Annotated in this window: 61 protein-coding genes and 5 pseudogenes (1 of these 66 only partly in view); 7 read left to right on the top strand and 59 right to left on the bottom strand. The window is 47.9% G+C overall.

What is annotated here, in order from left to right; all coding sequences use genetic code 11:
- Window positions 1-490 precede the first annotated feature (490 nt).
- The 31 genes and pseudogenes from AC0YNZ_RS21920 to AC0YNZ_RS21770 form a co-directional block, all read right to left on the bottom strand.
- Window positions 491-994 (bottom strand): hypothetical protein, encoded by a 504-nt coding sequence (locus AC0YNZ_RS21920; protein ID WP_475828622.1) that lies wholly within the window; start codon window positions 992-994, stop codon window positions 491-493.
- A 350-nt stretch (window positions 995-1344) separates the two neighbouring features.
- Window positions 1345-1902: a response regulator transcription factor gene (locus tag AC0YNZ_RS21915; RefSeq protein WP_475828621.1), complete on the bottom strand. Its 558-nt coding sequence runs from the start codon at window positions 1900-1902 to the stop codon at window positions 1345-1347.
- 44 nt (window positions 1903-1946) lie between these two features.
- Window positions 1947-2132 carry a CPBP family glutamic-type intramembrane protease gene (locus tag AC0YNZ_RS21910; RefSeq protein ID WP_475828630.1) on the bottom strand — a complete coding sequence of 62 codons (186 nt, stop codon included), beginning with the start codon at window positions 2130-2132 and terminating at the stop codon, window positions 1947-1949.
- Between the two features lie 573 nt (window positions 2133-2705).
- The gene (locus AC0YNZ_RS21905; RefSeq protein WP_475828620.1) at window positions 2706-3734 is read right to left on the bottom strand and encodes an IS1595 family transposase; all 1029 of its coding nucleotides are present in this window, start codon (window positions 3732-3734) and stop codon (window positions 2706-2708) included.
- 252 nt (window positions 3735-3986) lie between these two features.
- Entirely contained in the window at window positions 3987-4682 is a 696-nt protein-coding gene (locus AC0YNZ_RS21900) for a CTP synthase C-terminal region-related (seleno)protein (RefSeq protein WP_475828619.1), read from the bottom strand.
- 57 nt (window positions 4683-4739) lie between these two features.
- A pseudogene (locus AC0YNZ_RS21895) lies at window positions 4740-5159 on the bottom strand (glycoside hydrolase family 2 TIM barrel-domain containing protein); the annotation flags it as partial.
- A 183-nt stretch (window positions 5160-5342) separates the two neighbouring features.
- Window positions 5343-5594 carry a hypothetical protein gene (locus AC0YNZ_RS21890; protein ID WP_475828618.1) on the bottom strand — a complete coding sequence of 84 codons (252 nt, stop codon included), beginning with the start codon at window positions 5592-5594 and terminating at the stop codon, window positions 5343-5345.
- A 430-nt stretch (window positions 5595-6024) separates the two neighbouring features.
- On the bottom strand, window positions 6025-6300 hold the full coding sequence (locus tag AC0YNZ_RS21885; protein ID WP_475828617.1) for a hypothetical protein: 276 nt from the start codon (window positions 6298-6300) through the stop codon (window positions 6025-6027).
- A 499-nt stretch (window positions 6301-6799) separates the two neighbouring features.
- Complete coding sequence (locus tag AC0YNZ_RS21880; RefSeq protein WP_475828616.1) at window positions 6800-7723, bottom strand: tyrosine-type recombinase/integrase; 924 nt, start codon at window positions 7721-7723, stop codon at window positions 6800-6802.
- Window positions 7724-8573: 850 nt separating this feature from the next.
- The gene (zapE, locus tag AC0YNZ_RS21875; RefSeq protein ID WP_475828615.1) at window positions 8574-9398 is read right to left on the bottom strand and encodes an AFG1/ZapE family ATPase; all 825 of its coding nucleotides are present in this window, start codon (window positions 9396-9398) and stop codon (window positions 8574-8576) included.
- A gap of 710 nt (window positions 9399-10108) precedes the next feature.
- A pseudogene (locus AC0YNZ_RS21870) lies at window positions 10109-10459 on the bottom strand (3'-5' exonuclease); the annotation flags it as partial.
- The gene (locus AC0YNZ_RS21865; protein ID WP_475828614.1) at window positions 10431-10604 is read right to left on the bottom strand and encodes a hypothetical protein; all 174 of its coding nucleotides are present in this window, start codon (window positions 10602-10604) and stop codon (window positions 10431-10433) included. The gene AC0YNZ_RS21865 and the pseudogene AC0YNZ_RS21870, both read right to left, overlap by 29 nt.
- 225 nt (window positions 10605-10829) lie before the next feature.
- Window positions 10830-11726 (bottom strand): GH85 family endohexosaminidase C-terminal domain-containing protein, encoded by an 897-nt coding sequence (locus AC0YNZ_RS21860; protein ID WP_475828613.1) that lies wholly within the window; start codon window positions 11724-11726, stop codon window positions 10830-10832.
- A 62-nt stretch (window positions 11727-11788) separates the two neighbouring features.
- The gene (locus AC0YNZ_RS21855; protein ID WP_475828612.1) at window positions 11789-12250 is read right to left on the bottom strand and encodes a hypothetical protein; all 462 of its coding nucleotides are present in this window, start codon (window positions 12248-12250) and stop codon (window positions 11789-11791) included.
- Window positions 12251-12821: 571 nt separating this feature from the next.
- The gene (locus AC0YNZ_RS21850; RefSeq protein WP_475828611.1) at window positions 12822-13838 is read right to left on the bottom strand and encodes a glycoside hydrolase family protein; all 1017 of its coding nucleotides are present in this window, start codon (window positions 13836-13838) and stop codon (window positions 12822-12824) included.
- 13 nt (window positions 13839-13851) lie between these two features.
- Window positions 13852-14973, bottom strand: coding sequence for a glycoside hydrolase family 88 protein (locus AC0YNZ_RS21845; protein WP_475828610.1), 1122 nt, complete (start codon window positions 14971-14973; stop codon window positions 13852-13854).
- A 71-nt stretch (window positions 14974-15044) separates the two neighbouring features.
- A complete protein-coding gene (locus AC0YNZ_RS21840; protein ID WP_475828609.1) occupies window positions 15045-16874 on the bottom strand; it encodes a beta-galactosidase in 1830 nt (609 codons plus the stop codon).
- Between the two features lie 40 nt (window positions 16875-16914).
- Window positions 16915-18162, bottom strand: coding sequence for an alpha-L-fucosidase (locus AC0YNZ_RS21835; RefSeq protein ID WP_475828608.1), 1248 nt, complete (start codon window positions 18160-18162; stop codon window positions 16915-16917).
- 45 nt (window positions 18163-18207) lie between these two features.
- Entirely contained in the window at window positions 18208-19797 is a 1590-nt protein-coding gene (locus AC0YNZ_RS21830) for a response regulator transcription factor (RefSeq protein ID WP_475828607.1), read from the bottom strand.
- On the bottom strand, window positions 19790-21541 hold the full coding sequence (locus tag AC0YNZ_RS21825) for a cache domain-containing sensor histidine kinase (protein ID WP_475828606.1): 1752 nt from the start codon (window positions 21539-21541) through the stop codon (window positions 19790-19792). The genes AC0YNZ_RS21830 and AC0YNZ_RS21825 overlap by 8 nt, the downstream gene beginning before the upstream one ends.
- A gap of 199 nt (window positions 21542-21740) precedes the next feature.
- Window positions 21741-23099 (bottom strand): ABC transporter substrate-binding protein, encoded by a 1359-nt coding sequence (locus AC0YNZ_RS21820; RefSeq protein ID WP_475828629.1) that lies wholly within the window; start codon window positions 23097-23099, stop codon window positions 21741-21743.
- Between the two features lie 138 nt (window positions 23100-23237).
- A complete protein-coding gene (locus AC0YNZ_RS21815) occupies window positions 23238-23633 on the bottom strand; it encodes a hypothetical protein (RefSeq protein WP_475828605.1) in 396 nt (131 codons plus the stop codon).
- Window positions 23634-24024: 391 nt separating this feature from the next.
- A complete protein-coding gene (locus AC0YNZ_RS21810) occupies window positions 24025-24303 on the bottom strand; it encodes a hypothetical protein (RefSeq protein WP_475828604.1) in 279 nt (92 codons plus the stop codon).
- A 138-nt stretch (window positions 24304-24441) separates the two neighbouring features.
- The gene (locus tag AC0YNZ_RS21805; protein ID WP_475828603.1) at window positions 24442-27414 is read right to left on the bottom strand and encodes a LamG-like jellyroll fold domain-containing protein; all 2973 of its coding nucleotides are present in this window, start codon (window positions 27412-27414) and stop codon (window positions 24442-24444) included.
- A gap of 137 nt (window positions 27415-27551) precedes the next feature.
- Window positions 27552-28348 (bottom strand): annotated as a pseudogene (locus AC0YNZ_RS21800) (carbohydrate ABC transporter permease).
- A gap of 17 nt (window positions 28349-28365) precedes the next feature.
- Window positions 28366-28752: pseudogene (locus tag AC0YNZ_RS21795) on the bottom strand (carbohydrate ABC transporter permease); the annotation flags it as partial.
- A gap of 329 nt (window positions 28753-29081) precedes the next feature.
- The gene (locus tag AC0YNZ_RS21790) at window positions 29082-29768 is read right to left on the bottom strand and encodes a carbohydrate binding domain-containing protein (RefSeq protein ID WP_475828602.1); all 687 of its coding nucleotides are present in this window, start codon (window positions 29766-29768) and stop codon (window positions 29082-29084) included.
- A 225-nt stretch (window positions 29769-29993) separates the two neighbouring features.
- On the bottom strand, window positions 29994-31229 hold the full coding sequence (locus tag AC0YNZ_RS21785; RefSeq protein ID WP_475828628.1) for an alpha-L-fucosidase: 1236 nt from the start codon (window positions 31227-31229) through the stop codon (window positions 29994-29996).
- A gap of 179 nt (window positions 31230-31408) precedes the next feature.
- A complete protein-coding gene (locus tag AC0YNZ_RS21780; protein ID WP_475828601.1) occupies window positions 31409-35101 on the bottom strand; it encodes a polysaccharide lyase family 8 super-sandwich domain-containing protein in 3693 nt (1230 codons plus the stop codon).
- Between the two features lie 464 nt (window positions 35102-35565).
- Entirely contained in the window at window positions 35566-36402 is an 837-nt protein-coding gene (locus AC0YNZ_RS21775; RefSeq protein ID WP_475828600.1) for a carbohydrate ABC transporter permease, read from the bottom strand.
- 17 nt (window positions 36403-36419) lie between these two features.
- A complete protein-coding gene (locus AC0YNZ_RS21770; protein WP_475828599.1) occupies window positions 36420-37358 on the bottom strand; it encodes a carbohydrate ABC transporter permease in 939 nt (312 codons plus the stop codon).
- Between the two features lie 164 nt (window positions 37359-37522).
- Here AC0YNZ_RS21770 and AC0YNZ_RS21765 point away from each other — a divergent pair, with 164 nt between their 5' ends.
- Together AC0YNZ_RS21765 and AC0YNZ_RS21760 are read left to right on the top strand one after the other, a co-directional pair.
- A complete protein-coding gene (locus AC0YNZ_RS21765) occupies window positions 37523-37780 on the top strand; it encodes a hypothetical protein (protein ID WP_475828598.1) in 258 nt (85 codons plus the stop codon).
- 177 nt (window positions 37781-37957) lie between these two features.
- On the top strand, window positions 37958-38500 hold the full coding sequence (locus AC0YNZ_RS21760) for a hypothetical protein (RefSeq protein ID WP_475828597.1): 543 nt from the start codon (window positions 37958-37960) through the stop codon (window positions 38498-38500).
- 254 nt (window positions 38501-38754) lie between these two features.
- On the opposite strand, the gene AC0YNZ_RS21755 is transcribed toward AC0YNZ_RS21760, so the two are convergent.
- Window positions 38755-39117, bottom strand: a complete 363-nt coding sequence (locus tag AC0YNZ_RS21755) for a hypothetical protein (protein ID WP_475828596.1) — start codon at window positions 39115-39117, stop codon at window positions 38755-38757.
- An 84-nt stretch (window positions 39118-39201) separates the two neighbouring features.
- On the opposite strand from AC0YNZ_RS21755, the gene AC0YNZ_RS21750 reads away from it, so the two are divergent.
- On the top strand, window positions 39202-39549 hold the full coding sequence (locus AC0YNZ_RS21750) for a hypothetical protein (RefSeq protein ID WP_475828595.1): 348 nt from the start codon (window positions 39202-39204) through the stop codon (window positions 39547-39549).
- Window positions 39550-39642: 93 nt separating this feature from the next.
- Window positions 39643-40377 (top strand): endo-beta-N-acetylglucosaminidase, encoded by a 735-nt coding sequence (locus AC0YNZ_RS21745; protein WP_475828594.1) that lies wholly within the window; start codon window positions 39643-39645, stop codon window positions 40375-40377.
- On the opposite strand, the gene AC0YNZ_RS21740 is transcribed toward AC0YNZ_RS21745, so the two are convergent.
- The 4 genes from AC0YNZ_RS21740 to AC0YNZ_RS21725 form a co-directional block, all read right to left on the bottom strand.
- Window positions 40371-42773, bottom strand: a complete 2403-nt coding sequence (locus tag AC0YNZ_RS21740; RefSeq protein ID WP_475828593.1) for a hypothetical protein — start codon at window positions 42771-42773, stop codon at window positions 40371-40373. The two genes, AC0YNZ_RS21745 and AC0YNZ_RS21740, sit on opposite strands and share 7 nt — an antisense overlap.
- 143 nt (window positions 42774-42916) lie before the next feature.
- Entirely contained in the window at window positions 42917-44515 is a 1599-nt protein-coding gene (locus AC0YNZ_RS21735; protein WP_475828592.1) for an extracellular solute-binding protein, read from the bottom strand.
- A 51-nt stretch (window positions 44516-44566) separates the two neighbouring features.
- Window positions 44567-45463 carry a carbohydrate ABC transporter permease gene (locus AC0YNZ_RS21730; RefSeq protein WP_475828591.1) on the bottom strand — a complete coding sequence of 299 codons (897 nt, stop codon included), beginning with the start codon at window positions 45461-45463 and terminating at the stop codon, window positions 44567-44569.
- A gap of 24 nt (window positions 45464-45487) precedes the next feature.
- Window positions 45488-46438: an ABC transporter permease gene (locus AC0YNZ_RS21725; protein WP_475828590.1), complete on the bottom strand. Its 951-nt coding sequence runs from the start codon at window positions 46436-46438 to the stop codon at window positions 45488-45490.
- A gap of 225 nt (window positions 46439-46663) precedes the next feature.
- Between AC0YNZ_RS21725 and tnpB the strand changes: the two genes are divergently transcribed.
- A complete protein-coding gene (gene tnpB, locus AC0YNZ_RS21720; protein ID WP_475828627.1) occupies window positions 46664-47839 on the top strand; it encodes an IS200/IS605 family element RNA-guided endonuclease TnpB in 1176 nt (391 codons plus the stop codon).
- 286 nt (window positions 47840-48125) lie between these two features.
- On the opposite strand, the gene AC0YNZ_RS21715 is transcribed toward tnpB, so the two are convergent.
- The 5 genes and pseudogenes from AC0YNZ_RS21715 to AC0YNZ_RS21695 form a co-directional block, all read right to left on the bottom strand.
- A complete protein-coding gene (locus AC0YNZ_RS21715) occupies window positions 48126-49829 on the bottom strand; it encodes a sensor histidine kinase (RefSeq protein WP_475828589.1) in 1704 nt (567 codons plus the stop codon).
- On the bottom strand, window positions 49826-51379 hold the full coding sequence (locus tag AC0YNZ_RS21710) for a response regulator transcription factor (protein WP_475828588.1): 1554 nt from the start codon (window positions 51377-51379) through the stop codon (window positions 49826-49828). Before AC0YNZ_RS21710 ends, AC0YNZ_RS21715 begins: the two co-directional genes overlap by 4 nt.
- 256 nt (window positions 51380-51635) lie before the next feature.
- Window positions 51636-52057, bottom strand: a pseudogene (locus tag AC0YNZ_RS21705) (SUMF1/EgtB/PvdO family nonheme iron enzyme); the annotation flags it as partial.
- Window positions 52058-52584: 527 nt separating this feature from the next.
- Complete coding sequence (gene tnpA / locus AC0YNZ_RS21700; protein ID WP_475828626.1) at window positions 52585-52737, bottom strand: IS66 family insertion sequence element accessory protein TnpA; 153 nt, start codon at window positions 52735-52737, stop codon at window positions 52585-52587.
- 473 nt (window positions 52738-53210) lie between these two features.
- Window positions 53211-53855, bottom strand: a complete 645-nt coding sequence (locus AC0YNZ_RS21695) for a ThuA domain-containing protein (RefSeq protein WP_475828587.1) — start codon at window positions 53853-53855, stop codon at window positions 53211-53213.
- 547 nt (window positions 53856-54402) lie between these two features.
- On the opposite strand from AC0YNZ_RS21695, the gene AC0YNZ_RS21690 reads away from it, so the two are divergent.
- The gene (locus AC0YNZ_RS21690) at window positions 54403-55971 is read left to right on the top strand and encodes a GMC oxidoreductase (RefSeq protein WP_475828586.1); all 1569 of its coding nucleotides are present in this window, start codon (window positions 54403-54405) and stop codon (window positions 55969-55971) included.
- A gap of 283 nt (window positions 55972-56254) precedes the next feature.
- Here the strand turns inward: AC0YNZ_RS21690 and AC0YNZ_RS21685 are convergent, their stop codons facing one another.
- From AC0YNZ_RS21685 to AC0YNZ_RS21620, 14 genes are all read right to left on the bottom strand, one after another.
- Window positions 56255-59365: a beta-galactosidase gene (locus AC0YNZ_RS21685; RefSeq protein WP_475828585.1), complete on the bottom strand. Its 3111-nt coding sequence runs from the start codon at window positions 59363-59365 to the stop codon at window positions 56255-56257.
- Between the two features lie 142 nt (window positions 59366-59507).
- Window positions 59508-60395 (bottom strand): ROK family protein, encoded by an 888-nt coding sequence (locus AC0YNZ_RS21680; RefSeq protein ID WP_475828625.1) that lies wholly within the window; start codon window positions 60393-60395, stop codon window positions 59508-59510.
- A 19-nt stretch (window positions 60396-60414) separates the two neighbouring features.
- Window positions 60415-62196 (bottom strand): class I mannose-6-phosphate isomerase, encoded by a 1782-nt coding sequence (locus tag AC0YNZ_RS21675; RefSeq protein WP_475828584.1) that lies wholly within the window; start codon window positions 62194-62196, stop codon window positions 60415-60417.
- A 75-nt stretch (window positions 62197-62271) separates the two neighbouring features.
- Window positions 62272-63591 carry a glycoside hydrolase family 125 protein gene (locus AC0YNZ_RS21670; RefSeq protein ID WP_475828583.1) on the bottom strand — a complete coding sequence of 440 codons (1320 nt, stop codon included), beginning with the start codon at window positions 63589-63591 and terminating at the stop codon, window positions 62272-62274.
- Window positions 63592-63617: 26 nt separating this feature from the next.
- Entirely contained in the window at window positions 63618-65921 is a 2304-nt protein-coding gene (locus AC0YNZ_RS21665; protein ID WP_475828582.1) for a glycoside hydrolase family 3 N-terminal domain-containing protein, read from the bottom strand.
- Entirely contained in the window at window positions 65918-68368 is a 2451-nt protein-coding gene (locus AC0YNZ_RS21660; RefSeq protein WP_475828581.1) for a glycoside hydrolase family 38 N-terminal domain-containing protein, read from the bottom strand. Before AC0YNZ_RS21660 ends, AC0YNZ_RS21665 begins: the two co-directional genes overlap by 4 nt.
- A gap of 18 nt (window positions 68369-68386) precedes the next feature.
- On the bottom strand, window positions 68387-69271 hold the full coding sequence (locus AC0YNZ_RS21655; protein WP_475828580.1) for a carbohydrate ABC transporter permease: 885 nt from the start codon (window positions 69269-69271) through the stop codon (window positions 68387-68389).
- Window positions 69272-69288: 17 nt separating this feature from the next.
- On the bottom strand, window positions 69289-70146 hold the full coding sequence (locus AC0YNZ_RS21650) for an ABC transporter permease (RefSeq protein WP_475828624.1): 858 nt from the start codon (window positions 70144-70146) through the stop codon (window positions 69289-69291).
- Window positions 70147-70276: 130 nt separating this feature from the next.
- Window positions 70277-71956 carry an extracellular solute-binding protein gene (locus AC0YNZ_RS21645; RefSeq protein ID WP_475828579.1) on the bottom strand — a complete coding sequence of 560 codons (1680 nt, stop codon included), beginning with the start codon at window positions 71954-71956 and terminating at the stop codon, window positions 70277-70279.
- A gap of 99 nt (window positions 71957-72055) precedes the next feature.
- Window positions 72056-73711 (bottom strand): response regulator, encoded by a 1656-nt coding sequence (locus AC0YNZ_RS21640; RefSeq protein WP_475828578.1) that lies wholly within the window; start codon window positions 73709-73711, stop codon window positions 72056-72058.
- Window positions 73711-75447 carry a sensor histidine kinase gene (locus AC0YNZ_RS21635; RefSeq protein WP_475828577.1) on the bottom strand — a complete coding sequence of 579 codons (1737 nt, stop codon included), beginning with the start codon at window positions 75445-75447 and terminating at the stop codon, window positions 73711-73713. The genes AC0YNZ_RS21640 and AC0YNZ_RS21635 overlap by 1 nt, the downstream gene beginning before the upstream one ends.
- A 353-nt stretch (window positions 75448-75800) precedes the next feature.
- Window positions 75801-76013, bottom strand: a complete 213-nt coding sequence (locus tag AC0YNZ_RS21630; RefSeq protein ID WP_475828576.1) for a Spo0E family sporulation regulatory protein-aspartic acid phosphatase — start codon at window positions 76011-76013, stop codon at window positions 75801-75803.
- A gap of 200 nt (window positions 76014-76213) precedes the next feature.
- Window positions 76214-77020, bottom strand: a complete 807-nt coding sequence (locus AC0YNZ_RS21625; protein WP_475828575.1) for a sugar phosphate isomerase/epimerase family protein — start codon at window positions 77018-77020, stop codon at window positions 76214-76216.
- Between the two features lie 33 nt (window positions 77021-77053).
- Window positions 77054-77890 (bottom strand): phytanoyl-CoA dioxygenase family protein, encoded by an 837-nt coding sequence (locus AC0YNZ_RS21620; protein ID WP_475828574.1) that lies wholly within the window; start codon window positions 77888-77890, stop codon window positions 77054-77056.
- Between the two features lie 129 nt (window positions 77891-78019).
- Here AC0YNZ_RS21620 and AC0YNZ_RS21615 point away from each other — a divergent pair, with 129 nt between their 5' ends.
- A complete protein-coding gene (locus tag AC0YNZ_RS21615; RefSeq protein ID WP_475828573.1) occupies window positions 78020-78955 on the top strand; it encodes a helix-turn-helix transcriptional regulator in 936 nt (311 codons plus the stop codon).
- Window positions 78956-79296: 341 nt separating this feature from the next.
- On the opposite strand, the gene AC0YNZ_RS21610 is transcribed toward AC0YNZ_RS21615, so the two are convergent.
- From AC0YNZ_RS21610 to AC0YNZ_RS21595, 4 genes are all read right to left on the bottom strand, one after another.
- Window positions 79297-83241, bottom strand: a complete 3945-nt coding sequence (locus tag AC0YNZ_RS21610; protein WP_475828572.1) for an Ig-like domain-containing protein — start codon at window positions 83239-83241, stop codon at window positions 79297-79299.
- A gap of 139 nt (window positions 83242-83380) precedes the next feature.
- Window positions 83381-84685, bottom strand: a complete 1305-nt coding sequence (locus AC0YNZ_RS21605; RefSeq protein WP_475828571.1) for an ABC transporter substrate-binding protein — start codon at window positions 84683-84685, stop codon at window positions 83381-83383.
- 114 nt (window positions 84686-84799) lie between these two features.
- Window positions 84800-86110, bottom strand: a complete 1311-nt coding sequence (locus tag AC0YNZ_RS21600) for a response regulator (protein ID WP_475828570.1) — start codon at window positions 86108-86110, stop codon at window positions 84800-84802.
- On the bottom strand, window positions 86076-87500 hold the 3' portion of the coding sequence (locus AC0YNZ_RS21595; protein WP_475828569.1) for a cache domain-containing sensor histidine kinase. Its footprint extends 366 nt past the window's final position; 1425 of the gene's 1791 nt are visible here — the last part of the coding sequence; its start codon lies beyond the right edge, outside the window; it ends in the stop codon at window positions 86076-86078. The genes AC0YNZ_RS21600 and AC0YNZ_RS21595 overlap by 35 nt, the downstream gene beginning before the upstream one ends.

Genomic DNA, 87500 nt, shown 5'->3' with positions numbered 1-87500 from the left:
TCCTGGATGATGGAATTTTTAGGGCTATGACCCGTTGCGTACTTCCATCGTACCGAGGCGCTCGTTTTTTTGCAAAGCGGAAATTTAACGCTCTACAGGAATGCTATCGTCCCCCGTTAGTTTAAGGACAATTACCTCTTCTTTTTCTTATAGAATTGAATGGCATATATAATAGCAGATGAAATTATGAGCCAAAGAAGAGCTCCTATAAAACTGAACGTAGAACCGTTCTTATGGAAAGTTACAATGCTCAGAATATCAGTGTTCATAAGATAGTCAAAAAAATAAAGTACCAAAAGTGTTCCCATAAAAACTAAAATCGTTAGCCTCTTATCATTCATCGAACTTTTACCCCCAAAATGAATATAACATCTCCATATGTGCTCTCCTACGTTAACCAGCCAGTTAGCTCAATAATAAAAGAGGAGCGGCCACCACAGTGCGCACTCCTCCAGTATCGTACCCGTTAGCTTAATAAGAAATGGGTATTCTAATGCAGAGGAATTTTCCCTTCTAATTCCTCTGCTTGGTTTATAAAGTATTTCATATTACCACTAACTTGAATACTTAACCCTAACCCAACTTCACGAAGTATTTCTTGCAACTCCTCAAATCTTTCTTTATCCTCTTCGGTTAAATCAGCAAATTTATATATTTCATCATTAGGAAATTGATTTAACTTATAATACAAGTTATTCAGAGTTTCCTTATCATTTTTTGAGAGATTTCCTAATTGTCCTCCAGTTGTGATACCAAGCCAAATTCCGTTTAGTACGTCTCCCAATTCAGTCGTCACCAAGTTGGGTTCTGACCATTTTTTTTCTTTTTGAATTGTAATTGTGCCTTCCAATTCTACTAAATTATGTTGAACCTCAGCAATGAATATTTGTTCCTTTACAAATTTCATCTTCATATATCCCCAAGCTACAAATGCGATTAGTAATATGTTCAAAACTATTGATATATTTAATATTAACTTTTGTTTTTTGCTCAATATTCCTCCCCCTTTCCGTACTGATTTTACCATAAAAACCATAATCAACTTTAAACAATTCTGCCCGTTAGCTTAACGCCCCACCCAGTCTATGACCTTTAGTTAAGCAGACTTGTGTCGCTCAAAAAAAGATATACTGTTTTCGCTCATTTTATTTAAAGCAGTTTTGTATCGCTGCACATCTATTCAGTAGATCATCCTAGAGATCGATCTGCTTTATCTTTTAATTCGTATACAAAACCGCTGCTGCCGGCACGATATGCATTAATTTTTTGTATACAAAAAGAAAAGCAGCTCACGCCGATCACACGTAGCTGCTACAATCAATGTATACAACGGATTGATCTCTCCTATTTCAATCCACCAGACTTTACTTTTTTCAGTGCTTCCTTAGTATTAGAAGCACATAGTTTTTTGAGAATGTTTTTAATCTGATTCTTGATCGTATTTTCTGTTTTTATAAGCTTCTTTTCCATCTCGGTTCGTGTAAATCCTTGTTCGACCAGCTCATAAATCTCCCGTTCAGCAGGAGTCAATTCTTTAAGCTGCTCTTCTTGTTTGAGTCGGCAATAATCCTTACCCAATATTTCGAGGGGGGATTGTTCAAAGTAGGTTTTCCGTATCATAGCAGGTATTTCGGAAACGTTTTTTTTCAGAACGTAGTTTGCGGCCCCGGCCACAAAAGACTTTTGAATCACTTCGTTGTCGTTTATGGAGGTAAGCATAATCGTTTTCCAATTTCCGTTATCTTTAAGCTCTAAAGCGGTATAAATCCCATCCAAGTTGTTATCGGTCAAATTAATGTCAATTAAGAATACATCGATCTGCTCAATGGCGCTGGACAGCCGAATCGCTTCTTCTTTCGTCGAGCAAACCTCAACCGTGTACGTATTTGTCGTCGTATTCACCCGATTGAATTGATGGAATGATATCAAGAATATTTACAATATTTTTAATAAAAATGTAGTAGTGAGTATGCCGCAACGCTATTAGCCATGGCATGGGCTAACCACGAAACATAAATATTTTTCGTCTTATAAAAGATAATGCCAAAAAACACACTATCAATAAATACAGTTGTCAGATCCAAACTTACAATTAGGAGGTTCCCTGATGTTATGTGCATCAGTGCGAAAATAATAGAAGATAAGGATGGCGGGCAATGGCTTCACTATCCAATGTAATCTCCCTTGAATTAATCCTCTAAACACGATCTCTTCGCCTAAAGCTAGAACAAGCAGGCTGATTAATAGCTTTCCATCGAAGGATTGAATGAAGGAAGCCCGTTCTTGTACGTGTACCATGACTTCAGGGAAATAGTTTTTAAAAACGTAAAGGTAGAACAATTGTAGGACGAAACCAACAATAAATACGAAATACCAGACTTCCTTGAAATCCCTCGAAATACTCTTAAATTTGAAATCAATGTCCTCTCTCTTTTTCTCACCCTTCTCTCCACGAGAAAATAAACAATGGGCAACAATGAAAATAACGTTTTCAGTTGGGGAGTCAACAACATGCTCCCTACCATGAGTAATACAAGAACTATCATTTCAAGTAATGGTCTTTTTTGTTCCACGGTCATTTTTGTAATATTCTCCTTCATCCGAGATGTGATTTTTCTGCATTCGCTATTTGCAAGTTAACCCCTTCTATGTTGACACTTAAATGCCCGTCCCTCGTTCAGCAAGAAAAAGTTGATTGTCGAAGTTTACTGTTGGTCTGACTCACGAGAAACAGGCAAGAGGCAACAAGAGGCAACAAGCATATTTTTCTTATTCGACGCCGTATTCTCATAATCCTTGCTGTCAATATAACGGAACCAAGCCAAATAATGTTGCAAATACTTGGTTGCAACGCCGTTAAAGCGGTCAATCCATCTTTTCAGACGGCTGTGGTAACTGTTGACGTTTTGTATATGGTACACGCCTTTCACACGCTGTTTCCCATCGGATTTAAAGCGATAATGATCCAAACCTTTCATTTTCGCATAGGAACTGAATGCCCTCCACGAATCGGTACAAAGCACATTTGACTCATTTAGATGACCGCCAATAGCCTCATCCAATTTAGACGTTCGAATGCGTCCACGTCCAAGTACGCCAGAGAAAGTCATCTTCTGACGGTCACGAGCAACCAATACACATATTTGGTCGTTACTGATGCCACGATATTTAGCTTTACCACCACGTTTACGGGACTTGCGTTCAAAGATATTCCTTTTGCCCTTTTCAGAGAACAAGAAATAGGTCTCATCCATTTCGACGATGCCCTGAAACGTTTCTGTTAGAATTTGTTTCAGAGCGGCAAGAATCTTATGCCGCCAGTAAAACAGGGTTACGTGAGTTACCTCGTCATGCAACAGTTCAGCACATTTCCTCAACGAAAAACCCTCAATCATACATTCGATGAATCGAACCCAAAGATGAGGTCTTCTGGTGCGTTGAAGAGGGGTGTTGGTGAGGTCGTTGAATGTTTGATGGCAGGATTTGCAGCGATAACGTTGCCGCTTGACCTCTCCAGTACGTGTTTTAATAACGTATTTTCCAAATCGCACAACCGAGTGATTATTGCAATGCGGACAAACAAGCCCATCTTTATGCTTTTGTTCTGAGATTTCATCAATCGCACGATTTGGAGCTACCAAGTTTTTCGTTCGAGATTGCAAAAAGTATATAAGTTCTTGCTTACCGCTTTCGTCCAAAGCGTTAGCGAGCTTCTTCAATTCCTTTAAATCCATAGGTAAATCATCTCCGAACTATGATTATACCCATTATTATAGGAACAATTTGTTCGTATTTATCAAATATCAACATTAAGAATTAACATAGCCAAAATAAAAAAGCCGCGATTTATGCGGATTCTTATGCATATATGTTCTTGTCCCCCGACATTTCATTTGGTGTCATACACTATATAGCTGCTTTTTTCGGTGATCAAATAATAAGTTGGCACAAATGAAAAAGCCGCCATGCATTTGGTGGCAACCCTCTCATGAATATTTGTTACTTACATGTTCAATAAATGAATCTACCAGACAATGTGGATTCTCCTTAGTTGAACTCAATTGGGGAACAAATAACGTCCCGATAAAGAATCTATGTCCAAGTAATTCAACAATTCTTGGCATTCCTTCAGCATCAGTTCCTACAATTTTTAACCCTGCTTCATTAATTAGTGCTTCAAATTCTGAGTTTAACCCGTAACTGCATCTGAATTGTTCGATTGTAGTTGGTTTTTGGTAAATGTCAGAAACTAATGAAGGACTCTTTATAAATACTTCACCTTTTTGACCCACTAGTGAACAAGTAAGTTTACTGATAACTAGTTGAGAAGCATCAGGGTTTAGTTCTTCATGATCAGCATCTTCAATCATTAATTTATTTTTGGCATACTCGATAATTATATTTTGAAATCCACCGCAAGTTCCTATTAATGGAATATTGTGTTCACGGGCATATCGAATAATTTGTAATACTCCACTTACAGATTCGGGAATACCCGGGGCTATCCAGAAACCTTTATAAGCCTTTTCGATCGTATCTAGCTGTTCAGGAATTGATGCTGTAGGAATCCAGTCATACTCAATTTGTATTCCAATTTTTTTAATGGAATGGATTAATGCATCATTTGTGGCTTGCTGTGAAAGATAATCCGGATTAAAATCACCTATAATACCAATTTTCAAATGGACAACCCCCTTAAAATAAAATCATCAAGTGATAATAGCACGGACTGGTATTTCGAGAATCGGTTGGCCACTATAGGCAAAGCCCCCTACAGAAAGCTCACGGTTAGACGGTCTTGCCGCTATCGTCGCCGCAAGGGAGCCATACCTTTCAGTTAGAACTTCCTCGCGCCATTCATAATCGTGAATATTGTACAAATCCGCCTCGACCAGCTCCCAGCCATCATTCAACACGACAGGTCTCGTCGGATCAAGCGATTTCGTCAAATAATACATGGATAGCGCATGCTGCTGCTACTGTTTATCGATCAGAATGTTAGGCACACTCCAGCTCTCGTTTAGCGGTACACATACGACGATGCTCGGTTGATTATAGTCGCGCTCGATCGCTTCCTGCCATTCCTTCGTAAACTTGCGAACATACTCATTGGAATACTGATAAGCGTTTGCCGCTTCCCTCCAAACGAGAAGGCCCAGCATATTAAGCGAGCTTGGTTATTTGCTTTACGAAACAGAGACTCGAGAGAAGGACGCGCAAATTGCGGCTTTACCTGTACGGTCATTCCGTTAATCATTCAACCGATAATAGAGAATGCCATTTACGAAATTAACTATTTAGGACACACTTTATTAATGACAGCAAACTTTAAGATCGTTATCCTAGTTTAGGCAATTTACTATTGTTTTTGTATCCTGAATCGTAGCGATCAAATCACTAATAGCTCCCGGACTTTTAACCGGCATTCTTTTCCAGACTTTCTCCACCTGGCTCTTCGGAATATTAATATTAGTTGTATTTGGCACAATCGTCGTGCCATTTACCTTATATTTAAACACCTTCCCCATTTTTTGTCTGAACTCACTACCTTCATGATCTACGATACGTTGCCACACCTCTTCGAATTGAAGCAACTCAATCCCCTCCATACATTTTCAAGAAGCATAGCACAATACCCCTCATGTAAATAAAGATTATGAGTGACAGTGTGTTTAACAATGGGTGGAAGAATAATATCTAAACAATATTTGAGAGAATGTTATTTTAGAGGTGTTCTTGTTGCATCTTCAATTCTCTGTCATGTTCTAAAAAAAAAAGAATAAAATATAATATAGTGATTGATGCGATGTAAGGCGCGGCATCGCAAAATCTGGAAGAGGAATCGACAAGTCTTCAAACATAATGAAATAAGCTTATCAGGATTGATTAATCCGGGTAAGCTTATTTCTTGTCAATGGCCTCTTTACGTCCTCCGCGGCGTCGCTGATACTAGTTGGCGCCATTCAGCCCTCTAAACAATCTCAAATCATTCTATAGCCCTGGAAAGACCATTTAGTAGGAATGTTAATTTTTTTTCTCCCAAACTTCAACTAGTTTCAATGTTTGCAGGGGCATAAACAGTACGTCACGAACAAATACATACCCCTCTCTGCCTAAACAATAACTTATGGAGTTTATCATACCAACCGGAGCATTCGGAACCATTTCATCTAGTAGTTCAGAATCAGTTTTATGCCAGTGGATTTCGGGTACCAAAATAAAATCATAAATAACTTTATTTTGATTTTCTTCGAGATCCAGCCAGGGATAAGGAGAATAAAATAGTGCTAGTGTATTCATCAACTATCCTTTAAACGCTTTATTTTCAGGCAACATATCGCAATTGTTAATCAAGAACTGAAGATCTGTCTTGGATAAATTGACACTCTTCAAGTAAACCCATTCCTTTCAAATAACATTGAAATGGCCCTAAAAGGGAGATCAAGTTCACTTCTATTTAGAAAGGAGGCTGCCGGCTACAATCCTTAACTGGAGTACCGATCCGAGGAGCAGCTATATATTTTTGTAACTAAACTAGTGTTTCTGATCTTGGCATCAACTTGGCTTGTAGCTTATTCACCTCATAACCTGTACATATAGCTGTATGTACAGGTTATCGCTATAATAATGGGCATACTGTTGTTATTCAAACAATCGAAGATGGCAAACACAGCAGCGGCAGTCTACCGTAGTAACAATTTGGTTTGAAACAACTCCACCTTCAGACCTGTACATACAGGTTGCGTTACACTAATATGAATTAGACCCAGTTCATACCCGCCCCCCACTTCAGATGACACTATACGAAAACGTGAATCGGTATGCTTACCGTTGCCATCGCATTTTTCTTTTGTTCATCATTTACGTGCGTATAAATCATTGTCGTTTCGATCGAGGAGTGCCCAAGCAGCTCCTTTACAACGCGAATATCCACTCCATTTTTCAATAGCATTGTTGCAAATGAATGCCGCAGCTTATGACAAGACAGTTTCATATCCGATAATTTCGGGTTTTGTTCCTTGAATGCAGAAAACGTTTCGTTTGCGATCTTCTGAATCTGGCGTATCGAGAGGCGTCTTCCCTTTTGTGAAATAAAGAAAGCATCTTCCCTCTTATTGTAAGGGGTAATCCGCTCTTCCTCTACCCTACTAAGATAGTCAACAAGCATTTTGGGTACGGGTATCTCGTTCCACTTACGCCCCTTGCCGAAGACCTCGATTGTCCCCTTTGATTTCTTGAAATCCTTAAGGTTCAATCGGTGAACTTCCCCTACACGTAACCCGCAATATCCCATGAGCAGGAAAATGGCTATATTCCGGTTTCGATACCGCCCTTCGATAAACTGGAGACTTTCGACCAGTTCCTCCTCCTCAAGGTAAACAGGCTTCTTGTTCTTTTCCGTCTTTGATTTTTTCACATCGAGTGCAGGATTCCGTGTAGCCATTTCGAAATCCATCAAGGCTACATAAAACGATCTAATTGCTGAAAGTGACCTGTTTCTTGTCCGGTCCCCGGTGGATTTCTGTTTGGAGACCAGGAAGTTAATAACCGCCATTTTCCCTGACTTCTCTACCTCCGCTCCACCCAACGATACAAGATAAGTTTGGACTTCTCTCATGTATTCCCGCTGCGTGGAATCCGTATATCCAGCCTGCTTCATCCAGAGGGAGAAAGCACGTACCTGCTCCCCGTATACTTCTTCGATCTCATACTTCAACGCCAATAGTAACACCACCAGTCCGTTGCCGAATTAATTACACACACAGCAGCCCCGAACAATTACCGTATCCTCTGTATATTTTAGGATTCTCTCGAGGCCACGAAACCCTTGTTCATTTCCGAGTTCATCAAACAGAATGATAACCAAGGATGAATCTGCGATCACCGGGTATGTTTTCACCTCTATCAATGAAGGAATATCATTCAAAAAAAAGGTTTCAGTACATCTGACGAGGAAGAAGACTTTAAACTCTGTCCACTCAGCAAAGGTGGAGATTTTGCACTGCCGCGAGTTCATAGAGTTTGGCTTTTTCCATTCAACATTTTGATAATGAATCGAATGGGCAATAACTTGCCGGTAACCAGACTTCCTATTGTAAAACAATCCGATTTGAATATCAGCTTTCTTCTTGGACCTTCCGTTCTCCCTTTACTGTCCCTCGGAGATAACCGTATACTTGATCGCCGTATCTGATATCAGGAATTCTTCCCATGCTGTCAAATCGAATGTAGTAAGCGCTTTTCTTTTCAGTTTGAGGTTCCCATTTTTCATAGAACGGAGAATTTCACAAGTTTCCACTTCTTCCTACTTGTCATGGTGAATAATTATTTTCCGACCTTCAAGGGATAATAATCTCATGCACATCACATTCTCTTAAAGCACCAGATCCGACATTATTAGAAGGCAATATGCCTTTTTGACTCTTACAAATACCCCACTATTATTAACAAAATCGATATAAACAGAAAGTGCGCAAAACATGAGTTTGGCGTACTTATTATAGCACATACGTTCCCCATTAAGGTAGTTTGTTCAAAATAAATAGCCGTTCCTATAAACGGCCAAAAAACCTTTATGAATCACTTTGGATATCTCTTATTGTAACAGTAATATAAATTAGGTCTGTATAATGCTTGATTCGTTCCATGATTCGATTCCCTTTATTTTCGTCGAATCCATCACGGTTTGTGAAGCAAAGGTGCTCCTCAAGCGCCTCAAGATCGAGGTTCGACGTAAATAACGTTGGCTTTCGGTTCATACGATAATTCAGGATCGTTCCAAGTACGTGATCACGAAACCAGGGATTCAAATTCTCAGCCCCTATGTCATCAAGGACAAGCACGTCCGCCTCTCTTAAAGAATCTATTGTTTCACTGAGTTTTTTTGAATCATTGAACGAAGCCTTAAGGTCCTCATAAAAATCGGGTAAATAAACAATAACGCCCGTATGCCCCTCTTTGGCCAGCTCATTAAGCAAATAACTCATTAAGTAAGTCTTTCCCGTACCAAACCCACCTGTCAAGAAGAGACCTCTGGTCTTCAGACCTTCCCACTTTATCTTCGAGACATACTCTAAGATTTCAAACACGGCTCTTGCCCGCTCCGGATCTTTCCTCAACATTTCCGCTACATCATAACCATTCTGGATTATGCTCTCGTTTACCGCAACTGTCCGGATACGTTTTTGAACTCTCTCTTGATTGATCCTCTGCTTCCAATGTTTGCAGGCGACCTTTTTTTCGGTAACACTATTCTTCTCATCAACCTCAACTGCAGTGAAGTGTCCCTGCATCGCATTCCCGCAACTGTCCACCCCTTCACATTTGGCGCAACGATCCTGCTCAGTGACATACTCATATAACCGGTTCATATTCACTTTCAGCGTAAATTCATCCATTCCTTGATGCCTTCTCATAACTCGACTACCAATGGATGGTTAATGACATAATCTCTTTTTTCAGTGGCAGCGTGAAACTGGCCCCGCGCCATCATTTGCTTTAGTGCATCACCGATTGAATCCATGAATGGACGGTCCTCCTAGGTTAATTCCCATCGAAATGTTCCATCGCCTGAATAGACGTTACTACGTTGCTAGTTAGGAGGTCAGCAGCTATCGTCTCCAGGTAGGCAATCGACCAAGCCTTCCACTCCGAAAACATAAAATGTAACAAGGCCCGTACTACTTGGTTAGGTACTCGATAATTAGCCTCAAATTTCTCGAATATCCTAGAATAAACGTCCACCATTGATTTATCGTGAAGTAATTTCTCCATTATTACTGGCAACGGATATTGTTCGATAATTTCTGTATATACTTGAGCTGTCAATTCATTAGTGAACATACTTGGCAATGGTAAGAATGCCTGAGAAACGACTCCCCTTTTACAGCTTGGAAATGTAACTGCCGCGCTGCCGCTAGGTCCTTCTTATTCATTATCGAAATTTGCCTAGCTATTGTATTTAAACGCTCCATATCCAACGCACCGGAACGCCAAACAACTTGCTCATCTAGTGCCTCACATAATTGAGTAGTTGTCATATCGTGTTTTATGAACTGATGATATATCTCCCTAATAGTGCCTTCGTTATTCGCGATGTCCTCTTACCATTCAGGTCTTGCTGGTTGAATTGCTTGGCGATCCCGGTTACAAATACAACCGGGAACTCAAGCCCTTTACTCTTGTGAATGGACATCATCCGAACCACTTCTTCTTGCTCACCCATAGACTTCGCGGTACCGAGGTCATTTCCCGCTTCCTTCATGCGCTCAATAAAGCGCAGGAATCGGAATAAGCCACGGAAGGAAGTCGCCTCATACTGGCGAGCACGATCGTAAAGGGCCTTCAAGTTGGCTTGCCGCTGCACACCACCGGGAAGACCGCCAACAAAATCGTAATACCTGGTATCACGGTAGATTCGCCAGATCAGCTCAGCCAGTGAACCTTCTCTTGCATCTGTGCATGGATTGAAGAATTTGATCCCGCAAACTGCCAGCGACCTGTTTATTCAAAAAAATACCCAGCATGTACACCGGCAAAATTGCGATCAAAAAGCCCATGAGCAGCTTAGGGAAAATCGTAAACCTTTTCTTTTGAAGCCGCATTGCGTTTCCTCCTAGCGTGTGTACCCGTCGATTCCTGTGATGCATTCACCCACCATTCTATCCCTTAAAAGAAGGGATAGTCTAATTATTACCTTACTTGTACTGTTCTATTGAGCGCTTGGTTTATAGATATAAAAACTTATAAATCATTATCATTTAAAAAGCTCCCCTTCCAGCAGCAGGCTTTCGTTTTCACCTGTCTACCGTAAAGGAAGCATATGAGTTTTACCTATTTACTTGGTATCTTTTCGTTACCGTAAAGCGCTTGATCTCGGACATGTTCCCCTTGTAGTCTTCCAGCGTAATACCGATGACTGATCCCTCTGCCGGAATAGCCAATCCATTCAAGTCATGATAGCCCCGAATGAAATAATCAGTTGCTGCACCGTCATACTCCTTCGAAGGTTTAACTGCCATACCATTAACGGTAATGTACATGTGCCACCAGTCCTTCGAGGAAGGGACATCGATCCCCAGCTTATTTCCATCGATATAGTAGCCGCCGTCGAACGGTTCGGAATAAATATCCTTCATTTTACCAGCATAACTGACGGCATCAAGGACTCTGCCTTTCGAATCCAAGGCAGATATTCGCAGCAGGTACCGGTCATCATCCTTCACGGGCACTTTAAGTTTTGCAGCAGCCGTTTCGATATCTACGGTATTGGTATACGTATCTTTTCTTCCGTCGGTAAAGATCAAGTCAAAGCGGATTTTGCTGCCGCGGTTTTCCTTGCCCCAGCCGATATCGAAGCCTTCGGCCGTTTCTTTGACCGATACATCTGAAAGGTAATTTTTGCTGTTAAGCTTAATAATAGCAGGCTTGCTCTCGGTATGATCGGTGCCGACGGCGGTCAGTTTTAGAGCCGTGACCTGTTTGTCCAAGTTCTTCACATAGAAGCTGTCGCCATAGATCCCGCCTAAAAATTGCTCTTCGCCATTACTCAGCTGCGCATAGAGATTGTATTGCTTTACTTTACTATAGTCCGCACGATTCCATACGACATCGACTTCATTGGTATGATACCGGTCTTTGACTGCAAAGCCGGTTGGCTTGTCAGGCGTGTAGTCTTTCCCATCCGTGAGTTTAATCTCCCCGATGTTGACTTGATAGCCGCCCACAGTGCCACCCTTCGGATCAAATGCAAGTCCCAGGGCCGCGATTTCACGATTTGTATATGCCTTTAAATCCAATCGGGCTGTGACATAACCTTTTGTCTTCTTTCCGCTATGCGGTACGGGGATGTATTCGACTTTATCCGGCCATCTTTGAAAATAAGCCCTAACTGGATCTCAGAGCCATCCGTCACAGATGTTTTGTTATACGTAAGTGAAGCCGTTGTGGTCTTTTTAACGTCCAGATCCGTTTTATACAGACGCAGGAAATTTTTTGCATCCAAGTTTCCGTTCACAACAAGCGAGCTTCCGCCTTTGTAGCCGCCGATAGGCTGATAAGTGAATTTATCGCCGTTCTCCACGGCATCCCCATAATCAAAATCGGCTTGCAGCCTGGTTCCCCGGCTCTCCATCCACCACTGCCACGTCGGAAGAATATCCTGCAAATTAATGTTCGACCACTCTTCGTCCTTGGACACTTTACCGTCCATATAATACTTCATGCCATGTCCGGTATTAAAATTCGCCACAAACGTGCTCTATGGAATCATCCTTAAAAGAAAGTTTCGGACCGATCGTTTTTTGTGTAACCGCATACATTTTTTTAGAGAAGCCTCGGTCGCACCTCATTTTCCGTTTTACACGTCCATTTCCCCTACGATCCGCCTCGAAATCGCAGCTTCGCGAAGGCGTAAGCGGCAACATCGGGATATCAAAAAGCACTCTCGATAAGGGTTCTAACATTTATACGTTTGCGAGTGGTGTCAGCTACGCCGGTCTGCCCCTTTAAGTAGCTCCGGGGGAGCTACTTTGTTTATATATTCATTGGGACTGCGATAATTTAGTTGTTTGTTTTGATGTATATCTATATTAAAACCTATATTAAACAATGAAGAGCAGCACACAATATACCAGCGTAGATGTCACCAGGGCAAACTAGATGGAAATAGATTACAAGATAGCTCAAGTACCAGCATAGCTAACACCATTCGCAAATACATAGTAATTGTTTACAGTTATCCCCTGTATGCAGAGTGCATGAAACATAAAAGTGAGTGGGAGAAAAAAAGCCGCACCAGCGGCTTTGTTGTACGACAGCACTTACCCATTACTGAGTGGGATCACCATGTTCCAGGTATTCGATGCATCCCCAAACCCGTGCTTGCCATCCGAGACGGCTCCAAACAAATGAGTCGGTCTGCCGTCCTGGAACAGTAAAAATGGACGTTCGAAGTTGCCGAACGTTCTCATATTGCCATCATTCATTTGCACGGTACGAGAATAGGCAAGCGGTTTTTCGTAAATTTCCCAAGACAATCCATCCTTGGAATGAGCATGCACTCCCCCATATTTTTCACCGCACAGTGTGCCATCCATATCCTTCGCAATTAATTCGAAGTGATCCCCGTTCTTCCATATAAATGGGTCTTCTATGTGGAAGTTCTCAGGAGGAAATATTGGATTCTCGCTAAGCACATGGTAGGGTCCCTCGTAGCGCTTCGCGAATGCTGCTCCAATAGTCATTTTACCATGCCGGTTACCCTCGTACCGCCTGGCTTTATAAATGAGCAGAACAGAGCCGTCGTCTTGAATGCAGGGTGCTGGATTCGATGTAAGGAAGCTGTCAAATTTACCAGGACGTGCAGGCACTATTGGAGCATCTAACCTAAGCCATGGGCCAAAGACGCTTTTTGAGATTGCAAGACCAATCCGTTTGTTAGCTCGTCCAACAATGCACCTTGGATCATCCAACCCGTATCCATCGTTCAACATCGGGTCAGGCAGCGGATGTGTTGAGCCCATATAGTACAATAAATAACCATCTTTATATTTCACAATATGCGGATTATGAGTGCTGCGGCCGTCCCAAAATTCCGCTCCTCTTGCAGGAAGCACAACCTCTTGAAAAGCATATGGACCTTCAGGTGTATCAGATACAGCTCTTACAATTTCCGAAGCCACTATCCAACCAGGGTGCATGGGCAGCGTTTTTGGCCAACGCGAAGCAAACATATGGAAGCGCTCATCCTCACCTTTTACTACAGATCCACACCAAATCCAGTATCCGTCCATACGGAAACCCCCGTTTATAGGTGCAGGCATTTTTTTATAAAACATGATAAACCCCTCCCTACTCGTACCAGTAGCCCTTATGTCCATGTAAAATTCTCATAAGCGCCTCGATATAATAGTAATCGCCCCATATCATGTAATCATCCGGCGATGATCCGCTGCGTACACTGTATGATCCACGCTCCAGGAGCCCCTCCGCATCCGAGTTGCCGATCGTGGCATAATGCTGGATCAGGCCGACAATCGAATGCTTCATACCGTTCTCTAGAAAAACCCGATCCCGATGATCTGCCGGCAGAGCTTGCAACAATTGATGGATGCCGCATACAGCAATCGCGGACGCGGAGCTATCTCTCTTTGTCTCAGAGTGTACCGGAGCGCAGAAATCCCAGTAGACGACTCCGTCCTCGGGCAATCTCTCCAGGAAGTGACGTGCCATACGAAGAGAGGTTTCTTGATACTGCGGATCGCCCGTATAATGGTACGCTAGCGCGAATCCATAAATTCCCCAAGCCTGTCCTCTCGTCCAAGTTGAACCATCGGCATAGCCCTGCTCTGTGCCGCCGCGAATTGGTTCTCCGTTGCTCTGATCAAAGTAGAACGTATGGAAGGAAGAATCGTCGCCGCGTACGAGATAACGTCTGCTCTTCTCTGCCTGCCGTACTGCTGCCACCGCGTATCGCTGGTCTCCTGTTTGATGGGCTGCCCAGAATAGCAATGGCAAATTCATCAGACAGTCAATAATGATGCGTCCTCCGTTCTTCTCATCTCCGTCCACTCCCCACGCCTGGATAATTCCTGCACCTGGCCTCCAGCGTTTCATTAACACCTCTGCGGAGGCAAGCGCGAGCTTCTTGGCCGCCTCATCCTTCTCGATTATCCACTGTGCCTTGGCGGAGAGAGAATAAAGAAAGCCGATGTCATGATGGTCCAACACGATATGTGCCGCTAGCCGCTGTCGAAAGCTCTCGACGGTAGAGGCCGCCGCATCCCGGAACTGCTTATCCTTCGTATGTTCGTAGCACAGCCATAACATGCCGCTCCAGAAGCCGTTCGTCCAATCGGTATTATCATTGAGATGGTAGACGCCATTTTCACTGACATGCGGAAACCTCCCGTTGAACTTTGCGATATTTCGTTTCGTTTTCTCCACAGCATCCTTAAGTGCCTCTTGCAGCACGGCTTTCACTCCCCGGTAAAAATAATTGTTGCAACATACTGATAGTTAACCTCATGCACCCGACACCGCTCTTAGCCTTCCTGAACTTCATCATGAACAAAGCTCAGCAACGACCCGTCCACGCCTTCCGTTGCGCCGAGATCAGGCTGATCCATTAGCGTAACGACAGGCCCTTCCGTCTCAGGCATACCTTCCAGCTCGAACAATATGATTTCATTAAGGCCTTTACGAAGAATGGGTCCCGGCACATAAAGCGCACGCTGAGGGCCTGCTTCCCAATAGCGCCCCAGATTAAAGCCGTTAATCCATGCAACGCCTTTCTTCCAGCCGTCGAACCGGAGGAAGGTGTCGCTGCCCTCCTCTCCCTCGAAATATCCGCGATAGAAAGCCGGTCCGCCGCTCCACTCTAAAGTAGGCTTTTTCATAGTCTCATAGGATACTTTGTTTATCATGCTGTTCATCATCGAAAGGGGATAGACGGTCCAGTTGTACTGGAACTGATTGTCGATTCGCACGCCTTCTGTAATGCCCTTCGTATCGCGCAGCAGCGGGCCATAATTGATTCGTCCCATATTCTCCACGAGAATGTCCAGTCTGGCTCCGCCGGGAGGCACTACTATATCCAGAGGCTGCGGATTCCATCGCTCAATGACCCCCAGAGGCACTCCACCCAGGAATACCTGCGCCCGGTCCCGTACCTCCTGAATATGCAGCTTCTGCCCTGAACGCGGTCCTTTCAGCCATGTTGAATACAGAATAAAGCCATAAGACTGCCCGAACTTCTCCATCGGCTCGATCCATACGCTCTCCTTTGATTTCGAAATGGCATCCAACTGAGGGAAGAGTTCCCCCCGTTCCGACAAATAGACTTTGCCGTAAGCCCGTTTCGGTATCGGCTCCGGCAAGGGACAACCCGCTTCAAACCCGTGCTTCTCCATAACGTCGCGAATAGCCACATATTTGGCGGTTACATCGCCCCATTCCGTAAGCGGTGCATCATAGTCGTAGCTCGTTACTGTAGGTTCGTATGCCTTGATATGATTAGCGCCGTTATAGAACCCGAAATTTGTTCCGCCATGAAACATATAGAAATTGACGGAAGCTCCCCTGGTTAGCATCTCATCCAATTCCGCTGCAACATCCAAGCCATCCCTTACATGATGCGCCTCCATCCAATGATCAAACCAGCCATTCCAAAATTCCATGCACATTAGCGGCTCCGACGCACGGTATTCCCGGAATTTCTCGAACGATTCTACTGCCCTTGAGCCGAAATTCACGGTTGCGTGAACGCCTTCGATCGTACCTCCAATCAGCATCTCATCGGTTGGGCCATCGGAGGTGAAGAGCATAACGTCAACGCCACGGCGCGTCAGGCCGTCCCACAAGTATTCCAAGTATCTCGTATCATGGCCATAGCTACCGTATTCGTTCTCAACCTGCACCGCAATCACTGGACCGCCATTCGTAGATAGTAGCGGAACAAGAAGAGGGATCAGCTTGTCATAATAACGATCTACCTTATCCAGATAGCTCTGGTCAAAGCAGCGCAGACGCATATTGCTGTCCTCAAGCAGCCACGCGGGTAATCCGCCGAACTCCCACTCGGCGCATATGTAGGGGCTGGGTCGAACAATCACATGCAGGCCAAGCTCTCCGGCAAGCCTAATGAATTGTGCCACATCTGCCATGCCATCGAACTGAAATTTTCCTTCCTGCGGCTCATGCACATTCCATGCCACATAGGTTTCTACCGTGTTGAAACCGCAAGCTTTCAGCTTCAACAGCCGATCCTGCCAATATTCCGGCACGACGCGGAAATAATGGATTGCTCCTGACATGATACGCAGCGGTTCGCCGTTCAACAAATAACAGCCATCCTTCCATTCCAACCGACTCATGTTTCCACTCCCTCTATATGCAATATAAACTCATTTCCGGTTATTCGCTGCTTCCATACGCAGCAAACGATCTCATTCTCGGTTTATCGTCCGATTCCAATATTCGCAAGCGCAGACCGTCCATTGAAGCAGGCGCGATACGGTCGATCTTCTTGTGTCCGATCGCGCTTCCTCGAACAATCTCATGCCATTTGCCCCCGCAAAATGCTTCTATCGCATATTCCCGTACACGCTCACCGTATCGAATGTTCTCCATGATCACCACATGCTCGACTACTGTGTTATGCGCAAGCCCAAGCATAATGAGCTCGCCTTCTTCGTCTGCGGCTTCTGCAAACGCCTTGCCGAACCTGCGCCCGATCTCATCGCCGAACGCGATGATCCGCTCAACGTCGGCATCAGGTAGAAGTCCGCGATTATCCGGCGCCACATTCAAAAGCAGCGTCGCGCCATGGCCGACGGAGCGATAATAAATATCCATTAGACTGTCCAGGGACAGCAGAAGCTCTTCCTCATCGGGATGCCAGAACCAGCGATCCTTGCGGATCGGCACATCGCATTCCGCCGGAACCCAGTTCGGAGTGTCCGGCAGCCAGTTCAAGGAGGCATCGCTGAACATGCTAACCCGTGCCGACTCCGCCGTATTCCAGCATGGATACGGCGCCAGTCCGTCCTCGTTGCCTACCCACCGAATCGTGGGCGCTCCCATATTGAAGATCATGGCTCCGGGCTGATGTTGCTTAACCAATCCGATAATCCGGCTCCAGTCATACTCCCGGCCCTCTGAGCCCGCTCCGTCGAACCATACTTCCACCAGAGGTCCATAACCGGTTAAAAGCTCTTCCAGCTGCCGCAAGTAGAATTCATCATAGGCTGCCTTGTCCGAATAACAAGGCTCATGGCGGTCCCATGGCGATAAGTATAGTCCGAAGCCGATTCCTTCTTCGCGGCATGCCTCGGCGCATTCATGCACCACATCGCCCTTGCCTTCCTTCCAGGGACTGGAGACAACCGAATAATCCGTTGTCGCCGTCGGCCACAAGCAGAAACCGTCGTGATGCTTTGCCGTCAGGACGAAATAGCGGAAGCCCGCTCGCTTGGCTGTGCGTACCCACTGATGGGCATCCATCTCTGAAGGGCTAAATAACAAGGGCGAATCACTCCCGTCACCCCATTCCTGATCGCAGAACGTATTCATCCCAAAGTGACAAAAGAACCCAAGCTCGTAATCCTGCCATAGGAGCTGATGCTCCGTTGGAAGGGGCCCATTAAAAGAAGATTGAATCATTCTATTCCATCCTTTCAACATCGAATAGATCTTTATATAGAACCTCTACTCATTTTTCCCCCTAAGCTCAGTAGGCGTTAATCCCGTATATTTCTTAAACACTTTCGAGAAATAGCTTCGTTCATAATAGCCCAGCTTGGCAGCCACAATCTCAACGCTCTCATCCGAATTCTTAAGAAGCTGCTCCGCTATCCCTACCTTATAGCGGTGTACATAATCCGTGAAGTTGACCCCCGTGAGCCGTTTGAAAAAGCGGGAGAAGTAGCTCGGATTCAAGTCTAAGAACTGTGCCATATCAATGGAACTGATATTCTCAGCCAAGTTGTCGACAATATAGCGATCGATCGCCTGCATTTTAGGCTCCAGCAGCGTCGAGTGCAGAGGTCTTTTTTCCTCTGCGATGAGCTCGGAAAGCTTCCCTTTCATCAGACTGAGCAGGTCGTCTCCATTCATGACGGACTCCAGCGCTTGATAAAAAGTCTCATCCCTAGTCCGCATATTCAGCTTCATTTCAAGGGAACGCACCAATTCCATGCAGGCCTGAATCCAATCCAGCGGCTGAATCCGTTTATCCGAAGCTTCGGCCATCATAGCTGCTAGCAGATCAAACATTACGCTTTCATCGCCATCCTGCACGGCTTTATCTAATGACTTCTTAAAGGTTTCAAAGTTATTAGCGGCGGGATAATAGACCAAATGATTCCGGTCGGGACGCCATTCTAACAGACTGGTTTCCTCATAGAAAAGCTGGTATCTATTGCGATTCATCTTTTTATACATGTCTGGGATTTCCGCAAGCGCAAGCTCTGTCGTGCAGTTTATGAAATGGAGGTTTACTTTCAGAAATTGTTCAACCTGCCGCTGCACATCGATTAAGTAGCTCTGTAAGTAGCTTTGCGGCGTTGTCGTAACGCTGCTTCGATAGTTGAGCAGCACCATCAAAAAGCCCCTATTTTTGAAAGCGCTGATTCCTTCATACCGGTTGGAAATCTCAGTGGCGATATTGTACACGGAATACAGAAGCAGATTCATGTCCTTATAACCGTAACGCGTTCGCACACTAGAATATGGAATATAACCAAACGTAAGCTTGAAGGAGGAATAGGACCACTTGATACCTAGCCTGCGGGCGTACCTAATAAGGGTTTCTTCGTTGCTTCCTCCGCTTACAAGTTGCTCAAAGAAGGCGCTCTTCAGCACATCCAGATTACGGATGAAATCCTCCTGATATGATTCCCTGGCCTCCGAGACCGCTTTCTGCTTCATCGCCACAATGGACTTGTTGAGCGTTTCTTCGAGCTGCGCGGCCACCAGCTTGTCCTTGATCAGATAATCGTCTGCGTTCAGATGAAGCGCCCGCTTCACGAATTCGAACTCTTCATAGCAGGTCAGAAACACAATTCTCACATCCGGCTTTATCTGTTTGAATTGATCCGCGAGCTGAAGGCCGTTCATCTGCGGTAGCCCGATATCCGTCACCACTATATCGGGCTTCTCTCGCTTGAACAGCTCCAGCGCTTTAATGCTGGAGTAAGATTCCAGCAGCGTATTGAAGCCTAGAGAATTCCAATCAATAAGCTGACGCAAATATTTCAGCATAAGCGCGTCGTCATCGATTATCAGAACCTTATACATCGTTCTCGACCTCCAGAAGCTTATCTGATTCCAAAATAGGAAAGCTTAGATTGACGGTAATGCCTGTATCCTTGTTCGAGACAAGCCGCATCGCTGCTTTCGGCCCATATATAAGTCTCATTCGTTTCAAAATATTGCGCAGTCCGATATGGTCAAGGCCATCACTTACCTTTATGGTTTCTTCATTCAGTTTTTCGTTCATAATGGCCAGCGTCTCCTCTGACATTCCCGCGCCGTTATCCTTGATGGCAATAACTAGGTTCTGATTAAGAATCTGGGCATCCAGCACAATTTCTGAATTACGTTTCCTATCGACGAAGCCGTGTACGATCGCGTTCTCAACCAATGGCTGAAGCAGAAGCTTCGAAATAAACACGTTGCCTGCGATTTCTGAATAATCCATAGTCAGCCCGATACGCATGTCGCTCCTCATCTCCATGAGGCTGACATAGTGCCGGAGCACCTCGCATTCCTCCCGCAGGGTAGAAGGCTCATCCATCCTCAAGTAATTCCGCAGCAGTGTGATAAGCGAATTGATTTTCTCGCCGTGCAGGGTATCCGACTGCATAATGAGACTGATCTTAATCGCGTTAAGCGTATTGAGAAGAAAATGGGGCCGAATCTGATTCGCCAGCGTGTGAAGCTCCATTCTGCGCTTCTCGTCCTGCTCTCGATTGATATTCGCAATCAGCTCTTCAATCTGATCCAGCATCTGATTGAGGGTTCGTCCCAAATCATTGATCTCGTCCTCGCCGGAGACGACGAATCGCATCGAGCGGTTGCCGCCTCCGAATTGAAAGGCGATCCGCTGCAGCTTATGAATCGGTTTATGCAGTCTTCTCGCCATGACCATGGACAACAGTAAAAATAGGAGCATGGATATCCCGATAATCATACCGCTAATATAGAACGTTCTCGTAAGCTGACCTACAACGTCCTGCTTAGGCGTCTCGAATACAAGGCTCCAATCCACGATTGGAATGATGGCTTTGCTTCGAATAGATGTCGCAGCATCGCTTGATGGCTCAAGCTCCACGTCCCCCGATCCCGCAAATAGCTCTCCATCGCTATTAAAAAGGCCGAACTTTCCAGTGGTAAAAGGATGAAACAGCTCGCTGAAATAATTTTCCGAAATGCCTATGTTGAGAACAGCCAGCCTGCGTCCGGTGCCTGACTCACGGATGGCCCTTGTTCCATAGAAGAACTTTTCTGGATACATATCAGAAGAAACCGCGCCGAGCCACTGAAAGTGACCAGAATTAGTCAGGAACTCCTTGGAACGTATTTGTCTCCAATGCTCCTCCAGCTGCGCAATGTCCTTTCCCCGGTCAAAGAAGCCCGGCGTAGAAATGATCATCCCTTGCTCATTTGCGATAAACAGATGGATATGATTGGGTGAAGCCTCGAACGACACTAGTTTGAGGAGGTTTTCAATTCCGTTGTAAACCTTATAATCCTCATAATTGCTAATTTGGCTTAGGTTCGCGTAATGCTTGTAATAGGGCTTTAATAGATCATTTTCAACAAAAATAAGAGAAGCGTAAGCCAGATCGCTAATCGTCTCCTCAATGTCCTTCTCCGTAAGCTGCAGAATGCTCTTATTCGTCAGCTCAATTTTCTCCATGCTGGCATTTTTAATTAGCAAGTAAGAAAAAATGGATACAGTAACGATTGGAAGCAAAATAAGAATAATAAACGAAAGCTGAATTTTTCGATAATACGTACTGCGGAACAACTTCTTCATTATGATCCTTTCAACGTTCGTATTATTCTTAGATTATATCCACATTATAAGTATCTCACTCCTTGACCGTTAGTACGATTTTTTCGTCTAAAGGGTAAAATTTTGACCCCCCGCGCCGCTAATTTGAGCCGTTCCAATTATAAAAAAAGCGTACCGGATGGGCAAAAAAACCCTCTGGAACGCTTTTCGTTCGTTTAACTTACTTCGTATTCTCTTCAATGATCTTCGTTGCTTCGTCAACCATTTGCTGCTGTATTTCATCGATAGATTCATTGCCAAGCATAAACTTGCTGAATGCATCCGCTTGTACTTTCGCGAGCTGTGAGCCGAAAGTAGTTATGACCTGTGAAGCCTCCAGATATTCAATCTTATCGCTGAATAACGAGTTTTTGAGCGATTCCACATCGTACATTTTCGCTTTGTCTCCGATCATGCGATCAATCAGCGGTTCCGGATCGGATTTCTTCCAGCCGGAGAACTCCGTTTTAAACTCGGATTCTACTGTCGACAAGAAACGCATTAGCTTGAAGGAAGCTGCTTTGTTCTTGGACGTTGCTCCAATCGCCAGATGCGAGCCGCCCACGAAGTATTTGCCACCCTCGTAATCCTTGGGCTCGGCGCCTGCCGGAGGCAGGGGAACCGGTGCGAATGCTGTTACGAAATCATGCGGGTATTGCTCCAGGTTTCCAGGATCCGGAACCATCCAGCTGCCCGACAAAATCATTGCCGCTTCTTCGTTGAAGAACTCAGTACGGTAGTTCAGCTTGGCCGCAAGCACGTCCGCATAAGGCTTCGTTGTCTCATCTATCGCTTCCATATCTTTGCGAAGCTGGAAGAAATACTTATACGTAGGATCCGAGTAATTCGTCGTCCCGTCCTCATAACGGAAAGGATTTCTGAGAACCGTCTGCGCAGGCGGATTCATGTAAAGCTCCCACGTATGGAAGTAGCTGCCGTAACGCTTGTCCACACCTTCTCCTTTATTAAGCTTCTTCGCATACTCACGGAAATCATCCCAAGTCCAGCCGTAAGATGGAACCGGCAGGCCAGCCTCATCCAGAGCATTTTTGTTCATCAGAATGAATTGGTAGCTGGTCGTGTTCTGCATGCCATAGTACTTGTCGTCGATTTTCGGATTCACGTAGTATTCGTCTTCGGGGACAAGTCCTTCCGCTTTATAATATTCATTCAGCGGAGCAAGCGCGCCTCTCGAGGCTCTCTCAATTACAGCATCCAGGCTAGGCACACCGATTACGTCGATTGCTGCGCCGGAGGAAATCAAGAAGTCCAGCTTCTTCAACATCTCTACCGAGTTGCCGGGAACGAGAACGACATGCTCGACTTTGATGTTCGGATTCTCTTTCTCAAATTGATCCAGAAGCGCTCGGGTATTCGACAACGTCGCTTCATTATCCCAGTTGTAATACTTGATAGTGACCTGCTCATCCGATGAGACATTTGGCGATGCGGAACCGACTTTGTTCGAATTGCCGGAATCGGATTTGCCGCAGGCGCTGAGTATGGTTACGATCGCCAGCATGATGCTTAGCAGTAACATGGTGCTTCTCTTCACTTGCTATTCCCCCTTGTAGAAATCTATATTGACGTCCTTGGAATTGATTATAGCTTTAGCGTCGGTGTCGGCGTGTACGATTTTTAGGTGATTGGAGAAAATATTTGACTTTTCCGATTGCTCTCAGAAAAGTCCCTGCAGGGTATAAATAATTTTCGCACCCTCCGCCCGGGTCGCCAAGCCCTGGGAAACAATCCGATTGTCTGAACGACCCTGGATAATCCCTAAGGCCTTCGCTTGTTGGATCGGCAGCTTCGCCCAATCGGCGAAAAGATTCGTTTCACGGAAGCATTCCCCTGTTGCTGGATCGAGCTTCATCTGACCGCTATACTTGTAGGCTCTCATGATCATAACCACCATCGCTTGCGGGTAATCTCTGCATCCGGCCTCAAATCGGCTCGCGGCTGTTCCCTCCTGTGGTTGCCCCACCGCGCGCTGGGAGCTGCGCGCGGTGCAGCACAATGCCTGCTTGCGCTGCCAAGTTGACGTCGTGAGCATACCACATGTCGCTGGGCACATCCTAGAACCGCATATCGGCTTCTCCCTGCAATCTTAGCATCCAGGATAAGAGTACGGCAAACTCCGCGCGGTTAATCGATTGATTCGGGGCGAAGTCATTGCTTCCTACTCCATTACAATTCCTTGCGCCAACAATGCCTTAATTGCCTCTTCTGCCCAATGTCCTGATACTACGTCGTTGTAGGCTTTATCATAACTTAGTATGGCATAGTAGCTAAAATGATATAGCTTTGCTTCCAACTCCTTGTTGTTCTTAGTACCTTTCATATACGTAAGGATAATCAGAAATAGAATAAAGAGCTGATAGCTTGTGCTCATCTTTTTCAACAGGCAACGTAACTGTTATTGGCTCAATGAATTGACTCAGCTTTATCGTTCTGACGTCGATACTTTAGATGAGCAGGGACAAGTCTAATAATGGAGTAAGCGGCTGCAAAGACGCTCCCGTTTTCTGTTCGGCCCGCTCCAGCAGTGATTCGGCGGCTTTAGAGCCGACTTCCTCTAACTGCAATCGGATTTGTCCCTCTGATAGCTGCCCAGCCTTTGCCATTTCGCTTAACTGCTCGAGCACTGCAGTTGGAATGCTACTGCTGATATTATCTGCTTGTACAGAAATGAATGCTGAATCAGCGGCCTTCAACAGCTCAGCCGAATTTACCGGCAGCACCAAAGCTTTAATATCCCTTCCGTCTTGAATACGGACTGACTCTCAGCTAGACCTTCCGCTTCAATAATCCATTCGCCCTTCCTATCTTCTGCAGGCGGCGAAGGTGATTCGGTCGGGGCAGGACTTTGTTCCGGACTTGGGCTACTGCTCCGTATTCACGAATTTGCTCTCCCAATCCGCCAGCGGCACAATGGACGGCAATTTTTTTGCCTTCGGCGGGGACTCCCCGCTCTTTAGCGGAACGATATATAGCGCTATACGAGCATCCTGCCTATCCGTCAGATGCACGGCCAGCTTCTTCACAGGCGTCTCCTCTGTTATATTTCCCGGCTTCGAATATTGGATATCAGGGTTCGGAGAAGTCGACAGCGGCTTGGCGTCCATGACTGTAAGCACATCAGGATCCTCGCCACCCAGAAGCCCAACCCACAGACGTTTATCGTCGATCGTCAATATGGCTGATTTTCCATCCTCCGACAGCTCGTAACCCGCTTTGCCATTGAAATGAAGGAATGAATAGATCTCTCCGGGCTCGGTCAGCCCAATCTCATCCTGCAGCAGCACATGACTGCGATCATCCAGCAAAGCTATGCCGCGGCGTACACTCGTCACGCTACGGTTGCCATAGGATTTGGTCAGATCCATTATTGCATAAGCATTCGTATCATTGGATTCAAGCTGCTCGATTGGAGCAATATAAGGCCGGTAGTCAGCTCCATATACATAAGTTTGGTCCGGGTCTCCCGCGACGCCAGTCGCAGGCTTCGGATTGATCACCAGCGTGTTATGCCCCTCCGCCCGTTTGGTATAGTAAGTCCATCTCGGTCCATAAGTGCTGAAGAAGTTTGGCCACTCCGCTCGGTTTCGGTCCCCGAGATCGGAGAACCATCGTTCGCCAAGCGCATCAAGTACGAATGTGCCTGAGTCAAGATCCATATGCCCGTTCTGGACTGCCCCCGCTTTGAAATTAACCGATACGGCGTTCCGGTCATTCCACGCTGCGCGCAATGAACCGATTTCAATGCCTGGATAACGCTTGTCCAGCGGCATTTTGCCAAACTTGCTTCCACCTGCATGGTGTGGATTGTACCACAGAAGAGAAAGAGGATCGATGGCCGACACCGCCTCCGTATACGGTAGTTGGAATTGGGTAAGCTCAGGCTTGTTATACCGGTTAGCCAAATAGTACATCTGCTCGTTGTCCCCGAAATCGGTGCCGCTGTCGCCGAAATTGAAGGATTTGCCCGTTGACCCGGACAGGTGGATCGGAAAGTAGCCGCTCTCCGCGATGCCCGGAAAGCTGCTAAGCGGATTATTCTCCGGGCCTAAGGCCGTGTCGATAGAGGCCAAGAGACGCGAGACATAGATCCATGTATAATTCCAGTAAGCATAACCCTCGAACCAGCCGCCATGCGGATTGAAATGTTCCAGCGACTGCAAAATGTCGACCATGCCGCTATCCAGAATTTCTCCCGCGAAGCTCGGTGAATCCTCACCGATTGCCAGGGCGCTTATCAGCTGACCCGCATTCCCGACCGTATTCCAGTTGTTGGCTTCCGGATAAGGGGTAACCGCACCATTCCAGTAATTCGTTGCATACGGCGCATTGGCTCCCAGCCGGTACGTGATGATGCCCGGCAGCATCCCTTTTTCGATGATATCGGCTTTAAGACTCTCTCGCCGATTCTCGTCCCAGACATTATAGAACCAGTCATAGGCAAAGGAAGCGGACATCAGACGCGCGGCATGCTCCAAAAACATATCCGGGTTCCATAAAACTTGTCCCATGAGATGCTCCATCTCCAGCCACGCACGTTCAGAATATCTGCTGTCCTGCGTTAGATGGTAAAGCATGCCCAGCAGCAAAATCCGCTGCGGATCATTGCCGTTATAGGTTGAGCTTACAAGCAAGCCTTCCCCTTGCTGCTTTATATTAAGAAACCAATCACCTGCCCGTTCATCCGTTTCGATCTTCCGAAGCAGTCTAGCGAAGTCCTCCTCCGTCGCCAGCAGGCGGGGATGTCCAGGAGATAGCTGCGACTGCCATTCCGGTATTTCGGGTACTTCAGCTACTTTCAAGACAAAGCTGTCGGATAGTCCCTCGTAAGAGGCACGAATGGTTGTTTCGCCAGTCGTAATCGCCTCAATCCCTCCATCCGGATTGATCGTTGCCACTGAAGGATCGCTGCTTTCATAGTGGATGCCTTGAACGTTGTCTGATAGCACTTTATTCTGAAACATGACATATGTCTTCGGATAGACGAAATCGCCAACCTTCAACTGATCCACATGCTCTATCATAAGAAGACTTGAGGTTTGCTGCTTCAGTTGGAACACCTCCGTCGCATTCAGCGCTTTGCGATAAATGCGAAGATCATCCAACTGCACATTCAATTTGTCACTTGTTTGGTTGGCAAGCAGACCTGAAGCGTTAACGCCAATCTTCGGGGTCAACGCCGTATCGACGCTGCCATTCACCCCCGACAAATTGACAGCCTTGCCGACAGCTTCCTGCCCGTCTATATAAAACCGAGCGAATCCGTCGCGGTCAATCGTTACCGCAAAGTGATGCCAATTCGTATCCAGGATCCGGTGGACGGTTACTTCTGGCAAAGGACCATACCCTTCGACCGTTAGCTGCCAACGGATATTTTCATACGTATCGGTAAGGATGCGCCATCCTACCTCGCTGTTCTGATTCTTGTTCGTAATCAGCACCGGCCAGCCACCCGTCTTCCAAGTATTTGGAAACTTGATCCAGAAGGAAATCGTAAAGTCTGTATCCGCTCCGAATTTTAGATCCGGGTGATCGCCAAGATCGATATATGGAGCCGGGTTACTCGCATTCACTTTGGTGTAATCCGTGTCGAAATTGAGAGCTTTGGACGCGTAGCCCGTTGCATATGCAGGCAGGTTCCCTACCGTAACAGGCGTTACGCCGCTGGTTCCGATATTCGCAGCACTTCCGTCGAAGGGCAGCCTGACGGATCTCTCCGAATCCGTGTCAGGCAGCTCTTCACCGCGAACCCGCCCCGTCCCAAAAGGTGTAAGCGAATTTATAAAAATAAGTAGACATATCAAGCTTGCGATCTTTCCAGTGTTGCTCCATTTCATCCTACTACCTCCTCCTTTGTCGAATGTTTATAGTATAGCAGCATAGCGGTGAAGGACCGTGAATATTTTTGACATGGCAAGGGTGATATTTTGACTTGTCAAAATATCACCCTTGATTCAATGCTGTGTTTACTTTCTTAACCTTTCACACCGCCTAATGCGATCCCATCTATTACCTGCTTCTGCAATATAAAAAATACATAATCGCGTAGTTGTTCGTGTAATCGTCCCGGAACAGCGCCATGCCGAGCGGAATGGTGTACAAATCCTTGTCGAGCAAGAAAATTAGCGGATTCTGGTAATCGTTCCAGGTCCAGATGAACTTGATAATCGCCACAGTCGCAAGCACAGGCTTGCAGAGCGGGAGCATAATCGACCAGAAGATACGGAAGTAGCCCGCTCCGTCGATCTTCGCCGCTTCGATAAAATCATTGTTAACGCCCAGCATGAACTGCCTAAGCAAAAACGTGAAGTAAATGGAGAACATATCCATAAGAATAAGCGCAGCATGCGTATCATAAAGCCCCATCCAGCGAATGAGCATAAACCGCGGAATCAGCGTCGCTTGGGCTGGTATAATCATATAAGAAATTAGCAAAAGGAAGACCAAATCTCTCCCCCGGAATCGCAGCTTCGTAAAAGAATACGCCGCCATCGATGAGAACACGAGCGTAATCATTGTAACGATCAAAGCGATTTTAATCGAGTTGAAGTAGAACTTATAGAATGGTACATTCCCCATCCACACCTTTTTGAAATTGTACACCACATTGATAGATTCCGGTATCCATTTAATCGGGAAGCGCATCACGTCATTTTCGAATTTGAAAGCAGATGACAGCATCCAGATGAACGGTACGAGGAAGAAGATTGAAAGTGCTCCCATCATGATGGTTACAATGATCTTCGATACGTTTTTTTTCAGAACGAGCATCTTATTCCCTCCCTTTATTAGGCCGTGTCTTCTTTTCGTAATTTCCAAGTTGCTGCCGTGATCAAGCCAATAATGGCGAACAGAAGCCAAGAAATTGCGGAAGCATAGCCCATGTTGTAATTTCGGAAGCCCTCTTCATAGATTCGAAATACGACAACGGTCGATGAATTATGAGGTCCTCCTTCAGTCAGGAAGGCAATGATATCGAATACTTTGAAAGAGCCGATCAGCATCGTTATGAACAGAAAGAAGGTCGTTGGTCGTAACAGCGGCACTGTTATTTTGAAAAATTTCTGCATCGAGGATGCCCCATCAATATCTGCGGCTTCATACAGGTCGACGGAGATGTTCGTTAGCCCTGCCAAGTAAATTATGATCGTGTAGCCGATGCCCGCCCAAGTGCTGCAATTTTTTTGTGTTCTTACACTTGTTATTGTAAATTGTTATATCGGCGAAAGCTGTGTACTTTTTTGATATAGTTGTGCAATATTTCAACCCATCTGAAAGCGTATGCAAGGGGTTATACGGCGCCTTCTCTACCAGCTCGACCAACATGCTGATTGGTATCTGGGACACATCATCACCGAGCCGAACAAGAAATCTCGTAACGCCGATCGGATAAAGCGAATCGATACTGGATTTTATTAATGGCCCCGTGGATAGCTTATCACCGACACTCCGGGTTGCGGGGTAGAGGCCCTCTCTTAAGACGAAAACTTCATACCAGAGTTCATCAAAGAATCAGGGCAACCATGAAAACTTTTGTGGGGAATGTGCTGCAAAGAATACAATAAAGGGAGCTGAGAACGCGCTTGTCCGCTGCGTTTGCCGGTGTGAGCGTTGGTGTAAGGATTACCACTGCATCTTTTGCCATTGAAAAAGCGGTTTGATCTAAAGCAATTCCTGTAATACCGTCATATTCCTCCAAACTGATATCGTCAAACCATACTTTTCCTTTTCCCGTTTCAAGGAAAGGTTCAATAACCAGCCTCGTGACGCCTGCTGGAATGGTCATAAATACTTGCTGTAATGTCCAATCCTTCGTACCTAACAATTTAGCAGATGCAGGCCCGTCTCCTACTTTACTTGTGTTATAGTATTGCGTTCTGAAATAAGCCCCTGCCCCTGCACCTGTTACGTTATCGGTTTTCACCCACACTTTAAGTCTGTAAGATTTGCCGGCAGTTACCGTCGTGACGCTTTGATTCACAGATACTCTGCTTGTTGCGAAAGCGTCAAACAAAATGGACTTGCTCCCTTCATGATTCGTGTTTGAATCCAGCGTTACATTCACCGTTTTGTTCGGTGCTTTTCCGCTGCCGGTTGGAATCCATAGCCCCCAGCCTACAGGGGCAGGACTTGTGACACCGCTCCAGCCCGCGGTTGGTGTGGTTGTCTGCTCGAAGCTTCCGTTCGTCATCAGGTTTACCGCAACAGCCTCCACCCTATGGCTAGCGTTTTCATAAAAGGGGATGTGCTATCCAATCAAGCTGACAATTAAACCAACAGCTAACAGCATACTCATTTTTCTCATTAACTTCACCTCTCCCAAAATGAATATAAAAGTAATTAAAATGTAAGTCATATGTACCGATTTGTATATCGACGATATTTGATCCATATCGTTTTTTTATGAAAATCTCCTTTACTTGCCACCACTGTGGTGAAAACTTAGGTTTCGAATCGCTGGCTCCCCATCACTCTCCGTGATTTCAAGAAAGACTCCGCGAACTTGGACGGCTGGGATTTGTATAATTGCTTTATGACCGATGTTTCGTCCTTCGTAAATGATCACCGGCCGCCCGCTCTTTTGGGTTATAATCGTTATCTTGAAGCTTCTTATATGCTCGCCGTTCGTCAGATCCTCTTGGATGACAATATGATCCAGCAAATGCGGCTCCTTTGGCTCATATGCCCAAGTGTCGTTCATTCTTGTGCATTGCTCAAACGTTGCAATCGGGCTGCCAAAACGAAGACTAATTTCTCTACTAAATTCCAAGAGCCGATCCGTATCTTTCATGGGGAGAAGACCTTCCCGGTTCGGTCCGATATTCAGCAGCAAGTTTGCACCACGGCCTACGGAATGATAAAAGAGACCCATGAGTTCTTCCGTGCTTTTGAGCTGATGCTCGTCGTTATCACTATAGAACCAATTCGATCGCATCTGGACATCGCATTCTGCCGGCAGCCATAGCTGCCCTTCAAGCTGCTCCTTTTTCTCGGCCAGGATCGAGAATTCGGTAGAATCGACGACGTTCCAGCATGGAATAGGCGCGATGCCGTCTTCATTGCCAACCCAGCGAAAATCGGGGTCACCCATGTTAAAGATGAGAATATTCGGCTGCAGCCGGCGGATCTCGCCAATGATTCGCTTCCAGTCATATTCATGAGCTTCGGAACCGCAGCCGTCGAACCAGAGAATATCAATTTCACCGTAATTCGTTAATAGTTCGGTAATCTGATTGACGAAATAGTCGTCGTACGCCTTGGCGTCTTGCGTATAAAAATCGGCCGATCCGTCGAAAGGCGAATAGTACAATCCGGGCTTTACATCATATTTGCGGCATGCATGAACAAATTCCCGGACAACATCGCCCCGGCCTTCTTTCCAAGGAGAAGCCTCGACAGAAAATTTCGAGTATTGGGTAGGCCAATTTGAGAAGCCATCGTGGTGTTTGGCAGTCAATACCGCGTAATTCATCCCCGCTTCCTTAGCTGTACGAATCCACTGTTCGCAATCTAGTTGGCTTGGCAGGAAAGCGGAAGGCGACATCGACCTTTCATCGAAATCGACATACCCTTCATAAAAAGTGCGTAGTCCGAAATGTACAAATAGTCCGAACTCCCAGTCCTGATAAGCAAGCTGCCTTGCAGATGGAATTAATGTTTGCGAATTTTGATGTTATCCAACCTTTCTATTCATATTCTTCTTGTTCATCATAAAAGAGGTGCCTTTCATCCCACAATGCTCAATTCTTGTGACGTCCTGGACAAGAATTGGGCATGTCATGTAACAAAACCCGACAACGCCAATAAAGGTCATAGTCGGGTTTCTAATGTCTATTGACTTAATACAATTACAGGACGATAAGATACCGTGCCGTGCTCCTTGCTGGCATAATCAATATAGGCATTGGAAGCGGAATCTAGCGAGCTGATCCGAATGGAAATCTTCTTATCGGCTCCCAAAGCTGAATTGACTTGATTGGTCACATCGATTTCAACGGCAGTACCGACTGCCGGAACAGTCCAACTTCCCAAAAGAGTGCCGACTAACGGCTGAGTGTTCCAAGTGATGCCCGTCTCTGTCCATGTATTATCGCTAACCAGATGCGCTTGGTTAGTGACGCCGCTTGCTGAGCCAACGGGAACCAATTTGATTTTGGCGCTTGTCACCGTACCAATGATCGACGACAGGTCAAATTTCACAAACGACTGGCGCGTATATCCGGTTCCGTCCAATTTCACAGTCACCGCGGAAGAAGCACCGTAATTGGTGTTCGCATAAGTGCCATCGCGTACGAAAGCATCGTCAGAAGAACCTAATGTGACCGGTGTAATGAGGTTGAATTTAGCGGTAAACGTTTTTCCAAGCGACTGGTTGACATCTACGCTCAACTTGATCGTAGGACTAAGCTGGGTGACCGTAATTCCTGGGTCCAACGAATAAGCTCCTGATGAGTTTCGATTGATCTCGATGTTGATTGTGCCCGTATTCGCATGAGTCGGATCGGAAACGGCTACCTCAATGGTGCTTGACGTTTCTTTCGTCGTGATCGATGCTTTCTTTTCGCTTGTAATAAAGGCTGAACCTCCCACGAAAACGGTCTTCACGATGTCATTCCAGAAATTCGCTCCAACCACATTGGCGGACGTGTCCTTCACTGCCTGAAGATCCGCTCCATTTTCAAGTACCGTGATAGCCGGGTTAGCTGCATAAGCTTGAGTAGCATTCTGATCTTTATTTGGCAAAAGCACGTAAGCATAAGACGTATTTGTTGGATTTGTTCCATGATCGAACGCCAGACTTAAGTAGTCGGCTTTCATAGACGGCGTGACAGGCTGCTGCGAATTGACATCATTCCACGTGCCGGTTCTAGATTCGCGAATACCTTTGACATTTGCGCTGCCGGGGAAATAATAACCGATGTCCGAACCCGCCACGTTGCCTTGCAAATGGGCCCAATTCACATTGGTCAGCGTTTCCGACGTACCGCTCAAACGGATTGTCCCGTCCACGGTCAACGTATTGTCCCCGCCACTGTACACTTCGATTTCATTGATCGTCGGTTCAGAACTGGCCGAAACAATGTACAGCCGCATGTACCGCGAAGTGACCGGAGTGAAATTGATCGTCTTGTTTGCGCCAATCGTCGTTCCTGCTGTACCCGGGATGTCTGTATAAGTCAGGCCGTCAATAGACGATTGCAGCTTGAACGATGTTACTCGGGGGTAGGAAACTTCCTTAATTATCGCCTGGTTGTACGTAATGTTGGCTCCGAAATCAACGGCGAGCCATTGATTTGTCGATGCCCCGGAAGATGCGCCCCAGCGTGTGGATCCGTTAGCGTCAAACGCTTTGGCTGCGTCGAAACTGGAGCTCCAGTTCGTCGAGGCACTGTACGTTTTATTCAAATTCGGATACGTGTTGCGTCCACTGTTATATACTTCAATCTCATCGATTGTCGGTTCTTGACTGGCCGAAATCATATACAGCCTCAAATATCTTGAAGTGACGGGCATAACGTTGATTGTTTTACTGCTGCCGATCGTTGATCCTAACGTACCTGAAATATCCGTATAGGTTACGCCATCGTCTGAAGACTGCAGCTTGAATGACGTCACACGCGGGTACGATGTTTCTTTAACTACAACTTTATCATAGGTAGTGCTTGCCCCGAAATCGACCGATATCCATTGGCCCGTCGATGCCCCTACCGATGCACTCCACCTTGTAGACAGGTTGGCGTCAAACGCTTTCGCCGCGTCGAAGCTGGAGCTCAAGCTCGTTGAAGAACTAAACGCTTTGTTGACAGCCAAATTACCGCTTGAACCTTTCAGTTTGCGATTCTCGATCATCGTTTCAACATTGCGGCCGTTTGTATCGGTAATTCCTGCGCCTAACGCAGCGATTTGATCACCCATCATAAACCACGATTTTTTGCCGGTAAGTGGACTGCCTGTTACTTGCGAAAGAGAGAATTCCATCCCTGCCGTACCATATTGTCCATTTAGAGACGTTCCGCCAACCCAGTTTTTCGTATTCGGATAATTTCCGTACTCTTTCAACGTTCCCGACGTGCCATCGGTAGTCGTTCCCGGCAGCCGGTACATGTCTATCGTAGGCCAATAATTGTAATACTGTGTAAGGTCATTGTTGTAGATAGTGGTCATACCAGCTCCGGTAAACCAACCCTTTTTATTTTCCCCGCTACCGTACTCGAAAGCCGAAATGCGGTTAGAGAACATACTGAGACCGAAACCGAAACCCGGGCGTAGATGAACGGCACGATCCATGCTGGCAAACATGAAATTTTTTATCAACTCGCTGCTTGGAACAATGGTAGAGTCGTCCATCACAGATTTAAGCAGGTTGATATTATAAATATCCAATCCCGTGTAATAAGTCGGATAGGTCGTATCCGCCTGAATCCAGGCTTTCACGAGACTCTTATATAGCGAAGCTTTGTCAAAAGGTGCTCCTTGCGATAAGCGCAAAATCATCATAACAACACTTTTGCCTCTACCGTGATCCTGAGCTCCTTTTCTTGTTATCCCCCGTCCGCTTACCATATCCATCATCTCGTTTTTATAAATAAGTGGCTGGAATACATCAGTGACCCACTTATAAACATTGCTGGCGTTCGGGTCTGTGATCGACCAGGAGGAACCGTTCAAGAGATAGAAAAAGTCCGACATACCTCTTAACAGTTCTGCCCCATAGCCTCCCGTATAGGCAACATTTTTATGTTGAACGAGTGAACCGTCTTCGTATATGCCGTCTCCTGTCATAACATAAAGGAACTCCGGGCTCAAGGCATCTCTGGCCTGCGCTATCTTCGCGCTGGACTTTCCGACAATACCGCGAAGGAGAACCACTCTCGCTTTATCCAGTCTGTTCGATCCCGTCATCGGAATGGTCGAGACATCCGTTCTCCAGTTCGGATCAGGGCAAAAATGATCGATAGCGTTCGTAAAGTTCGTAATTTGAGCAGCAGATAAGCTGTCATACACCAGAATCATGATTTCGGCAAGTGAGCGTGGCGCCGGCCATTCAAGATTCGGCCACGAGTTGCTAACCGAAGTATTTTCGTTAAAGTGATTCGTATACAACCAATCCAAAGCGCTGAGAATATCCGCGAGCATGGTTGCATTGCCTTTCAGAGATGAACCTGTTGTGGCGTAAGCGAGCGCCATGCTTCTCAAACGCGCATAACTGTCGGCTACGTGACCTCCACCGCTCATCGTCCAATTGGTTAAATCGCTCCAAAGATACGTTCGTGTTGCAGATTTGTCCATCGAATTCCAATTTTTTTGGGCCGAAATTGTAAGCGCATCAATTGATGCTTTAATATCCGGATCGGATAGGTCATAATCGGAACCGCCTGTCATTAGGTTTTTCCACTTGTCCCGAAGACCATCAAATTCGTCGGCGGCTTTCACGGTAGCAGACGTTGAAACCATCATCATCGAGGCAAGCAAGGCAAAAATCAAAGAAAGTATCAACGGTCTCATTTTTCGAAACATAATCATTTACTCATCTCCCTTAAATGTATTCGCTTACATTTTAAAATTTAAAATCTCTAATCCGAAAGATTCGGCTTCAATCACCTCCTTTAAGTATGTCTAAAAATAAATCTTAATTAAATATGGAAACGCATCGAACTGGTTCGTCACAGGCGTTACGCTGCTGGTTCCGATATTCGCAGCACTCCCGTCGAAGGGAAGCATGACGGATCTCTCCGAATCTGTATCAGGCAGCTCTTCAGCGCGAACCCACCCCGCCCTAAAAGGTGTAAGCGCATTCATAAAGATAAGTAGACATAACAAGCTTGCGATCTTTCCAGTGTTGCTCCATTTCAGCCTACTACCTCTTTTGTCGAATGTTTATAGTATAGCGGCATAGTGGTGAAGGACCGTGAATATTTTTGACATAGCAAAGGTGATATTTTGACAAGTCAAAATATCACCTTCGATTCAATGCTATGTTTACTTTCTTAACCTTTCACACCGCCTAATGCGATCCCATTTATTACCTGCTTCTGCAAAATAATAAATACAATGAGCAGCGGTATGATCGCGGATAGAGAAGCCATCATCATAATCGCGTAGTTGTTCGTGTAATCGTCCCGGAACAGCGCCATGCCCAGCGGAATGGTGTACAAATCCTTATCGAGCAAGAAAATTAGCGGATTCTGGTAATCATTCCAGGTCCAGATGAACTTGATGATCGCGACAGTCGCAAGCACAGGCTTGCAAAGCGGAAGAATAATCGACCAGAAGATACGAAAGTAACCCGCTCCGTCGATCTTCGCCGCTTCGATAAAATCGTTGTTGACGCCCAGCATGAACTGCCTAAGCAAAAACGTAAAGTAAATGGAGAACATATCCATAAGAATAAGCGCAGCATGCGTATCATAAAGCCCCATCCAGCGAATGAGCATAAACCGCGGAATCAGCGTCGCTTGGGCTGGTATGATCATATAAGAAATCAACAGAAGGAAGACCAAATCCCTCCCCCGGAAGCGCAACTTCGTAAAGGAATACGCCGCCATGGATGAGAACACAAGCGTAATCAGCGTAACGGTCAAAGCGATTTTAATCGAGTTGAAGTAGAACTGGTAGAACGGGACATTCCCCATCCACACCGTCTTAAAATTGTAAACCACATTGATGGATTCCGGTATCCATTGAATCGGGAAGCGCATCACGTCATTTTCGAATTTGAATGCCGATGAGAGCATCCAGATGAACGGCACGAGGAAGAAAATAGAAAGTGCTCCCATCATGATGGTTACGATAATCTTCGATACATTTTTTTTCAGAACAAGCATCTCATTCCCTCCCTTTGTTAGGCCGTGTCTTCTTTTCGCAATTTCCATGTCGCCGCTGTGATCAAGCCAATAATGGCGAACAGAAGCCAGGAAATAGCGGAAGCATAACCCATGTTGTAATTTCGGAAGCCCTCTTCATAGATACGGAATACGACAACGGTCGATGAATTATGAGGTCCTCCTTCGGTCAGGAAGGCAATTATATCGAATACCTTGAAAGAGCCGATCAGCATCGTTATAAAAAGGAAGAAGGTCGTTGAGCGAAGCAATGGCACCGTGATTTTGAAAAACTTCTGCATCGAGGACGCACCGTCGATATCAGCGGCTTCGTACAGATCATCGGAAATGTTCGTCAGTCCCGCCAAATAAATAATGATCGTGTAGCCGATGCCCGCCCAAGTGCTAATGATGGCGATTGACAATAACGATGTCTTGGGATCGACGAGCCACTTCGGCGGATTGTTGATACCCATATCCAGCAAAAACTGATTAATCGGTCCCAGCGACGGATGCAGAAGAGCGCTCCATACAGCAGCAATCGCAATGATAGATGAAATGTACGGTAGAAAAAAAACGACTTTAAAGTAATCCTTGCCGTATACCTTGGAGTGAATGAGCACAGCCATTACTAGCGCAATCCCAATGGAGATCGGAACCGTCAGCACGGTGAACATCAAATTGTTCATGAGTGCCTTGCCGATCGTAATATCCTGGAACATCTTGACGTAGTTGTCAATACCGATGAATTTAATGCCGGATAGTCCTGACAGCAAATCCCAGGAGGAGAAGCTTAAATACAAAGAAAATACAAGCGCAAATACGTTGAGCAGCAGCATGCCCGCGATTTCGGGCAACAGGAACAACCAGCCAACCAGCGCTTCCTTGCGACCAGGTGTCCAAAACTTCTTGGGACTTTTTAGTCGTTCATCTAAACCAGCAGATCTTACAACATCCACCTCGTATCACCTCAGCTATCTGTTAAGTTGGTATAATCATAATATAATTGATGGGGTTTCAAAGGGCGGATTATGACCTCAAAGGTGTAAAATTTTGACCCTTGGATCCGTGTTGTCCCTCGTGTTCATCTTGGTACATTCATGTCGAGCGCCGGGGCAAAGCGATGGCGTTTATCATACCTTCGGTGTCTCTCGGACTTGGACTCGTTCCCGCCGCCGGCGACGCGGGCGTCGAATACATGGGCTGGCATTTCCTGTTCGCCCTGACGGCGTTGATCGTTCTGTTCATCCCGCTGTTCGCGATCTGCCTGCCCAAGGAGTCGATGAAGGAAGTTTCCTTCTATGCGCTGGGCGCGTTGCTCATCGGCGTCGGCATAACGGGGCAGCTGCTGTTCCTGACAACCGGCTCGTGGATCACATAGGGCGCGGGCGTTCTTGCGCTAATCCATTTGTTTGCCGCGCGCATACGGATAGTGTGCCAGAGAGTGTACTTTAACGGCTACCACCTGTACATGATCTCAGCGGCGGAAAGCAAACATGATTTACCCTTATACCCCAGACTGCATCCTGCTTCCCGGCACGATGCGGTCAGTTTGGTCATGAGCACAGTCGAATTCAAGCAACGTTTCACCTTGGGCGCGGTCGATAAAATCCTTCTCGACGCCGCGCATGATGCGGAATCCATCTATCTTCTTCTCGAACATCAAGGCATGGAGCCCTTCATTGATTTGAATGTTCGCTCCAAGAAAAACATAACCAGCACAACCGCAAGGGATATACAGATTTCACCCACAGGGATTCCGATTTGTCCAAACGGAAATCCAATGAAGCCTAATGGGACGGATTACAAGCTCCATCGTCGCAAGTGGAGAAGTACACCGGCTTGTGGTTGCTCTACAGCCAAGTACGGTCGTACCTTCTACACGAAAACCAAGGATGACCCTAGACTGTTTACGAAAACGCCTTGCGATTCAAAAAAATGGAAGCTGACTTACAAACGCCGTTCATCCATGGAACGTTCTAACAAGCGTGAGAAGATCGACTACAAACTCGAATCCGGCAGGCATCGTTCTACGATGATGTGGTACATGCGACTCTACGGCATTATGATCTCTGCCAGCACATGGACGCTTGGTATGTGAGGCAAAAAGATGAATGGGATAAAAAGAAAGCCATGATTTGCCCTTCAGCAGCCTAATTTTTAAAAAACCTGGTTAAAAAATTGGTGGAGTCTGCCCTGTTATGAAACTGGTTTTCATCTTCCATATTTTCCAGAACAATTTCATGGCTATTCCGGCATCGCCCCTAGAATTCCTCATCGAATGCCGAGAGGCTATTATACTTTCCTATACGTAAAAAAACATCCTCCCAAACGAGAGGATGTCGGCTGACGCCTTTAGCTTTTCTTGCTGTCATAGGCTTTCTGATAGATTTCGAGATAACGCGGCAGGTTCAGCCCGTCGAAGCCCTTCACGTAGCTATCCCACTCCGCATCATTTAATTTCTTCGTTCCCGTGACGAACTGCGCCATATTCGACCGCACGTAATCATTAATTTGCGTACGGAGCTGATTCGCTTCCTTCGCATCGTTCGAATCCATGAAGATCGTCAGTGGGAAAGTTTCTTCCGGCTGCCGGTTCTCGTAGTTTTTCGCTTTATTACATCCTACAATGATGTTTTGGAGAGAAGTGGGCTTCCACCGATTATTTACCCATTGGAACAGCAATATGATTATGATTACATCAGCCGTGATGGCCAAAGATTCAGCGTCAACGGTACATTCCCGTGTGACGATTCCGGACTACCTATCCTTCGATGGATCGGAATACGGATCAAAAATCCGGTGCGAGTGTGGGCTAACGTGAATGACCGTCTCAAAGGAGAACTCTTCATTCAGGCAGGGCCGTCAACAGCCATATGGGGTCTGAATTGTTGGGGGGAACATGAGGATGGAACTGATGCATGGTACCCTTTGCACATCGGTCCGCAGTCTCCGGACGGATGGAATAATGGAGACAGCACCGATCAAACCTATATTAAGAAAACCGTCGAAGAAGCGAAGAGAAGAGGCATAGATCCGTTAAAAACAGTCTTCTCAGGGATCGAGGCAGGCATGGGGAGCCCGGATCGCCTAAGTTCTCATCCAGCGCATGTTGAACAAAGTTGCCGCCTAGTGACGCAATCGCAGTAAGCGGGTTGCCTGTCTCCGGATCCAGAATGATATCCATATTGCGAGTGGAGTTATGGGTTCCTCCCTTGTACATCGTCCACCGTGTCATACTCCATGTCGCCAACCGGCGATGCGGCCTTTGGAAATAATCAACCGATGACCCATGGCTATCGCGCTATCGATATTGAGCAATGGTCTCCGGAAACAGATCCGAATGCTGAACGATTAAGAGCGTATGTGCCTTTGGAAAAAAGAAATCAGGCGTTTGCTGCAACCCAAGCGAATCCTAAGCTGAGCCCGGAAACGGAGTTTTTTAACCTGACTGGGGATTATGATTTCTATTTCCTTGGCGCAACGTCTTACAATAACGAGTTTTCGAACTACTTATTTAACTTTTGGCAGTATACAGACTATTATGGCGGCTGGTATGGGACTGCAACAGAGGACGTGCCCTCCAGCTTATATGACCCGGCGGAAGGCTGGTGGAAAAGAGCATTTGAGTTCGGCATCGTCGACCTGCCTAATCCGGCCTATACCAATGCGGCGCATAAAAACGGCGTAAAATCGGTAGGCTGCATCTTTATCCCGCGCGGAGGACAGCCGTATAACCTTTTGTTCAAACAAAGAGAAGACGGGTCGTTTCCGGTAGCTGAAAAATTGATCGAGATGAAGGAATACTTCGGCTTCGACGGCTATTTCATTAACCAAGAGAGGGCCGCTGTGTCCTTCGTTATATTGATGGAGCAAGCTTCTATTTATGAAAGCCGGAGGACAAGTATGCGGGGCACGACCTTCAAATTGAAGAAGCAGCTCTTCAGAGAGCTGCTTCTAAGGAAGGTGAATCAATAGATGACTTCTTTGTTTGGTTCTACTACTTCGGCTTCACCCCGGGTCGTAACTTTAACACTCACAATTGGCCTCGGATCACCTTCAAATTTACAGCTGAACGACAATGGCTGGCCGCCGTTTCGCAGAATAGGTGCATCTGCTGATGCTTCAACGGTTTTGATCAAGTTCCAGTTTTTGTCGTAAACCTTTCCGATACGATCGCCCTCGCATACGAGATATTGGCTCGCGAACACTTCCGTATCAAAATTCATATAAACACCGTTTGTATAAAAAGTCGGACGTTTCACAGACGCATCCTCTACCCCGTAAGACGGAATGACCTGCATAGTGAATCGAAGCGGCTGCTCATTGTAACGGTTGAACACTGTCCAATCGGCTCCTCCCGGTTGACCAGGCTGCTGTTCAGCCGGATTGCATACTAACGGCTTCGAAATCGATACCGGGTACAGGTTCCACTGCTCTTCTCCCGTGCGCTCCAAATGCCAATCGCTCTTAGGCTCGCACAGCCGCTGGCGCTGCTCCGGCGTAAAAGCTTCAGCCCGGCGAGCCGCTTCCCACTCGCGTACTGTCACAAACAAAGGCTCAATGTTGCCGTTCCGTTGAAGGACATTCATATCGGCGACAATCGCGAAGCCAGCTGCAAAACCTGCGGCTTTCGACAGCACCCATTCGATCTCGTCCGGCGCAGTCGCTTCGAACTGCTCCGAAGCAGAGCGGACCAAGAACCATCCCAGCATCGGCGGAACGAAGTTGCGGGCAAAATACCGTTGATTTCTTAGCCGCCACTCCAGCTGGCCTTCACGCGTCGACGCACCCCAAGGCTCTCCCCAGTTGAAGCGCGTAAACACATGCCACAAGTAGTTCGGTATGACGTAGCTAGCGTCGTTGATCACTTCCTCGCCCCAATTGTCATAACACCGCATCACGAACTGACTGACACCATAACCGTCATGGCCGGTTGCGTAGCAGCCTTCAAGGCCGTCGAACGAAATTTGCTTCAGGCCGGTTGAAGTAAACAACTCGCTGATCCGGTCGCTAAAGGCATCCTGCAGCTCGATGTCAGGGAAAAACACATCATACGGGTGATCCCACAGCCGGCCGATAACCGTGCCCGGCTCGTGCGAGCAGGCCACCGTGCCATTCGCTCCGCGCTTCACGACAAGCAGCTTCCAAGGCGCGCTTTCCGATACGCCTTCGTATTCCACCAGCTCACTGCCGATCCGAGCAGAGCGTCTGAACAAGCTAATTTGAAACGGTGCTGGATCATCCACCTCGATTTCTGTCGTCTCTAGCCCGGCGGCAGTGGTCAAATGGGCCGTTCCCGCCATTTGCAGCCGCGCATCCGGCTCCGGCGTCACATACGGATCGTTCAATGTCGTGAAGTTGGACAACGTATGAACGCCAACATGCACGCCTTCGCGCTCTGCAACTTCAACACAAGCTTTGATGCTGTCATCCCCGTTCGGAAAGCTGCTTGGCTTCAGAACAAAGTGCCCCCACTTGCTGAACGGGTCCGGATGGTAGACGTACTTTAAGCCAGCCATTTTCGTATAACGTACCGCATCCTCTATCGTCGCTTCCGAAAAATCGGTGATGAGGTACGATTGATTGGCTCCGGGCGACGTTTTGCCCCAGACCCCTTCAATAACCGGATGCGGCAATCCTTCGCCCAGCTCGATTGCTTCGATCGTCGGCAGCACATCCAATAGAGCGCAGCCGAACAACGCAATTTTCGTACCCGTAATTTGCGCATCCTCTCCAGCAATCGGAGCGACATCAACGTTTGGCAAATTCCAAGCCGGCCGGCGTGCGCACACCTCGCGGTTTCTCGCAAAAGCCTGCAGCAAGCTGCCCTCGCTCGTCGGCCAGGCCGTACATACGTCATAGTCGAACATGTTGTCGGATCCATTCATTTCGTCGAAATTTCCGCTTCCCTCATTCGCGCCGGAATAAGTCGGCCGCACATATTCCAGACGATTGATTTCGAGCGGCCAACCGCCGACCGTCTTCATATTCAACGATTGGAGACCAATCGCGAACTCCTCATTGTGCACGACGCCAACAGATTCGCCGACCGATCCGGCGACCGCAGTCACGTAAGGCCCCCAGACGACCGCATCGACATTCGCGCCTTCTATTCGCACGATTTCGAACGTTGCATACAGCGCCTTGCTTTCCACTTCAACATCTATAACTGCTCCGGATGGATACTGTAGAGTAACGACCCGAGAGCTCTCGTCATAATGCGCATTCGAAGGCTCCTCCGTGCTCCCGCCGGCTGCAACACGCATAAGCGGCATCGCATGCTGCGTCGATTCATAACGTTTCCCAGATGCTCCATCAACAAGTCCCGCAACGATTCCTTTATCGTTTAATTGAAGTATCAATCTACTCATTTGAATATTCCACATGTGTACTCATCTCCTTGGCATCATTCAACAATCAATAGGTTCGCACCGATGGCTACGGGCGGGCTGCAATTGTATAAAAAGATGTCCTTTCTGCGAAGAAAGGACACTCACCGCAAGGCTTTAAATAATTACTTTAAATTTTCATCGTATACCTTTTGCGCTTCTTCCAGAACAGCGTCGCCGCCCATCTTTCTCCACTCAGCTACAAAGTTGTCAAACTCGCCGAGCGACTTGCGGCCTGTAATAAAGTCGATATAGTTCTGCAGCGTAAACTGCTTCAGCTTATCCTGATTTTCGTTGTAAACCGGCTTGTTGAACGGAGCGAGAATATCGATGTTACGCGTCCCTTTCGCACGGGTATCCTTCGCCAGCTGACTCATGCTTTCATCCGACGTATACGACGTCACGAATTCGTAGTCGTTGAAGGAGCCTGACATGGAATAAGCGCCGATACCCGCTTTTTTGCGTTCCTTCTCGTCCGTATACGGTGCGATAAACTCAGCGATCCCTTTGTCGTTCAGCTTCCAATGCGTACCCTTGACGCCGTAATTCAACCGCTCGAAAGTTTCCGGATCGAATTGAGTCGCCTCAAACACTTGCATATATTTAATCATTTTGTCCTGATCTTTCTCGAGCTGCTTGCCGAACATGACGCCGGATGCATACGCCGGGTTATATTGGGACATGCCATATTTGCCTTCCGGCCCTTTCACGCCGCCGACAATCGCGAAGTTGAAGCCGGGATGCTTCTTCGCCAGCTTGTCGTGCCATTGCTCGCCGCCGAGGAACGCATTACCAGGCAGGAACGCCCACCAATAGAACTCGACCGAACCGACCTTGTCGGTCAATACTTTGTCCTCGACGTTGTTGCCTTTGTTCACAACGAACTCGGGGTCGATCAATTCGTTTTTGTACCAGCGGCTCAGCACCTCGAGCGCTTGCTTCGCGCCCGGCTCGATTTCGCCGCGAACGATTTTGCCGCCCTTCTCGCGGAAGATGTTCGGGTAAGCATCAAATGCGCCGAATACGGAGCTGAACATACTTTCGATATTTTCCGCCGAGGCGGTAATGCCGTAGGTGTCCTTGCTGCCGTTGCCGTCCGGATCGTCGTTGCGGAATTTGGTTAATGCAGTCTCCATTTCTTCGAGCGTTTCCGGTGTTTTCGTAATGCCGACCTTCTTCATCCAATCTTCCCGGAATGCAAGCTCCATGCCGTCGATTCCGATATCCCAAATGACCGGCAAACCATAAATTTTACCGTCTCTGCGCACATATTTGAACGGATCGTCGCCAAGGTATCGTTTCAGCCAGCTGACGTACTTCGGCATATGCTGCTCAATGAGCTCTTGCGGAATTTCCGCCGCCACATCCTGCTGCAGGAGCTTGTCGTAGTCCGTAAAGGAAGGCTCCTTCCACCAATCGGGAATATCCCCGGAAGAAATCATCAGATTGAGCTTTTCCTTCATCGCTTCGCGTGTCGCCGCAATAAAATCGATGTCGATATCGAACTTCTCTTTCAGCGCGTTAAGACCTTCCGAGTCGGTCACATTATCGTCCAGATTCCAGAACGTTAATGTTTTCTTCGGTTGCTCCTTGTCGTTCGTCTCAGTGGTTTGCTTATCCCCGATGCCGGTATTTCCAGGAGATTCGCTTTTGCCGCAGCCCGCCATAAGGGATACAATTAAGACAGCCGATAGTGCTCCGGTAAGCCAACGTTTTTTATTCACTCGAACCAACCCTTTCATTTGTATATTTTCATGATTTCTATTTCAAGAGGTTTACCCTTTAATAGCACCGATCATGACGCCTTTCACAAAATATTTCTGAATAAACGGGTACACGATCAGCATCGGTATAATGGAGAACATAATAACCGTCGATTGCAGCTGCCGGCCGGAAAACTCCGTTGTTTTGCCGATATTTTGAATAACGCTATTGATGTCCGTCATATTGTTCTGAATGATGATTTTGCGCAATACGATTTGCAGTACTTGTTTGTCCGGATCGGAAATATAGATCATACTGTCGAACCAGGCATTCCAATGACCTACCCCCACCCATAGCGCAACCGTCGCCAAAACCGGCTTCGACAGAGGAACAACCACCTGAGTGAAAATCCGAATATATCCTGCCCCATCCACCCGCGCCGATTCTTCGAGCTCATCGGGAATCGAGCGGAAAAAGTTGCGCATAATCATGACGTTGAACGCCCCGATCATTCCCGGCAAAACAAGAGCCCCCATCGTGTTAAGCAGGTTCAGCTCCTTAATCAGCAAGTACATCGGGATCGTTCCTCCGCCGAACAGCATCGTGAACAGGATGATGCTCGTAAACGTCCGGTTCCACGGCAAATCCTTCTTCGAAAGCGGGTATGCCGTAATCGCCGTGAAGAACACCGATAACGACACGCCAAGCGCCGTACGGACAATCGTGTTGAAATACCCGGACCACAAAGCATCGAACTTAAACGCCAGCATGTAGCTTTCAAACGTGAGCTTTGTCGGCACCAATACGAGTCCGGATGAGTAAGCTGCGCTGTCAGTCCCCGCACCGTCAAGCGATATCACGACTTGGGACCAGAATGGATACAACGTGATCAATACTATGAAAGTCAGAATCACGTACAAAAACACATCAACTATTTTATCCCCGGTCGATTTTTTCACATTAATCATTGTGCTCACCTACCTTCCGCTAAATTACCACAAAGCATGCTCCTTGCCGCCGATCCACTTCACGATGCGGTTCACTGTGATGATTAGAATCAATGCGATGACCGATTTGAACAACCCGACCGCCGTCGCATAGCTGTAATTCATATCGACAAGACCTTTGCGGTATACGTAAGTATCGAGGATGTCGGATACGTTATATACCTGTACGTTGTACATGTTGAAGATTTGGTCGAAGCCGGCATCCAGAATGCCCGACATCGATAAAATCAGCATGATCGCAATGACCGGCGCGAGCATAGGGATCGAAATGTAGAACATCCGTTTGAATCGACTGGCACCGTCAATGACTGCCGCCTCGTACAGCTGCGGGTCAATGTTGGATATCGCCGCAAAATAGATAATCGAACCCCAGCCGAAGCCTTGAAAAATACTCGTCACCACTAGAATGATTCGAAAATAGCGTGGGTCTGCAAGGAACAAAGAAGGCTCGCCGCCAAATACTTTGATCAGTGCGTTCACCGGACCATCCAGCGAAAATATCGTGAAGAAAATGCCCGCCAGCACGACCCATGAAATAAAATGCGGCAAATAGGAGATTGTTTGTACCGCTTTCTTGAATTTCTGGTTTGATATTTCGCTCAAAAGCAAGGCGAAGATGATCGGCACCGGAAATCCGAATACCAGCTTGTACAAGCTGATGAGAAGCGTATTTTCAAGTACAGTATAGAAATATGTGTCATTGAAAATTTTGACGAAATGCGTAAACCCCGCCCATGGACTGCCCAATATGCCTTGTGTAATTTTGAAGTCTTTGAACGCCAGCAGCACGCCGTACATTGGAAGATAGTGAAAAATGAAGTAGTAGATGAGCGCCGGAATCATCATGAGCAATAGCACGCGGTATTGCTTGTATTTACTCCGCTTTTCTTTTTTGAGCGAATAAGTTGATTTCACTGCCGCCACAGGTTCGTTCATCGGTGTTGTCTCCCCCCTTCATGTAAGTGCTTTCATTTGGATATACAAACTATATCATGAGGGTTCTCAAATTAAATTATCAAATAATTTAGAAACGATTCAGTTTTTTATCATCTTAGTCGAGAAGACTCCCTCTTCAACGTAGTAAGAGGGAGATGAATCGATTTCTTTTTGGTATCTGAATGCGAACATATGTGCTATAATTTGGATGAGGAGGTGATCCCAATACTCGTCCATAAAGCCTACAAATTTCGTATCTATCCGAACAAAGAACAAGCAACACTCATGAACAAAACGATAGGCTGCACTCGTTTTGTGTTTAATTTTTTCTTGGCAAAGCAGCTAGAAAAGGATGCCTATTGGCACATTGTCGAAGAAATGAAGCAAAGCGGTCAATTGCCTTCGAACGAATGGAAAGGTGAGTTTTTTAACAAATATGAAGCCATCAAAGGTGTTCGGGAGTTAAAACAGCATTATCCTTTTCTTAAAGAAGCGGATAGCATAGCCTTACAAAAGTCGCTTGAAAATCTAGACGATTCGTATATCCGCTACTATAAGAAGCAAAATGACAAACCACGCTTCAAAAGTAAAAAGAATGCTGTACAATCGTATACGACCAAACAAACGAATGGCAATATCACGGTGTCGGGCAACTATATCAAGCTGCCGAAGCTCGGTTTGGTTCGGTTCTCCAAAAGTCGTGCGGTCGAGGGAAGAATCCTAAATGCTACGGTTCGCCTTCATCCAAGCGGTAAATACTTTGTGTCATTGTTGGCAGAAACCGAAGTGCAAGCTTTACCCAGAACCCATTCCGCATGCGGGATTGATGTTGGATTAAAGGATTTCGCTGTTGTCAGTGACGGAACCGTCCATCAAAATCCGAAGTGGTTTCAGCGATTAGAACAGAAGTTAGCAAACGCGCAGCGCATGCTAGCCAGACGAACAAAAGGATCTTCGAATTGGCATAAGCAGCGGATTCGGATTGCTCGTATTCATGAGCGCATTGCGAACGCACGGAACGATTACTTGCATAAAATCTCTACCGAGATCGTCAAAAACCACGACATCATCGGGATCGAGGATTTAGCGGTAAAAAACCTTTTGAAAAACGCAAACCTTGCCAAAGCGATCAGTGAAATATCATGGTCGCAATTTCGTGCGATGCTTGCGTACAAAGCAAGCTGGTATGGCAAACGGGTGGTAGCCGTGGCGCGCAACTTCGCCAGCAGCCAATTATGCTCCTGTTGCGGTACGAAAAACAAAGACGTGAAGAATCTCGCTTTGCGTGAATGGGAATGCCCAGGCTGCGGCAGTCATCACCATCGCGATCTGAACGCAAGCATCAATCTGAGAAACGAAGCCATCAGGCTTCTAACCGTAGGGACTACGGGGATAGCCTAATCCACATATTTGCCCGTTAGGGTGAAGTTCTTAGGAATCCCCGTCTTCAAAAATCAATTGATTTTAAGAAGGGGTAGTTCAAGAATATTGAAAAAAGCCCGCCTAACGGAGACCGCTGCAAAAATAGTGTTTTTGGAAAAACCAAAGAATTTAGGGGGTCAAATATGTCTCCCTAAACGCGAAACGAGCCTTAGAAGCGATTCTAGAGGCTCGTTTTTTTAAACTCTTTTGTTGTTCTGAAAAAAATGGACTTTTGCAGCGGTCTCCTAACGACAGACTTAGGTAATCAAAACATAGTATAGTGTGGGATCGTAACCGTCATGACAGTGCCTTCGCCCAGCCGGCTTCGGATGGAAATGCCGTATTCGGCGCCAAATTGCAGCTGCAGCCGCTCGTTGACGTTTTTCAAGCCATAGCCGGCCGATGTTTGCGTGAGGATCGAATCGACCGTATTCTGCGGCATGCCGGGACCGTTATCCTCGATCGCGAATTCGATCGTCCTTTCGCGCACCCAAGCGCTGACCTGCAGCAAGCCGCGTCCCGAAGGCTTCTGGTTGATGCCATGCTTGATCGCATTTTCGGCGAGCGGCTGTAAGATCAGGTTAATCGTCGCGAAGCTATACGCCGCTTCATCGATTTCGTAAATGACGTCGAAGCTGTAATCGTTCATTCTTTGAATAATCTCGATATACGATTTTATGTTTTCCAGCTCGTCCCGCACCGTAATAATGTTGTTGCCCCGGTTCAGCGCCGTACGGTAAAACCGCGACAACGAGGTGACGACATGGCTAATGTCGAGAGCGTCGCTCTTCAGCGCTTTCCAGTTAATAAACGACAGCGTATTGTACAAAAAGTGCGGGTTGATCTGCCACTGCAGCGCCTTCAGCTCCGCTTCCTTTTGCACGATTTTGCTGCGATACGACTCGTCAATCAGATCGTTCAGCCGAATAAGCATATTGCCAAACCGGTTCGTGAGCTCGCCGATTTCATCCTTCGACTTGCTGTGTACCTTCAAGCTAAGCTCCCCGTTCTCGACCCGCTTCATCATCGAGTTCAACGCGTAAATCCGCCGAATCATCGTTTTGGAGAAAATTGTAATGATCACAAGCAGACAGACGATACAGATGAGGATCATAATCAACGTGGCATTAATAATGGTCCCGGCATTCGGCGATGCCTGTGCCGCCGGTACGAAGCAATAAATCGTCCAATTCGCCTGCGGTACCTTCTTCTTTACGAGTAAATAGTCGGTTCCGCTGATTTCGACCGTCCCTTCTTTCAATTGCTCCATGGGCATCGACTCGAAAGCGGATACTTTTGCCGCATGCGGATTGGCATAAATCGTCCGGTTTCCGTCTGTAATCACGATGCTGTAATCCCCCGCCATGTCCTCGACGTTCTTGAAGAAGCTCTCCCCGTTTATTTGCATGTAAACGATATTTCGGTACTCCGTGAACATGTCCGGGAACATCCCGGTCACGAACAAGTTTCCATCGTAAAACCAATGATTTTCGTTGCTTGCTCCTTGGGTAGCTTCGGCGTACCACGGCTCCTGCTTCACCCGTTCGGCTGATAACACCGCTATCCCATACTCCGGTACATAGTTTTGCGTGTAAAATGTAACCTTTTCAATGTCTTTGTCCAAATTGGCCATCATCATAAAATACGGCGTCAAATATTCATTCAAATCCCGGGACAAATTGACGAGATCGAGATAATCGTTGTCGACGATTTTTTGAAACGTTTTGTTAAATACAATGGAGCGGACCGTCCGATTGTACCGTTCGATAGAGTTGTTCATGCTTTCCGAGAGCGTGCTCACGTTTTTGTCGATCCCTTGAAGCGCTTGCAATTCCAGCATTTCCCTCGACTGGTCATACGCATAAATGCCGAACACGAGTATCGGAATGAGAATGACTGTGAGGTAGGATAAAAACAGCTTGTGCTTGAACCTCAGCCGGTTGAACAACGCATACACCGGTTTGATCATCGAACCGCCTCTTCCCGCAATTGGGAGGGCGTTTTGCCGTAATGGTTTTTGAACAGTGAGCTGAAATACGGGAAGTTGAAATAACCGACGTCTTTGCCGATATCGACGATCTTGCGGTTTGTTGAGATCAACAGCTCTTTCGCCTTCTCCAACCGGTACAATGTCATGTACTTGTTGATGCTGATTCCCTTTTGCTTCTTGAATAAAAAACTCAGGTAGCTGGGCGATAAATACACTTTTTCTGCAAGCGAATCGAGCGATAGATCGGAGGCATATTCCTGCTCGATTGTCTGGACGACTTCCTCAATCGCTTTGGACGTAGAGTCCCCGGCCGATGCAGCGGGCGTCTCGTTCTCCTCAAAAATCGACTGGACCACTTTACGTAAATCGCTTAATTTGGTTGTTTTATATATTTTTTCTAAATTATCCCTAAACCGATTTGTACTCTTCTTTGCCGAAGCATCGAATATCGCTTTGACGATTTCTGAACAGACATACTTGACATAAATGACAGAAAAATGATCGCTGTTCTGCAGTATATCGAACAACTGATTAAACCGGAAGCCCGAAATATCGTAGCGGTTCCGCTGGATATTGTGAACAAGCTCTTCTAGAGCGTCATTGACTGCTCCTATTGTGTCGCCGCCGGCGAATGAAGCGTGATTTGCTAACAGTACAGTACTTTCGTCAAAAAAGAATTTATTTTCCAGCATCGTTTCCATAGCGTTATATTCCTTGTACAACTGCTTCGAATTTTCCACAACCCCACTGATGACGACGGTAACATCGCCACCGTACGTTCCCTGGAACCAACGAATCAGATGGTGCCCAAGCTCAGTTAGCGTCTCCTTCGTTTCTTCGGAATAAGCTTCGACAATTAGCAGACTTTGGAACTCATTCAGGTGAACCAATTCGAAGCCGCGGCCGATCGTTTGCGCGAGCTGCCGCTCAAAATCAAGATCAAGTCGATCGAAAAATCGGCTGCGTGAATCAAGTATCAACAACCGTACATGATGGGACCCGTCGAAACCGACGATCAACCCCGGCAGATCCAGCTCCTCTTCCTCCGCTTCGTTTCTGCCAACGATCAGATCGGTCAGCTGCTTTTGCTTCTCATAGCGGACTTCCTTCCAGTACGATTCCTTTAGCTTCTCCTGCTGCACCTTCGTTTGCCGTTCTTCTTCGCATAATTGGATCACTTGCGACACCACTTTAATAAACTCGCTCACCTGTACTGGCTTCAAAATATACCGGATCGCCTTCAGGTCAATCGCCCGTTGCGCGTACTCGAATTCGCCGTAAGCGCTCATGAAGATAACCTTGATCGGCCGACCGAGTTCCCTTACCTTCTCCGCCAGCTGCAGACCGTCCATTCCCTTCATCCGAATGTCGGAAAATAAAATATCGACTTCATGCCTCTTAATATAATCAAGTGCGCTCTCGCCGCTGTCTGCCTCAGCGATCTCCAGCTCGAAGCCGTATTTGTCTACCAGGAACTTGACCCCGTCACGTTCAAATTTATCGTCGTCCACAATGAGCATGTTCAGCATCGTTCGTTCCCCCTTCATGCAAACATATACAACTGGAGTCTATCATAGGTTCCCCCAAGAAAAAAGACTCGAATCGACAGACTGAGTCTGGGACAACTACAGGTAGTGAAATGTCCCACATCGCTAGACTTAACGTCATATCTGTGTTCTTCGCAAAGAATTCGATACACTGTTCCAGAGCCATTTCGACCTCTGGCGTGCTCACAACGTCTGCGGGAGCTTATCATACCAATTGGTGCATTCGGAAATATCTCATCTAATAGTACAGAAACGATATTATGCCAGTGATTCTCTGATACCGAGATAAAATCATAAATAACTTTTTCGTGATTTTGTTCGAGATCAGCCAGGGATATAGAGAATAAAATTGTACAAGTCGGGCAGCTATACGATAGCGGTTACAGTAGGATTTGTGGCATAAATAATAGCCGCCTCGCAGCACAAGGCTTGTCCCTTTCGGCGGACCGAGAGGATTAATCCGGGGACTATTGATGTGAAATGTCGGGCTAAACCAATCCGAGCACCACTCCCAACGTTTCCGGACACTTGATACAAACCATACCCATTCGACTCGAAAGACTTTACAGGTGCCGTTCCGGCAAATCTATCGCTCATGTTGTTTTTTTTCGGGAATTTCCCCTGCCATATATTGCACATATGTTTACCACCAGGCTTGAGAATGGTAGTTTAACGCTGCATAAAAATTTCCGTCACGTACGATGTTTGGGGAGATTATAAAGTGAAAGTCGATGTGCGTAATGGTTATAAATGAGACTAAAACCACAAAAAAAAGTCTCAATTTACAGTTATAACTGAGACTTTCGATATGATGAAATGAGACTTTTCGTACTTTTTATATTTATGAATGAGACTTGCCACTTTTCATTAACTAGTTGCTGCTTCTGTTAGTGCGGCTAATCGGACATTATGGAAAAACATCTTCAATGGAAGCTTTTCATCAGTTCGGATCAGTTCGGATCAGTTCATACGTGTAGTCCATTTTATGTAAACCTAACTTTTTCTATCAGGCATTATGCCGAAGCGAGATATTCACGCTGCGCGCTGGATAGAGACAACATGGCGATTCGCCGAGCGCGTGCACAACTTCACGGTGCAGCTTGGCGTAGAAATAGGAATGAAGTTCGAAGCTGCACTGGTCCGATGCAGATGACAAGCGAGGGTACGCCCATAGAAAGGGCATCGGCCTAGGGAAGCGTTAAACGGGCAGATAATTGGGATAAGGAGGGAGATAGCTGGTCCTTCGTTTTGCGCAGCCAATATATCAACTGATCTTTCGTGATGCTGTTTTCAGCGCACCAGGCATTCATTGTGAGTTCGCTTTCTCTGTATGCCTCAATTCAACTGATCCATTAGATTAGTAGCGGTGCTGCTATATTGGAGTCATCCGACAACACGAGAGGCTTTGGGAGGCGTACATAGAATTAGTCGGATCTTATACAATTGACGGCAGGGGAGCTGGTGAGCGAGCATTACAAGAATTTCCTGATGCTCTACAAACAGTTGCAGAGCTATTCTCAGAGGTAGTTAAGATGTATCGAGGAGAAACTCCTTTCACTTATCTAAGATTTCTTTCTTTACAGTATTATTCTGATCGTTTTACTTCTGAAGCTGTTTATCTACTGCTTCCAATTGCTTGGCAAGCTGTTTCCTTGAAGTAGTCTCTTTTGCTTCAACCGCTCCAAAACGTCTTCTGATTTAAGGCTTCAGTCTATGTGCGGATACCTTCAAGGATTATAGACTTTAGAACATCATCCTTTCGAAGTGCCTTCATTTCTTTCATATCCCCTTTATCAACCGGTTGTAGAGTCTCTTATCTCGCAGCCCAAATCATCCCCCTTTGCATTAGTGTCAGCACTTCGGGAAGCTTCACGATATCCACGTTATGCCCAAGCGAATTGTAGAATACGCGGCCCCTTCCGTAACTTTTGATCCATACTACCGGCATGACTGTCGAACGCCATACTTCCGGCTGATGGACGCCGTAATAGGATGTCGCCAGCACGTGGATGGAAGGATCAATCAGCATGTAGTAGTGCTCGGTAGTTATAGAGAAATCCGGCAGGCCGCGCGTAATGAAATGGTTCTTATCGTTTATGATCACTGTAAAATGATTCTCGGGATGAGCGGTAAATACGCCGCCGACCATGAGTTGATACCGCTGCTCGCATCGTAAGGCGTCTCCCATCCCCCCGTGCAGGCCGGCAACGCCCGTGCCGCCCTCAACCGCTTCCAGGAAGTTGTCGAGCTGGCTCTTGGTAATCGTCCCGTCTGTATAATTAGGGATAATGAGATCAAGCCTGCTGATTTTCTCCTTGTCATCGAACACGTCCCAGCTGCCGTAATGCTCCACCTCGAAGCCGTCGCGCTCCAGCAGCCAGGATAAAAGCGCCCCAACCTCCTGCGGCTGATGCGGCGCAAAACCTCCCGATACAATAAGCGCCTTCTTCTTCATCATATCCGCCTCCTCCCTTCACGTTCGCCGCTACCCAGCCGTCGGACGACGTTTCCCATTTGCCGGATAACCTCATAATCACTTGCGCTGTACGAAAAATCGACCCGGATAACCGGCACACTGAATTCATCCTTTACACTGCTCGAAGTAGCTTCTGAACCGGGGAAGCGAGTACGTCGGGATATTATAATAATGAGCGGGCATAAGCAAGCCTCCTTTTAAGCGGAATCCATTCATTACGCTTAGCCACACTCGCGGCTGTACTAAACACGCTTACACTTCAGCTCCTTTCCGCAATTGTCTTCATGTTTACAAATTATATGCTAGCAAATGAAAAGGTAGCCCCTCAGGCAGCTGAGGAATGCTCGAATGGCTCGTCTGTCCACAGAAAATAAAGTCTTAGACTGTGAGATAAAGTGTCATCTGAAGCCAGCAGCGAACTCCGATTCAACCGTGCATGGAATAGAGCGGTGAAGACGGAAATATATATATTCGGAGGGTTGAAAGAATGACGGGCCTATCGCGATTATGTTGAAAGGGTGTGAGGGCATTGAGGATCTATATTGCGGATGACGGAGAAACCCTTGGAACGATCGCACAAAAAAACGGTATCGAAATCGGGAAGCTGATATCGCTCAATCCGTTTATCCCAAGCATAAATCTCAATATTGCAGGCATCCCGGTGAAGCTGCCTTATCCGACCGCCCCGGTTAGGGTCAATACGCCGCCTCCTTCCTGCGATCAATTTATCCCGCAAGTTCCACTCTCACAAATGGCTCAGACCCATTATGATGTGATTGTCATCGGAACGGGGGCGGGAGGAGGGGCAGCCATCTGGCGATTATGCAACCAATTGAAGGATAGCGGAAAAAAGGTCGGCGTCGTCGAAGCTGGCCCTGTTTTGCTGCAAACCCATGAGTATAATCTTCCTATATTAAGCGAACAGCTATCTTTTCAAAATGTATCCGTACCGGTCGGGAATGAGCTACAAACGAGACTCGTTTATGCACTCGGGGGGAGAATGTTATATTGGTCGCTTGTCAGTCCCCGCATGTACGCCGGAGAGCTGGCCCGGTTCCCTGTGCCTTTGCAAGAGATGAATTTATATTACAATATTGCCGAAGAGGTCATGAATGTCACGACGCGTTCGAGGTTTTCTCCCTACATGAATCCGTTTTCGCAATTTTTTATGTCCCAGCTATGGGAGGGCGGATTGCCTGAAGCGACAGTCGGACCGGTGGCTTCTAACTTCGAGCCTGACAAATACGGATCCATCGTTCATTTCAGTTCCCTTTCTTTTTTGGGGGAAGGCTATAAGCAGCTGCCGTTCGATTTGGCCGTCAATGCCAGGGCGGTACAAATTCATACCGAACAAGGAAGAGCGGCTGGCGTTACGGTTATGACACCCGATAAAGAAAGCCGCTTTATATCCGCCAGCAACGTCGTTGTATCTGCCAGCGCTTTCGAATCAGCGCGGCTGCTGCTTAATTCCGGAATTGAAGGAAGGGCGATCGGGCACTATTTGACCCACCATACCCATTTGGAATTCAAGTTCAACATAAGCCCCGAACGGGAGGATTTGCCGGAAATCGGGCCGGTCTATATTATGCTTCCCCAAACCGAGAGCCGGCCTTACCAGTACATTCTCGGCGTTAGGGTTCAAATGCTGGTACCGGAAGTGAAGCTTGAAGTTAGCGGCGGCGTATTCGGCAAAGTCGAGCCTCGCTTTGAAAACAAAGTGTTTTTGAACCCGCAGATGAAGGATGAATATGGCGTTCCGGTGCTGGAAGTCGATTTTTCCCATAGTGAACAAGATGAAGCGGTCAGGGCCCAGATGGTGGACTCCGTTCATTCTCTCGCTTCTGTCATGGGGGCGGTAACGGAGCCGCAGATCACCCCTACAGTAAAAGTGGGACAGGATCTTCACGAAGCAGGGACATGCAGAATGGGCGATGACCCCAATACATCCGCAACGAACCGGTTCGGGCAAATCCATGGCGTACCCGGCCTCTATGTCGCGGATAACAGTGTGCTGCCGACAACTGGAGCCGCTAACCCGACGCTTACGACCGTGGCCTTGGCCATACGCACGGCGGATTATATCGCGAGGCAATTGTAATAGATCATTCAGCTTCAGCCGATTTCGGTGCATTCGAAAAATACGCTCGATTGAAAACAGCCTCTCTTTCCGTAAGAACGGTGAAGGAAGGCCGTTTTCGTTTTAACCTTGCACCACGGCCAACGCTTCACTGCCTTAGGCAATACCATTGACATCACATTATTATTCGAGCATAATTTCCTGTCACAGGAGAAATGGAAATTAACTCGGCAACCGCTGCATAGACGATGAAGAGGCTGTCCTTGTCACAATGACATGCAAGACAGCCCCTCAGGTAACATAACTATGAATTAACGACAACCCGAACGCTGACCTGGTCCGGACGGTAGACGGAGATCAACCGCCCCTTATAATCAGCGGCAAACATAACCGTCCGCTCCCTTTCCAAGGTGAATGCGTATTCGGCACCCGTCCGCGGATCGTGAACCTCCACTTCGGCGTCGCTGCTGTACTCGGATACGAAAATGTAGAGACTTCCTTGCGCGAATGGAAGTTTGCGGCCGTACACGCCTGGAAGATCCCCGCCGTTCCGCCATTCCAGTTCATGCTCCGCACCCGATACTTCGAACGCTTCGGCGTACAACGCTTGCAGCGGTTCCCACCGGTCATTCAGCTCCAGCGGAAGCGGACAATACATCATGCGGCCCGCGCCGAGCTCGACCGTGATCGGACTTTGAGCGCCGCTCAGGCTGGAAATCGGCCGATCGATGGCAAGCGTGCCGATCTTGCGGTCTCCGAACGAAACGGCGTAAAGTTTGCCGTTCAGCGCCAGCGCTTCTTCGCGCAGCACGTTGCCATGGACTGTCTCGCCGATCTCGGCCTGAAGCCGCTCATCGGCAGGCCCCCAGTAGGTGTCTCTGCGAAGCGGCCCCGTCCATAATACCGTGCTGCCACGCATAGCAAGCTCAATGATCTGCGCGAATGCTTCGTCGCTGAAATTATGAGCGCTTGGCACGATAATGAGCTTGGCCGGCTGGCGCTCCAATTGTTCGAGTTGGTACTCTCCTACGCCTCGCGGATGGATGTTCATCCCGTAGGCAAGCACTCGAATCGCCTGGGTTGTGGCCTGGAAAGCGTGCTTCCGGCTTGAGAAATCGTTGGAATACGGGTACACGACAACGACATCCTCGAGCTCGCGTCCATCGAAGAGACTGCCGATCTCACCCATAAATCGGCCGAAATCGTATGATACATCCGCCTCCGGTTTTTGAGTGCCGTCCGCGCGAAGCGCTCCGATATTCGATTCATTCGCGTTGTCCATGTAATAATTGATGTTCCAGATCCATTGCACGGCTCCTGCGCCGCCGGTAGAAAACGCGTAGGCGTATTTCCGTTCCAAGATGTTGCGCAGCTCTTCTTCGGTTCGTTTCGCGATGCCGTCGGGGCGCTGGATATGCATAATTCCCGTTTCCTGAATCAGATTGGGCTTATCCAGCGTCTTGGCAAAGATGCCGTCCCATACCAATTGATCATTAAGCCACCAGCTGTGCACGGTCGTATAATCTACCACCGGAGCGTAGAAGAAAGGCGACGGCCGCTGAGCGCCCAAGCCCTCGTCTTGCCCGACCGTCACAAGCTGCTTCGGATTCGACCGGCGGATCGTTTCCGTAAGCTCCGACGCCCACCGATTATGCATGTCCATCGTGAACAACGCGTAATCGATCCAGCGCCCCCACTTTTTCGGCTGCAGCACGCTGTCGAAGTGCGTATCATTCGGATCCGGAGGCGTTGCCGCTTCGAAGGACGGAAGCTGGCCCGGCGTCATATTCCAACGCTCCTGAAGCTTCGCGATGTCATTCCCGTGACGCTCCCGCAGCCATTCGGCGAACGCTTTGAGTTCGAAACGGTCCGCTAAAGAGCGCGGTCCCTCAAATACACGCTCAGGGTCGAATAGGGACGGCTCGTTGATTAAATCCCAATGGACGTTCGTCGTACCGACGTGGCGGGACACAATGGAGGTGATAAAACGCTTCTGCGCTTCCACGGCTCTCGGATCCAAATACGGATTGACGCCACCCCAGGCTTCCGGAGCGAACGAAAAAAACGTGAAGGTTACTTCGAGCTCATGCCGCTTCGCGGTCAGAACGAAAGCATCGATCGCCCGCATCACATCTTCTACGACATGTCCGTCTGTGAACATAATCGTCCGGTATCCCGTCCAAATGCCGGTTCGGATGAGGTTGATTCCGGCGCGCTTCATCTCCGCCATATCCCGCTCCCAGCGGTCTACGTTCGGCAGATGGAGAAATTTCCGCGATACGTCGGAAGTCATATACGTCATGCCGACGATCGGGACGGGCCGGCCGCCGCGAAGGAAATAATCGCGTCCGCACTCCAGCGTCTCTCCGCTTAGCAGCAGCTCCCGGTCCATCCCCCAGAAAGCTTGCGTCATTAGCCGGGCGTCTCCTGCGTCTGAACGAACCTCGCAACGGATGCGATACAGGCCTTTCTCCACGGCAATCGGAACCGCGACGTGGATCAGCTGCAAATCACGCTTATCCGATCCCGTCTTGGCTTGTACGTTACCGCTCCAGATCGGCTCTTGCCCGTCTTTGCCGACCGACAGCGAAAACGTCCAGTTCTGTTCGGGAACGGATGTCCGCGACAGCGACTGCAGCTGCAGCGTTAACCGAGGCTGGTCCCCCGGCTCGAAAACCGCGTAATTCGGCTTCAGCCACAGCTCGGTTACGCCGCGTCCGACATACTGCGCAAGCTCCTTAAGCAAGTCAAGGCCACCATCATTCCAGAAAGACGACTGCAGCGACTGATTAATGAGGACCCACCGTCCGCCGGCGTAATCCCCATTCGTATTTTCGATTAATACTACCGGAGCCGATCTCTCCCTCCCATCCCGATCGACACCCATGAGCAGCGGATAAATATGAGCGTCCATCGGGCCGCAGGAGCCCATCTCGCTCGGTATGTCGCTGGATTTAGACGGATGAAGCGTGAGCCCCCAAGTCTCTTCAATCGTAAAAAGGCTTTCTCTGCCTTGCAGCAACGGAAACTCGGAGGCAGCGGATAATCGCTCAACCTTGCGTACATCTACAGGAAGGGCGTCGTGTATGTTCATCAGCTGGTGATAAGCGACTTGCTCCCGCTCCACTCTCCAACCGCTGTCGTCCTGAACAACCGGTTTACGGAAAGGAACGCCTCCCGCGTAAATAAGCCCGCCTCCATTCGCAAGGAATGTTCTTATGGAGTTCCATGAGGATTTTGGGAAGAAAGCGCCATGCAGATAAACTAACGTATCCCAGCTTCCCTCCGCCAATCGATCCGACAATGTCTCCGCATTTGCGATTTCCGCCCACGCCGATGCCTGCTGGATTGCTTCCTCTGAAGGACGCGCGCCTTCATAAGGAAACGATGTATCATAAAAAAGCAATGTTTTCATAATTACCTCCTCCTGAACGATAAAGTTGTTATTTTTATTATGATTTTATATAAAATGCCGGCCATTTCCCAACCAACCGTTTTATCGACGACGATAAAGAAACCGGCCCGCTTCGGAACATCCCGCAACGGGCCGGTATTACTTATGCGTCGAACATACAGGACACGCCGATAAACGTATGGTGCAGCGCATTGTCGAGCGCTTCAGCCCGGATACCGCATGGCGCCAGCTTCTTAATTAGGCCTTCTCCGTACAAATCGATGCTTTTGGCGATCTGGCCTCCGATAATGAGACGGTCGGCCTTAAAGTCCGTCAGGAACGGCAAAAGGAATTGCCCCAGCTCTTCCCCGAATGCCAAGAACAGCTCCCTCTCGCGATTCCCGCCCTGCAGAGCAAGCTCCGCCAGCTCCTTCACATCCATGCCGTCATGCAGACAGCCGGCATCCCGGAATAGCTTCAGGATGCCTCTCCGCGAGAAGCATTCATCCGCAACCATGCCTTGATGAGGCAAGCTATACAGGTAGCCCTCCGTCGGTACGCGATCGCCTTCGGTGACGAGAGTGCTGCAATCGATAAAGGCCGAACCGATGCCGGTCCCGAGCGTAATAGCCAGAATTCGCTCTTTCGGATAGCGCTTGCCGGCGCCCAAACCGAATAATCGTCCGTCGTTTTGGAACCGAATGTCCAAGCAGCCGGCCTTCCCCCCAAAGCCGTTTGCCCGCAGCGTTTGCAGGAGCCTCTCCTTGACGTTCACGCCGTAAAGCGATTCAAATTTATCGAGCCCGCGAATGCGGCATATGCCGTGCTCATAATCGAAAGGCCCGGGAAAAGACATGCCGATGCAGATGACATTGGGTATGGAAGCATTCGGGCCCCGCTTATATTTGTCAAGCAGATCCTCGAGAATTGTTGCCAATCCGCCGATTATGGCTTCCTCCGAAGCATTGGCATTAGCGGCATACTGCGAGATCGTACCCTCCATTACTTCCCCTCGGTCCACAACACATCCTTTGACAAAGGTTCCGCCCACGTCCAGAGCCAATACAAGATTAGCGCTCAAGGAGACTCACGTTCCATTCCGGGGATACGCCCGCTTTAATGAGCTTGCATGGCGTTTCCGTCAGATTTACGATTTTGTATGCCCCTAATACGGAAGGCAGGATATAAGATTCCGCGTAGTTCAAATCGACGAATACCGACTCGTCCGCAAGAGAAACGATGCGTACGCTCTTTCCCTCCACGAGATTGTACATGACAAACTCTCCATCCGTCCGGTCTCGCCATTCCGTCTGCAGATGGATCCGCCTTACGTAAAACAGCAGATCTTCGCGCTGTCCCAGCAAATACTCCTCATTGTCGCCTTGGCTCTGCAGCAGTTGCGGCTCGGGGATGAGGTTTTTCTTAACCCACGACGTCGTTTTGTGGAAATCGATATTGCGGAAGCCGTGATCCGCGTTGATGGGACGCGGTTTGCCATCCAGGTCCTTGCGCAAATAATCGTATAGCTTGAACGTAAACCACCAGGTCGTGGAGGAGACTTCAAGCACAAGATTATCGATGCCCGAACAATGAACGGTTCCCGGCGGAATGAGGAACAAATCCCCTTTGTTCGAGTCGAATTCGTTGACGTATTCGGTAAACTTCATCGGCACGCCCGTCTCTTGCGCCTGCAAGACGGCGTTTTGGAACGCCTCTTTCGCCGTGCCCTCCGTAAACCCGAGGTAAACCTTGGCATCCTTTTTCCGTTCCATAATGTAGTAGGATTCCTGCTGTGTCATAAACTCGTTAAAATGCTCGCGCACGTATTCCTGTTTCGGATGCACTTGGCAAGACAGATTATCCCCGTCCATCGTATCAAGGTAATCGAAGCGAACCGGGAAATAATCGCCGAACAGCGACGCCGGACGTTCGCCTATGATGGACTTATATTCGAGGGCCATGACGATCAGGAATGGTACTTCGATCATGTCGCCTACGTATCCGATCAGAATGGAATTTTCCGGCGCGATCGGCTCGAAGCCCCATGCGCAGTTCACCCATTCCTTAGGCAGGTCGGCCATGTCTTTCAAATATTGTCCCCCCCAAATCCCGGGTGCGAAAAAAGGCTTGACGCGAAGCGGACTTTGAGCCACGCTCCGGATCATCTCCGCCAAGCTGCGGATGGTCGAGAATACAGGCTCTTGCGGCTTATTCATATCCACGTAGAAATCGATTTTTTGGAAAATGTGTTTGCGGTAATTTTCCAGTATCGGCCATTCCACGAAATAACTGATCTTGTATTTTTCAACGGAATCGCGGTTCCACGACATCCCGTAATTGAGCAGCTGCTTCTTATGCTGGATTTGCTGATATTCCCTGGATACATCCAAATAGAAGAAAACGCCGCTTCGCTCTCCCGCAAGCCAATAGGCGCCCGGACCGAACACGATGGCCGCCGTCTTCCCGCTTTGCCCTTCCAGTCGGCTTGAAAGCGCCGCTCTTGCGTTCGCTTCGAAATAGGCTTCGATCCCCGCTTCCGTCACGTAGCCGAACGCTCTATTTGCCGTAATATTGCGGTCGAACTGCTCGCGCAGCGTCTCGCCGGATTCCAAGTAGCCTGCCGTACTTTGAACGTTCAGGATCCATCCTTGCTTCTCGATCGTGGAAGCGGCATGCCGAATGAAGGACTGAAAGTCCGCGCCGTGCGTACCGTCTACGATAATTAGGGCGGGAGAGTCCGCCTTCTCGTCCAAGCTTGCCAATATTTGCTCTGTCAAGGCTTCGTAACCTTTGGAAATGGGGTGTTCCGAGAACGGTTGCCGGACTGGATTTATAGGATATTTATTAAACATGGATCATTCCTCCTTCAATAATCGCCGTCAAACGTTTGATGAAAAGGGCCACCCTATCAGGTGGCCGCTATGGTTCTATATAATGCCATGCTGCAAAGCCTTCCACACCAAATGGGCAAACTGGCTGTTTGACCAGGCGAACCAATCTCTCGTGAAGTTCGCGGGATCATCTTTGTGGAAGCCTTCATGCATAAAGCCGGTGTCGGCGTCCGTCGCCTCCATGATATCGATCATTTCCCTGATTTCATCCGGGTCCGCGGCGGTCAAACCTTGCATGGAATAAGCGAGATGCCACACGAAGTCCGGCGGCGTATGAGGACTGCCGATGCCGCTAAGGCTCTCGCCTTTGTAATAATAAGGGTTGTCTTTGCTTAAGATAAAAGCGCGCGTGTTTAAATAGACAGGGTCGCTTGCATCCGCGAAGCCGATATACGGCGCCGACATCAGGCTTGGCGTGCCGGCATCGTCCATCAGGACGTGATTGCCGAAGCCATCCGTCTCGAAGGCATACATGCGTCCATACTTCGGATGCTCCACGATGCCGTACAATTCAATGGCATGCCGGATTTCTTCTTCCATTGCGGCCATACGGGCCGCAAGCTTCTCGTCCCGGTACACGTAACGGACGATTTCTCCCATGTCGCGGAGCGTTACGGCGGCGAACATATTCGACGGAATATTGAAATGGAAATCGCAAGCATCGTCGCTAGGACGGAAGCCCGACCAGATCATGCCGGTTTCGTTAACCGGCATGCCGCGCCCTTGCCTCCGCAGCGTATCTATCATGATTCCGTTATGGCGCTGGAACCGGTACGTCGAGAGCTCGGCATGCTGCTGCTCGATCTGCCAAACGTTCAGCATCGCCAGCAAAGAAGCTTTGAAATGTTCATCGAAAATGCCCGTCCGGCCCGTTTCCTTCCAATAATGATAGGCAAGACGGAAGGAGAAGCACATGGAGTCGAGCTCGAATTTGCGCTCCCACACCCACGGCGAGCTTTCCGTTTCGTCCGCAGAGTTCCAATGCCAGTCATTGGCCGTTTCGTTAAAAGCGTTGGCATACGGATCAATGCCGATATAGAACATATGGCGTTTAATGACGCCCTCCAGAATGCGCTGCAGCTCGGCGTCTTCCTTAGCGAACGGCACGTAATGTATCACTTGCTCCACGGAATCCCGCAGCCACATGGCGGGAATGTCGCCCGTTAGCACGAAGGTAGTCCCGTCCTCCATCAGCTTTGTTGTCGTCTCCAGCGTATTGGGGAAGCAGTTCCGGAACAATCGGCTAAGCTTCGGCCGATGGGCGAGCCGCTTCTCCGCGTCCTCCATCGCCTTTACGATGGAGGACGGCAGCCTTAGTTCGGGCATATCGATTTGCGGTAAACGATGAGCTTTCATACTGCGGTTTCATCCTCTCTCCAAACTTATTCAGGGGGCAGTACGTGCAGGTCGGCGCCAAGGAGCGACTCCGCGTGGCCGCCGACTTGGATGCGGAACCGTCCAGGTTCGACGATTCGGCGCAAATCCATTCCAACGTACTGCAATTGTTCCTTCGCGACCGTAAACCGGACGGTCGTCGATTCACCGGGCTCTAATTGAATTTTATGGAAACCCTTCAATTCCAAAGCAGGCCTCGTTGCGGAGCTGACGACATCCGTCACGTACAGCTGCACGACTTCCTGTCCCGCCATGCCGCCGGTATTCGTGATGCTGACGCTTACGGTGCAGCTCTCGTCCGGCCGCATGTTAGGTTTGCTCAGCGTGATATCGTCATACCGGAATGACGTGTAGCTGAGGCCGTAGCCGAACGGATATCTCGGCTGCAAGTCCGTCTCCACATACCGCTTGCCTCTGGTCCGCTTCGTATTGTAATAAACCGGAAGCTGTCCGGGATGCTTGGGAATGGATATCGTAAGCCTGCCAGACGGGTTGCAGTCACCGAAGAGAATGTCCGCGATCGCGTTACCGCCTTCCTGTCCGGGATACCAGGCCTCCAGAATCGCATCGGCATGTTCGTCGATCCATGGTTCTACGATAGGCCGTCCGTTAATATAGACGACGATAAGCGGTTTGCCGGTCTTATGAAGCTCCTTCAGCAAATCCAATTGCACGCCGGACAATCCCAGCTCCGCTCTGTCAAAGCCTTCTCCGCAATCCATGTCGCTTAAGCTCGACTGATCCGTTATAATCGCGGCTCCCGTCTTCAGATCTATCGTGCCTTCACCGAAATCCCTTGCGCTGGAACCCCCTACCACGGCGATAATCGCATCCGAGACCTGCGCGATTTGGACCGCAGACTCGAAACCTTCCGTCGACGGATCTTTGATGCGGCTGCCCGGCGCATACAAGACATCGCTTTGGCCGGCGCATTTACGCTGAATGCCGTCCAGTACCGTCACGATTCCGCCGCGCTGCTGCGGCGACGTATAATCGCCCAATTGGTTATAAATGTTGTTTGCGTTAGGTCCGATGACCGCGATTTTGCCCAACGCGGGCGACAGCGGCAGGACTTGATCGCGATTTTTGAGCAAAATCATGCTTTCTTGCGCCATCTGTCTCGCCAGCTTAACGTGGCTCTCTTGGCCGATGATCTCCGAAGCGCGGTCAGGATCGGCGTACGGGCGCTCGAACAAGCCCAGCTCGAATTTCAGGCGAAGGATGCGGCTCACCGCCTGGTCAATATCGTCTATCGCAACCTTTTTATTCCTTACGGCATGCAGAAGATGTTTGCCGAAGCTGTCTCCCGACATCTCCATATCGACGCCCGCCAGCAATGCCGCGACTGCCGCATCCTCTTCGCTCTCCACCACTTGATGGCCGCCGCAAAGCATGCTGATTGCGCCGCAATCCGTAATGACGAAGCCGTCGAATCCCCATTGCTCTCTCAAAGTCCGGGTAAGCAGCTCATGATTCGACGTGCAAGGCACGCCGTCAATTTCGTTGTAGGCCGTCATGATCGACAGCGCCCCCGCTTGCACCGCCTTCTCGAAGGGCAACAAGTCTTTCTCCAGAAGCTCCCTCTCTCCGATTCGGGCGGGAGCGGCATTGCGGCCGCCTTCGGAACCGCCGTAACCGGCGAAATGCTTAAGCGTGGCGACAATGGCATCTTCGGAAGCGATAGACTCCCCTTGCAAACCTTCGACTGCCGCTACCGCCATCTCGCCGATGAGATGCGGGTCCTCGCCGAATGTCTCTTCCGTCCGTCCCCATCTAGGATCGCGGACAACGTCGAGGACGGGAGAATAGGTAACCGTGCCCCCTTGGGCCCGCGTCTCCGCCGCAATCGCGCGGCACACTTCCCGAAACAGCGGCGCATTCCAGCTGCTGCCCATCGCAAGCGGCACAGGGAATACCGTTGCGCCGATGGCCATATGCCCGTGGGAGCATTCCTCCCCGAACAGAATTGGAATGCCAAGCCTCGTATGCTCAATCGCGTATTTCTGAATCAGGTTAATGACTTCCGCCCCTTCGCGGGGAGACAATCCCGAATCCAGCGTTACCCCGGTCCAAGGATCGGCCCGCAGGACGCCGTAGAGCGAGCCGACGCCCCCGCGCTCTATATAGGAACGAAAGGTTTCCGTCAGCGCGACGCCGTCTTCCGTTCGCTCGTAAGCCTGCCAGCCAAAGGGCTGAATGAGCTGCCCGATCTTTTCTTCGAGTGTCATGCGTCCCAGCAAATCATGAACTCTCTCTTCCGTCGCGATAGAAGCGTCCAAATACTTCATCATTTCGATCTCCATGCCAAGATGCCGGCATTCATGCTACGGCATGCTGTCATCGCCGATTCCGGCTTATCCAGCGCTTCGCCCCATGCGACAAAATACCGGAATTCATAGAAGCCGCCCAGCGTCGCCGTAAAATTCGTTTCCCAATAATTGTTCATTGCCCAGGAATAGAGATGGCCCGGATCATGCTTCAGCTTATCGTCTCCGTTCAGTAAGCGGAACCCGTGTTCAAGCGCGCCCAGTTGAATAAGCGGCGTATCCGGCATAGCGATCGCCAGCCCGCCTTGGCTTCCCACGTAAGCGACGCCTTCCCCGATGCAATAATAATCGGCCAGGCTGCCCGGCAGCTGATCCTTGCGAGGACGGGCTAGTGCGTCCATCTTATCCATCCACAGCTGCTGCTCGCCGTCCATGATCGGACCGCCAAACGGCAAGGAAATATAAAGATTCTCCGGATCCCATACGCTGTCCTTATGCATCCGTACGGCCACATCCACGCGCGGCTGGTCCGTATATGCCGTAACGAGCAGAGAATAATGAGAACATCCCGCCACCTCGAACGTCAGTTGAACCGTGCCGTACACATCTCCCTGCGCAATCACTTCCGCACGGGTCATTACTCCGGTCGAGACGACAGCATCCGCTCCTTTGCGGTTGCGGCCCATCTTGCGGCGCACTTCGTACATATCCGTAACGCTTGAGGCGCGGGTCATGTCATATACCGGCGAGAAGGCATTATGATTGCGGTCTGATCGCAGCATTTCCATCCCGGTACGCTTGTCGATCCAGGACGTAATCCCTTCGCCTTTCGCCCATTCCATCCGGACAAACGGCGTTTCCAAATAAGTCGAGGTGAAGCGGAAGGCCTTCTCCGCATGCGATACGTCAATATCCATCATCCTGTCCGACCCTACGTAATCCTCACGGTAAGCTGTCTTTACTTGGCCCTTCCGGACGGGATGGATCATCAGGGTTTTCTCTTCTCCTGCCTGCAGCGTCACCGGCACGCTGACGATGACGCCCCTCGGCGCCACTCTTAGCTGAGCCGCGTACGCCTCTCCGCTTCCTTCGTCGCGGGCTTCGAAGCCGTCCTTGATCAGGTCGTAGTGCCAACCTTCCATAATAAGATGGGCAACGTCTTCCTGCGCGAAAGGATGAGGATTATGCAGCTTGAACCGCATCGGCCGGTCCGGGGCAAGAAGCGCGTCCCCTCTATGCTCCAAGATGTCGTACAATGCTCGATGCGCGAGCGTGCTTGCATTGGCGGCGAATGCCTCTTTGCGGATGCCCAATTCCTGCACGAACGGATTCCATGGCTCCGTCACGGAGGAATGATAGCCCCAAGTATGCTCGGCGAACAGCGTCAGCTCGTATTCCATTGCTTTCATCTCCTCGGGAGTTACGATCTCTCCGTTTGGATCGAGCTGCTTCACTTTCTGATAGACGCGCTGCGCCTCCCGAAATACTTGCACATGCTTCGGCGTCGAACCTACGCCGTCCGTCCACCAGTCCGGCCAATCGCCCCGGTATACCGGAATATCATCGGGATGCTGCTCAGCATGACCGCGTACCGCGTCAAAAAATTCATCCAACGTACACGGCACGATTCTAATTTCTTCGCCATGTTTGCCGTTCCACCGGTTAACGAAATCCATAAGCTGTACATTGGGCGAGCTGTTGTCCGTCGGCAGGCCGGACATCATAACGGGCGCGAACGGGAACGGATACCCGTCCGCCCGCAGCCTCTCCAAATACCTCGGAATGCGCGCTTCCGCGATTTCGAAAGTAATGCCCTTGCTCGTATCGAATTCATCCTTGATCGTATAAGAACCCCCGATACCGGGAATAAGTCCCAAATCGTTGCCGAAGACGTAATGCTCCCCGTTCCAGGTCAGGAGCCTTTCGCCATTTGGCATCTCCCACCAGAACGGCTGCTGCTTCTTCCAAAGGGGATACATCGAATGATGGGTATGGATGCAGGTGATCATGTTTTGAATGCCCGCATTCAGCAGCACCTCGCCATACCCCCAGCTAAAGCCTGTAATATCGGCTGTCATGGCGGATTTCACCGGCATTTCAATCGACTCCCCGTAAACGCGGACGCGGCCGATCATCGCTTCAAGCAGATCTTTGCCGATCAGCTCGCTCATATTGAGGTAGGTGCCCGACAGACCGATATCTCCGCGCTTTACCGCTTCCGCGAACTCCGACTTTTCCTGCTCCGACGCCTTATCGAGAAACGCCTCAATCGGCCAAAACGTTTCACAAACCCACTTGAAGCCCTTCCATTCCGGACGGCGGCCGGCATGAATTTCACGTAAAATATAGAGCGTCTGCCGGATAAAGTCGACGTGATATTGCTTAATCTTCTCTTGCCGCTCCGTATAGCCCACATCGGTATGAGAGTGATGAATTGCGTAAATCGTCCAAGGCTTCGTTCCAGTTTCCATTAGTAATCTCTCCTTTAATTATTCTTTAACCCCGCCCAGTACCATACCTTTCACGAAATACTTCTGAAGGAATGGATAAAAAGCGAGAATCGGCAGCGCGCCTACGAAAATTTGCGCGGCTTTTACGGTTCGGTCCGACACGGAGGCCAGGTTCGCCAGCTGCTCCGCGGACATGTTGGTCAAGCTCGCTTGAACGATGACGGTTTGCAGGTAGCTCGACAGCGGATAGTTATGCTGCGAGTTCATAAGTACAAGGCCGTCAAACCAGGAATTCCAATGCCCGACGATCGTGAACAGCATAATCGTAGCGATGGAAGGCATAGACAGCGGCACATAGACGCGCCATAGCGTCGTCCAATAAGCCGCGCCGTCGACAAACGCCGCCTCCTCGAGCTCTTTGGGCAGCCCTCTGAAAAAATTTAATAATAGAATGACATTAAATACAGGAACGGCTCCGGGAATAACTAATGCCCATACGGAATCCAGCAGCCCGGTCGCGCGAACCGTCATGTACCAAGGAATCAATCCCCCGCTGAACAAGATCGTAAAGACGAAGAACCACGCGTAGCCCGTTCTGAATTTGAGCTCCCTGCCGTTTTTGGACAGCGGATAAGCAGTTAGAATGGTCAGAATCATGCTGACGCTTGTACCGAGCACAACCCGCTTCACTGTGATCCATAACGAAGCCAGAAACTCGCCCTTGGACATTACGAACTCATAGGACTTGAAGGTCAGCTCCCTGGGCCATAGCTTCACGATCCCGGCGCTTGCCGCTACATTGGAGCTTAGGGATACCGCCAAAATATGAATAAGTGGAATCAGGCAAGTTAAGGCGAGCCCAATAAGAAAGACGTAATTGAGGATACGAAACAAGCTGCGCCCAATTGATTTTCCTTCTACCAAACCGGTTCTCTCCTTTCCTAAAAGATGCGGTAATCCGCGATTTTGTAAGCCAGCCAATACGAGATCGAAACAAGCGCAAAGGAAATGAGTGATTTAAACAAACCAAGCGCAGTCGCTACCCCGTACTGCATATCCATTAACCCGATCCGGTAAATTAGCGTATCCAGAATATCTCCGCTCTCGTACACCAGCGGACTATATAAATTAAATACTTGATCAAACCCCGCATTTAACACATTTCCCAAGCTTAATGTCGCCATCAGAACGATGACCGGCATCATCCCGGGGAGGGTAATATGCCAGGTCTGCTTCCATCTGCCAGCCCCATCAATGACGGCCGCTTCGTACAAGCTGGGATTAATCGTCGTCAGCGCCGCTAAATAAACGATCGTGCTGAAGCCGAATTCCTTCCAAATATCCGAAACGATGAGGGTGACCGGAAACCATTCGTTATCGCAGAGAAAAAAAACAGGTTTAATCGAAAACATACCTAAAAACTGATTTAGCAGTCCGTTAGATGGAGACAATATATCGATGAGGACGCCGCCCAGAATGACCCATGACAAAAAGTGAGGCAGGTAAATCAGCGTTTGAACCCATCTCTTCACATACACTTTGCCAACCTCGTTCAGCAAAATCGCGATCGTAATAGGCACAAGAAGCCCGAACACCATCTTGAGAACGGCGATAAATACCGTATTCCAAAGCACCTGACCGAAATCGGGCATTTGAAATAAATATTCGAAGTTTTTCAAGTCCACCCATTTGGAATCAAACAAGCCTTTTGACGGAACATACTTTTGGAACGCCATTAATACCCCTACCATAGGAAAGTAGCAATAGATCAGTACGATGACGGTGCCCGGTATTAGCATCAAGTGCAACGGAAGCTGCTTAAGTCCTTTATTTATGTGCAATATACCCACTTCCTTATTTTCGAATCTCGATCTGTCTGTATAAAAGGAAAGGGGCAAGCAGCTAGCATCTTACCCCTCCTCATCCGTATTATTGTTGCGAAGCGTTCCATTCATTAACTTCTTGCGTAATTTGATCGCCGCCGAGAGCTTTCCAGTCCTCGACGAACTTGTCGAATTGGTCGATCGTGGCAGCGCCGTAAATGATTTTCGTGAAGATTTCAGTCTCCATCTTTTCCAATGTAGCTTTTTTCTCGCCCATCGTATCGGTAGGAGCGCCGCCGTATCCTTCGGAGATCACTTTGCCTTCATCCGACAGCTTCTTCAGAACCATCATCGCGCCTTCCGGACCGCTCTGATACATTTCGCCATAGAAATTCAAGTCTCCGCCTTGGAATGCCTTGATTTTATCGTAGGTTGATTTCTCTTCCGGGTTCAGTGCGGACGGATCCCCGTTCTTGAGCGCTTCCGCCACGTTCACCGAACGCTTAATGTCTTTATCCGGGACGAATAAATCCACCATCGAAAATTTGGCAACCGAGATGCCGCTGCTGTCTACGCCATATTTCAAATAATCCGCAGTTTCTCCGTACAGCTTCTCCATAAAGAGGTTTGCCAGCTTGATTGCGACTTCCGGATGCTTCATATCCTTCTTGACGACATAGTAGAACGATGCGCCAAACGGCATTTGCACGGTGGCGTTGCCGCCGTCGACCGACGGGATCGGAAAAGGTCTCCACTCCGCTGCACCGTTTTTCTTTTTGTTGTCCTGAAGCGGCCATTGCGAAGCCCAGCTTGGTCCGAACATCATCCCTACGCGATCGTCGACCAGCGATTCCGCTACTTTCGAGCCGTCCTTTACGCCAAATTCCTTATCCAGTTCGCCGTTCTTGTACAGTTCCGCCAGCTTGGCCAGCGCGGCTTTGACTTCCGGTTGGATGCTTCCGTACACCAGTTTGCCAGATGCGTCTTTTTTCCAGATCCGAGGATAAGCTCCATAAGCATTAAGGAATCCGTTTAGGGAAGGATATCCGTTAATGATCTCTTTGCTCAGCGCGATGCCGAACGTATCCGCCTTGCCGTTGCCGTCAGGATCTTTGGTCGTGAAGGCATTCGAAATTTGCAATACTTCTTCCCAAGTCTTCGGCTCGGAAAGTCCAAGCTTCGTCAACCAGTCCGTACGCAGCCAGAGCAACGGCGTTTGCGCGCCGATCATCGGCTCCGTCTTCGGAATGGCGTACAGCTTGCCGTCGAAGGTAGCGGATTGCAGAGCCTGCTTGTCCTGTTCGAAAACGCCTTTCACCGCCGGAGTCGCATATTTCTCATAAACGGACGTCAAGTCCTCCACCATATCCGATTCGACCAATTGCTTCAATTGGGAGGAGTTGACCATCATCAGATCAGGTATTTCTCCCGAAGCGATGGAGAGGTTCAACTTCTGGAAATATTGTGCGTCGGTTCCTTTCACGATCCAATCGTATTTCAGATTGATGCCCATATCTTTATAGAGATCTTCCCAGGCATTTTTGGACTCCGATTGACCTTCCGGATACACAACGTCCTGAGTGATGAATTTCGCCGCAGTCACATCTATAGGAGGATCAAATTTGCCAAGCGGCTCGATAACGGTCTCTCCAGTTCCTTGATTGCCCGAATTTGCATTCCCGCTTGGTTCATTTCCCTCGTTTTTGCCGCCACAGCCGGCCAGCACGACGGAACAAGCCAACATGCTTGCGAGAATGAGACTCCAATACCCTTTTCTCTTCATCATGAACACCCTTTTCTAGTTAGTATTCCTTGCTACGGCTTCATTATAAAAGCTTAGAGAGTTCGCTAACTAGTTTCCATTCGTGACATTTGTATCTTTTATTTACACGTTTGAATCCCGCTTTAGCTCCCGGTATTCCTGTGGCGTCAGATTCGTCGCCTTTTTGAAGAAACGATGGAAATACTGCGAAGACAAGAAACCGAGCTCTGCGGCGATCTCATGCACCTTGTAACGGTCCTGTTCCAGCATACGCTTCGCTTTCTCCAGCCTAATCTCGTTGATGTAAGCGGACAGCCCTTTGCCCGTTAATTTTTTGTACAATCTGGAGAGATAGGACGGGTTATGTCCCACCACCTCGCCAATTCGTGACAGCGACAAATCCCCCGACAAATGGTTTGCGACGTATTGCTGGATCTTCTGAATAAGCTCATGCTCCTGAACAATCATTCCGGCATGCTGACATTCAAAGATACGCTTGGCGTAAAAAATGAATTCTTCGCAAATCTGATGCCAGGAACGGTACCTTTCGAACTGCGTAAACCGTCCCAAATCCTGATCGGAGCGAGCGTCATGGCTGGAATGCATCAAGCCGTGGGGAAGGAATACCGCCACAAGCAAATAGTATAGCTCCATCTGCACGGCGCTTGGGAATGGTCCTGATAACGACGCGAAAGCAAGCAGCTCCTCCAGCGTTTCGATCGACGCTTCCTCCTGGCCGTTCTCCATACAGGACTTCAAATAGGCGATCTTATTGAAGTGAACCGATGTCAGGCGCACCTCGACGTCGTTTTCTTCGCTTGCCGGCATGGATTCAGGCTCGAGCAAAATCAGTTCGCTCCCGAATCCAAGGCCGCTATGGAAGAGCAGATTAAGACGCTCGAACTTGTGCGGAATATCGGACCACTCCGAGAATCCGCTCGCAAGCGCCAATGATAACGGCAGCTTTAGAAGATGGAGCGACGTCCCCTGGATTTGCTCCAACATCTCGCGAACGAACAGGTAGGTTCTCTTTCGAACCTCGGGATCTGATGGGGCTTCGGAGGGCTGGATGAACCAAGCCATCTTGTTTTTGTCAAAGCTCATGGAGGTTGCCTTCGTGAGCGGGGATAATAATTCGTTCGTCATATTATCCAGCGCAAATTGGAACAGCGTTCGGTCCATCAAGCCATCCCGCTGTCCCCAATCATCGATACGTGCGATCATGAGCAAGCAAGGGCCGCCGTCATCCAGTGGAATCTGCAGATCTTCGAATTTGTCGCGAAGCGAAAGAAGCGACTTGTCGTTCCCTTGTATCAGCTCGTTCAGATACTGCTTCTGAAGATAAGGCAGCGCCATCTTCCTTTGCTGGCTCGCCAGGGTGAGCTGCATGTCCACCAATTGCTCCTGATCGAGCTGTTTAGCTGCCGCGACAATGCATTCCACGATTTTTGCATTGCCTTCGGTCTTTAGAATATAGTCCACGCTGCCTTGCCGAATCGCTTGCTGAATATAAGTAAAGTCGCTGTAACCCGTCAAGAAGATCACTTTGCACCTGGGCCACTGCTTCACGATCTCGCCCTGAAGCTCCAGACCGTTCATGCCCGGCATCTGAATATCCGACAACACGATGTCTATTTTCATTCTTCCGAGCCACATCAACGCCTCCTGCGACGTCGCCGCCGAATAGATTTCTAATTCGGGTTCTGTCAGCCTGCTGCATAACTCCACAAGCCCTTGCAAAATAAACGGTTCGTCATCCACGATTAATAAACGGTACATCATTGATCCTCCTTTGTCTTATCAGGAATTTTCATCGTGACGCCCAAACCGCCAAGTTCACTGCGGAATACGTCCAGCCCGGCCTGCGGTCCGAACTTGATCTGCAGCCGCCTGTGCACATTCACGATTCCCGTCGTTTCAAGTCCCGATGTATCCTGAAGCCTGCACCTGAGGCTCATAAGCTGGTCATTCGTCAGCTTGGTGCCGTTATCCTCGAAATGGATACGAAGGATGTTGTCCCGCAAGTCATTCGTTATCCGCAAAATACCTTCCGATATTCTGGACTCTAATCCATGCTGGTAGGCATTTTCGATGATAGGCTGCACGATGAGACGCGGTACCGGCATCGCTTCCCATTGCGCGGGAATCGGTTCCGCCGAAACTCTGATCCGGTTACCGAACCGCATTGTCTGGATATTCAAGTAAGCCTCCGCATGCTTCATCTCCTGCCCGAGCGGCAGCTCCGACTTCGCGTCCCTTGTAATAAACTGAAAGTAGTTCCCCAGGTAGTGGACGAACTTCCTTGCATTGTCCATATCCTCGAATTCGATCAGCTGATGCAAAATAAAAAAGCTGTTGTACAGGAAATGCGGATTGATCTGCGACTGGAGCTGTCTGAGCTCGGACTGCTGACTCCTGATTTGCTGCTCGTACACTTCCTGGATCAGCGATTGCAGCTTGGCGACCATCTTATTGAACTGTTCCGACAGGTCCGAAAATTCATCGTTGCTGCTCTGCGAGATCCGCACCGTAAGCTGGCCCTGCTCCACCTTACGGAATGCCTTGAGCAGATTGCGAACCGGATTTCGAATCGCTTTAAAAATCCAATATGAGAACAGAGCCATCACAACGATGGACAACGCGAACAAGATCCAGAACAACACATTGTATTTGTCAAAATCGCGCATAATAACGTCTTCGGGCGTATAGATCGCCAGCGAAAAATCGTAACCGGTGGATCGCTGGAACGAAACCAGGTATCTCTTCCCTAAGCTTTGGAATATGACGCTTTCGACTTCGCCGCCCACCTGCCGGGATAATAACCGTTCCATTTCGTCGGACGCGCCCGAGACGGCGCGGTTCGTAATGGAACGGCCCTCCCGAGTGAAGTGGAGGTACGCTCCTCCTTTATCCGACATGGCGCCCAAATCCTCCATGATCATCCGCTGATTGATCTCGATCTCGATCAAGAAAATGGGAGCCCGGTCTGTGAACGCACTTTCCGGGAAATAGGAGCCCATGAGGAGCTTATTGTCATGCCATAATAACGGAGATAATTGCTGCTGCAAGTTAAAGCGAATCGCTTCCATTTGTTTGAGTGAAACGCCGTCGAGGTAGCTTCCCGGCTTGATCCGCTTATCGATCAGCGGGATGTGAAGGGTCGCATCGGCTATGTAAGAGCTTGAGTCCTGAAGCAGCGACAGCTTTTTCTCCAGCCGTAAAATCGCTTCTCGCCGCTCGTTCTCCGTTAAAGCCGGCGCTATCGTGCTTAAAGTCATAAGATCCTCGTCCACGAGTAAGGAGCGCTTGAAGCTTTCGATATTGACCATTTCGTTCGTCAGTGAGGACAAATAAAAGTCCACGCTGGTATGCATGGATTGCAGAATCTGATCCCGTAAACTGCCGGCCACCTGTTTGTTCAAAAAAATGCCCAGCATGTACACGGGCAAAATCGCGATCATGAAGCCCATGAGCAGCTTGGGAAAAACCGTAAACCTTTTCTTTTTAAACTGCATTGCGTTTCCTCCTACCGATCGTTTGCATCGAGTTCCATGTTGCATTCACTTATGGGACAAGTAAATCAAGCCGCCGGAAAGGATCATATTTCTCCCAAGTAATGGAAAAACCCAACCGCAAAGGGTCAGGTTTTCATGATATGTATGGGTGAGTTTTTCCTGTTTATTTGGTAACTTTCGTTACCGTAATATTCTTGACCTCGGACATGTTCCCCATGTAATCTTCCAGCGTAATATACTTCTTCGTAGGTTTAACTGCTATACCATTGACGTTAATGTACATATGCCACCAGTCTTTCGAGTTGTTATACGTAAGCCAATTTATTGTAGTATTCTTAACGTCCAGATTCGTTTTATACAGACGCAGGAAATTCTTCGCATCCAAGGATCCATTCACGATTCCGCCTTTGTAGCCGCCAATGCTGCTGATATTTGTTCAGCAGCGTATCGAGTTCCTGTGATTTCTTTAAGACCATACTGGACGATAATCCATATTGATCGATCGCTTGGTGCATTTCCTCCCGTTTGCACTCGATCGCCCATTCAATTTGAGACTTTCGTTCCACGAAACAACCTCCACACCGTTTATAAGCAGAATCTAGCCTATTTTTCCATAACCATTCACTCCTCTAGAGTATTCGTTCCACGGACCCCTTGAAAAGCAAAAATGCACCCCATAGAATTCATTGGATTACCCTTGGGGCTTCCAATATTCATTCGAAAGGATGCATTTGCTGCTAATGGTTTAGGAAGAAATTGGTTCCGGTCAAGCGTTGAACCAGCTCTTGAATCTTTCAACCATGTAATCGGTCATCCATTGATTGACCTCCCACAAATCCGCGACAGGCTTGTTCGTGAAAGGCAGCGTCGGCAAATAGCCTGGAGGCCCGAACTCCGCAGTAAATGTGGCCGAGGTGTTCCCGTTCTCCGCTTGCTTGGCGAATATACGATACCACCAGTCCGTAAACAACTCGAGCTCGCGCTTATACTCCGCAGCGGCCGGATGCGGGACTTGCGGTCCTTGCGGGAACCCTACCCGGCCATGAACATGAATCGTCCGGTCGACGGCGAGGGCGATTTCCTCCGGATGATTTTCCAGATGTGATTCGCATACGTTAACCCAGTGGCTAAAGTCTGCCGTAATTCGCAAATCCGGATATTTTCTTAATAATCTCGCAGTCGTCCATGGCGTAAACATCGCCCGTCCCCGATGCGTCTCATGCGCGATTCGAATGCCGGACTTTTGCTGGGTGGTTAGCGCTCCCTCAAAAAATCGGTCTTGCTCCGGTTCGGGCATACTATCTTTTGCGCTATGAGCCACAATAAGCAGCGGTTCAAAGCTTGCAGCCCGTTCAACCTGGCTTTTAAACGAAGCTAAATGATCGTCATGCGTATAAACTTGGATAATATATTCCAGCTTATGGCGTTTAAGAGCTTCTCTAAACGAGGATTCATCGGACTCGGATGGCATCGGTCCTTCTATTCCGTCGTAGCCGGCCGCAGCTGTCCGAGCCAATTGATCCTGAATGGTACCCTCCATTCCCCATAGCGCCTTTATCTTCTTCAGTTCCATATTCACGCCGCCTTATTTCTGCAAAATTGATTTTTACCGTTTGTACAAAATGGGGAAATATTCGTTTGCAAAAGCCTGTCCATTGACGGGACGCGGTCCAAGATGACGAATGTTGTCATGCCTCTGAATGCCGGCGCGATAACCGGTTCCGCCTTTCATCACATGCGCTACGACGGAAAGCCGGGGCTCATTCGTCCGGTTCGGTCCCGAACCGTGGAACGTAAGGCCGTGATGGAAGCTGGCTTGGCCGGCCTTCAATATACATGGCTCTTCTACCCAGTCGCGGCCGCCCGCGTATTTCGTCTTTAGCTCTTCCATGTTCTGATTAAAAAAGCTGGCGCTGTCGGGAATTAATCCCCATTTATGCGACCCCAGAATCGTCATCATCCCGCCGTTCGTCAAGTCCGTATCCTGTAGCGCGATCCAGACGGTGATCATATCGGAGGTGTCCGAGCATTGCCAATAACCGTAGTCCTGGTGCCAGCCCACATTGCCGGCCTTCGTCACCTTGTCTCCGATGCCAGGCTTATAGATGACTTGATCATGCCACAGCCTGATTTCATCCGTCTCCAGCAAATCTGCTGACAATTCTCCAATAAGCGGATCCGTCACGACTTTTTTCACTTCGTCATTAATCCACCAGCCGTTATCCAATTTACGAAGAGCTTCGGGATTGCTGCTCACTGTCACAGGATGCATCGAGAGTCCGTCCCCGTCGAAATCACTGGACCAAATGCGCTCATGCGCCTCGCGCAAGCGCGCGATCTGCTCGTCGTCTAGCAGCTTAGGACTGATCCAATACCCGTCCCTGTTAAAGGTTTCCTTATCCTTTTGAGTAATTTTGTATTGGCGTTCGGCTTTCAATGTCATGTCTAACTCCTCCTTTGATGTGTTCGACATAAGAATAAGGTATAGAAGAGCGGCTTGACGTTCACTCTAGTACGAAGTAGGATTAGAAACATTAAGCACGATTTGAAACAAGGAAGGCTGATCTTTCTCATGAAAAAGCATTCGGATGATGACAGCTTGATCCCGAACGCAACCGGACAATCCTCCCCGAGCAGCCGGGCACGATGGACTTATGACATCCACCATGATCCTCCCATCCGTCATGTACCGGAGTTCATCATGCTCGGATACGATGAATTGCGCAGCGCGTCACCTCTACCCGAGCATGAACATCCGGGGTGCTATGAATTCGTTCTCATTGAACGAGGTCAGGCAAGCTGGGAGCTTGAAGGCGTTCTCTATCGATCGCAGGCAGGCGATCTGTTCCATTCGCGCCCCGGCGAAAAGCATCGAGGCGGCTTCAATGCCATAGAGCCTTGTAAATTTTGGTGGCTGATTGTTGCTGCCCCCCAATGCCAAGGATGGCTTCGGCTTTCATCGGAAGAGTGCATGCTTATGCAGCACATGATGGAACAATTGCCGCGTGTTATTCCGGTCGGGCTGTCTCCGGTCGAATCATTCAAAAAGCTAAGAAAAGCATTGCTGAATCAAACACCGGAACAAAGCATTGCCGTACGCAATGCGCTAACGGATATTCTGCTTGCTTTCCTCCAGCCCGGAATTGGCAATCAAACGATCGCCATTGATTTACTGCGTCAATATGACATTCTAATCGCGAAAATGAGCAATGAGCCGGAGTGGCGGCCGTCCATCGATGAACTTGCCTCGTTCGCCGGCGTCAGCTCCTCCCACTTCTACCGCACCTTTCAGGAGTATACCGGAGAGGCTCCGATCACTTTCTCGGAACGTCTCCGTGTGAAGGAAGCCTGCCGGCAGCTTGCGGAGACCGCCGATTCCGTAACGGATATTTCTCATAGGCTTGGATATCAATCGAGCCAGCATTTCGCTACCGTGTTCAAGCGGTTCGTAGGCGCTACCCCGTCCCAGTGGCGTAATGATAAAAAAAACCTTACGGCTGAACAGTGAAATCCGCTGTGTCTATTCCGTAAGGTTTTTTAGTTGCTTTCGTATCAATCCCTTTTCATCCCATTTAACAGGTGAATGATGTAAAAAATAACAATACTGTTCGTCATATACATGACGATATCGGATTTTATCGAAAGGATTGAATCTATTATCGCATCGTGCTAATCTCTGCTTCCTATATGAAAGCAGCCATTACTCTTTGGGCTCTTAATCGAGGCCTTTCTCAGCTGTTAAAATTGCAAGATAATCGAATTTTGATCTCGATAAAATCGAAGAGGGGGAGAAATTGATCTCCCCCTCTTTCATTATGATCCGTCCTAATTTTTATTAATGTGAATGCTCTACTTTTGTGACAAAACATATTGAGCGTCTCGCAGCAAATATTTTACCGCTTCGCTTGAAATATGCTTCCCGCTTTGAGCCTTCACTAGATTCACAAAGCCCGTCAAATCGTTGTTTGCCAATTTTCCCAGAAGACTTTTGGTAATATCGGCATCATCGATCCACTTGTAACTACCAAAGCGTGTCACCAATGCCTTTAATGAATCGATGCTGGCCACCGTCGTAAACTGAACGGTCTTGCTTGCCTGATTGCCGGCCAAGTCGCTGGAGGATACAACAAGCTTATGCTGTCCAAGCGGCAGCTTATAAAGCGGGATCGTCGTGCCGTTCTGGTAAGCATTCGTATCGAGCGTTACCGTCGTCTTGCTGTTGTCGACACCCGACAAGTCGTCGGTCACTGCAAGCTGAAGCGTCAAATCCACGGAATCTTTATAAATGCTGTTGTCTCCCGGTGCAGACACCGCGATCGACGGAGCTTTCTTATCAATACTAATGGATACCGTATGCGCTTGTTCCACGCTGCCTGCTCTGTCTACGCTCCAATAGACAAGCTTGTGAACTCCATCTTCTGACAATACGACGGAAGTTCCCGTTTGCTCAGCGCCATCGTCTACCGTATAGTAGGTATTGGCTACACCCAATCCGTCATCGCTCGCGCTTAAGGTTACAGTGACATCTTGATTGACCCAGCCGCTTGGCGCATTGTCCGTTGTCGTTGGCGGTTGTTGAGGTTCCAACCCGTTTATAGCTGCATTCAGGCCTGCCAATGCATCGTTAACCTGTTGCTGTGTTGCTGTTTTATTACTGTTCACTGCAATCGCACCTTGCAGTGCGTTCTGTAATACGCTCCAAGATACTTTTGTATACATTTGTTCATTTAATGTACGTGCCGCAGCTATTTTCTCAGACAAGGCGTCTTTATTCACTTTAATATCTTGGTAAGCAGCCTCTAAACCGGCATTATTAATAATGTCTCTTGCCGCCTGAGGCCAGTTTTCATCGGGTACTAAAATTGTATTTGTAACTGTGGTCCTTGTGCCTGAATTATTAAAAGTGGACGTTGTTGTATAATTGGTGTCAAGGTGAACATCGTGAATGGAACCTGTCCACATACTGCTCCATTCTACACCTTGCGCGACTCTGATGACATTGTTGCTGTCTTTGTACCAAGAGCTTCCCTCATCATGAAATAAGGATGTAAAATGATAAGTATGCGTATGGCTAGTATAAATATAGTTTCCTGTTATGGTTGACATCCAGTCGCTGCCGCCCACATTCCCGCCAATTGTGTAGATGCCTCCGCCATCTGACAATTTACTGTTTCTCATCTCATGCAGATAGTTGTTTTCAATCCTGTTATTTCTTGTAGGTGTCTGGATAAATTGCCATCCCCAGCCAACATGAATGCCAGAGTAAGGGAGATTATATATTTCATTATGGGAAATATCCATTTGCTGCGGATAGGATGCAGCAATCCCTGTTGCAGACATATACTCGACAGCAACATCATGTACATAGTTATTAAGCACATCGTTATTTACGAGCAGCTTCCGTTTATCACTCGGATTTAAGCTTTCCTGATCGTATCGTTTATAACCATCTCCAACCTGTATGGCAGTTGCAGAAATATCATAGAACTCGGACCCTAGAATGAGGTTATCCTGACTGCCCTCACTCATTAATATCCCCATGTATCCAAGTTTTGAAAAATTATCTCTCTCGAAGATAATAGATTTGGCATTCTTTAATACGACTGCGCCGTTATAATCCAAAAATTCATCGTATTGCTGACCTGGGACTGTAGAGGTTTCTCTGATTACATTATTTTGCGCATCAGGATGGCCCCGATCCCCGCTTGGTCTTAACCATGTTGTGTATTCGAAATTAATGCCTTCAAATTGGATATGGTTTACCGTATTGTCCAGATTGCTGCCCTCAATCAATAATAGTTTTTCGAGTACAGGTGCAACCATATCCGCCTTGGACATGTCTTCGCCAGCCTTAGGCTTGTAATAAAATGTATTCGCATCTCCGCCTATAGCTCCTGTTCGATCCAGATACCATTCGCCTTCAGCATCCAATAATTCATAAGCATTCTCAATGTAGGATGGATTACCTACAGCTGTAGCGCCTTTACCTTTTAAAAACTTCCAACCAGGCTGCTTCATTGTAATGGTTGCTTTAGTACCATCAGTAGTTATGGATTGTACGCCGCCTCTTGGATTTGTCCATCTGGAAATATAAACCATTTCTATATCGCTTACATTTTTGTAATTAGCCAATGCTACATCGGTCGTCGTATGTCCAGTGGAATTATTGGTAGCATCGCTAAGACCTCCGGTGCTTCTTGCTCTTGTAGCACGCTCACCATTGACAAATAGTTGTCTGGTTTCAATGGGGCCTCCAGCCGTCGCTTTATAAATGTTTTTATCCGCATCGTAAAGCGTCCAACCTGTAATGCTTTTGCCCCCGCTTATGACAGGCTTTACACTATCTTTGGCCTTATATATGATGTCGAAACCATTTGTTCCTGAATCAGTCTCGTTAAAGACAACGGTATCCTTAAGCGTATATGTGCCTCCGTCAAGATAAACGATAATATCTCCAGTCATATCTTTATTGATGGTACGTATCGTATCCCGAGCCTTCTCTATCGTCTTGAAAGGCTGTGTCTCCGATCCAATGTTAGAATCATTACCGTTCGGAGATACATAATATTCTTGCTGAATGGAATGCGGAATAACTGTAACTTCACAAGTTGAGGCAATCCCATTATCATCGGCTGAAGTAACCGTAATCGTTGCTCTGCCTTCTTTTATTGCTACCACTTTTCCGTTTTGGTCTACGGTGGCTACTTGACTATCGCTAGATGACCAAACTAAACCTTTAAATGTAGCATTTTCCGGTTGCACAGTTGCATTCAGTGTTTGTGTTCTGCCGGCGCCAAGTTTTATGGAGCTTTTGTCAAGAGTTATACTTTGAACATTCACTTTACTAACTGTCACATTACTAACCGCTTTAATAGAGCTATTATCAGCTGAAGCAGCCGTAATCGTTGCCGTTCCTTGCTTTAGACCTTTTACTTTTCCGGTTTGATCCACAGTTGCTACGCTAGTATCACTGGATGACCATACAACGGACTTAAAAATTGCATCAGATGGCAATACATTTGCTGTCAATGTTTTGCTCTCACCGACATTAAGATTCATTGCATTCTGGTCAATCGTGACATCCGTAACAGGGACTTTAACAACATTTTCAACTTTCATTTCATCAAAGTAAAGTATGCCTTTATCAGCATTTGTCATACCTACAATGACCTGACCGATATGATCAATTGTTGATTTTCTGAAGCTATGCTGGGAATCTTTCAGGACCCCATCTATATACACGTCATATTTACGATCAACCGTGTTCATAACCAGCTTAACTTCATACCATTTATCGGCCTGATAGGAACCAATATTTTTAACTCCGCCATCGTCTAAGATGGAGATATTGCCCCCTTGGTAAAGGCTGAACTGAGTCGCAATATTCTTATTGCTGTCTGCGACAATAAAATATCCTGCAGAACCTGTTTGCTGCGCTTTCATCTTTACGGTGACATGAACTAAACCTCTTTGAACATCAAAAGTTTTATTCGCGTATAATGTACCCATTCCAGTTTGAGTTTTATCTAATTTTAGTACCTTACTATCACTCCCTGCCGGACCAGCTACTTGTGCTATACTGAGTGTTCCCGAACCCACTCCACCATAAATACTAAAATCGCTGCTGGGATCTCCAACATTATAACTTTCGAAGTCTTGATACCAGACCTGTGTGCTCTCAGCTTTTACAACTTCTGTTGTAGAAACCAACACCGAAGGAAGTGCGATACATATCGCTAGCAATATGTAAAAAAGCTTTTTCAGTTTACTGTTTCTGTTGATATAATCCAACATATTTATACCTCCTGGCTATTCAGAATAATATATAAGCATTCAAATAAACACGCTTTCAAATTTATGCTTTCAGTCTTCGGAAGGTGAGTAGATAGTGAACCGTACGAAGGACCGGTTCACCTTCCTCCCCATTCTTCCGTTATTTTTTGCTTTCATATTCCTTGCCTTTTTGAGACAATGCGTCGTACGTCTGTTCCGGCGTTGACTTACCGAAGATCAGCGCTTCCGTGATTTTCTGAAAATCAGCCTCGAAACCACTCCAACCTTTTGGTGTTACGTAGAATGGCTGCGCGTCAGGAGATGTCTTGGCAACGAGATCAATCGCCATCTTGTCAATTGGATTAAATTTTGTGTCCAGCGCCTGCAATACCTTTTTCGACACAGGGACGCCGCGGGATGTACCTAAAATTTCGGCAGCTTCAGTATCATTGACGAACCAATCGATGAATTTCTTAGACTCTTCAATTTGTTTGGAATCCGCGCTGATACTCCAGAACATCGACGGTTTCAGATAACCGCCTGCTTCGGTGCCTTGCGGTACGGTAACAGCTGCAAATGATCCCGGTTTCGCTGCATCGAAGGAAGATATTTCAGCCGCGAATGCACGGCGGATGAGAGAGGTTTCTGTAAATACAAAATCTCCTTTGGCATCTCCGAATTTGTGCGTAACATTCACATCCGGCGGAGGCACCACCCCTTTCTTGCGCAAGTCTTCAAACTTGCGGGCGTACTCTACGAATGTGGCCTTGTCAATGTTAAATTTGCCATCCGCAGAAATGGAATACCCTTTGCCCTTGCTCAACTGATACGAATTATAAGAAGATAAATCGGTTGTTGAGTCAAGAAGCGCATATTTTCCTTTTTCCAATTTCGATTGAGCTTCTTCACCGAATTTAAAATAGTCGTCCCACGTCCAACCGTTCTTCGGCGGCGTAATGCCAAGCTTTTCCGTAATGGCCTTATTGTAGACCATCCCGTAAGCATTATTCCCGATAGGAAGCGCATACATTTTTTCCTTGTATTTACCTGTATCAAGTAATGCCATGTCGATTTCCGCCGTATTCAATCCCGCAGATAAGTCTGCCAGTTGATTGCGGCCCGCGTAATCGGCAAGCCATGCTGCATCCATCTGAATAATGTCAGGAGCATTTTTCGCTGCTGCTTGTGTCGCCAATTTGTCCGAGTATCCGTCAAAGCCAGAGTACTCTGGTTCGAAAGTGACATTCGGGAATTTTTTCGAATACAGCTCGAGCGCTTTAAGCGTAGCATCATGCCGGGCTTGAGAGCCCCACCATGCAATACGCAGCTTGACCGTTGCTGCTGTAGGGTGCGCGTTGCTCGCATCGGTTGCTTCGTCTTTCTTGCTGCCGACACTGCATCCTGCCGTAAAGATGAGCGAAGCGACAAGTGGCAAAGCAACCCATTTACTTATAATTTTTCTCATAGTGACTAACCCTCTCTGCTATTTTTGTTGAATATGCCTTTATAGATATCTTACTTCTATGCATCCGGAATAAAAATAAGGTAGTTTACCAAAAAGCTTTGCATTTTAACAAAATCACATTTTTTTAGGCGTAATGCCTGTCCATTTTTTGAATAATGTGCTGAAATACGTTACGTTACTATAACCTACCAATTCGGCAATTTCATAAATGTAATACTTGCCTTCCTGCAGCAGAGCTTTTGCTTTCTCCATACGTACTCGGGTGATATAGTTGTTAAACGTCTCCCCGGTGGCCATGCGAAAGATAGACCGTAAATAATTGGTAGAAATTTTCAGTTCGTTAGCCAGTTCTTCTACCGTAATCTCTTCGGCATATTGCTCATGTACATATCGGAGCATGAAATCGACCGCTTGCCGGTGCCGTGCGCTCTCCACAACATCATTTGACTTTGTTTGCTCTTGCTTATTCATTGCTTCAGCAGGTGTTAACGGGTGTAAATCCCCGTACTTGCGACTTTCCATAAGCGATCGATAGGCATCCTTGGAAGAAGACGGGATGTCCGTCCAGCGCTCCTTTAGACTGCCGATGCCGATATAAATATCCAATTGCAAATATTTGTTAACACAATCAACAATTGTCACCGATAATTTATCCATGATCGCTTTCGCCTCTTGCTCTACAATCTCCAAATCCAAATAGAGAAGCAAAGCGGTTTGGTACTGTAGCAGCTCAATAATATCCGCTCGAATATGCTCCCCTTTTATCACTTCTTGGATGATATTAAAGACAGCGGAACGAAGCAGGCTTCGATCGGTGTACGATAAGCCGGCCCATCTTTTAGTCGCCCCAATTTCCAGGCTCATAACGGCATAGCGATGCCCGCGACAGCGCCAATTCTTCTCAGTCCACTCCCGCATCCATTCACGTTCATTGCCCGGCGTACCGATTACGGAAGATTTTAACCACTCATTTTCAGCGAAAGGTTCATAAGTCATAAGCTGCTGGCGCAGTTCTTCACCTTCAGACTTCTTGATGTATTCTACTTCCAGTTCCGAAATAACGCGGGTCAGTACATCACGAATGGTACCGACGCTGATCGGCTTGGACAAATAATCCGTAACCTGCAGCCGCAACGCTTGACGCGCATATTCAAAATCGGAGTATCCGCTCAGGATAATGGCCTTTCCTTCATACCCTTTATCCCGAAGCTTTTCGAGCATTTTCAAACCATTCATAACAGGCATATAAATGTCCGTGATAATGATGTCGGGTTTGACTACCTCAATCAAGGACAGCCCTTCTTCGCCATGGGCCGCTTCTCCGCCCCATTCCGCATCGATCTCATCCCAGGGAATAACCGATTTTAATCCATCCAGCACATTGTAGTCGTCATCCACGATTACGATTTTCCACAAGTGATCCACCCTCCATTTTCAGTTTTTCCATATACAGCGGGATGATCATGATCACTTCCATGCCTCTCTGCACGCCGGAGATCAGCTCAAGTGAAGCATTTTGTCCGTAAAAAGCCTCCAACCGTTCCCTCACATTCCTCACTCCATACCCGCCGGTTTTGCGGTTGGTCTGTTCTTGCCAATCCGGACGAAGAGGAACCCCATTATTGGCAATTGTTATTTTCACACGACCATCCGATTCCAGTGAGGCGACTATGCGAATTTCGCCACCCATCCGTCCCGGGAATCCATGCATAACTGCATTTTCTACAAAAGGTTGCAGCGTGATCTTGGGAATATACCCTTTCTTGATGTCTTCCGGGACATCAACATGGAATGAGATGCGATCCTCCAGCCGGATTTGCTGAATATTCATATAACACATGACGTGATCCAATTCTTCCGCGATCGTAATCATCGTTTCTCCATTGGACAGTCCGATCCGGAACATGCGCCCCATCCATTCAAGTACCCGGCTCATTCCCTCTTGGCCGGCGCGAATCGCCATCCAGTTGAGTTGATCCAGTGTATTATACAAAAAATGAGGATTAATGGACGCTTGCAGCACTTGAATTTCCGCAACCCGCTGCCGACGATATTGATTTTCCAGTGTTTCGTAAAGCTCACTCACACGATCCAGCAGTCGTCGGTAACTCCTAAACAGCTGCCCGAATTCGTTGCGGTATTCCTTCAGAAGAGTAACCTCATTAGATGGCTTCTGCCTTTGAAAGTTTTCCATTAAGCGGAGCAACAATCGTATGGGCCTAATAAATTGCCGTGAGATCAGAAGCGTTATCAGCAAAGCGCTTGCAATGGCAAATACGCCAATAATGAATAGCGACCTGGCGAGTGCAACACTGCCCCGCGTAATTTCCTCCCATGGCGTTAATTCCACAAGCAGCCAATCCGTGTTGAAAAATCGCGACCATACAAGCAATTTTCCTGATTCCTTCATGTGGATGTATCCGGACTGCTCTTTCATTTTATTATCAGCAGAATGGATCACTTCAATCGCATCATCCCAATGTTCCGCGCCAACTCCGGTAATCGGCCGGTTGCCCGAATCAAGAATAATCCGGCCATACGTCCGTTTCGCGTCTGTTCCTTGTATCATTTCTTTAATAAAATTTGCTTTAACATGAAATACTAAGAAGCCCTGAAGTTGAAACTGTGTAGAGTAAATCTTGCGCGCAAAGCTGATCACCGGCCTATCCCCTTGCAGCGTTGCAATCGTATGCTCACCGATCCATGTAAAGTCGCTCTGCTCCGCAAAAGGATACCAGTTCTCATTCTTCAGCTCCGACAAGTCGGCGAACCGAACGACTTGAAGATTTCTATCCGTCTTCAGTCCGCTTGCAAA

This window comes from Paenibacillus sp. J2L1-98 (assembly GCF_056269405.1).
The sequence above is the reverse complement of the archived record's forward strand: the minus strand, read 5'-3'. Positions and strand labels throughout refer to the sequence as shown.

Coding starts and splice junctions, on each gene's coding strand:
- AC0YNZ_RS21905 (WP_475828620.1), bottom strand. CDS start 3,734: ATGGATTTAAAGGAATTGAAGAAGCTCGCTAACGCTTTGGACGAAAGC.
- AC0YNZ_RS21885 (WP_475828617.1), bottom strand. CDS start 6,300: ATGAATACACTAGCACTATTTTATTCTCCTTATCCCTGGCTGGATCTC.
- zapE (WP_475828615.1), bottom strand. CDS start 9,398: ATGGATGAATTTACGCTGAAAGTGAATATGAACCGGTTATATGAGTAT.
- AC0YNZ_RS21865 (WP_475828614.1), bottom strand. CDS start 10,604: ATGCGGCTTCAAAAGAAAAGGTTTACGATTTTCCCTAAGCTGCTCATG.
- AC0YNZ_RS21850 (WP_475828611.1), bottom strand. CDS start 13,838: ATGTTTTATAAAAAAATGCCTGCACCTATAAACGGGGGTTTCCGTATG.
- AC0YNZ_RS21840 (WP_475828609.1), bottom strand. CDS start 16,874: ATGAGTCGGTTGGAATGGAAGGATGGCTGTTATTTGTTGAACGGCGAA.
- AC0YNZ_RS21835 (WP_475828608.1), bottom strand. CDS start 18,162: ATGATTCAATCTTCTTTTAATGGGCCCCTTCCAACGGAGCATCAGCTC.
- AC0YNZ_RS21830 (WP_475828607.1), bottom strand. CDS start 19,797: ATGTATAAGGTTCTGATAATCGATGACGACGCGCTTATGCTGAAATAT.
- AC0YNZ_RS21825 (WP_475828606.1), bottom strand. CDS start 21,541: ATGAAGAAGTTGTTCCGCAGTACGTATTATCGAAAAATTCAGCTTTCG.
- AC0YNZ_RS21820 (WP_475828629.1), bottom strand. CDS start 23,099: ATGTTACTGCTAAGCATCATGCTGGCGATCGTAACCATACTCAGCGCC.
- AC0YNZ_RS21815 (WP_475828605.1), bottom strand. CDS start 23,633: ATGTGCCCAGCGACATGTGGTATGCTCACGACGTCAACTTGGCAGCGC.
- AC0YNZ_RS21805 (WP_475828603.1), bottom strand. CDS start 27,414: ATGAAATGGAGCAACACTGGAAAGATCGCAAGCTTGATATGTCTACTT.
- AC0YNZ_RS21790 (WP_475828602.1), bottom strand. CDS start 29,768: ATGACGAACGGAAGCTTCGAGCAGACAACCACACCAACCGCGGGCTGG.
- AC0YNZ_RS21780 (WP_475828601.1), bottom strand. CDS start 35,101: ATGATTATGTTTCGAAAAATGAGACCGTTGATACTTTCTTTGATTTTT.
- AC0YNZ_RS21775 (WP_475828600.1), bottom strand. CDS start 36,402: ATGCTTGTTCTGAAAAAAAATGTATCGAAGATTATCGTAACCATCATG.
- AC0YNZ_RS21765 (WP_475828598.1), top strand. CDS start 37,523: ATGGCGTTTATCATACCTTCGGTGTCTCTCGGACTTGGACTCGTTCCC.
- AC0YNZ_RS21760 (WP_475828597.1), top strand. CDS start 37,958: ATGAGCACAGTCGAATTCAAGCAACGTTTCACCTTGGGCGCGGTCGAT.
- AC0YNZ_RS21745 (WP_475828594.1), top strand. CDS start 39,643: ATGTCGCCAACCGGCGATGCGGCCTTTGGAAATAATCAACCGATGACC.
- AC0YNZ_RS21740 (WP_475828593.1), bottom strand. CDS start 42,773: ATGAGTAGATTGATACTTCAATTAAACGATAAAGGAATCGTTGCGGGA.
- AC0YNZ_RS21730 (WP_475828591.1), bottom strand. CDS start 45,463: ATGATTAATGTGAAAAAATCGACCGGGGATAAAATAGTTGATGTGTTT.
- AC0YNZ_RS21725 (WP_475828590.1), bottom strand. CDS start 46,438: ATGAACGAACCTGTGGCGGCAGTGAAATCAACTTATTCGCTCAAAAAA.
- AC0YNZ_RS21715 (WP_475828589.1), bottom strand. CDS start 49,829: ATGATCAAACCGGTGTATGCGTTGTTCAACCGGCTGAGGTTCAAGCAC.
- AC0YNZ_RS21710 (WP_475828588.1), bottom strand. CDS start 51,379: ATGCTGAACATGCTCATTGTGGACGACGATAAATTTGAACGTGACGGG.
- AC0YNZ_RS21695 (WP_475828587.1), bottom strand. CDS start 53,855: ATGATGAAGAAGAAGGCGCTTATTGTATCGGGAGGTTTTGCGCCGCAT.
- AC0YNZ_RS21685 (WP_475828585.1), bottom strand. CDS start 59,365: ATGAAAACATTGCTTTTTTATGATACATCGTTTCCTTATGAAGGCGCG.
- AC0YNZ_RS21675 (WP_475828584.1), bottom strand. CDS start 62,196: ATGTTTAATAAATATCCTATAAATCCAGTCCGGCAACCGTTCTCGGAA.
- AC0YNZ_RS21670 (WP_475828583.1), bottom strand. CDS start 63,591: ATGAAAGCTCATCGTTTACCGCAAATCGATATGCCCGAACTAAGGCTG.
- AC0YNZ_RS21665 (WP_475828582.1), bottom strand. CDS start 65,921: ATGATGAAGTATTTGGACGCTTCTATCGCGACGGAAGAGAGAGTTCAT.
- AC0YNZ_RS21660 (WP_475828581.1), bottom strand. CDS start 68,368: ATGGAAACTGGAACGAAGCCTTGGACGATTTACGCAATTCATCACTCT.
- AC0YNZ_RS21650 (WP_475828624.1), bottom strand. CDS start 70,146: ATGCTAATACCGGGCACCGTCATCGTACTGATCTATTGCTACTTTCCT.
- AC0YNZ_RS21645 (WP_475828579.1), bottom strand. CDS start 71,956: ATGATGAAGAGAAAAGGGTATTGGAGTCTCATTCTCGCAAGCATGTTG.
- AC0YNZ_RS21640 (WP_475828578.1), bottom strand. CDS start 73,711: ATGTACCGTTTATTAATCGTGGATGACGAACCGTTTATTTTGCAAGGG.
- AC0YNZ_RS21635 (WP_475828577.1), bottom strand. CDS start 75,447: ATGCAGTTTAAAAAGAAAAGGTTTACGGTTTTTCCCAAGCTGCTCATG.
- AC0YNZ_RS21625 (WP_475828575.1), bottom strand. CDS start 77,020: ATGGAACTGAAGAAGATAAAGGCGCTATGGGGAATGGAGGGTACCATT.
- AC0YNZ_RS21620 (WP_475828574.1), bottom strand. CDS start 77,890: ATGACATTGAAAGCCGAACGCCAATACAAAATTACTCAAAAGGATAAG.
- AC0YNZ_RS21615 (WP_475828573.1), top strand. CDS start 78,020: ATGAAAAAGCATTCGGATGATGACAGCTTGATCCCGAACGCAACCGGA.
- AC0YNZ_RS21610 (WP_475828572.1), bottom strand. CDS start 83,241: ATGTTGGATTATATCAACAGAAACAGTAAACTGAAAAAGCTTTTTTAC.
- AC0YNZ_RS21605 (WP_475828571.1), bottom strand. CDS start 84,685: ATGAGAAAAATTATAAGTAAATGGGTTGCTTTGCCACTTGTCGCTTCG.